General features: G+C 60.8%; 103 protein-coding genes, 1 CRISPR repeat array and 1 riboswitch (1 of these 105 only partly in view). Of the genes, 39 read left to right on the top strand and 64 right to left on the bottom strand.

Features of this window, described 5'->3' with window-relative positions; genetic code table 11:
* Positions 1–1,780 carry the 3' portion of a molecular chaperone HtpG gene (htpG, locus tag B9Z52_RS14400; protein WP_108414544.1) on the top strand. The gene continues 188 nt to the left of window position 1, outside the view, so only the last 1,780 of its 1,968 coding nucleotides appear in the window; its start codon lies beyond the left edge, outside the window; it ends in the stop codon at positions 1,778–1,780.
* A gap of 71 nt (positions 1,781–1,851) precedes the next feature.
* Here htpG and B9Z52_RS14395 read toward each other — a convergent pair whose 3' ends face one another.
* The gene (locus B9Z52_RS14395) at positions 1,852–2,430 is read right to left on the bottom strand and encodes an HD domain-containing protein (RefSeq protein WP_108414543.1); all 579 of its coding nucleotides are present in this window, start codon (positions 2,428–2,430) and stop codon (positions 1,852–1,854) included.
* Between the two features lie 344 nt (positions 2,431–2,774).
* On the opposite strand from B9Z52_RS14395, the gene B9Z52_RS14390 reads away from it, so the two are divergent.
* The gene (locus B9Z52_RS14390; protein WP_108414542.1) at positions 2,775–3,998 is read left to right on the top strand and encodes an MFS transporter; all 1,224 of its coding nucleotides are present in this window, start codon (positions 2,775–2,777) and stop codon (positions 3,996–3,998) included.
* On the opposite strand, the gene B9Z52_RS14385 is transcribed toward B9Z52_RS14390, so the two are convergent.
* The 3 genes from B9Z52_RS14385 to B9Z52_RS14375 all read right to left on the bottom strand — a co-directional run bounded on the left by B9Z52_RS14385 (position 3,986) and on the right by B9Z52_RS14375 (position 7,698).
* Positions 3,986–5,239: a D-amino acid dehydrogenase gene (locus tag B9Z52_RS14385; RefSeq protein WP_108414541.1), complete on the bottom strand. Its 1,254-nt coding sequence runs from the start codon at positions 5,237–5,239 to the stop codon at positions 3,986–3,988. The two genes, B9Z52_RS14390 and B9Z52_RS14385, sit on opposite strands and share 13 nt — an antisense overlap.
* 170 nt (positions 5,240–5,409) lie before the next feature.
* Positions 5,410–5,506, bottom strand: a riboswitch (glycine riboswitch).
* 28 nt (positions 5,507–5,534) lie between these two features.
* The gene (locus B9Z52_RS14380; protein ID WP_108414540.1) at positions 5,535–6,710 is read right to left on the bottom strand and encodes a M20 aminoacylase family protein; all 1,176 of its coding nucleotides are present in this window, start codon (positions 6,708–6,710) and stop codon (positions 5,535–5,537) included.
* Between the two features lies 1 nt (position 6,711).
* Positions 6,712–7,698: a tripartite tricarboxylate transporter substrate binding protein gene (locus B9Z52_RS14375; protein WP_108414539.1), complete on the bottom strand. Its 987-nt coding sequence runs from the start codon at positions 7,696–7,698 to the stop codon at positions 6,712–6,714.
* Between the two features lie 114 nt (positions 7,699–7,812).
* Here B9Z52_RS14375 and B9Z52_RS14370 point away from each other — a divergent pair, with 114 nt between their 5' ends.
* Positions 7,813–8,700, top strand: a complete 888-nt coding sequence (locus B9Z52_RS14370) for a LysR family transcriptional regulator (protein ID WP_108414538.1) — start codon at positions 7,813–7,815, stop codon at positions 8,698–8,700.
* Between the two features lie 34 nt (positions 8,701–8,734).
* On the opposite strand, the gene B9Z52_RS14365 is transcribed toward B9Z52_RS14370, so the two are convergent.
* The 4 genes from B9Z52_RS14365 to B9Z52_RS14350 form a co-directional block, all read right to left on the bottom strand.
* Positions 8,735–9,802, bottom strand: a complete 1,068-nt coding sequence (locus tag B9Z52_RS14365) for an ABC transporter ATP-binding protein (protein WP_108414537.1) — start codon at positions 9,800–9,802, stop codon at positions 8,735–8,737.
* Positions 9,803–9,814: 12 nt separating this feature from the next.
* Complete coding sequence (locus B9Z52_RS14360) at positions 9,815–10,630, bottom strand: carbohydrate ABC transporter permease (protein ID WP_369907933.1); 816 nt, start codon at positions 10,628–10,630, stop codon at positions 9,815–9,817.
* A gap of 50 nt (positions 10,631–10,680) precedes the next feature.
* Positions 10,681–11,559: a carbohydrate ABC transporter permease gene (locus B9Z52_RS14355; RefSeq protein WP_108414535.1), complete on the bottom strand. Its 879-nt coding sequence runs from the start codon at positions 11,557–11,559 to the stop codon at positions 10,681–10,683.
* 117 nt (positions 11,560–11,676) lie between these two features.
* On the bottom strand, positions 11,677–12,915 hold the full coding sequence (locus tag B9Z52_RS14350) for an ABC transporter substrate-binding protein (RefSeq protein ID WP_108414534.1): 1,239 nt from the start codon (positions 12,913–12,915) through the stop codon (positions 11,677–11,679).
* Between the two features lie 196 nt (positions 12,916–13,111).
* Here B9Z52_RS14350 and B9Z52_RS14345 point away from each other — a divergent pair, with 196 nt between their 5' ends.
* From B9Z52_RS14345 to B9Z52_RS14335, 3 genes are all read left to right on the top strand, one after another.
* A complete protein-coding gene (locus B9Z52_RS14345) occupies positions 13,112–13,783 on the top strand; it encodes a response regulator transcription factor (protein ID WP_108414533.1) in 672 nt (223 codons plus the stop codon).
* The gene (locus B9Z52_RS14340) at positions 13,780–15,288 is read left to right on the top strand and encodes a sensor histidine kinase (RefSeq protein WP_108414532.1); all 1,509 of its coding nucleotides are present in this window, start codon (positions 13,780–13,782) and stop codon (positions 15,286–15,288) included. Before B9Z52_RS14345 ends, B9Z52_RS14340 begins: the two co-directional genes overlap by 4 nt.
* 100 nt (positions 15,289–15,388) lie before the next feature.
* Positions 15,389–16,375 (top strand): glucokinase, encoded by a 987-nt coding sequence (locus tag B9Z52_RS14335; protein WP_108414569.1) that lies wholly within the window; start codon positions 15,389–15,391, stop codon positions 16,373–16,375.
* A gap of 130 nt (positions 16,376–16,505) precedes the next feature.
* Here B9Z52_RS14335 and B9Z52_RS14330 read toward each other — a convergent pair whose 3' ends face one another.
* The gene (locus B9Z52_RS14330) at positions 16,506–17,528 is read right to left on the bottom strand and encodes a serine/threonine protein kinase (protein ID WP_108414568.1); all 1,023 of its coding nucleotides are present in this window, start codon (positions 17,526–17,528) and stop codon (positions 16,506–16,508) included.
* Positions 17,529–17,630: 102 nt separating this feature from the next.
* Here B9Z52_RS14330 and B9Z52_RS14325 point away from each other — a divergent pair, with 102 nt between their 5' ends.
* The gene (locus B9Z52_RS14325) at positions 17,631–18,059 is read left to right on the top strand and encodes a potassium channel family protein (RefSeq protein ID WP_108414567.1); all 429 of its coding nucleotides are present in this window, start codon (positions 17,631–17,633) and stop codon (positions 18,057–18,059) included.
* On the opposite strand, the gene B9Z52_RS14320 is transcribed toward B9Z52_RS14325, so the two are convergent.
* The 4 genes from B9Z52_RS14320 to B9Z52_RS14305 all read right to left on the bottom strand — a co-directional run bounded on the left by B9Z52_RS14320 (position 18,053) and on the right by B9Z52_RS14305 (position 21,701).
* Complete coding sequence (locus B9Z52_RS14320; protein ID WP_108414531.1) at positions 18,053–18,859, bottom strand: crotonase/enoyl-CoA hydratase family protein; 807 nt, start codon at positions 18,857–18,859, stop codon at positions 18,053–18,055. The genes B9Z52_RS14325 and B9Z52_RS14320 overlap by 7 nt on opposite strands.
* A gap of 166 nt (positions 18,860–19,025) precedes the next feature.
* Positions 19,026–19,874 carry a 3-hydroxybutyryl-CoA dehydrogenase gene (locus tag B9Z52_RS14315; RefSeq protein WP_108414530.1) on the bottom strand — a complete coding sequence of 283 codons (849 nt, stop codon included), beginning with the start codon at positions 19,872–19,874 and terminating at the stop codon, positions 19,026–19,028.
* Positions 19,875–19,962: 88 nt separating this feature from the next.
* Positions 19,963–20,769 carry an ABC transporter permease gene (locus B9Z52_RS14310; protein ID WP_108414529.1) on the bottom strand — a complete coding sequence of 269 codons (807 nt, stop codon included), beginning with the start codon at positions 20,767–20,769 and terminating at the stop codon, positions 19,963–19,965.
* A 2-nt stretch (positions 20,770–20,771) separates the two neighbouring features.
* Positions 20,772–21,701, bottom strand: coding sequence for an ATP-binding cassette domain-containing protein (locus B9Z52_RS14305; protein WP_108414566.1), 930 nt, complete (start codon positions 21,699–21,701; stop codon positions 20,772–20,774).
* Between the two features lie 307 nt (positions 21,702–22,008).
* Here B9Z52_RS14305 and asd point away from each other — a divergent pair, with 307 nt between their 5' ends.
* Positions 22,009–22,887 carry an archaetidylserine decarboxylase gene (asd, locus tag B9Z52_RS14300; protein WP_108414528.1) on the top strand — a complete coding sequence of 293 codons (879 nt, stop codon included), beginning with the start codon at positions 22,009–22,011 and terminating at the stop codon, positions 22,885–22,887.
* Between the two features lie 95 nt (positions 22,888–22,982).
* Here the strand turns inward: asd and B9Z52_RS14295 are convergent, their stop codons facing one another.
* The 10 genes from B9Z52_RS14295 to B9Z52_RS14250 form a co-directional block, all read right to left on the bottom strand.
* Positions 22,983–24,851 (bottom strand): potassium transporter Kup, encoded by a 1,869-nt coding sequence (locus B9Z52_RS14295; protein WP_108414527.1) that lies wholly within the window; start codon positions 24,849–24,851, stop codon positions 22,983–22,985.
* 112 nt (positions 24,852–24,963) lie between these two features.
* Positions 24,964–26,259, bottom strand: a complete 1,296-nt coding sequence (gene gshA, locus B9Z52_RS14290) for a glutamate--cysteine ligase (RefSeq protein WP_108414526.1) — start codon at positions 26,257–26,259, stop codon at positions 24,964–24,966.
* 97 nt (positions 26,260–26,356) lie between these two features.
* Positions 26,357–27,637 carry a glutamate-5-semialdehyde dehydrogenase gene (locus tag B9Z52_RS14285; protein WP_108414525.1) on the bottom strand — a complete coding sequence of 427 codons (1,281 nt, stop codon included), beginning with the start codon at positions 27,635–27,637 and terminating at the stop codon, positions 26,357–26,359.
* A gap of 36 nt (positions 27,638–27,673) precedes the next feature.
* Entirely contained in the window at positions 27,674–28,726 is a 1,053-nt protein-coding gene (gene holA / locus B9Z52_RS14280) for a DNA polymerase III subunit delta (protein ID WP_108414524.1), read from the bottom strand.
* Positions 28,727–28,736: 10 nt separating this feature from the next.
* Positions 28,737–29,291 carry an LPS assembly lipoprotein LptE gene (gene lptE, locus B9Z52_RS14275; protein ID WP_108414523.1) on the bottom strand — a complete coding sequence of 185 codons (555 nt, stop codon included), beginning with the start codon at positions 29,289–29,291 and terminating at the stop codon, positions 28,737–28,739.
* Between the two features lie 8 nt (positions 29,292–29,299).
* Positions 29,300–32,059: a leucine--tRNA ligase gene (gene leuS / locus B9Z52_RS14270; RefSeq protein WP_108414522.1), complete on the bottom strand. Its 2,760-nt coding sequence runs from the start codon at positions 32,057–32,059 to the stop codon at positions 29,300–29,302.
* A 127-nt stretch (positions 32,060–32,186) separates the two neighbouring features.
* Positions 32,187–32,615 carry a biopolymer transporter ExbD gene (locus B9Z52_RS14265; protein WP_108414521.1) on the bottom strand — a complete coding sequence of 143 codons (429 nt, stop codon included), beginning with the start codon at positions 32,613–32,615 and terminating at the stop codon, positions 32,187–32,189.
* 3 nt (positions 32,616–32,618) lie between these two features.
* Complete coding sequence (locus tag B9Z52_RS14260) at positions 32,619–33,263, bottom strand: MotA/TolQ/ExbB proton channel family protein (RefSeq protein WP_108414520.1); 645 nt, start codon at positions 33,261–33,263, stop codon at positions 32,619–32,621.
* 13 nt (positions 33,264–33,276) lie between these two features.
* Entirely contained in the window at positions 33,277–34,092 is an 816-nt protein-coding gene (gene dapB / locus B9Z52_RS14255) for a 4-hydroxy-tetrahydrodipicolinate reductase (RefSeq protein ID WP_108414519.1), read from the bottom strand.
* A 46-nt stretch (positions 34,093–34,138) separates the two neighbouring features.
* A complete protein-coding gene (locus tag B9Z52_RS14250) occupies positions 34,139–34,621 on the bottom strand; it encodes an outer membrane protein assembly factor BamE (protein WP_233251971.1) in 483 nt (160 codons plus the stop codon).
* Between the two features lie 137 nt (positions 34,622–34,758).
* Here B9Z52_RS14250 and fur point away from each other — a divergent pair, with 137 nt between their 5' ends.
* Positions 34,759–35,187: a ferric iron uptake transcriptional regulator gene (gene fur / locus B9Z52_RS14245; RefSeq protein ID WP_108414517.1), complete on the top strand. Its 429-nt coding sequence runs from the start codon at positions 34,759–34,761 to the stop codon at positions 35,185–35,187.
* Positions 35,188–35,202: 15 nt separating this feature from the next.
* Here the strand turns inward: fur and hprK are convergent, their stop codons facing one another.
* The 4 genes from hprK to B9Z52_RS14225 all read right to left on the bottom strand — a co-directional run bounded on the left by hprK (position 35,203) and on the right by B9Z52_RS14225 (position 38,549).
* Positions 35,203–36,144 carry an HPr(Ser) kinase/phosphatase gene (hprK, locus tag B9Z52_RS14240; RefSeq protein WP_108414516.1) on the bottom strand — a complete coding sequence of 314 codons (942 nt, stop codon included), beginning with the start codon at positions 36,142–36,144 and terminating at the stop codon, positions 35,203–35,205.
* Between the two features lie 26 nt (positions 36,145–36,170).
* Positions 36,171–36,638 carry a PTS sugar transporter subunit IIA gene (locus B9Z52_RS14235; protein ID WP_108414515.1) on the bottom strand — a complete coding sequence of 156 codons (468 nt, stop codon included), beginning with the start codon at positions 36,636–36,638 and terminating at the stop codon, positions 36,171–36,173.
* A gap of 157 nt (positions 36,639–36,795) precedes the next feature.
* Positions 36,796–37,125, bottom strand: a complete 330-nt coding sequence (gene hpf / locus B9Z52_RS14230) for a ribosome hibernation-promoting factor, HPF/YfiA family (protein WP_108414514.1) — start codon at positions 37,123–37,125, stop codon at positions 36,796–36,798.
* A 221-nt stretch (positions 37,126–37,346) separates the two neighbouring features.
* Positions 37,347–38,549, bottom strand: a complete 1,203-nt coding sequence (locus tag B9Z52_RS14225; protein ID WP_108414513.1) for an MFS transporter — start codon at positions 38,547–38,549, stop codon at positions 37,347–37,349.
* Between the two features lie 218 nt (positions 38,550–38,767).
* Here B9Z52_RS14225 and corA point away from each other — a divergent pair, with 218 nt between their 5' ends.
* Positions 38,768–39,754 (top strand): magnesium/cobalt transporter CorA, encoded by a 987-nt coding sequence (gene corA / locus B9Z52_RS14220; protein ID WP_108414512.1) that lies wholly within the window; start codon positions 38,768–38,770, stop codon positions 39,752–39,754.
* A 152-nt stretch (positions 39,755–39,906) separates the two neighbouring features.
* Here the strand turns inward: corA and B9Z52_RS14215 are convergent, their stop codons facing one another.
* The 4 genes from B9Z52_RS14215 to B9Z52_RS14200 form a co-directional block, all read right to left on the bottom strand.
* Entirely contained in the window at positions 39,907–40,659 is a 753-nt protein-coding gene (locus B9Z52_RS14215; RefSeq protein ID WP_108414511.1) for a 5'-methylthioadenosine/adenosylhomocysteine nucleosidase, read from the bottom strand.
* 78 nt (positions 40,660–40,737) lie between these two features.
* A complete protein-coding gene (locus tag B9Z52_RS14210; RefSeq protein WP_108414565.1) occupies positions 40,738–42,423 on the bottom strand; it encodes a long-chain-fatty-acid--CoA ligase in 1,686 nt (561 codons plus the stop codon).
* 80 nt (positions 42,424–42,503) lie between these two features.
* Complete coding sequence (gene pntB / locus B9Z52_RS14205) at positions 42,504–43,919, bottom strand: Re/Si-specific NAD(P)(+) transhydrogenase subunit beta (RefSeq protein ID WP_108414510.1); 1,416 nt, start codon at positions 43,917–43,919, stop codon at positions 42,504–42,506.
* A gap of 15 nt (positions 43,920–43,934) precedes the next feature.
* The gene (locus tag B9Z52_RS14200) at positions 43,935–45,512 is read right to left on the bottom strand and encodes a Re/Si-specific NAD(P)(+) transhydrogenase subunit alpha (RefSeq protein WP_108414509.1); all 1,578 of its coding nucleotides are present in this window, start codon (positions 45,510–45,512) and stop codon (positions 43,935–43,937) included.
* A 144-nt stretch (positions 45,513–45,656) separates the two neighbouring features.
* Here B9Z52_RS14200 and B9Z52_RS14195 point away from each other — a divergent pair, with 144 nt between their 5' ends.
* Entirely contained in the window at positions 45,657–46,151 is a 495-nt protein-coding gene (locus B9Z52_RS14195; RefSeq protein WP_108414508.1) for an NUDIX hydrolase, read from the top strand.
* A complete protein-coding gene (locus B9Z52_RS14190; RefSeq protein ID WP_108414507.1) occupies positions 46,151–46,894 on the top strand; it encodes a sulfite exporter TauE/SafE family protein in 744 nt (247 codons plus the stop codon). Before B9Z52_RS14195 ends, B9Z52_RS14190 begins: the two co-directional genes overlap by 1 nt.
* A 7-nt stretch (positions 46,895–46,901) precedes the next feature.
* Here the strand turns inward: B9Z52_RS14190 and B9Z52_RS14185 are convergent, their stop codons facing one another.
* Entirely contained in the window at positions 46,902–47,567 is a 666-nt protein-coding gene (locus B9Z52_RS14185; RefSeq protein ID WP_233251970.1) for a lytic transglycosylase domain-containing protein, read from the bottom strand.
* 125 nt (positions 47,568–47,692) lie between these two features.
* On the opposite strand from B9Z52_RS14185, the gene mnmA reads away from it, so the two are divergent.
* The 6 genes from mnmA (at position 47,693) to B9Z52_RS14155 (ending at position 54,233) form a co-directional block, all read left to right on the top strand.
* The gene (gene mnmA, locus B9Z52_RS14180) at positions 47,693–48,853 is read left to right on the top strand and encodes a tRNA 2-thiouridine(34) synthase MnmA (RefSeq protein WP_108414505.1); all 1,161 of its coding nucleotides are present in this window, start codon (positions 47,693–47,695) and stop codon (positions 48,851–48,853) included.
* A 19-nt stretch (positions 48,854–48,872) separates the two neighbouring features.
* Positions 48,873–49,772, top strand: coding sequence for a LysR family transcriptional regulator (locus B9Z52_RS14175; protein WP_108414504.1), 900 nt, complete (start codon positions 48,873–48,875; stop codon positions 49,770–49,772).
* A 100-nt stretch (positions 49,773–49,872) separates the two neighbouring features.
* Positions 49,873–51,273, top strand: a complete 1,401-nt coding sequence (gene tcuA / locus B9Z52_RS14170) for an FAD-dependent tricarballylate dehydrogenase TcuA (RefSeq protein ID WP_108414503.1) — start codon at positions 49,873–49,875, stop codon at positions 51,271–51,273.
* Positions 51,270–52,430 (top strand): tricarballylate utilization 4Fe-4S protein TcuB, encoded by a 1,161-nt coding sequence (gene tcuB, locus B9Z52_RS14165; protein WP_108414502.1) that lies wholly within the window; start codon positions 51,270–51,272, stop codon positions 52,428–52,430. The genes tcuA and tcuB overlap by 4 nt, the downstream gene beginning before the upstream one ends.
* A 14-nt stretch (positions 52,431–52,444) precedes the next feature.
* Positions 52,445–53,422 carry a tripartite tricarboxylate transporter substrate binding protein gene (locus tag B9Z52_RS14160; protein WP_108414501.1) on the top strand — a complete coding sequence of 326 codons (978 nt, stop codon included), beginning with the start codon at positions 52,445–52,447 and terminating at the stop codon, positions 53,420–53,422.
* A 22-nt stretch (positions 53,423–53,444) separates the two neighbouring features.
* Entirely contained in the window at positions 53,445–54,233 is a 789-nt protein-coding gene (locus B9Z52_RS14155; RefSeq protein ID WP_108414500.1) for a substrate-binding domain-containing protein, read from the top strand.
* A 110-nt stretch (positions 54,234–54,343) separates the two neighbouring features.
* Here B9Z52_RS14155 and B9Z52_RS14150 read toward each other — a convergent pair whose 3' ends face one another.
* The 4 genes from B9Z52_RS14150 to B9Z52_RS14135 form a co-directional block, all read right to left on the bottom strand.
* Positions 54,344–55,675 carry a DUF3422 family protein gene (locus B9Z52_RS14150; RefSeq protein WP_108414499.1) on the bottom strand — a complete coding sequence of 444 codons (1,332 nt, stop codon included), beginning with the start codon at positions 55,673–55,675 and terminating at the stop codon, positions 54,344–54,346.
* Positions 55,676–55,781: 106 nt separating this feature from the next.
* Positions 55,782–56,780 (bottom strand): C4-dicarboxylate ABC transporter, encoded by a 999-nt coding sequence (locus B9Z52_RS14145; protein WP_108414498.1) that lies wholly within the window; start codon positions 56,778–56,780, stop codon positions 55,782–55,784.
* A 73-nt stretch (positions 56,781–56,853) separates the two neighbouring features.
* Complete coding sequence (ssb, locus tag B9Z52_RS14140; protein WP_108414497.1) at positions 56,854–57,342, bottom strand: single-stranded DNA-binding protein; 489 nt, start codon at positions 57,340–57,342, stop codon at positions 56,854–56,856.
* A 37-nt stretch (positions 57,343–57,379) separates the two neighbouring features.
* Positions 57,380–58,567: an MFS transporter gene (locus B9Z52_RS14135; protein WP_108414496.1), complete on the bottom strand. Its 1,188-nt coding sequence runs from the start codon at positions 58,565–58,567 to the stop codon at positions 57,380–57,382.
* A gap of 335 nt (positions 58,568–58,902) precedes the next feature.
* On the opposite strand from B9Z52_RS14135, the gene B9Z52_RS18155 reads away from it, so the two are divergent.
* From B9Z52_RS18155 to B9Z52_RS14110, 5 genes are all read left to right on the top strand, one after another.
* Positions 58,903–60,120, top strand: coding sequence for a peptidylprolyl isomerase (locus tag B9Z52_RS18155; protein ID WP_233251969.1), 1,218 nt, complete (start codon positions 58,903–58,905; stop codon positions 60,118–60,120).
* Positions 60,121–60,202: 82 nt separating this feature from the next.
* On the top strand, positions 60,203–63,106 hold the full coding sequence (gene uvrA / locus B9Z52_RS14125; protein WP_199222107.1) for an excinuclease ABC subunit UvrA: 2,904 nt from the start codon (positions 60,203–60,205) through the stop codon (positions 63,104–63,106).
* A 265-nt stretch (positions 63,107–63,371) separates the two neighbouring features.
* Positions 63,372–63,770, top strand: coding sequence for a glutaredoxin domain-containing protein (locus B9Z52_RS14120; RefSeq protein ID WP_108414495.1), 399 nt, complete (start codon positions 63,372–63,374; stop codon positions 63,768–63,770).
* 153 nt (positions 63,771–63,923) lie between these two features.
* The gene (locus B9Z52_RS14115; RefSeq protein ID WP_108414494.1) at positions 63,924–64,481 is read left to right on the top strand and encodes a cytochrome b; all 558 of its coding nucleotides are present in this window, start codon (positions 63,924–63,926) and stop codon (positions 64,479–64,481) included.
* Positions 64,482–64,495: 14 nt separating this feature from the next.
* The gene (locus B9Z52_RS14110; protein ID WP_108414493.1) at positions 64,496–65,110 is read left to right on the top strand and encodes a CYTH domain-containing protein; all 615 of its coding nucleotides are present in this window, start codon (positions 64,496–64,498) and stop codon (positions 65,108–65,110) included.
* Between the two features lie 104 nt (positions 65,111–65,214).
* On the opposite strand, the gene B9Z52_RS14100 is transcribed toward B9Z52_RS14110, so the two are convergent.
* Positions 65,215–65,520 (bottom strand): MerR family transcriptional regulator, encoded by a 306-nt coding sequence (locus tag B9Z52_RS14100; protein WP_108414492.1) that lies wholly within the window; start codon positions 65,518–65,520, stop codon positions 65,215–65,217.
* Positions 65,521–65,662: 142 nt separating this feature from the next.
* On the opposite strand from B9Z52_RS14100, the gene B9Z52_RS14095 reads away from it, so the two are divergent.
* Positions 65,663–66,838: a serine hydrolase gene (locus tag B9Z52_RS14095; protein ID WP_108414491.1), complete on the top strand. Its 1,176-nt coding sequence runs from the start codon at positions 65,663–65,665 to the stop codon at positions 66,836–66,838.
* Positions 66,839–66,858: 20 nt separating this feature from the next.
* Here B9Z52_RS14095 and B9Z52_RS14090 read toward each other — a convergent pair whose 3' ends face one another.
* Complete coding sequence (locus B9Z52_RS14090; RefSeq protein WP_108414490.1) at positions 66,859–67,836, bottom strand: AraC family transcriptional regulator; 978 nt, start codon at positions 67,834–67,836, stop codon at positions 66,859–66,861.
* Positions 67,837–67,970: 134 nt separating this feature from the next.
* On the opposite strand from B9Z52_RS14090, the gene B9Z52_RS14085 reads away from it, so the two are divergent.
* From B9Z52_RS14085 to B9Z52_RS14065, 5 genes are all read left to right on the top strand, one after another.
* Positions 67,971–68,921, top strand: coding sequence for a fatty acid desaturase (locus tag B9Z52_RS14085; protein ID WP_108414489.1), 951 nt, complete (start codon positions 67,971–67,973; stop codon positions 68,919–68,921).
* Between the two features lie 9 nt (positions 68,922–68,930).
* The gene (locus tag B9Z52_RS14080; RefSeq protein ID WP_108414488.1) at positions 68,931–69,095 is read left to right on the top strand and encodes a rubredoxin; all 165 of its coding nucleotides are present in this window, start codon (positions 68,931–68,933) and stop codon (positions 69,093–69,095) included.
* A gap of 39 nt (positions 69,096–69,134) precedes the next feature.
* Entirely contained in the window at positions 69,135–70,715 is a 1,581-nt protein-coding gene (locus B9Z52_RS14075; protein ID WP_108414487.1) for a hypothetical protein, read from the top strand.
* A 52-nt stretch (positions 70,716–70,767) separates the two neighbouring features.
* Complete coding sequence (locus B9Z52_RS14070; protein ID WP_108414486.1) at positions 70,768–72,348, top strand: GMC family oxidoreductase; 1,581 nt, start codon at positions 70,768–70,770, stop codon at positions 72,346–72,348.
* A 66-nt stretch (positions 72,349–72,414) separates the two neighbouring features.
* Positions 72,415–74,037 carry a long-chain-fatty-acid--CoA ligase gene (locus B9Z52_RS14065; protein ID WP_108414562.1) on the top strand — a complete coding sequence of 541 codons (1,623 nt, stop codon included), beginning with the start codon at positions 72,415–72,417 and terminating at the stop codon, positions 74,035–74,037.
* A gap of 504 nt (positions 74,038–74,541) precedes the next feature.
* Here the strand turns inward: B9Z52_RS14065 and B9Z52_RS14060 are convergent.
* Complete coding sequence (locus tag B9Z52_RS14060) at positions 74,542–75,162, bottom strand: glutathione S-transferase family protein (RefSeq protein ID WP_108414485.1); 621 nt, start codon at positions 75,160–75,162, stop codon at positions 74,542–74,544.
* Entirely contained in the window at positions 75,159–75,881 is a 723-nt protein-coding gene (locus B9Z52_RS14055; RefSeq protein WP_108414484.1) for a glutathione S-transferase family protein, read from the bottom strand. Before B9Z52_RS14055 ends, B9Z52_RS14060 begins: the two co-directional genes overlap by 4 nt.
* Positions 75,882–75,982: 101 nt before the next feature.
* Here B9Z52_RS14055 and B9Z52_RS14050 point away from each other — a divergent pair, with 101 nt between their 5' ends.
* Positions 75,983–77,161, top strand: coding sequence for an acyl-CoA dehydrogenase family protein (locus B9Z52_RS14050; protein ID WP_108414483.1), 1,179 nt, complete (start codon positions 75,983–75,985; stop codon positions 77,159–77,161).
* Positions 77,162–77,190: 29 nt separating this feature from the next.
* Positions 77,191–79,860: direct repeats of the CRISPR family, unit length 28 nt; unit sequence TTTCTGAGCTGCCTATGCGGCAGTGAAC.
* A 129-nt stretch (positions 79,861–79,989) separates the two neighbouring features.
* Here B9Z52_RS14050 and cas6f read toward each other — a convergent pair.
* The 8 genes from cas6f to cas1f form a co-directional block, all read right to left on the bottom strand.
* Positions 79,990–80,595, bottom strand: coding sequence for a type I-F CRISPR-associated endoribonuclease Cas6/Csy4 (cas6f, locus tag B9Z52_RS14045; protein ID WP_108414482.1), 606 nt, complete (start codon positions 80,593–80,595; stop codon positions 79,990–79,992).
* Between the two features lie 5 nt (positions 80,596–80,600).
* A complete protein-coding gene (csy3, locus tag B9Z52_RS14040; RefSeq protein WP_108414481.1) occupies positions 80,601–81,671 on the bottom strand; it encodes a type I-F CRISPR-associated protein Csy3 in 1,071 nt (356 codons plus the stop codon).
* A 31-nt stretch (positions 81,672–81,702) separates the two neighbouring features.
* Positions 81,703–82,761, bottom strand: coding sequence for a type I-F CRISPR-associated protein Csy2 (gene csy2 / locus B9Z52_RS14035; RefSeq protein WP_108414480.1), 1,059 nt, complete (start codon positions 82,759–82,761; stop codon positions 81,703–81,705).
* Positions 82,758–84,095 (bottom strand): type I-F CRISPR-associated protein Csy1, encoded by a 1,338-nt coding sequence (csy1, locus tag B9Z52_RS14030; protein WP_108414479.1) that lies wholly within the window; start codon positions 84,093–84,095, stop codon positions 82,758–82,760. The genes csy2 and csy1 overlap by 4 nt, the downstream gene beginning before the upstream one ends.
* A 64-nt stretch (positions 84,096–84,159) precedes the next feature.
* Positions 84,160–84,645: a PIN domain-containing protein gene (locus B9Z52_RS14025; protein WP_108414478.1), complete on the bottom strand. Its 486-nt coding sequence runs from the start codon at positions 84,643–84,645 to the stop codon at positions 84,160–84,162.
* Positions 84,626–85,699 (bottom strand): ImmA/IrrE family metallo-endopeptidase, encoded by a 1,074-nt coding sequence (locus B9Z52_RS14020; RefSeq protein ID WP_108414477.1) that lies wholly within the window; start codon positions 85,697–85,699, stop codon positions 84,626–84,628. The genes B9Z52_RS14025 and B9Z52_RS14020 overlap by 20 nt, the downstream gene beginning before the upstream one ends.
* 99 nt (positions 85,700–85,798) lie before the next feature.
* A complete protein-coding gene (gene cas3f, locus B9Z52_RS14015; RefSeq protein ID WP_108414476.1) occupies positions 85,799–89,200 on the bottom strand; it encodes a type I-F CRISPR-associated helicase Cas3f in 3,402 nt (1,133 codons plus the stop codon).
* The gene (gene cas1f / locus B9Z52_RS14010; RefSeq protein WP_108414475.1) at positions 89,197–90,177 is read right to left on the bottom strand and encodes a type I-F CRISPR-associated endonuclease Cas1f; all 981 of its coding nucleotides are present in this window, start codon (positions 90,175–90,177) and stop codon (positions 89,197–89,199) included. Before cas1f ends, cas3f begins: the two co-directional genes overlap by 4 nt.
* Positions 90,178–90,228: 51 nt before the next feature.
* Here cas1f and B9Z52_RS14005 point away from each other — a divergent pair, with 51 nt between their 5' ends.
* On the top strand, positions 90,229–90,528 hold the full coding sequence (locus B9Z52_RS14005; RefSeq protein ID WP_108414474.1) for a BrnA antitoxin family protein: 300 nt from the start codon (positions 90,229–90,231) through the stop codon (positions 90,526–90,528).
* 21 nt (positions 90,529–90,549) lie between these two features.
* Here the strand turns inward: B9Z52_RS14005 and B9Z52_RS14000 are convergent, their stop codons facing one another.
* The 3 genes from B9Z52_RS14000 to pyrF are packed head-to-tail and all read right to left on the bottom strand — an operon-like array spanning position 90,550 to position 92,165.
* A complete protein-coding gene (locus B9Z52_RS14000) occupies positions 90,550–90,873 on the bottom strand; it encodes a nucleotidyltransferase family protein (protein WP_108414473.1) in 324 nt (107 codons plus the stop codon).
* Entirely contained in the window at positions 90,860–91,294 is a 435-nt protein-coding gene (locus B9Z52_RS13995) for a nucleotidyltransferase substrate binding protein (protein ID WP_108414472.1), read from the bottom strand. Before B9Z52_RS13995 ends, B9Z52_RS14000 begins: the two co-directional genes overlap by 14 nt.
* A 28-nt stretch (positions 91,295–91,322) precedes the next feature.
* Positions 91,323–92,165 (bottom strand): orotidine-5'-phosphate decarboxylase, encoded by an 843-nt coding sequence (pyrF, locus tag B9Z52_RS13990; RefSeq protein WP_199222106.1) that lies wholly within the window; start codon positions 92,163–92,165, stop codon positions 91,323–91,325.
* 36 nt (positions 92,166–92,201) lie between these two features.
* Between pyrF and B9Z52_RS13985 the strand changes: the two genes are divergently transcribed.
* Positions 92,202–93,086, top strand: a complete 885-nt coding sequence (locus B9Z52_RS13985) for a DMT family transporter (protein ID WP_108414560.1) — start codon at positions 92,202–92,204, stop codon at positions 93,084–93,086.
* A gap of 3 nt (positions 93,087–93,089) precedes the next feature.
* Here the strand turns inward: B9Z52_RS13985 and B9Z52_RS13980 are convergent, their stop codons facing one another.
* From B9Z52_RS13980 to B9Z52_RS13965, 4 genes are read right to left on the bottom strand one after another with little or no spacing between them, the layout of a single operon-like run.
* Positions 93,090–94,004: a uracil-DNA glycosylase gene (locus B9Z52_RS13980; RefSeq protein ID WP_108414471.1), complete on the bottom strand. Its 915-nt coding sequence runs from the start codon at positions 94,002–94,004 to the stop codon at positions 93,090–93,092.
* Positions 94,005–94,017: 13 nt separating this feature from the next.
* Entirely contained in the window at positions 94,018–94,503 is a 486-nt protein-coding gene (gene rimI, locus B9Z52_RS13975) for a ribosomal protein S18-alanine N-acetyltransferase (RefSeq protein ID WP_233251968.1), read from the bottom strand.
* 8 nt (positions 94,504–94,511) lie between these two features.
* A complete protein-coding gene (gene tsaB / locus B9Z52_RS13970; RefSeq protein WP_233251967.1) occupies positions 94,512–95,267 on the bottom strand; it encodes a tRNA (adenosine(37)-N6)-threonylcarbamoyltransferase complex dimerization subunit type 1 TsaB in 756 nt (251 codons plus the stop codon).
* Positions 95,264–96,229, bottom strand: coding sequence for a DMT family transporter (locus B9Z52_RS13965; RefSeq protein WP_108414559.1), 966 nt, complete (start codon positions 96,227–96,229; stop codon positions 95,264–95,266). Before B9Z52_RS13965 ends, tsaB begins: the two co-directional genes overlap by 4 nt.
* Before the next feature lie 52 nt (positions 96,230–96,281).
* Between B9Z52_RS13965 and dacB the strand changes: the two genes are divergently transcribed.
* The 4 genes from dacB to B9Z52_RS13945 all read left to right on the top strand — a co-directional run bounded on the left by dacB (position 96,282) and on the right by B9Z52_RS13945 (position 100,017).
* Positions 96,282–97,763, top strand: coding sequence for a D-alanyl-D-alanine carboxypeptidase/D-alanyl-D-alanine-endopeptidase (dacB, locus tag B9Z52_RS13960; protein ID WP_233251966.1), 1,482 nt, complete (start codon positions 96,282–96,284; stop codon positions 97,761–97,763).
* Between the two features lie 4 nt (positions 97,764–97,767).
* Entirely contained in the window at positions 97,768–98,022 is a 255-nt protein-coding gene (locus B9Z52_RS13955; protein ID WP_108414469.1) for a SemiSWEET family sugar transporter, read from the top strand.
* Between the two features lie 108 nt (positions 98,023–98,130).
* Positions 98,131–99,333 (top strand): SGNH/GDSL hydrolase family protein, encoded by a 1,203-nt coding sequence (locus tag B9Z52_RS13950; protein WP_108414468.1) that lies wholly within the window; start codon positions 98,131–98,133, stop codon positions 99,331–99,333.
* A gap of 18 nt (positions 99,334–99,351) precedes the next feature.
* Positions 99,352–100,017: an OmpW family protein gene (locus B9Z52_RS13945; protein ID WP_108414467.1), complete on the top strand. Its 666-nt coding sequence runs from the start codon at positions 99,352–99,354 to the stop codon at positions 100,015–100,017.
* Positions 100,018–100,074: 57 nt separating this feature from the next.
* On the opposite strand, the gene B9Z52_RS13940 is transcribed toward B9Z52_RS13945, so the two are convergent.
* Genes B9Z52_RS13940 through purE form a run of 3 tightly spaced genes read right to left on the bottom strand, consistent with a single transcriptional unit; the run spans position 100,075 to position 102,804 of the window.
* Positions 100,075–101,067, bottom strand: a complete 993-nt coding sequence (locus B9Z52_RS13940) for an L-threonylcarbamoyladenylate synthase (protein WP_108414466.1) — start codon at positions 101,065–101,067, stop codon at positions 100,075–100,077.
* Position 101,068: 1 nt separating this feature from the next.
* A complete protein-coding gene (locus B9Z52_RS13935; RefSeq protein ID WP_108414465.1) occupies positions 101,069–102,307 on the bottom strand; it encodes a 5-(carboxyamino)imidazole ribonucleotide synthase in 1,239 nt (412 codons plus the stop codon).
* Positions 102,304–102,804 (bottom strand): 5-(carboxyamino)imidazole ribonucleotide mutase, encoded by a 501-nt coding sequence (purE, locus tag B9Z52_RS13930; RefSeq protein ID WP_108414464.1) that lies wholly within the window; start codon positions 102,802–102,804, stop codon positions 102,304–102,306. Before purE ends, B9Z52_RS13935 begins: the two co-directional genes overlap by 4 nt.
* Positions 102,805–102,885: 81 nt before the next feature.
* On the opposite strand from purE, the gene trxA reads away from it, so the two are divergent.
* Complete coding sequence (trxA, locus tag B9Z52_RS13925) at positions 102,886–103,839, top strand: thioredoxin (protein ID WP_108414463.1); 954 nt, start codon at positions 102,886–102,888, stop codon at positions 103,837–103,839.
* A gap of 159 nt (positions 103,840–103,998) precedes the next feature.
* On the opposite strand, the gene B9Z52_RS13920 is transcribed toward trxA, so the two are convergent.
* The 4 genes from B9Z52_RS13920 to pyk all read right to left on the bottom strand — a co-directional run bounded on the left by B9Z52_RS13920 (position 103,999) and on the right by pyk (position 108,233).
* A complete protein-coding gene (locus tag B9Z52_RS13920; protein WP_108414556.1) occupies positions 103,999–104,520 on the bottom strand; it encodes a DUF962 domain-containing protein in 522 nt (173 codons plus the stop codon).
* Between the two features lie 77 nt (positions 104,521–104,597).
* Positions 104,598–105,506 (bottom strand): phosphoribosylaminoimidazolesuccinocarboxamide synthase, encoded by a 909-nt coding sequence (locus B9Z52_RS13915; protein ID WP_108414462.1) that lies wholly within the window; start codon positions 105,504–105,506, stop codon positions 104,598–104,600.
* 75 nt (positions 105,507–105,581) lie between these two features.
* Positions 105,582–106,646: a class II fructose-bisphosphate aldolase gene (fba, locus tag B9Z52_RS13910; RefSeq protein WP_108414461.1), complete on the bottom strand. Its 1,065-nt coding sequence runs from the start codon at positions 106,644–106,646 to the stop codon at positions 105,582–105,584.
* Between the two features lie 153 nt (positions 106,647–106,799).
* The gene (pyk, locus tag B9Z52_RS13905) at positions 106,800–108,233 is read right to left on the bottom strand and encodes a pyruvate kinase (RefSeq protein WP_108414460.1); all 1,434 of its coding nucleotides are present in this window, start codon (positions 108,231–108,233) and stop codon (positions 106,800–106,802) included.
* Positions 108,234–108,456: 223 nt separating this feature from the next.
* Between pyk and B9Z52_RS13900 the strand changes: the two genes are divergently transcribed.
* On the top strand, positions 108,457–109,572 hold the full coding sequence (locus B9Z52_RS13900; RefSeq protein ID WP_108414459.1) for a fatty acid desaturase: 1,116 nt from the start codon (positions 108,457–108,459) through the stop codon (positions 109,570–109,572).
* A gap of 38 nt (positions 109,573–109,610) precedes the next feature.
* On the opposite strand, the gene B9Z52_RS13895 is transcribed toward B9Z52_RS13900, so the two are convergent.
* Positions 109,611–110,576, bottom strand: coding sequence for a LysR substrate-binding domain-containing protein (locus tag B9Z52_RS13895; RefSeq protein ID WP_108414458.1), 966 nt, complete (start codon positions 110,574–110,576; stop codon positions 109,611–109,613).
* 15 nt (positions 110,577–110,591) lie between these two features.
* Entirely contained in the window at positions 110,592–112,661 is a 2,070-nt protein-coding gene (recG, locus tag B9Z52_RS13890; RefSeq protein WP_108414457.1) for an ATP-dependent DNA helicase RecG, read from the bottom strand.
* Between the two features lie 99 nt (positions 112,662–112,760).
* Here recG and B9Z52_RS13885 point away from each other — a divergent pair, with 99 nt between their 5' ends.
* On the top strand, positions 112,761–113,291 hold the full coding sequence (locus tag B9Z52_RS13885) for a helix-turn-helix domain-containing protein (protein WP_108411841.1): 531 nt from the start codon (positions 112,761–112,763) through the stop codon (positions 113,289–113,291).
* Positions 113,292–113,391: the final 100 nt, after the last annotated feature.

The raw sequence follows: 113,391 nt of genomic DNA, 5'->3' as shown, positions 1-113,391 counted from the left end.
AGTGCGCCTGAGCTTTGACCAAGCCGCCAAAACGCTGACCATCACCGACAACGGCATCGGCATGACGGCGCAAGAAGCGATTGACCACCTGGGCACGATCGCCAAGAGCGGGACCAAAGACTTTGTGAGCAAGCTGAGCGGCGACCAAAAGTCAGACGCGCAGCTGATCGGCCAGTTTGGCGTGGGTTTTTATTCGGGCTTCATCGTCGCCGAAAAAATCACCGTCGAAACCCGCCGTGCAGGCACGGCAGCGGCAGAAGGTGTGCGCTGGATCAGCGGTGGTACAGGCGACTTTGAGGTCGAGACCATTACCCGCGCTGAACGCGGCACCAGCGTGATCTTGCACCTGCGCGAAGAGGCGATGGAATACGCCAACACCTGGAAGCTCAAAGAAATCGTTGGCAAGTACGCCGACCACATCAGCCTGCCCATCTTGATGGAAAAGGAAGAATGGCAAGACGGCGAACTGATTGACCCCAGCAACGAAGAAGCTGGACGCAAGCCCGGCGGCATGCTCAAGACCGGCGAGTGGGAAACCATCAACAAGGCCAGCGCCTTGTGGACCCGCCCCAAGAAAGACATCAGCGACGAGCAGTACGCTGATTTTTACAAACAGATCAGCCGCGATTTTGAAGCCCCGCTGACCTGGACGCACAACCGCGTGGAAGGCAGCACCGAATACACCCAGCTGCTGTACATCCCCGGCAAAGCGCCACAAGACCTGTGGAACCGCGACAAGAAGGCCGGCATCAAGCTGTACGTCAAGCGCGTGTTCATCATGGACGAAGCCGAAGCGCTGATGCCCAGCTACCTGCGTTTTGTGAAGGGCGTGGTGGATTCGGCCGACCTGCCCCTGAACGTGAGCCGCGAGCTGCTGCAAGAAAGCCGCGACGTCAAAGCCATCCGCGAAGGTTGCACGAAGCGTGTGTTGTCCATGCTGGAAGACTTGGCGAAACACGACAAGGCGCCAGAAAGCACAGACGGTGTGACTGATGTTTTAAGCGAGGAAGACAAAGCGAAGCTCGGCCAATACTCCAAGTTCTACGCCGAGTTCGGCGCGGTGCTCAAAGAAGGCCTGGGCGAAGACTTTGGCAACCAAGCGCGTTTGTCCAAACTGCTGCGTTTTGCTTCATCGACCCACGACACCGTGAGCGTGAGCTTTGCCGACTACAAAGCCCGCATGAAGGAAGGCCAAGACGCCATCTACTACATCACCGCCGACACCCTGGCCGCCGCCAAGAACAGCCCACAGCTCGAAGTCTTCAAGAAAAAAGGCATCGAAGTGCTGCTGATGACCGACCGCGTGGACGAGTGGGCGCTGAACTTTGTGAACGAATTCGACGGCACCCCGCTGCAGAGTGTGGCCAAAGGCGCATTTGACCTGGGCAAGCTGCAAGACGAAGAAGAAAAGAAAGCCGCCGAAGACGCGGCCGAAACCTTCAAGCCCGTGCTGGCCAAGCTCAAAGAAGCGCTCAAAGACAAAGCCGAAGACGTGCGCGTGACCAGCCGACTGGTGGACAGCCCAGCCTGCCTGGTGGTGACCGACGACGGCATGAGCATGCAACTGGCCCGCATGCTCAAGCAAGCTGGGCAACAAGCCCCCGAAGTCAAGCCCGTGCTGGAGGTCAACCCCGAACACGCGCTGGTCAAAAAGCTCGACGGCTCGGTCCACTTCCACGATCTGGCCCACATTCTGTTTGACCAAGCGCTGCTGGCCGAGGGCGGCTTGCCTGCAGACCCTGCGGCTTATGTCAAGCGGGTGAATGCGCTGCTGAGCTGATCGGCGCGTACCTCAAACAAAAGGGGCGGCACCTGTGGGTGCTGCCCCTTTTTTCTTGGGTGCTTTGAAAGTCAGGCTTTCAAGGCGTCCTTGTAGACCGAGTTCACCGGCTGGGCCATCACCTTGCGCAGCATCGGCTCAAAGGCTTCGATGGGCAGCGTGTCGTAACTCGCATCAAACGCCGGGTCGTCGTAGAGCGCGATGAACTCTTCGGTTCGGGCGTAATGCGGGTGGTCTTTGAACATGTCGCGCATATTCCGGTCCATGCCGATGTGGTGAAAGAAGTTGTAGCCCTGAAAAATCCCGTGGTTTTGCACCATCCACAAATTGGCTTCAGAGACAAAGGGTTTGAGGATGGCGGCGGCGATGTCCGGGTGGTTGAAGGTGCCCAGCGTGTCCCCAATGTCGTGCAGCAAAGCACACACCACGTATTCATCATCACGCCCGTCGCGCAAGGACCGGGTGGCGGTTTGCAGGCAGTGGGTGTAGCGGTCCACCGGAAAACCACCGTAGTCGCCATCGAGCAGTTTCAAGTGCGCCATCACCCGGTCGGGCAGTGATTTGGTGAATTGCATGAACTCCCCGGCAATCAGGGCCCAGTCTTGGTGTGTGCTGTCTTGCATGCGGATAAATTGGGCACGGTCGTTCATGGGCACTCCTGAATTTTGAAACCACCAGCGTACAGGTTCGAATGGCTGCGAACTGTCCATTAGATGACTGCCCTTGATCCGCCCCCTTGAAGTCTTGAACAGCATTTAAGAGATGATTTTTTTGCAGGAGCCCACCCCTGTGGGCGATGGGCCTGTCACACGCCCTCCATTCGCCCTGCAAACCATCGCCCACGGGTGGGCTCCTACAAAGACAAGACAGCAACATGGGCCATTCAAACAACGGCCTGCAGCGAAAACGGTCAAGGTCCGAGCCATGCCGCGCAGCCGATTCGCCAGTAACCCAAAAGACAAGCGCCCCCTCGCCCATCGGCTAAATTGGCAACATGCACACCCTCCCCGCCGACCCCGCCCTCATCGATTCCCGTCAAGCTGCCTGGCGCTTGCTCGTCACGCTGGGGCTGGTGGTGCTGGGCAACAGCAGCATGTACATCGTCTCGGTGGTGCTGCCGGAGGTGCAGGCCGAGTTTGGGGTGGGCCGGGCCGATGCGTCGCTGCCTTACACGCTGATGATGATCAGCCTGGGCTTGGGCGGTTTGCTCACGGGCCGCATGGCCGACCGGCACGGCTTGATGCCCGTGCTGTGGGTGGGTGCGCTGGCGGTGTGTGGCGGTTTTGTGTGGGCAGGCATGTCGGGCAGCATCTGGGCTTTTGGACTGGCGCATGCGCTGATGGGTTTTGTGGGCAGCTCGTCCACCTTTGCACCCTTGATGGCCGATACGGCCTTGTGGTGGAACCGCCGCCGGGGCATTGCGGTGGCCATTTGCGCCAGTGGCAATTACATCGCGGGCACGATCTGGCCGCCGCTGGTGCAGCATGGCGTGGAGACCATCGGCTGGCGTCAGACCTACATCCTGCTGGGCATCTTTTGCGGCGTGGGCATGTTCTTGCTGGCCACACGCATGCGCCAGCGCCCGCCGCTGGTGACCCTGACACCAGCCAACGCGAACGCCCCGGTGTTGGACCGCAGCCGTCCGTTTGGCCTCAAGCCTTCTGTGGCGCAAGGCTTGTTGTGCGTGGCGGGTGTGGCGTGTTGCGTGGCCATGTCCATGCCGCAGGTGCACATCGTGGCCTATTGCACCGACTTGGGATTTGGCGCAGCGCGCGGGGCCGAAATGCTCTCGCTCATGCTGGCCAGCGGCATCGTCAGCCGCCTGGTATTTGGCGTGATCAGCGACCGCATTGGGGGCATCCGCACTTTGCTGTTGGGCTCCATGCTGCAGGGCGTGGCGCTGCTGATGTTCTTGCCTTTTGATGGCTTGGTGCCGCTGTACCTGGTGTCGGCCATGTTTGGCCTGTTTCAGGGCGGCATCGTGCCGGCCTACGCGATCATCATCCGCGAACACTTTGACCCCAAAGAAGCCGGCGCCCGGGTGGGTGCCGTCATCATGGCCACACTGCTGGGCATGGCCTTGGGGGGCTGGATGTCAGGCTGGGTGTTTGACCTGACGGGCAGTTACCACGCGGCCTTTTTGAATGGCATCGCGTGGAACTTGCTCAACCTGTGCATCGCCAGCTGGCTGTTTTGGCGGGTGCGTCAGGCGGGCTGAAACACACCGGCCAGCTGCACAGAGCGGCTGGCTTCTTGCACCACATTGCCCACCATGTCGGCGGTCACCGCCGACAGCGTCCAGCCCAGGTGGCCGTGACCGGTGTTGTAGAACACGTTGGCTTTGCTGCCGCGACCGACGCGGGGCAACATGTTCGGCATCATGGGGCGCAGGCCGGCCCATGGCACCACCGAGCGGGTGTTGATCTTGGGGAAGCACTGCTCCACCCACTGGATCAAGGGGCGGATGCGGTCGGCGCGGATGTCGCGGTCCACACCATTGAACTCGGCCGTGCCCGCCACGCGGAAACGGTTCAGTCCCAAGCGGCTGGTGACCAGCTTGGTCTCGTCGTCCAGCAAGCTCACGTTGGGCGCACCGGCCTGGCTTTGTTCGTCGTTCAGGTTGACGGTGATCGAATAGCCTTTGACGGGGTAGATGTTGACGCGGTCACCCAGTTGCGAGGCGAAGTCGCGGCTGGCCACGCCCGCACACACCACCATGCCGTCGAAGGTGTGCACGGTATTGCCTTCATCGCCAGCCACCGTGATGACGGCTTGTTGGCCGTCGCTGCGCACCGATTTCACATCTTGTCCGTACAAAGTCTTCACACCCAGGCGCTCGGCTGCTGCAGCCAGGCCGTTGGTGAACTTGTGGATGTCACCGGTCGAGTCGCTTTCGGTGAAGTAGCCACCGTAATAAGTGCCCGCCAGGGTGGGCTCGATGGCCTTCATTTCCTCGGGCGTCACAGCGCGGCGGGGCAAGCCGCCTTTGGCCAGCATTTGCGAGACGCGACCGGCATGGTCAAAGCCCTTTTTGTCGCGGTAGATGTGCAAGATGCCTTCTTTCTTCAAGTCGAAGTCGATGCCCTCTTCTTGCGCCCAGGCAAACAGGTGCTGGCGTGCAGCCACAGCCAGCCGGGCGGTCTCGACGGTGTTGCGCTCGTAATGGGGCATGGCCGCGATGAACTCGGCAAACCACGACAGCTTGTGCCAGGTCGGTGCGGGGTTGACCAAGAGCGGTGCATCGCTTTTGAGCATCCACTTGATGCCCTTGAGGATGGTGGACCAGTGGGTCCAGACCTCGGCGTTGGAAGCCGAGAGCTGACCGCCGTTGGCAAAAGAGGTTTCCATCGCGGCATAGCGATGGCGTTCGAACAAGGTGACGGCAAAGCCGCGTTTGGCCAAGGAATAGGCGGTGGTGACGCCGGTGATGCCGCCGCCAATAACTGCAATGGTTTTCATGAAAGTGAGCTTTCCTAGACGTCAAAGGATGGGGCCACCGCATGCAAGCCGCATGACGGTGGCGCCCCCTCTGTATCAGGACCTGAGAGATTCACGACACGCGCAACGGCGCATCGCTTGCTCCTTCGGTGCACTGGCGGACGATGACGCCAGCAGCTCTTCAGAGAATTGGCATGTGACCGGTCCTTTGGCCTGAGAGTTTCCGGGGCGGTTGCTCCTTCGGCGCTGCCTGCCGCAAGCGGTGGCAGTCTCTCCCGATCACATGTCGACACAAGGTCGATGGTTTTCAATCATTTTAGTTGGCCAAGTAGGCCTTCACCAGTGCAATCCAATACGCGCTGCCCGTGGCGATGTTGTCATCGTTGAAGTCATACGCCGGGTTGTGCACCATGCACGCGCCGGCCGAATCGCCGTCGCCATTGCCAATCAGCAAATAGCTGCCCGGCACTTTCTCCAGCATGAAGGCAAAGTCCTCGCTGCCCGTCAGTTGCGGCCCGTTCGGGGTGACGCGCTCTGGCCCCACCAAATCGAGCGCCACTTGGCGGGCAAATTCGGTTTGCGCCGTGTGGTTGACCAGCACGCAATAGCCTTGCCGCCATTCCACCTCGGCCCGCACGCCAAAGCTCTCAGCTTGCGCGGTCACCAGCCCCTTGATGCGTTGCTCCAGCAACAGGCGCACCTGCGGGTCAAGCGCTCGCACGCTCAGCTCCAAAGTGGCCAGCGCCGGGATCACGTTGTTGGCCTGCCCAGCGTGCAAAGCACCCACGGTGACCACGGCGGTGTGCAGCGGGTCCACATTGCGCGAGACGATGGTCTGCAAGGCCATGACGATGGAAGACGCCGCCACCAGCGGATCGGCACTGCGGTGCGGCATCGCGCCGTGGCCGCCGGTGCCGTGGATGCGGATGGTGACGTAATCGCTTGAGGCCATGGCCGCGCCATCGCGGAACACCAAGTGCCCCACCGGCATGCCGGGCATGTTGTGCATGGCAAACACGGCGTCGCAGGGGTGGTGCTCAAACAAGCCATCGTCCATCATGCGCACCGCGCCGCCGCCACCTTCTTCGGCGGGCTGAAAAATCAGGTTCAGCGTGCCGTCAAATTCCGGCGCTTGCGCGATGGCTTTGGCCGCGGCCAGCAGCATCGCGGTGTGGCCATCGTGGCCGCAGGCGTGCATCAGGCCTTGGCGTGTGCTGGCCCACTCGGCGCCGGTGGCTTCTTGAATGGGCAAGGCGTCCATGTCGGCGCGGATGCCGAGCTTGCGCTCGCTGCTGCCGCGCTTCAAAGTGCCCACCACGCCGGTGCCGCCCAGACCGCGGTGCACTTGGTAGCCCCAGCTTTGCAGCTTGGCCGCCACCAGGTCCGAGGTGCGGTGCTCTTCAAACGCCAGTTCGGGGTGGCGGTGGATGTCTCGCCGCAGCTGGATGAATTCGCCCACCCGTTCGGTGAGCGCATCGCGCAGATACGTCATGTCACTGAGGCTGCAGGTTGATGGACTTGGCAATCGCGCGGAACTGCGCCGTGCCATCGGCATAGGCTTTGCCCACGGCTTGCAGCGACAAGGGCTTGGCCACCAGCTGGCTGTTGGCTTCCAGACCGGCGTGCACGGCCGGGTCGTTCAGCGCATCGGTGATGGCTTTGTGGATGACCTGCACGATCGGCTCGGGCGTGTCCTTCTTGACGAAGTAGCCGGTCCAAATGTTGAAAGTGAAGTTCTTGAGTGACTTGCTTTCGGTGATGGCGGGGTAATCCTTGACCGAGTCCAGGCGTTCGCTGTTGAGCATGGCCAGCACTTTGAGCTTGCCCTGCTTTTGCAGTTCGTCATAAGCCTTGCCAAACGGTGCCAGGAAGATGTCCACCTGACCACCCAGCAAATCCTGGTTAGCAGGCGCCGCGCCTTTGTAGGGCACATGGATCATCGGGATGTTGGTGATCTTGGACAGGTGCTCACCCAGCAAGTGGTAGAACGAGCCCGGGCCCACGCTGGCATAGGTGATGGGGCGGCCTAGTGCAGCCTCTTTGCGGGCATATTCCAAAAACTCGTCCACGGTGCGCACAGGCAAGTCCTTGCGGGCCAAAAAGCCGATCTGCGCGGTGGCGATCATTTGCACCAGACGGAAGTCTTCGCTCTTGAACTTGACGGCCGAGATGGCCAAAGGTGCCAGGATCAACTCGTTGGGCGAGCCCTGGAAAATGATCTGGCCATCGGCGGGCGCGTTCAGCACTTTTTGCGCCGCGATCGAACCGCTGGCGCCGCCCAGGTTGTCCACGATCACGGGCTGGCCCAGCTGCTTGGACAAGGTGTTGTTCACCGTGCGGGCGATCACGTCGGAGATGCCGCCTGCGGGGTAAGGCACCAACAAGGTGACGGCTTTGCTGGGGTAAGTTTGGGCGCTCACGGCGCTGGCCAGCAGCAGGCTGCTCAGCAAGGCGACTGCGCGACGAAGGGTTTTGCTCATGTCTCGACTCCATCAAAAGTAGTTGTGTGGGGCCATCGTAAAAAGCCATTCTTATAATGTCCAATGCATTTTTATGACAAATAGCATGATTTTCAGTTATGAATTGGAGTGCCCATGACCTTGGTTCAACTCAAGCACCTGATCGAGCTGGCCAACAGCGGCTCTTTCAGCCAGTCGGCCCTCAAGCTGCACCTGACGCAACCGGCGCTCAGCCGCAGCATCAAGGCGCTGGAAGACGAACTGGGCCAAGCCCTGTTCGACCGCATCGGCCGTAAGAACGAGCTGACGCCGTTTGGCCAACACATCGTGCGGCGCGCCCGCGTGCTGGTGGACGAGGCCAACGAGCTGCGCATGACCAGCCTGCAATTGCAAAAAGGCGAGATCGGCCAGTTCCGCGTGGGCATGGGCTCGGGTCCTGGAGCCATGCTGGTGACGCCACTCTTGATGCTGATGGCCAAAGAGCATCCACAGGCGCACATCGACATCTCGCGTGGCAGCACGGCCTTACTGGTGCAAGCCCTGCGCGACCGCCAGCTGGATGCGCTGATCCTGGACATCCGTTCGCTGCAACCGGCCACTGACCTCAAAGTACAAGCGTTGCAGGAAATGAAAGGCACCTTCATGTGCCGCAAGCAACACCCGCTGGCCAAAAAACGCAGCGTGCCCTTCGAGATGCTGCTGGACTACCCGATTGCATCCACCCCCTTGAGCGACGAGGTGGCGCGCATCCTGATGGAGCGCTTTGGGCCACGCGCTCACCCCGACAACATGGTGAACCTGCGCTGCGAAGAAATTTCAAGCTTGCTGGATGTGGTGCGCCACAGCGATGCCATCGTGTTGGCGATCCGCGAATCAGCGCCCGACCTGGTGGAGCTGCCAGTCACGCCCGCGCTGAACGCCCAAGCCCGCTTTGGCCTGGTGACGATTGAAGGGCGCAGCGAAGCGCCCTTTTTGCCCAAAGTGCGGGCGCTGATGGACCGGGTGATGCGCGACCGGGCCTGAGGTCAAAGACCGGGCACAAAACCCGCGCCCTGCATCACCCCACGCGCACGCCGCTGGCGCGGTCAAACAGGTGCGACTGATCGGCTTGCCATTGCAGGTGCACCGCATCGCCCACTGCGGCTTGCAACACGCCAGGCACACGGGCTGTGAGCTTACCTGCGGCGGTGTCCACCGTGGCATAGGTTTCAGGGCCGGTGGGCTCGATCATGCTGAGCTTGCCGGGCAGGCCTTGGTTGGCAAAGCTGATGCTTTCAGGGCGCAGGCCATAAACCAGATCTGCGCTGCCGTGCGCTTGCACGGCGGCGCGTTGCGCATCGGTGATGGGCAGCTCCACGCCATGGGCCATCAAAGCCTGGCCAGTCCTCTGCGCATCCACCATGTTCATAGCGGGCGACCCGATGAACTCGGCCACAAAGCGGTTGGCCGGGTGGTTGTAAATCTGCGCAGGCGTGCCGAACTGTTGCACCCAGCCGTCTTTCATCACGGCAATGCGGTCGCCCAGCGTCATGGCCTCGACCTGGTCGTGCGTCACGTAGACCGTGGTGGTTTTTGTGCGCTGGTGCAAGAGCTTGATCTCGGCGCGCATTTCCACGCGCAGCTTGGCGTCGAGGTTGGACAGCGGCTCGTCAAACAAAAACAGCTTGGGGTCACGCGCCAGAGCACGGCCCATGGCCACGCGCTGACGCTGCCCGCCCGACAGCTGGCCCGGCTTGCGGTCCAGCAGGTGGCCAATTTGCAGCATGGCCGACACGCGGTCCACGGCGGCCTTGCGCTCGGCCTTGGGCACTTTGCGGATCTCCAGACCAAAGGCGATGTTTTGCGCCACGGTCATGTTGGGGTAGAGCGCGTAGCTCTGGAACACCATGGCGATGTCGCGGTCCTTGCTGGGCAGGTGGGTCACCTCGCGCTCGCCAATGTGGATGGCGCCGCTGGTGGGGTGGTCCAGTCCCGCGATCATCGACAACAGCGTCGATTTGCCACAGCCAGAAGGCCCCACCAAAATCAAAAATTCACCGGCCTCGATCTCCAGATCGATGCCCTTCAAGATGTGGACCGTCTCGTTGTAGGTCTTGTGGATGTTGCGAATGGCGAGTGCGCCCATGATGTTTTTCCTTTAGCCCTTGACGGCGCCAGCGGTGAGGCCGCGCACAAAATATTTACCAGCCACCACGTACACAAACAGGGTGGGCAATGCCGCGATCAAGGCCGCAGCCATGTCGACGTTGTATTCCTTGACGGCGCTCGATGTGTTGGCCAGGTTGTTCAGGCCCACGGTGATCGGCTTGCTGTCAGCGCCCGAGAACACCACGCCGTACAAAAAGTCGTTCCAGATGTTGGTGAACTGCCAAATCAGCGTGACCACCAAGATGGGCAACGACAACGGCAACACGATGCGGCGAAAGATCATCCAAAAACCCGCACCATCGAGCTGAGCCGCTTTGATCAACTCGTCTGGCAAGCCGATGTAGTAGTTCCGAAAGAACAATGTGGTGGACGGAATACCCGCCACGACGTGCACCAGCATCAAGCCCCACACCGAGCTAGCCACGCCCAGCCAGCCGAGCACCTGGCTCATGGGCAGCAGCACCACCTGCATGGGCATGAACACGCCAAACAGCATGAAGGCAAACAGCGTCTCGCTGCCTCGAAACTTCCATTTGGAGAGCACATAACCGTTGAGCGATCCGATCAGGGTGGACAGCAACACCGCAGGCACCACCATCACCATCGAGTTCCAGAAATAAGGCTTGAGGCCCTCGCACTGCACACCGGTGCAGGCGGTGTCCCAGGCCTTGAACCACGCGTCCAGCGTGGGCGCGGTGGGCAGGCTCAGCAGGTTGCCTGCGCGCAGTTGCTCGGCGTCTTTGAGCGAGGTGGTCAGCATCACATACAGCGGCACCAAAAACCAGGCCGCAAACAGCAGCAGCATGGTCCACAGGATCAGGCGATGAAAATAAAGAGAAAAAGGCTTCGCGGGGTTCATCGCTTGCTCCGCAATTCAGAATAAAGGTAGGGCACCACAATCGCCGCCACGGTGGCCAGCATCACGGTGGCACTGGCCGCGCCCACGCCGATCTGCCCGCGTGTGAAGGCGGTGGCGTACATGAAAGTGGCGGGCAAATCCGTGGCGTAACCGGGGCCTCCTGCAGTCAGCGCCATGACCAGGTCAAAGCTCTTGATCGCCAGGTGCGAGACCACCATCAGCGTGCTGAAAAACACCGGCCCCAAGCTGGGCAAAATGATGCGCCAGTAAATGCGCGGCAAACTCGCGCCGTCCACTTGGGCGGCCTTGATGATCGAGTCGTCGATGCCGCGCAGTGCGGCCAGAAACAGCGCCATGACAAAGCCCGCGCTTTGCCACACGCCTGCAATGACCACACAGTAAATGGCCATGTCCTGATCGACCAGCCACTCGAACTGAAAATCCGTATAGCCCCAGCTGTGCATCAGGTGCTGCAAGCCCAGACCGGGGTTCAAAATCCACTTCCAGGCGGTGCCTGTGACGATGAACGAGATCGCCATGGGGTACAGGTAAATGGTGCGCAACACGCCCTCACCGCGCACCTTTTGGTCCAGCAAGATGGCCAGCAAAACGCCCAGCGCCATCGCGCCGCCGATGAAGCAAAAGCCAAACACCGCCATGTTGGTCATGGCCACGCGAAAGCGGTCGCTGTCCAGCAAAGCGCTGTAGTGCTGCAAGCCCACAAATTCGTAGTTGGGCAGCAGGCGTGAGGCGGATACGGACAGGTAACCGTTCCAGGCCATCAGGCCATAGATGAACAGCAGCGAGAGTACAAAGCTGGGCGCAATGACCAGCTTGGGCAGCCACGCGGCTTGCTGAGGGGAGGATGAAGACATGGGTGATCCAATCGGGGGCCAGCGCGGGCTGCAAGCTCGTGACCTGCAGCCCGGTGGCTAAAGAAACAACAAGCCCGCTGGGCTTGTGCGAGCCGACCGCATGGCCAGCTCAAAGACTCACTTGACCCTGGCGGCCGAAGCGATCTTGGCTTGAGCGTCTTTCGTGCTAATCTTGTCGTCGTTCCAGAACTGGCTGACGGCGTCTTGAATGGCGCCCGATGTGGCCGAGCCAATGGCCATGCCGTGGGCGACCGATGGCACCAAGCCGCCGTTCTTGGCCGTGGCCACGAAGTCGTTGGCGCTGAGCTTGGCGCAGTCGTCAAACTTGGCCAAGTTCATGTTCAAACGCACCGGGATGGAGCCCTTGTTCAGGTTGAAGACTTCCTGGAACTCGGTGGACATGATGGCCGAGGCCAGGTCTTTCTGGGCCTTGGTGTTGTCTTCGTTTTTCAGCTTGAACATGGCAAACGAGTCCACGTTGAAGGTGAAGGCCTTGGCGGTGCCAGGAGCGGCCACGCAAGAGAAGTCAGCGCCGGGCTTTTTGCCAGCGGCCACGAATTCACCCTTGGCCCAGTCACCCATCAACTGCATACCGGCTTCGCCCTTGATGACCATGGCGGTGGCCAGGTTCCAGTCGCGGCCAGGCGCATTTTTGTCGGTGTAGGTCTTGACCTTTTTGAAGGTGTCGAGCACCTTGGTCATGGTGGTGCCGGTCAGGGTGGACTGGTCCAGTTGCACCAGCGCTTTTTTGTAGAAGTCGGCACCGCCAACGCCCAGCGCCACGCTCTCGAAGGTGGTGAAGTCTTGCCAGTTCTGTCCACCGTGGGCCACGGGGATGATGCCGGCCTTTTTCAGTGCTTCAGCAGCGACAAAGAATTCATCCCAATTGGTCGGCACTTTGGCACCGGCTTTTTTGAACGCAGCGTTGCTGGCCCACAGCCAGTTCACACGGTGCACGTTCACGGGGGCGGCGATGTAGTTGCCCTTGTATTTCATGACGTTGGCCACCACCGGGGGCAGCAGGCTGTCCCACTTTTCGGCCTTGGCCACATCGTCGATGTTGGCCAACACACCTTCAGCGGCCCACTCTTGCAAAGCGGGGCCTTTGATTTGCGCTGCAGCAGGGGCATTGCCCGAGACCACGCGCGACTTGAGCACGGTCATGGCGTTGTCACCGCCGCCACCGGCCACGGCAAAGTCTTTCCAGGTATGGCCCTTGCCTTGCAAGGTGGCCTTCAGAGCGGCCGCCGATTTGGCCTCGCCACCGCTGGTCCAGTAGTGCAGCACTTCCACTTCACCGGCATGGGCCGCCACGGTCAGCACAGCGGCTGCGGCCAAGATCGAACGCTGGAACATTTTCAAAGTTTTCAAGAGAGTCTCCTGGTGGGGGCCGTCGGCCCAAGATGGGTGTGCGAGGTGTCACAGACAGCCTGTCCATGACCTCGACGGTCTAATATTAATGTTTTGTTAATTTATTAACACTAGGTTAAACCCTAGATCGAAATTCGCCAAAAACAGGCCCACAAGCTGAACCATCCATTAAGCTTCGGACATGAAACTGCTGCTTGCCGAAGACGATGCGATGCTGGCCGATGCCCTGACCACCCAGTTGGGCGGCGCCGGTTTTGAGGTGGAGCACGCGCCCAACGGGGCCGTGGCCGACTATTTGCTGCACAAGCAGCGCTTTGACATTGCCGTGCTCGACATCGGCCTGCCCATGCTGGACGGCCTGTCGGTGCTCAAGCATGTGCGCCAATCGCAACCGGCACTGCCCGTGCTGTTGCTGACCGCACGCGATGCGCTGGACGACCGCGTGGCCGGCTTGCAAGCCGGGGCCGACGACTACGTGACCAAACCCTTTGACTTTCCTGAACTGCTGGCCCGGCTGCAGGCCTTGCTGCGGCGCAGCCAGCCCAGCAGTGTTTCAGCATTGTTTGGTCGGCTGCTGCTGGACCACGCCTCACACCGCGCTTTGGTCGCGGGCGTGCCGCTGGAGCTGAGTGGCCGCGAATGGACGCTGCTGGAGTTGTTGGTCAGCCAGCGTGACAAAGTGGTCACCAAAGAACAGATCACCCAAACCTGGAACGCCGATGGCGGCGAAGTCGGTGGCGGCAATTCGATCGAGGTCTACATCCACCGCCTGCGCCGCAAACTGGAAGACGCCGGGCTGGCCATCCGCACCGTGCGCGGCCTGGGTTACCTGATGGAAGCCACGAGCCCATGACACACGCAGGTGGAGCGCCCGCTACCCCACCCGGCCAGGCCGGGGTCTCGCTGGCGCGGCAGTTGCTGCTGTGGGTGCTGGTGCCGCAGCTGGTGCTGTGGATGGCCGGGGGCGTGGCCACCTACAAATTCGCGGCGGGCTATGCCAACCAAGCGATCGATGCCAGCTTGCTGCAAGCCAGCCGCTCCTTGGCGCGCCAGCTCAAGCCCATTGGCAACGGTCTGCTGATCGACTTTCCGCGTGCCGCACAGGACGTGCTGGAGGCCGACCCGGCCGACAAACTGCTCTACATGGTCAGCGCCCCACCGGGGCAATTCATTTTGGGCAACCAGTCCTTGCCTGCGCCGGTCTTGCCTGGCGAGGACGATGCGCCCACAGAACCCGCGTTGAACCAGCCGTATTTCTACGACGGCGTCATGCCCATGCATGAGCGCAGCACACGACAGGCGCCGTCGGGCCAGCCTCTGCGTCTGGTGGCCTTGTACCTGCGCTTTGGCGAAGACGCAGCGGCACCACAGACCATGCTGGTGCAGGTGGCGCGCAGCAGCGCCAACCGCGAAGAGCTGGCGCAACGCATCTTGGTGGACATGTTGCTGCCCATGTCTTGCCTGGTGCTGCTGATGACGGTGATCGTGTGGCTGGGCATCCGTGCTGGCCTGTCGCCGCTGGCGCGTTTGCGCCAACAAGTCGAAGGCCGCGCCCCCACCGACTTGGCCCCGCTGCAACTGGCCTCGGCCCCGCGCGAGCTGTGGTCGCTGGCCACCGCCATCAACACCTTGCTGGCCGCAGTGCAAAACACCGTGGCCACGCAAAAGCGTTTCATTGGCGATGCGGCGCACCAATTGCGCACACCGCTGGCGGGCCTGAAAAGCCAGACCGAGATCGCGCTGCAATCGACCAGCGACCCCGAGCTGCGCGCCCGCCTGCAGCGCGTGCACGACAGCGCCACACGCAGCGCCCACCTGGTCAACCAACTGCTGACTTTGGCGCGTGCCGAACCCGAATCGGTCATGGCGCAAGACCGCCAACACTTTGACCTGCAGCGCCTGGCACAGGCCCTGACCGCCGAATGGGTGCCACGCGCCTTGAAAGCCCAGATCGATCTGGGCATGGACGAGCACAGCACACAGCCGGTGTGGGTCCACGCCAATGCATTGCTGATCCGCGAAGCGCTGAGCAACCTGATCGACAACGCCCTGCACTACGCGGGCACAGGCAGCCAGGTCACGGTGCGCGTCTTGCCCGCGCCCATGACGCAGCAAAACCTGAACCGGCCCATGGCTTTGCTCGAAGTCATCGACAACGGCCCCGGCATCCCGGCGGGCGATCAAGCCCGGGTGTTCGAGCGCTTTGTGCGCGCCACCGATGCAGGCAACGGCTGCGGCCTGGGCCTGGCCATCGTCCAAGAAATCGTGGAACGCCATGAGGGCCAGGTGACACTGAACGACGCCCCCCCGCATGGCCTGTGCGTGCGCGTGGTCCTGCCCATGGCCGCCCCGCCATGAACATGCGCAGCGCATTCAACTTGAAACCCATGGGTAACTTTCAACCCCTTGCCAAGCCCGTCTGACCGATACCCTTGCCGCCAACACACACATGGCCCACATGAACCCCACCACTCCAGCCAACGCCCCTCGCCTTTTGGGCGACATCGGCGGCACCAATGCCCGCTTTGCCTTGGTGCATGGCGATGGCACGCCCATCACCCACGAAGTCACCCTGCCCACCGGTCAGTACCCGGATCTGGCCGCCGCCGCACACGCCTACTTGCAACAGGTCGGTCTAGCCACCGTGCGCGAGGCCTGCATCGCGATCGCCAACCCCATCGATGGGGATGTGCTGAAGATGACCAACAACCACTGGCAGTTCTCGATCGAGGCCACACGCCAACAACTGGGCCTGGACAGCCTGCTCATGCTCAACGACTGGGAGGCCATGGCCATGGCTGCCCCAGCACTGCAAGGCGCGGATCTGGAACAGATCGGTGCGGGCGAAGCGGTGCCGGATGCGCCCAAGGGCCTGATCGGGCCGGGCACAGGGCTGGGTGTGTCGTCTCTCGTGCGATCGCGCCGAGGCGATTGGGTGCCGATTGCAGGCGAAGGCGGGCACGTGAGCCTGTCGCCCACTTGCGAGCGCGAAGCCGACATCCTGCGCGTGCTGTGGCGCACGCATTCTCATGTGTCAGCCGAACGCGCCATTTCGGGCATGGGCCTGGAGAACCTGTACCGCGCCATTTGCGAACTGAACGGCACCGAGGCCGAGCCCTTGGTGGCCGCGCAAGTGACCGAACGCGCCCTGACAGCCCAAGATGTGGCCTGCGAAGAAGCGCTGGAGCGCATGTGCCGCCTGCTGGGCCATGCGGCCGCCAACCTGGCCGTGACGCTGGGGGCACGCGGCGGCATCTACATCGGTGGCGGTGTGATCGGCCGCTTGGGGGACTACTTTGCGCGATCGGGTTTTCGCGCCGCCTTTGAAGCCAAGGGCCGCTTTGAAAACTACATGAAGCGCATCCCCACCTATGTGATCCGCGCCGAGCAACCCGCCCTGATCGGTTGCGCCATGGGCCTGGGCATACAGCCTGGCCGCAGGTGAGATCGACACGTCGGGCCTGAAGGTACCGACCTACGGGGCGGTCTTTGTAGGGCGGCGGCTTCAGCCCCGACATGGGGCTTGTGCTCGAGAAATGATGTCGGAGCCTCAGCTGCAACAAGCCATTAGCAACTCACACCACCAAAGGCGCTTCCTGCATTTGCTCGATCTGTTCTTGCAGCATTTGCACTTGGCCGCGCCAGTAGTCGGGCGTGCCGAACCACGGGAAGTTGACCGGAAAAATCGGGTCTTCCCAACGCCGAGCCAGCCAAGCGCTGTAATGGATCAGGCGCAAGGTGCGCAGCGGCTCGATCAGGTGCAGCTCTGAGCGGTCCAAGTCGCGCACCTGCTCATAGCCATCGACCAGGGCCGACAACTGCGCCGTGCGCTGGCGGCGATCACCGGACAACAGCATCCAGAGGTCTTGCACCGCAGGCCCCATGCGGGCATCGTCCAAATCCACAAAGTGCGGGCCGCCGCCGGGCAAGTTGGTCGGTGTCCACAGGATGTTGCCGGGGTGGCAGTCGCCGTGCAGACGTATCAGCCGTCGATCGGCCGCGCCTTGCGCCATCTTGTCCTGAATGATGGCCACGGCCTGCGCCAGCGTGGTCTGCCATTCGCGCTCGACTTCAAGCGGGATCATCTGGTGGGTTTGGAGCCACTGGGCGGGCTCCAGCGCAAAGGTCTGCACGTCCAGCGTGGGGCGGTGCGCAAAGGGCTTGGCCGCACCCACGGTGTGGATGCGGGCCAGAAAACGGCCGATCCACTCCAGCACGTCAAAGTCGTCCAACTCGGGCGTTCGGCCACCGCGCAAGGGGCTGACCGAAAAGTCGAACCCGGCGCTGTGGTGCAAGGTCTGTCCACCGATGGTCAAAGGCGCCACCATCGGCACCTCGCCCGCCACCAGCTCGGCCGCAAAATCGTGCTCTTCATGAATCTGTTCGCGGCTCCAGCGCCCCGGGCGGTAGAACTTGAGCACCACGGCCTTGTGGCCTTGCTCGGCTTCGTCCAAGTGCACGCGGTACACGCGATTCTCATAAGAGCTCAGCGCCAGCAATCGACCATCGGGCCACATGCCCAACTCGGACAGGGCGTCCATCACCCGGTCGGGGGTGAGTTCGGCATAAGGGTGTTGCGCGGCGGTTGTATCGGTCATGCATCGATTGTGAGGCAGTGCCCATGCCTGCAGGCAACGTGCCTCAACGAACACTGACATTCGTCACAATGAAACATGCCCTGAATGGGTGAAAATTCCAACATGCGACCTCAACCACGCCGTCTTCACCGCATCATCCAGCAAGGCCTGATTTATTCATTGCTGTTGGCCGTGGCCATTTTGGGTTTGGGCGGCGTGGGTTTCTGGCTGATCGACCCCAACATCAAAACACTGCCTGACGGTCTGTGGCTGGCCTTCACCACCGCGGCCACCGTGGGCTTTGGTGACGTGGTGCCGTCCACCCATGCCTCGCGTGCCTTCTCGGTGATCGTGGTGCTGCTGGGGCTGGCGGTGTTGTCGCTGGTCACCGCCTCGTTGTCGGCTGTCTTTGTCGAAAAAGAGGTCGAAGCCGAAGAGCGGCAAATTGAAAAAGACCTGATGCGTGAAATCCGTCACCTGCGCCATGAGGTGGCGGATCTGCGACACGACATCCAAGCCCTGTCTTCACCCGACCGGGCAGGCGATCACTGACCGGTAAAGCGAGCGGGTCTTTTCTCAACAAAGGAACGCACGCCCTCGGCCGCGTCCTGGCTGTTGGACAGCGTTTTTTGCACCGACAGAAAATCGTGCATGGCCACCAAAGGCCCATGCTCCACCGCCTTGAGCACGTTTTGCCGCGTGGCCACCACGGCCAGCGGCGCTTGCGCTGCAATTTGGCTTGCAATGCGCATGGCCTCGGCCAGCAAACTCGCCGCAGGGACCACCTTTTGCACAAAGTTCAGGCGCAGGGCTTCGGCGCTGTCGAACACATCGGCCGTGAGCAAATGCAAAAGCGCATTGCCCATGCCCGCCCGCTCGGCCATGCGCAGCGTGGCGCCGCCTGTGGCCATGATGCCGCGCTGCACTTCCAGCTGAGAAAACCGGCAGTCATCGGCCGCCACCACGATGTCGGCGGCCAGCATGAGTTCAATGCCCAGTGTGTAGGTGATGCCCTGCACCGCCGCCACCATGGGTTTGACACGGCGACGATACCCCTCCATGCCCAGGTTCAGGGGGTCCACCAAGCCCAGCGGCACCGACTTTTCGCCGCGCTGCATCAGCGGTGCGATGGTGGGCAAATCCAGCCCGGCGGTGAAATGGTCCCCCGCCGCGCACAGCACGCCCACACGCAGGGCGGGCTCGTCATCCAGCCGGGTGTAGGCCTCGCCCAACTCGCGGAACATCTTGGGTGTGAAGCCGTTGCGCTTGGCGGGGCGGTTGATGCTGATTTGAAGGACCGCACCGTGCACGGTGCAGTCGATCTGGCCTTCGGGGTGGGGGGTGGTGCTCATGGCCCCATATTAGGCGGCGTTGAGAAGCGGCAGATTCACGCAAGTGACAAAGCGCGTCGCGTCGTGTAGGAGCCCACCCCTGTGGGCGATGGTGAAATCGCGCTTGGCATGCCATCGCCCACGGGGTGGGCTCCTACATGGCAGGCCATTGCCTGTCACCAAGACTTCAGTACTTGTAAACGCCCTGCCCGGTCTTGCGGCCCAGGCGGCCTGCGGCGACCATTTCTTTCAGGAGTGGGCACGGGCGGTATTTGCTGTCGCCGAACTCCTTGAGGTAGACCTCCATCACGGCCAGGCACACGTCCAGGCCGATCATGTCGGCCAGCGCCAGCGGGCCGATCGGCTGGTTGCAGCCGAGCTTCATGCCCGCGTCGATGTCTTCGGCTGTGGCCAGGCCTTCGGACAGTACAAACAGAGCCTCGTTGATCATGGGCACCAAGATGCGGTTGACCACAAAGCCGGGGGCGTTCTTGACCGTGATCGGGGTCTTGCCCAAGGCCGTGGCCAGGGCGTGCACCGCGTCGTGCGTCGCATCACTGGTCTGCAAGCCGCGGATGATCTCCACCAGCGCCATCATGGGCACGGGATTGAAGAAGTGCATGCCAATGAAGCGGTCGGCGCGCTGCGTGGCGGCGGCCAGTTGTGTGATCGAGATCGACGAGGTGTTGGACGCGATGATGATTTCAGGCGCCAACATGCCATCCAACTGCTTGAGGATCTTGACCTTGAGGTCTTGGTTCTCGGTGGCGGCTTCGATGACCAACTGCGTGGCCTTGAGGTCTTCATACGAGGTACTGCCCGTGATGAGTGACAGCGCCTTGGCCTTGTCTGCTTCGCTGATTTTTTCTTTCTTGACCAGACGGTCCAGGCTGCCCGAGACAGTGGCAATGCCTTTGGCCACGGCGGCTTCCGAGATATCGACCATCACCACCGGGATGCCCGACACCGCGCACGCCTGTGCGATGCCATTGCCCATGGTGCCTGCGCCAATGATGCCTACGGTCTGGATGCTCATGTTCAATCCTTGAAAGTGTGTGATGGAAATAAAACAACGATCTTAGCGGTTGGATGGTGCCGGATTGCTGACACGCATCCTTGTGGGTTCAGCTCCTGAAGCGCTTGCGGGTCAAAGCCAGCGCGATCCAGAACGCCACCACCGCAAACACCGCCAGCACCAGCACATGGCGCAGAGCTTGGTCTGGCCAGCGGTCCAAAAACAGCGGGCGCACCAGGTCTACGGCCACCGACAGCGGCAGCCATTCGGCGATGGCTCGGACGATGGGCGGCAGCTGATCACGCGGAAAAAAGATGCCCGAGAGGAACATCATGGGCGTGAGGAAAAGGGTGAAGTAGTAAGTGAAGAAGTCGTAGCCTTTGGCCAGCGCGTTGAAGATCAGCGCCATGCAACTGAAGGTGATGCCCACACCCAACAGCACGGGCCAGGCCACCAGCAGCTTCCAGCTGTGGCTGATGCCCAAGGCCATCATCACGCCCAAAATGGCCGTGACGGTGAACAGCGACTTGAACGCTGCCCACAGCATTTCGGCCAGCACCACGTCGTCCAGGCGCACCGGGGCGTTCATGATGCCGTCCCAGGTTTTTTGCACATGCATGCGCGAGAACGCCGAGTACAGCGCCTCAAAGGTCGCCGCATTCATGGCGCTCATGCAGATGCTGCCGCTGGCCAGAAACAGGATGTAGGGCACCTTCTCGCCGCCCAGCTCGATCTGCCCGACCAGCGAGCCCAAGCCGTAGCCAAAGGCCACCAGCCACATCAGAGGCTCAGCAATGTTGCCCACCAAGCTGGGGATGGCGAGTTTTTTCCAGACCAGCCAATTGCGCTGGAACACGGGCCACCAGCGCATGGACAGGCGCGGCGCGGCCCAGATGTTGTTTTGAATTTGGCTCATGATCAGCCTTCCTCTCGGATCTGGCGTCCGGTCAATTTCAGGAACAGATCTTCCAGGTTGGAAGGTCGGTGCAGCGTGCGCAGCGTGGGCCAGGCTTGCTGGGCCGCCATCAGAGCGCGGCTGTCTTGGGTGTAGAAGAACACCGTTTCGCCGCTGACCTCGACCCGCCCAGCCAGAGCCTTCAAGCTGGCCTCTTGCGCCAACGCCACCGCACCTTGGCCAAACACCTCGACCACTTCGGGCTCCAAGTGCTCAGCAATCAAATCTCGGGGCTTGCCTTCGGCGATTTTGCGGCCTTGGTCCAGCACCAACAGGCGACTGCACAGGCGCTCGGCCTCGTCCATGAAGTGGGTGGTCAGCAAAATGGATTTGCCTTCTTGCAACAGCACCTGCAGGCGCTCCCACATGAGGTGTCGCGCCTGCGGGTCCAGGCCCGTGGTGGGCTCGTCCAGCATCAAAAGCTGCGGGTGGTTGATGAGGGCTCGCGACAAACTCAAGCGCCGCTTCATGCCGCCCGACAACTCGCCCGGTTTGGCCTTGGCTTTGTGGCTGAGGGCGCCGAATTCGAGCAACTGGGGAATGCGCTCGCGGATCACGGCATCGGGCAGGCCAAAGTAGCGGCCAAAGACCAGCAGGTTTTCTGCCGCTGTGAAGTCCGGGTCCAGCGTGTCCATCTGCGCCACCACGCCCAAGCGGGCTTTGATGGCCAGGGCGTCACGCGGCATTTGCAAACCGTCGAAATAACGGATTTCACCGCCATCGGGCTGCGACAGGCCCAAGCACATGCGCAGCGTGGTGGTTTTGCCCGCGCCGTTGGGGCCGATCACGCCCAGACATTCACCGGGCTCGATGTGAAAAGACAGGTCGTTGACCACCGTGGTGTCGCCATAGCGTTTGACCAGGTGTTCGACCGAAAGCAAAGGGGAGTTCATGCCCGGATTGTGCCCTGCCCCCGGGCGGTATTTGTAGGTCGGCGGCTTCAGCCCCGACATGAACCTGCGCCACAGCGGACATTGTCGGACCTGAAGGTACCGACCTACGAGGGCGGTATTTGTAGGTCGGCGGCTTTAGCCCCGACATGAACCTGCGCCACAGCGGACATTGTCGGACCTGAGGGTACCGACCTACGGGGATATCTGTAGGTCGGCGGCTTCAGCCCCGACATGGACCTACGCCAAAGCCAGCTGGGCTGCCCGATAAAATCAAGCCCTTCTTCTGAAACGCCCCAGCGGCCCCCACATGTCCAGTTCCTTTTCTGACCGCTTGGCGGTCCTCCCGCAATACCTGATCCCCAAACAAGCCTTGACCGCCTTTGCGGGCTGGGTGGCGGGCAGCCAGTGGGGCGGCGTCACCACGGGCATCATCGACCGCTTTGTGCGCCGCTACAACGTCAACATGAGCGAAGCGGCCAACCCGGACACGGCGAGCTATAAGAGCTTTAACGAGTTTTTTACCCGCCCGCTCAAGGCCAGCGCACGCCCTTTAGCCGCTGCGGCCTATGTGAGCCCAGTGGACGGGGCCATCAGCCAATGCGGCCCGATTGCGGGCGATCAGGTCTTCCAAGCCAAGGGCCACAGCTACAGCACACGCGCCCTGGTGGGCGGCGACGCCGCATTGGCCGCGCAGTTTCAGGACGGTGAATTTGCCACGCTCTACCTGAGCCCCCGCGACTACCACCGCATCCACATGCCTTGCGCGGGGCGACTCACGCGCATGATCTACGTGCCGGGCGATTTGTTTTCAGTGAACCCAACCACCGCACGCGGCGTGCCTGGCCTTTTTGCCCGCAACGAGCGGGTGGTCTGCGTTTTTGAAGGCGAGCACGGCCCCTTTGTGATAGTGCTGGTGGGCGCCACCATTGTGGGCAGCATGGCCACCGTGTGGCACGGGGTGGTCAACCCGCCACGCCCCGGCAAGGTGCGCGAGTGGACCTACGAAATGGGCAACATCGCCTTGGCCCAAGGCGAAGAGATGGGCCGCTTTTTACTGGGCTCCACCGTGGTCATGCTGTTCCCCCAAGGCGTGATGCAGTTCAACAAGGACTGGATGCCCACCCGGCCCATTTGCATGGGCGAGACGATGGGAACCTTGAATCAATTGGGATCTGACCCCAATTGATTTTGAGCACGATTTATTTTCGTCACCCCGCGCGCGATGTGAGGTCCATGCAGGTCAAGCCCATGGATGCCGGATCAAGTCCGGCATGACACAGATCAGATCTCGATCTTAGAGCCCAACTCGACCACGGCGTTGGTCGGCAGGTTCAGGAACTCGGCCGCAGCACTGGCGTTATGGTGCATCTGGGCAAAGAGCTTTTCGCGCCAAGTGGCCATACCGCCGCCAATGGTGGAGATCACGATATCGCGGGACAAAAAGTAGCTGGTCATCATGGGGTCCATCTTGCAACCGAGGCCGTCGAGCTTGGCCAAGGCGGTTGGCAAGTCTGGATCGTCCTTGAAACCGTAGTTGACGGTCACTTGCCAGCATTCGTGGCCCAAGGGCAAGACGTCGAGTCGCTGGGCCAGATCGATGCGCGGCACCTCGTGGCTGCGCACGGTCACGAACAGATTTTGCGCATGCAAAACCTTGTTGTGCTTGAGGTTGTGCAACAACGCATTGGGCACGGTGCCCTGCTCGGACGTCATGAAAACTGCGGTGCCAGGCACTCGCAACGGCGGGGCCACAAACACAGCATCCAGAAAGTCCTGAAGACTCAAGGCATCCTGACGCAAAGCCTGACCCAGCAAACGACGACCTTCATGCCAAGTCGACAAAATGACATAAAACCCCATGGCCATGAGCAAGGGGAACCAACCGCCCTGAAAAATCTTCAAGGAGTTGGAGGCAAAGAACACCAGATCGATGACAAAGAAAAAGCCCGTGGCCAGCAAAGCCACTGGCAAGGGGTACGACCAACCATAACGCAAAACAAAGAACGTCAGTGCGGTGGTGATGATCATCACCAAACTCACCGAAATGCCATAAGCCGCCGCCAGCGCTGTGGACGAGCCAAACAAGGTCACGGCCAAAATCACGCCGGCCAGCAAGGTCCAGTTCACAGCGGGAATGTAGATTTGACCCGTATCACTTTCAGAGGTGTGCAAGATGCGAAGGCGCGGCAGATAACCCAACTGGATGGTTTGCTTGGTGGCCGAAAATGCACCCGATATCAGGGCTTGCGATGCAATGACCGTTGCCATCGTGGCCAACACCACCATGGTCAACATGGCCCACTCTGGGGCCAATAAGTAAAAGGGGTTCTCAACGGCCTTCGGATTCTTCAGGACCAAAGCCCCTTGTCCGAAATAGTTCAGCACCAGTGAAGGCATGACCAAGCCAAACCAGGCCAGCTGGATCGGTTTTTTGCCAAAGTGCCCCATGTCAGCGTACAAGGCCTCCGCCCCCGTCAAACACAGAAACACCGCGCCCAACACGATGAAGGCAATGTAGCCATGGTGCAGTGCGAAAGTGAAGGCATAGTAAGGCGACAGCGCCATCAAGACGGAAGGGTTGTCCATCACATGAACCAATCCCAAAGCGCCAATGGCCAAAAACCAGACCACTGTCACCGGTCCGAAGAATTTACCAATGTGCTGTGTGCCACGGCGCTGAACCATGAACAACAAGACCAGCACAAAAAGGGAAATCGGCACCACATAAGGCTTGGCATAGGGGGTCATGATTTCCAGACCTTCCACAGCAGACAACACCGAAATGGCCGGGGTGATGATGCCATCACCAAAGAACAGTGCCACGCCAAAAACACCGATCATGAGCAAGGCGGAACGCGTGCGGGGTCGGTCCTTGACCGAGCTGGAGGCCAAGGCCAGCAAAGCCATCAAGCCCCCTTCACCGTGGTTGTCTGCCCGCATGATCAACGAGACATATTTGAGGGAAACGATCAGCGTCAAAGCCCAGAAAAACAAGGAAAGCACACCCAAGATGTTTTCTGGCGTCACCGGCACATGGCCGCTGGCAAAAACTTCCTTGAAGGCATACAGCACGCTGGTGCCGATGTCGCCGTAAACCACGCCAATGGCGCCCAGAGTCAGGGTGGCGAGCGAAGATTTTGTAGAAGACACAAAGAGTGGCCTGACCGCAAGTCAGGCTTTGAAACTTGAAGTTCGCTATTTTGCGCCCGTTCAAGCGGGCATGTCACCGGTTTTGGCGACAATTTGTTGCAGTGCAGCAACTTCAGTCGTAGACCTCGGCCTCGGGATCGGTCGCTTCCAGCTCATAGCTGGCCGCCAGCATGGCCAGTCGGCCAATCACGCCGTACATGTAAAAGCGGTTGGGCACGCTGGCACCGGGTTTGATGCCTGGCTGGGGCAGGTGCGGGGTGTCGGCAAAGGCCAAAGGCACAAAGCTGGCACCCGGGGCGTTCAGGTTTTCGTCCACGCCGCGTTCGGCGTGCACGCGGTAAAACCCCCCCACCACGTAGCGGTCCATCATGTAAACCACCGGTTCGGCCACGGCGTCGTTGATGCGCTCGTTGGTCAACACACCTTCCTGGATGATCACATCGTTGACGGTTTGGCCGTCCTTGATGACGTTCATCTTGTTGCGGGTCTTGCGGTTGAGTTGGTCCAGATCGGCCATATCGCGCACCGTCATGATGCCCATGCCATAGGTGCCGTTGTCTGCCTTGACGACCACAAAGGGCTTTTCGTTGATGCCGTATTCCTTGTATTTGCGCTTGATCTTGGTCAGCAGCGCGTCCACGTTGCTGCGCAGGCATTCCATGCCCGTGCCTTCGGCAAAGTTCACGTCGCCGCACTGGCTGAACATGGGGTTGATCAGCCATGGGTCGATGCCCAGCAGCTTGCCAAAGCGCTTGGCCACCTCTTCGTAGCTCTGAAAGTGCTTGGTCTTGCGGCGCACGCTCCAGCCCGCATGCAGGGGCGGCAGCAAAAATTGCTCGTGCAATTCTTCGAGGATGCCCGGGGCTCCGGCCGACAGGTCGTTGTTGAGCAAGATGGTGCAGGGGTCAAAGTCCTTGAGGCCCAAGCGGTGCTTGCTGCGCACCACCGGCTCCAGGGTGATGCTTTCACCATTGGGCAGCTCAATGGTGGTGGCTTCCTTGATCTCGGGGTTGATCGAGCCCACCCGCACGTTCAGGCCCGCCATGTGGAAGATGCGCTGCAGTTGCAACACATTGGTCAGGTAGAAGGTATTGCGCGTGTGGTTTTCGGGAATGATCAGCAGGTTTTTGGCCTCGGGGCAGATCTTTTCGATGGCCGCCTGCGCCGCCTGCACCGCCAAAGGCAGCATTTCGGGCGTCAGGTTGTTCCAGCCGCCGGGGTAGAGGTTGGTGTCGACCGGCGCGAGCTTGAAGCCCGCGTTGCGGATGTCCACCGAGGTGTAGAACGGTGGCGTGTGCTCCATCCACTCCAGGCGGAACCAGCGTTCGATAGCAGGCATCGAGTCGAGGATGCGCTGCTCGAGCTCATTGATGGGGCCATTGAGGGCGGTGACGAGATGGGGAACCATGGGTTGGCCTTCGGTGAACGGAAACTGAGAAATGATATGGGGCCGGTGGGTGCCAATACAAGCACCTACCGGACATGGTCGCAAAAACTGCGTGCGCTCAGGTACGGACTTCGCCTTCGCCCAGCACCACGTACTTGAGCGAGGTCAGGCCTTCAATGCCCACCGGACCCCGCGCGTGGAATTTGTCGGTGCTGATGCCGATCTCGGCACCCAGACCGTACTCAAAACCATCGGCAAAGCGGGTGCTGGCGTTGACCATCACGCTGGACGAGTCGACCTCGCGCAAAAAGCGCTGGGCGTGCATGTGATCACGCGTCAGGATGGCTTCAGTGTGGTGGCTGCTGTAGTGGTTGATGTGGGCAATCGCCTCGTCCAAACCATCCACCACCTTGACGCTGATGATGGGCGCCAGGTACTCCTCGGACCAATCTTGCTCCGTGGCGTCTTGCAGCTGGGCACCGCTGACCTGACGCAGAATGGCTTTGGCCTTCGGGCAGCAACGCATCTCGACGCCTTTGGCGGCATAAATGGCGCCAATCTTGGGCAGGAACTCGGCCGCCACGCCCTTGGCCACCAGCAAACTCTCACTGGCGTTGCACGGGCTGTACTTTTGGGTTTTGGCGTTGTCGGCCACCCGAACGGCCATGTCGATGTCGCAGGGGTCGTCCACATAGGTGTGGCAATTGCCATCCAAGTGCTTGATGACAGGGACCTTGGCCTCGGCGCTGATGCGCTCGATCAAGCCTTTGCCGCCACGCGGAATGATCACGTCCACAAACTGGGGCATGGTGATCAACTGGCCCACGGCGGCGCGGTCGGTGGTTTGCACCAATTGCACCGCATCCACAGGCAAGTCGCTCTCGACCAAAGCTTGTTGTACCAGCTTGGCCAAAGCCTTGTTCGATTCAATCGCCTCTGAGCCACCACGCAGGATGCAAGCGTTGCCGCTCTTGATCGACAGGCTGGCAGCCTCAATGGTGACATTGGGGCGGCTCTCGAAAATCATGCCAAACACGCCAATGGGCACACGCATCTGGCCCACACGGATGCCGCTGGGCTGCTGCTTCATGCCCAAAATTTCGCCGATCACATCGGGCATGACCGCCAGCTGCTCGCAGCCTTGGGCACAGGTTTCCAGGACTTTGGGGGTGAGTTTCAGGCGATCCACCATGGGCTCGGACAGGCCATTGGCCTGGGCGCGGGCCAAATCCTTGGCGTTGTCCTGCTGCAAGGCTTGGGTGTTCTCGCGCAGCAAAGCCGCCAGTCGGCGCAGGGCCTGGTTTTTGACGGCAGCCGAGGCCTTGGCCATCAGGGCCGAGGCTTTTTTGGCCTGTTGCCCGAGGGTTTGGACGTGTTCAACGGTGTTCATGGGGCCCATTTTCGCAGATGCCAAGGGGATAGCGCAGCGCTGGAATCACCGCACCATGCACATGCGCGAAAAACGCATAGCCAGACGACCCAAAGCTTGCCAAGGGTCGGTGGGCCAATCCGGCACCTTCAGGCCTTTGACGATGCCGTCCACCTGATGGGCCGACTGCAGCAAGCCGCTCAGGCGAGCTTCTGACAAGCGTGGCAAGACACGTTCGAACAAACGTTCACGTGGGCCCCAGACACGCTGCTCACGCAGGGCCATGGGCAAGGGCTTGCCTGCGGCCATGGCGTCTTTCACACGCTTCAAGGCGCGGATGTCTTCGGCCAGTGTGTAGTGCACCAACACGGCCGCCTCGCCTTCGGCCTGCAGGCCATCGAGCATGCGCTGCACACGCGAGACCTGCCCCGACAAGACCGACTCGGACAGCTTGAACACGTCGTAACGCGCCACGTTGAGCACAGCCGCCTCGACCTGGTCTTGGCTGAGTTCGCCCGCGGGATGGAGCAAACCGAGTTTCTGGATCTCTTGGTGCGCTGCCAACAAGTTGCCTTCCACGCGGTCGGCAAAGAACTGCAAGGTGCGCTGGCCTTCTTCGCCTGCGGCAACGCTTTGACCCTGACGCTGCAAGCGCTGGGCGATCCATTGCGGCAAGGCGTTGCGCTCCACCGGATCGATCTGAAGGGTCACGCCCGCGCCTTCCAGCGCACCGAACCAAGCGCCTTTGCGGGTGGCGGCATCCAGGCGGGGCAACAAGAACAAGGTCAGCGTGCTGTCGTTGCCCTGCGCCGAATCGGCCAACTGCTGGATCGCGGGGCTGCCCTCTTTGCCGGGCTTGCCCGAGGGGATGCGCACTTCCACGATTTGCTTGTCGGCGAACAGGCTCATGGAGCCACCAGCGGCCAGCACTTCGCTCCAGTCAAAGTGTGTGCCCGCCACAGTGTGCACCGTGCGTTCGGTGTAGCCCTGCGCACGGGCGGCGGCACGAATGGCATCGGCCGCCTCCTGAATGAGCAAGGCTTCGTCGCCGTGCAAGGTGTAGAGGCTGCGCAAGCCTTTTTGCAGGTGCGCACTCAGCTGAGGAAGGGCCAGTTGCATCGCTCAGGCGTCAGGGTTTGGCAGCCGGTGCAGGCACGGGGGCGGGCACAGGTTTGCGCGGCTTGACGATCGACAAGCGCCGCATGATTTGCTGCACGATGTCCGTTTGCATGTCGCGGTACATCATGCCCATTTCGATTTCCTTGGACAGCGCGCCAGTTTCCGTGAAGCTCAAATCGCGCTGCTGGTAAAGCTCAACAGGCTCGATCCACTCTTCACCGTCCGGGGTACGCAACCTGAATCCCACGCGCAAGCGCAGCTGCATCTCGCGCACCTGACCGGAGGCATTCATGCCCACCACCACCTGCTGGCGAACTTCGCTCAAGATGTCGAGGATGGCATCGGCGTCCGGCATTTTCTTGGGGTCGGTCACCAGGTCAATGCGGCCAGAACCCAGCAAGTTGCGGCGCAACTCCACGCCCAAGGGCGAGGTGTCCGAAAAATTACCGTACAGGGTCTTGAACGGGAAGTCCTGCGTCTGACGGAGCGCAAAGCCACAAGCCGTCAAGGCCATCGCCGGAGCGATCGCCAAAGCAATCAGGAGACGGCGGCGCGAAGCGTTCATGCGGGCTTTCAGACGACGATGTTGACCAGGCGGCCTGGCACCACGATCACTTTCTTGGGCGCAGCGCCTTCGGCTTGCTTGATGAAAGCTTCGCTCGCCAGCGCTGCGGCTTCGATCTGCGCTTTGTCGGCGCTGGCAGGCACCAAGATGGCACCGCGCAGCTTGCCGTTGATCTGCAGCATGAGTTCGAGCTCGTCGCGCTGCAAGGCCGACTCGTCCACACCGGGCCAGGCCACATCAAGCAACTCGCCACAGCAAGCGGCATAACCCAACTCGGTCCACAGCTGCTCGGCAATGTGCGGGCAAGCGGGGTACAAAACGCGCAACAGGATGGAGAAGCCTTCAGCCAAAGCGGCCGAATCTTCAGCGTTGTCCGACAAAGCGGCATCTTCCAGCGTGTTGAGCATCTTCATCACCGCCGAGACGACGGTGTTGTACTGCATGCGCTCGTAGTCGTAATTGGCCTGTTTGAGCACGGTGTGGATATCCAGGCGCAGGGCCTTGGCAGCCTTGCCAAATTCCACCGTCTGGCTGCGGTCCACCGCGATGCCGGCTTTCAAGGTGGCTTCGTGCTTGACGCCAAAGTTCCACACTCGGCGCAGAAAACGGTAGCTGCCTTCCACGGCGGCGTCGTTCCACTCCAGCGTCACCTCGGGGGGCGCGGTGAACATGGTGTACAGGCGGGCCGTGTCAGCGCCGTAGCGCTCGATCAGGTCTTGTGGGTCCACGCCGTTGTTCTTGGACTTGGACATGGTGCCCACGCCTTCGTAGTCGATGGCGGTGCCCACAGGCAGACGGCCGTCGCCGCTGTCGGCTTCGTTCTTGAGCTTGGCTCCCACCACTTTGCCGGTCTCGTCCAGCACATGCTCGACGTCGTGCGGCCAGAAATAGTCCTTGCCACCCTTGGCTGTGCGGCGCGAATAAATGTGGTTGAGCACCATGCCTTGCGTGAGCAACTTGGTGAAGGGTTCATCGACCTTGACCAGCCCCAGATCACGCATGACTTTGGTCCAGAAACGGGCGTACAAGAGGTGCAAGATGGCGTGCTCGATGCCGCCGATGTATTGATCCATCGGCATCCAGTAATCCGCCCCCTCGGCCACCATCTTCTCGGTGTTGGTCGGGTCGCAATACCGCATGAAGTACCAGGACGAATCCACGAAGGTGTCCATGGTGTCGGTCTCGCGGCGGGCCGCTTTGCCGCACACGGGGCAAGTCACACCCGCGTGAAAACCTTCGTGCTTGTGCAGCGGGTTGCCCGAGCCGTCGGGGATACAGTCTTGCGGCAAGACCACTGGCAGGTCTTTTTCGGGCACGGGCACCGCACCGTGTTCATCGCAATGGATGATCGGGATCGGCGTGCCCCAGTAGCGCTGGCGGCTCACGCCCCAGTCGCGCAGACGCCAGGTGGTTTTCTTCTCGCCCAAGCCTTTGGCAGCGAGCAACTCGGCCACTTGGGTGACGGCGGCTTTTTGGGTCAGACCATCGAGTTCGCCGGAGTTGACGCACACACCGTCTTTGGTCGCATACCACTCTGCCCAGGTCGTTGCGTCAAAAGAGGCCTTGGCGTTGCCTGCGTTGGGCAACGATGAGATGGCGTCTGTAGCGCCCGACGCAGGCGACGACAAGGCCGTCCCACGCTGAGCGACGACTTGCTGGATCGGCAAGGCGTACTTCAAAGCAAACGCGAAGTCACGTTCGTCGTGCGCAGGCACGCCCATGACAGCACCGTCGCCGTAGCTCATGAGCACGTAGTTGCCGACCCAGACCTCAACCTGTGCGCCGGTGATCGGGTGCGTCACGAACAGGCCCGTGGCCATGCCCTTTTTCTCTTGCGTGGCCAACTCGGCTTCGGTCGTGCCGCCGCTCTTGCACTCTTCCAGGAAAGCGGCCAAAGCAGGGTTCGATGCGGCAGCGTGCAAAGCCAAAGGGTGCTCAGCCGCCACGGCGCAAAAAGTCACCCCCATGATGGTGTCGGCCCGGGTGGTGAAGACATACATCTTGCCCTCGCCGATCAAAGCGCCGTCAGCGCCAGCGATGGTGTGCGTGAAAGCAAAGCGCACACCTTCGCTCTTGCCGATCCAGTTTTCCTGCATCAGGCGCACTTTGTCGGGCCAGCCGTTCAAGGTGGCCTTGTCGTTGCCCAGCTGCACATGGTCCAGCAGCTCTTGCGCATAAGCGGTGATGTTCAAGTAGTAACCGGGGATCTCGCGCTTTTCGACCAGCGCACCGGTGCGCCAGCCGCGGCCGTCAATCACCTGCTCGTTGGCCAGCACGGTCTGGTCAACCGGGTCCCAGTTCACGACTTGGGTCTTGCGGTAGGCGATGCCTTTTTCAAGCATCTTGAGGAACAACCACTGGTTCCACTTGTAATAAGTCGGGTCGCAGGTGGCGACTTCGCGCGACCAGTCGATGGCCAAGCCCATGGCCTGCATCTGCTTTTTCATGTACGCGATGTTCTCGTACGTCCATTTGGCCGGGGGCACGCCGTTTTTCAAAGCGGCGTTTTCGGCGGGCAGACCAAAGGCATCCCAGCCCATGGGCATCAAGACGTTGTAGCCCTTCATGCGCAGGCTGCGCGTGAGCATGTCGTTGATGGTGTAGTTGCGCACGTGGCCCATGTGCAGCTTGCCGCTGGGGTAAGGCAGCATCGAGCAGGCGTAGAACTTCTTTTTGCTGGCGTCTTCGGTGACGCGGTAGGCATCGCGGGCCGTCCAGCGGGCCTGTGCTGCGGGTTCGACTTCGAGGTGGTTGTACTTGTCTTGCATAGGGGTCGATTGTAGAGGGCGCTGGGTCTGGGGCTCGCTTGTTTGAGGTGCGCTGGGGCCTGCCTCCCTGCGGGCTCATGCGCTAAAGGTGTTCACCCCCCAGCTTTGCACCTGGGTAGGTGATGGCTCAGCGCTTGGGGGTGGACGGGGTCTGGGCGACGAAGCCGATGCGGGACAGGCCTGCTTTTTGGGCCAGGCCCATGGTTTCGACCACGCGGCCGTAAGGCACGGATTCGTCGGCGCGCAGCTCCAGCTCGGTGTTGGGGTTGCGTTTGGCGGCCTCGGCCAAGCGCTGGCGCAGGGCTTCCGGGGTGATGGGCTTGTCGGCCAGGTAGACCGTGCCTTGGGCGTCCACCACCAGCGACAGGGCCTGGGGCGAAGCGCCCGCCTCGCCGCCTTCGGCCTGGGGCAAGTCCATGCGGATGGCGCTGGTCAACAGGGGGGCGGTGAGGATGAAGATCACCAGCAGGACCAGCATCACGTCGACCATGGGCGTGACGTTGATCTCGCTCATGGGCGCATCGGCCTTGGAGGAGGACAGGCGGCCGAAGGCCATGGCTCAGTCCTGCGGGTCGGTCAGCAGGCCGCGCACATCATGGGCAAAGCCTTCCAGCTCGGCTTCGATGATGGCCACGCGACGGCCCAGCAGGTTGTAGCCCAGCACGGCCGGAATGGCCACCGCCAGACCGGCAGCGGTCATGACCAGGGGTTCACCCACGGGTCCAGCGACTTTGTCGATGGTCAATTGGCCTGCCTCGGCCATGCCCGTCAGGGCGTTGAGAATGCCCCAAACGGTGCCCAGCAAGCCGACGAAAGGTGAAATCGAGCCCGCCGTGGCCAGCAGCAACTGGCCCCACTGCAGGCGGCGCACCACCGATTGCAAGGCGTCGCGCAGCACACGGGTCAACTGGTTTTGGCGATCACCCGCCGAAGCCAGGGTGCCGCCTGCAGGCAGCAAGGTCGCTTCCAGCAAGGGGGTCACGCAGCCATCCCGGTCAAACTGGGCCACACGTTGTTGTGCGGCGTCAAAACCCGGGGCTTGCCAGAAGGCAGCCACACTGCGGCGCACATCCAGGCTCACACGGGACAGCAAGCGCCATTTCCAGACGATCACCACCCAGCTGCTGACCGACAGCGCCAGCAAGGCCACAGCCAGCACGCGGCTGACCAAGTCACTGTGAAACAAGAAGTCGGTCAGGCTCATCGCAAACTCGAGTTCAGCGCAGGTTCAACACATCAAACATGTCGAACAAGCCGCGCTGCTGACCGGCCAGGAAACGCACAGCACGCAAGCTGCCTTGGGCATAGGTCGAGCGACTGGACGATTTGTGCGTGACCTCGATGCGCTCGCCGATGCCGGCAAACAGCACGGTGTGGTCGCCCACAATGTCGCCGCCACGGATGGTCGAAAAACCGATGGTGGACGGGTCGCGCTCGCCGGTGTGGCCGTAGCGCTCGTACACGGCGCACTCTTTCAGGTCACGGCCAATGGCTTCAGCGATCACTTCGCCCATCTTGAGGGCCGTGCCCGAGGGGGCATCCACCTTGTGGCGGTGGTGGGCCTCGATGATCTCGATGTCATAGCCGGTGGACAGGGCTTGGGCCGCCATTTGCAGCAGCTTCAAGGTCACGTTCACACCCACGCTCATGTTGGGGGCCATGACGATGGCGATGTCTTGGGCGATCTCGGCGATTTCAGCCTTTTGCGCATCGGTGAACCCGGTGGTGCCGATCACGGCTTTGACACCCAGTTCGCGGCAGACCTTCAGGTGCGCCAAGGTGCCTTCAGGGCGGGTGAAGTCGATCAGAAAGCCCGAGTCCTTCAAACCGGCTTTCAGATCAGCCACCACCGCAACACCACTGGCCTTGCCCAAAAAGGCAGAGGCATCCTGGCCCAGCGCAGGGCTGGCAGGCATGTCGAGCGCACCCGACAGGCGGCAATCGTCGGTGGCCAAGATGGCTTCGATCAGCATGTTTCCCATGCGGCCGGTGGCGCCAGCCACCGCAACGGGCAAAGTGTTCAATGGGCTCATGGGAATTTTCAAGGCTGGTGAAAGGCGCTCAAGGCCCCTTTCTGGTTCAACGGGTCACAGGCTCCAGCGGCGGGTAGCTGCTGGGCAAGGGGGCGGGCGTAGGGCGAGACGTGTCCATGTCTGGCTTGTTCACAGAAAAGCGTTTGAGGTCATCCTCGGTGGCCTCCAGCTTGGGCATCGCACCCGCAGTGCGGGGGCGCACGAGTCGGCCTGCAAACTCGGCCTCACTGGGCAGAACATCGCTGTCAATCTGGTCAAGCACGTCGCCTTTGAACATCACCGTCAGGCGGAAGTTCTGCGCCGGGACGCCTTGTCGCTGAATGCTGAAGACATAGTCCCAGCGATCGGCATGAAACAAACTGGCCACCAAGGGTGTACCGAGAATGTCACGCACCTGCGCACGGACCATGCCCGGACGCAACGCAAGGCGCTGTTCTTTGGACACAAAATTGCCTTGCACCACTTCAGGCACGTAAGCCTTGAACGTGTCTTGGTGAATACTGCTGCAGCCGCCAAGGCAGACACTCAAAACGAGTCCAGCAAGCCAGACCTGCGGAAAGCGAAAATTCAGGGAAGCTGTCATGTTTGAAGTGGGACCGATATGATCGAGGCATTGTAGCGGCAGCCACTCATTTCGGTCGGGCTGTTTTACCCTCTGTCAAACCCATGAGCCAAATCGACGAACTCAAAAACAACGGCCTCAAAGCCACCTTGCCTCGCTTGAAAATCCTGGAGGTTTTTCAAAGCGGCGCGCAGCGGCACATGACGGCCGAAGACGTGTTTCGTCACCTGCTTCTGGAGAACACCGACATCGGACTGGCCACGGTTTACCGGGTGTTGACTCAGTTCGAGCAAGCAGGCATCTTGAGCCGCAACCATTTTGAAAGTGGCAAAGCGGTTTACGAGCTCAATGAGGGCCAGCACCATGACCATGTGGTGTGCTTGGACTGCGGTCGGGTGGAAGAGTTCTATGACCCTGAAATCGAGTCCCGGCAACAGGCCGTCGCGCACGCCAAAGGCTTTGTGATTGCGGACCATGCGCTGAGCCTGTACGCGCACTGCACACAAAACCCTTGCCCGCACCGTCAGCGCTGAGGCGCGCTGCTGCCCTTATTCCATGGCGCGGCGCTGGCGCTCAATGAAATCTTGGTAAGTGTCGATGCCCCGCATCTGCAAGATGGTGTTGCGCACAGCGGCTTCCACCAACACCGAAATGTTGCGACCTGCCACCACCTGGATCACCACCTTACGCACCGGGATGCCCAGCACGTCTTGCGTGAGCGGCTCCGAAGGCATGCGCTCGTAATCGCGGTCAAAGGTTTCACGGCGCACCAGGTGCACGATGAGCTTCAGGCGCATCTTGCGGCGTACTGCTGTCTCGCCAAAAATGCCACGGATGTCGAGCAAACCGATGCCCCGCACTTCGAGCAGGTTTTGCAGCAAATCAGGGCAACGCCCCTCAATGGTGGTCTGATTGATGCGGTACAGGTCCACGGCATCGTCGGCCACCAAACCGTTACCGCGAGAGATCAGCTCCAACCCCAACTCACTCTTGCCCAGACCCGACTCACCGGTGATGAGCACACCCATGCCCAGGATGTCCATGAAGACCCCGTGCATGGTGGTGCGGTCGGCAAAATGTTTGGACAAGTAGGCCCGCAAAACGTCGATCACAAAAGCCGACGATTGCTCGGTGGCAAACATCGGGATTTGTGCCCGTTCGCACATGGACAGCAAGGCGTCCGGTGCGACCTGCCCATCGGCCAGCACCAGCACGGGTGGCTCCAGCGTGACGATACGGGCAATGCGGCGAGCACAGTCTTCTGGCGTGGCATTGCTCAGGTAAGCCACTTCGCGCGGCCCCAGGATCTGAACGCGGTAAGGGTGGATGTAGTTGAGGTAGCCGACCAGATCGGCGCCTGAACGGGCTTCGCGCACGGCGACTTCGTCAAACCGGCGTTCAGAAGCCCCCAGCCCTGCCACCCACTGCCACTTGAGCTTGCCGCGGTGGTCCTCAAACAGGACGTCGGCGCTGATGACGGTCGGCTTCATGGCAACAGCTCAGGACAGGTCTGAACTCAGACCGTTTGGGCGGACTGCCATTGGGCAATCAGTTGGTGCAAGCTCTCTTGGCTGCCACTGCCCTTGATGTTTTCGCGCAACTGGCTGTCGCTGAGCAGCTCGGCAATTTCGGACAGGATTTCCAAGTGCTTCTGGGTCGCCGCTTCGGGCACCAGCAAAAAAATCAGCAACTTGACGGCTTGCTCATCAGGCGCATCAAAGCCAATGGCCTGCGCCAACTGGAAGACCGCGGCCATGGGTGCCTTCAAACCTTTGATCCGGCCATGCGGGATGGCCACACCGTGACCCAGGCCGGTCGAGCCAAGACGCTCACGAGCAAACAGGCTGTCGGTCACCAAGGCACGCGACAGACCGTGCAGGTTCTCAAAGAGAAGACCCGCTTCTTCGAATGCGCGTTTCTTGCTGGTGGCTTCCACCTGCACAAGAACTTGGGCAACAGGCAATATGGATGAGAGACGATTCATGTTCGAGGCGGATTATGCACCTGTCGCCGACCCACCGGTTGGCAGACCTTGTCACGACAGGAACTGCCGCCCTGCTCCTTCGGCGCTTGGCCCGCATTGTCAGACATGAAAAGGGCCGCTTGTTGCGGCCCTGGTTTTCACTCGATTCAAAGAACAATCACATCATGCGTTTGGGTGCGCTGTGGTGATGGTCGGTGATCCGGTCCTTGTGCTTGACCACCTGACGATCAAGTTTGTCGACCAAGTCATCCACGGCAGCATACAAATCCTCATGCGCGCTTTCTGCAAACATGTCGCTGCCTTTGACATGGATGTTGCATTCAGCGCGTTGGCGCTTTTCCTTTTCCTTCTGCTTTTCCACGGTCAGCAGCACTTTCACATCGACCACCTGATCAAAATGTCGGGTAATTCGGTCCAGTTTGCCCGTCACATAATCGCGCAAGGCGGGGGTAACTTCCAGATGGTGTCCGCTGATTGTCAAATTCATAAGCTTGGCCTCCATAGATCCCGTGTAGGAAAGCCCCTCCTAAGGGGGGCGACAAACCACTTTTTTCGGGTGGTTCGCCCCCACTATGCGCTCGCCTTTTGAGAAAAGCAATGTGGCCTATGGAATGCACCTAGGGCACCGGGAAATTGGGCATCAAGCGCCATTTCGGTGTTATCGTGTTCTAGGATTGGGCATGGTCACAATGACTTTCATGCCCGAGGTCAGCCGTGCAAACGCACCCGCCCGGCCAGCCAAACCGACAACAAGCTGGCAGCCACACCAATCACCCCCGCCACCCAGTAATGCGTCAAATGCCCTTGCGCATCGCGCCCAATGATGGTGCCGCCCACCATGGCCGCCAAACCCATGGCCGCCGACTGCACTGCCGAATTGATGGTCATGAAGGTGCCGCGCAAGCGCGGCTCCACCGCCGATGAAATCAGCGCCATGCCCGGGATCATGCGGCCACTCATCACGCTGAAGAATGCCGTTGAAATCACCAACAAAGCGACCAAAGGCAGGCCTGCGGACAAAGTGGTGGCCATCAAAGGCAGCGAGACCGCCACGGCCAAGCGCTTGAACATTTTGACTTTACCCACTCGGTCGGTCAGGCGACCAAACAAACGCGCTGTCAACAAGGTGGCCATGCCGCCGAGCAAATACACCCAAGGGACCTGCTCGGGGTGCATGCCCGCATTCGATTGCAAATAAATCGTGATGTAAGGGATGACCGTGAAGCCAGCAAACATCATTGCCGCCGACAAGGCGAAGGCTTTGATGTGGTTGGCGTCAACCAGCACCTGGCCAATGCTGCGCCAAACACTGGTGCGATCAGGGTGATGCAAATGAGCGTCCAGCAGCGGCAAGGTTTGCCAAGCACCCATCACCAGCGAGCCCACCATGACGGCTATGGCCATGAATGGCGCATGCCAACTCAGGTGCGCCGCCAAAAACAGGCCCAACGGCACGCCCGCCACAGTGGAGACCGAAAACGAGGTCATGACCACGCCCATGGCTCGGCCACGGCGCTCAAACGGGATCACATCAGCGACGATGGTTTGCGACAAGGCCGACAAGACTCCGCCAAACAGCCCTGCGGCCACACGGGCAAGCATCAGCCACCCATAGGTCGGTGCCAACCCGCAAGCGAGCGTTGCCAATCCAAACAAGGTGTACATGGTCAACAGCAAGCGTTTGCGACTGAACCGGTCCACATAGGTGGCCGCCAGCAAGCCGGAAGCACCAGCCGACAAGGTGTAGGCAGAGACCAGGACACCAAATTCTGCGTTGCTGATGTCAAACAGGCGGGTGAACTGCGGCCCCAAGGGCATCATGATCATGAAGTCCAGAATATGGGTGAACTGGATGCCAGCGAGGGTCAGCAGCAGCCAGCGTTCCCGCCTGGGAGTCAAATGTGAGGTCATATGGAATCTGAGTGAAGCATTTGAATCTAACACCCCAGCGCCAGCGCCAAGTCCGGTGCGATAATCCGCCCATTCTTTTTTTTGGAGACCCTGTCGTGGACGCTACCCCGAGTTGGTAGCTTTCGGACGCCTTGAGCATTGTGCCCATCGTTCGGAAGCTGCTTTCCCCTTCGCCGCCCCTTTGAACTTTTGGCAACTGGCCTTTTTCTGGATTCGCCATGCTCAACATCTTCACCCTTGCCAATGGCCGTCTCTTCCAAGAGGAGATCGAGTCCCTGGAAGAACTCTCTCGCTTTCAACCCATCTGGGTGGACCTGGAATCGCCCACGGTCGACGAAAAGCGCTGGATCAAACAGTATTACGGCCTGTCCATCCCGGAAGATGCGATGGACGAGGACATCGAGGAATCCGCCCGCTTCTACGAAGAAGACAACGGCGAATTGCACATCCGTTCGGATTTTTTGATCGCCGACGAGGATGAGCCGCGCACGGTGCGCTGCGCCTTCATCCTGAACCAGCACAACGCCGACCTCAAAAGCCGGGGGGTGCTGTTTTCGATCCATGACGAAGACGTGCCGGTGTTCCGACTGCTGCGCCTGCGCGCGCGCCGCGCACCCGGCTTGCTGGAAGACGCCAAGGAAGTGCTGCTCAAGTTGTTTGACGCGGACGCCGAATACTCGGCCGACACCCTGGAAGGCATTTACGACAAGCTGGAAATCGCGGGTAAAAAAGTGCTGTCGGGCGATGTCACCGATGCCATGGCCGGTGAAGTGCTGGGCGCGATTGCACGCCAGGAGGACTTGAACGGCCGCATCCGCCGCAATGTGATGGACACGCGCCGCGCCGTGAGTTTCATGATGCGCTCCAAGATGCTCAATGCCGAGCAGTTTGAAGAAGCCCGCCAGATCTTGCGCGACATCGATTCGTTGGATTCGCACACGGCGTTTTTGTTCGACAAGATCAACTTCTTGATGGACGCCACCGTCGGTTTCATCAACATCAACCAGAACAAGATCATCAAGATCTTCTCGGTGGCCAGCGTGGCCTTGTTGCCCCCCACTTTGATCGCCAGCATTTACGGCATGAACTTCCAGTACATGCCCGAACTCAACCAAGCCTGGGGCTACCCCATGGCCATCGTGCTGATGGCCGCCAGCGCCGTGGTGCCCATGTGGTACTTCCGTCGCCGGGGCTGGTTGAAGTAAGCCGCCTTCGCTGGGGACGTTGGTTGCAGCGATCTGGGGCCGGGCTCCTCAGACGCAGGCTCAACATCGTCGCCCGGCCCCAGCCCACTGCAACAAACTTTGGGCCCATCTTGTCGCAGTCAACAAGCACCCCAATGCAAGGCTTGACGGCATTACCTCTGCAGCAACCACTGCGACAAGATGGCCAGGCTGTAGCGGCTGGCCACATCGCGGATGAAGCGGCTGAAGTCGGTGTGGGCCTCGTCGTCTGCGCGGTCTGAAATGGTGCGGACCGCCGCAAACGGCACGCCGTAGTCCAGACACACTTGCGCCACGGCGGCACCTTCCATCTCGACCGCCAAGGCGTCGGGCAGGCTGAGTTGCAAGGCCTGGCTTTCGGCGGTGGTCGAGACAAAACGGTCACCGCTGGCGATCAAGCCTTGGTGCACGCGCGGTGACAACAAATGAAAGTCTGCAATGGCCTGCGCGCCCAGATGCTGTGCGGGGTCGGACAGCACTTGCTCGGCTGCGGCTGCCAAGGCTTTTGTCAAGGCGGTATCGGTGCCAAAGCGCGATCGGCCGTACAAGGGCACTTCGTGTTTCGGGAACAAGGGCGAGGCGTCCATATCGTGCTGCATCAGACCCGTGGCCACCACCACATCGCCCACCTGGGCGTGCGGTGCCAACCCGCCTGCAGCGCCGGTGAACACCAAGGTGTCGACCTTGAAACGCTCCAGCAAAACCGTGGCTGTGGTGGCTGCAGCCACTTTGCCAATGCGCGACAGCACCGCCACCACGTCGTGGCCATGCCAGTGGCCCACCCAGAAATCCCGCCCTGCCACACGCACACGCTGCTCATCGGGCATGGCCGCCAAGACGGCGGCCAACTCTTCATGCATCGCACTCATGATGCCGATCACGGCCATGGCTTGTCCCTTGTTTCAAATAAAAAAGCGGCTCCTGTGAGCCGCTTTCCAGTGTACCGACGCTGGCGCACCGACCACTCAGGTTGAAGGGCTGCGCAGCTCGCGTCGCAAGATCTTGCCCACTGGGGTTTTGGGCAACTCGTCACGGAACTCGATGACACGGGGCTGCTTGTAAGCGGTCATGTTGGCACGGCAATAGGCCAAGATCTGCACTTCAGTCAGCTGAGGGTCTTTGCGCACCACCACCAACTTGACCGCTTCGCCGGTTTTTTCGTCGGGCACGCCAATGGCCGCGCACTCCAGCACGCCGGGGCAAGCCGAGGCCACTTCTTCGACCTCATTGGGGTACACATTGAAGCCGCTGACCAGGATCATGTCTTTCTTGCGGTCCACGATCTTGAAATAACCCCGCGCATCCACGATGCCCACATCGCCCGATTTGAAATAACCGTCGGCCGTCATGCCCTTGGCGGTTTCGTCAGGGCGCTGCCAGTAACCGGCCATGACTTGCGGGCCTTTGATCGCAATCTCGCCCGCTTGGCCCGGCTCGGTCACATCTTGGCCCTCATCATCGATCAGCTTCATCCAGGTGCCCGGAATCGGTACGCCGATGGTGCCAGTGAACTCGGTGCTGGTGGTCGGGTTGCAGCTGGCCGAGGGGCTGGTCTCGGACAGGCCATAGCCTTCGCAAATAGGACAGCCGGTTTTCTCGAGCCAGAGTTTGGCCACGTTCGGCGTCACGGCCATGCCGCCACCGACCGACACCTTGAGGCTGGACCAGTCGACTTTGTTGAAGTCCGGATGATTGGCCAAGCCATTGAACAAGGTGTTGACAGCCGGGAAGCTGTGGAAGGTGTGCTGGGACAACTCCTTGAGCACCGCAGGCAAGTCACGGGGATTGGGGATCAGGATGGTCTTGCCGCCAGTGCGCATGGACAGCATCATGTTCACCGTGAAAGCGAAGATGTGGTACAGCGGCAAGGCGCACACCGACGTGGGCTGCTCGTTGGCGGGCACGCGCTTCATGACCGGCTCGTTCCAGGCCTCGGACTGCAAGACGTTGGCGATCACGTTGCGGTGCAACAGTACCGCGCCTTTGGACACGCCCGTGGTGCCGCCGGTGTATTGCAAAACGGCGATGTCATCGGGTCCGATCTCGGGTTTGCGCCAAGGCAGCCTGCGTCCCTGCGCCAAGGCTTGGTTGTACCGGACCGCCTGTGGCAGCTCGAAAGCGGGCACCAGTTTTTTGACATTGCGCACCACGTGGTTGACGATGGCACCTTTGAGCAGCCCCAAACGGTCGCCCATGGACGCCAACACCACATGCTGCACCGATGTTTGGGCGATGCACTTTTCGAGGGTGGCCGCGAAGTTTTCAATGATCACGATGGCTCGGGCGCCCGAGTCCTTCAACTGATGTTCGAGTTCGCGAGGGGTGTACAGCGGATTCACATTGACCACCACATACCCGGCACGCAAGATGGCGGCCACGGCCACGGGATACTGCGGCACATTGGGCATCATGATGGCGACGCGGTCGCCTTTGCACAGGCCCAGCGATTGCAGGTAAGCGGCCAAAGCCTGACTTTCCGCATCGGTTTGGGCGTAACTGGTGTTCTTGCCCATGTAACTGTAAGCCGTGCGCTCGGCGTAACGGGCAAAACTCTCTTCCATCAGGCCCACCAGCGAGCTGTATTGACTGAATTCAATGTCGGAGGGAACGCCTTCGGGGTAACTGCTGAGCCAAACGCGGTCGGGTGTCATAGCATGCATCTCCATGCGAATCAGTCTACCGCACAACTGACGGCAAACTGACTCGCAAAAGTACTGGATTTCCCGATGGTTTAGGCCTTCAAGGCCACCAGCACTTCATCCAGCATTTTCTTGGCATCTCCAAACAGCATGCGGTTGTTCTCTTTGTAGAACAGCGGGTTGTCCACGCCCGCATAGCCGCTGGCCATGGAGCGCTTCATGACGATGCTGGTGCGTGCCTTCCAGACTTCGAGCACCGGCATGCCGGCGATCGGGCTGGTCGGGTCATCTTGCGCCGCTGGGTTCACGATGTCATTGGCACCAATGACCATGGCCACGTCGGTGTCAGGGAAGTCGTCGTTGATCTCATCCATCTCCAGCACAATGTCATAAGGCACTTTGGCCTCGGCCAGCAGCACGTTCATGTGTCCCGGCATACGGCCCGCCACTGGGTGGATGCCAAAGCGCACGTTGACGCCTTTTGCGCGCAAGTGTTTGGTGATTTCATTGACCGTGTGCTGGGCCTGGGCCACTGCCATGCCATAACCCGGCACGATGACCACGCTCTTGGCATCACGCAGCAGTTCAGCCGTTTCACTGGCACTCACAGGCACCACCTCACCTTGGGGCTCGGCTGCTGAGCCATCGGTCTTGGGCGCAGCAGGGGCCCCACCGCCAAAGCCCCCGGCGATCACGCTGATGAAGTTGCGGTTCATCGCATTGCACATGATGTAGGACAAGATGGCCCCAGAGGAGCCCACCAGCGCGCCGGTCACAATCAGCAAGTCGTTGCCGAGCATGAAGCCCGTGGCTGCTGCGGCCCAGCCCGAGTAACTGTTGAGCATGGACACCACCACCGGCATGTCCGCGCCGCCAATGGCCATCACCATGTGAACGCCAAACAGCAGTGCGATGGCGGTCATCACGATCAGCGGGGTCATGCCGCTTTGCACATCGTGTGCATTCACAAATTCACGGCCAAACCAGATCACGATCAAGAGACCCAGCAGGTTGAGCCAGTGGCGGGCGGGCAGCATGAGCGGCTTGCCGCCGATCTTGCCATTGAGCTTGCCAAAAGCAATCAGCGAGCCCGAGAAAGTGACCGCACCGATCAAGATGCCGACGTAAATCTCCACTTCGTGGATGGCTTTTTCAGCGCCCTCGAACTGAACCGAGGTGTCCACATAGCTGGCAAAACCCACCAGGCAGGCCGCTAAGCCCACCAAGCTGTGCATCAGCGCGACCAGTTCGGGCATCTGGGTCATCTTGACGGTTTTGGCGGCATAAAGGCCAACGCTGCCGCCGATGAGCAGAGCGCCCATGATCCAGGGAATACCGGCTGCTGCCACACGGGGCCCGAGGATGGTGGCGAGCACCGCCAGCGCCATGCCGATGACGCCATAGAGGTTGCCGCGCCGTGAGGTTTCCGGGTTGGACAAGCCACCCAGGCTGAGGATGAAGAGGATGGCTGCGCCAATGTAGGCGACCGTGGCCAAGCTAGAGGTCATGAAGGTCTCTTTTCTTTACTTGCGGAACATGTCCAACATGCGGCGGGTGACAGCGAAGCCACCAAACATGTTGACGGCCGTGAGCACGATGCCGGCAAAAGCCAGCCACTGGATGAGCTGGTCGGCCCGGCCATTCGTACCCGCCTCGGGCGGCAGGATTTGCACGAGCGCACCAATGACGATGATGCTGGAAATCGCATTGGTCACACTCATGAGAGGCGTGTGCAGCGCAGGCGTCACGTTCCACACCACCATGTTGCCAATGAAGCAGGCCAGCACAAACACCGTGAAGTGGCCCAAGAAGGCCGCCGGAGCGTAGGCGCCAATGGCCCAGAACGTCAGAGCGCCCAAACCAAACACCAGCGCCAGGGTTTTGGCGGGCATGGGGCCGCTGCTGCCGTGGCCATGACCGCCTTTTTTCTCGGCCACCGCCACCGTGGGCTTGGGCGCAGGCTTGGGTGCCACCACCAGTGGTGGCGCGGGCCAGGTGATTTCACCGTCCTTGATGACCGTCAGACCCCGAATGGCATCGTCTTCCATGTTGACGTTGATCACGCCATCCTTGGTCTTGCACAGCTCTTCCGTCAGGCGGAACAAGTTGGTGCCATACAGCGTGGACGACTGACGCGCCATGCGCGAGGCCAAGTCGGTGTAACCCACGATGGTCACACCGTGCTTGACCACGGCTTTGCCGGGCTCGGTCAGTTCGCAGTTGCCGCCTTGCTCGGCGGCCATGTCCACGATGACGCTGCCAGGCTTCATGCTTTTCACCATCTCGGCGGTGATCAGCTTGGGCGCGGGCTTGCCAGGAATCAAGGCCGTGGTGATGATGATGTCGCACTCTTTGGCCTGCTGCGCGTACATCTCGCGCTGCGCGGCCTGGAAGCCTTCGCTCATGACCTTGGCATAACCGCCGCCGCCCGAGCCTTCTTCTTCGTAATCCACCTTGACGAACTCACCGCCGAGCGACACGACCTGGTCGGCCACTTCGGCGCGGGTGTCGTTGGCGCGCACGATGGCACCCAGGCTGGCAGCGGCACCAATAGCGGCCAAGCCGGCAACACCAGCACCGGCAATGAACACCTTGGCCGGGGGCACTTTGCCCGCGGCCGTGATCTGGCCATTGAAGAAACGGCCAAAGGCGTTGGCCGCCTCGACCACGGCGCGGTAACCGCTCACGCCCGCCATCGAGGTGAGCGCGTCCATCTTCTGGGCGCGGCTGAGCGTGCGCGGCAGCGCGTCGATCGACAGCGCCGTGACTTTTTTAGCTGCCAGCTGCTGCATCAAATCGGGGTTTTGGGCCGGCCACAAAAAGCCGATCAACGTTTGGCCTGCGTGCATCAGCGCCACTTCTTCGGCTGTGGGTGCACGCACCTTGAAGACGATGTCGCTGCCGCTCCAGAGGTCTGCAGCGCTTGGTGCAATCGAAGCACCGGCTTCGACGTAAGCGTCGTCCGACAGGTCGGCCAGCTCACCAGCGCCCTGTTCCACCGCCACAGCAAAGCCAAGTTTGACCAGTTTGGTGACCACATCGGGCACGGTGGCCACCCGTTTTTCTCCGGGGAAAATCTCTCGCGGCACGCCTATGCGCATGGTTGTTCTCCTGAAAATAATGAAATCGCTGGACCTGAGCACGATAAAGCGCAGGTCAATCGCTCAATATAAACCGAAACTCATCCCCCCCCACCCCAGCCAACCCCGGGCATACCCTGATAGGCGTCCACAGATAATCACCGCATGGACACACGCTGGAAACCCAATGTCACCGTGGCCGCCATCATTGAAAAAGATGGCCGCTATTTGCTGATCGAAGAACACACCCAAGAAGGCTTGCGCCTGAACAACCCTGCGGGACACTTGGACCCGGGCGAATCGCCCGCCGAAGGCTGCGCTCGCGAGGCACTGGAAGAAACCGCACACCCATTCAAGCCCACCGCACTGGTGGGCGTGTACCTGTCGCGTTTTCAGCGCCCCGCCACGCAAGAAGACATCACTTATTTGCGCATGGCTTTTTGCGGCGAGATCGGTGAACTGCAAGCAGGCCGATCTTTGGACGAAGGGATTGTGCGCACAGTCTGGATGACGCTCGACGAAGTGCGCGCCAGCGCAGAGCGTCACCGCAGCCCACTGGTTCTGCGCTGCATCGAAGACCACCTGGCCGGCAAACGCTTTCCGCTGGACGTGATTTACACCGACGGCGCGGTGGCCTCTTTGCCACCACTCGCGGCGTGATGGACAGCGTGTGGCTTGTCACAGGCGCCGCCGCCTTTGGCGCGGGGGTCCTCAACGCCATTGCAGGGGGCGGCAGCTTTTTGACTTTTCCTGCGCTGGTTTTTGCAGGTGTGCCCCCCTTAGCGGCCAACGCCACCAGCGCTGCGGCGGTGAGCCCTGGCTATTTGGGCAGCACCTTGGGCTTCAAGGCAGAACTCCACGCCATCCCGGGCACCACGCTGCAACGCGAGGTGATCATCGCTGCCGTCGGCGGTCTCATCGGTGCCACCTTGTTGCTCGTCACGCCCGCCCGCTTGTTTTCGGGGCTGGTGCCTTGGCTTTTGTTGCTGGCCACCACGCTCTTTGCACTCGGGCCGGTGATCGCATCGCGCGGTGCGGGGCTGGGCCATCCGCAGTGGCGTTTGCCAGGCCTGCTTCTCGTGGCCATTTACGGCGGGTACTTCAACGGCGGCCTGGGCATCTTGCTGATGGCGCTGTACACCTTGACGGGTGAGTCACGCCTGAACACGGTCAATGCCCTGAAGAACCTCAATTCATTTGTGCTGTCCTGGCTGTCGGTGGCCGCTTTCGCTTGGGCGGGTGCCATTGTCTGGGATCAAGCCCTGTGGATGATGGCCCTGGCCACCGCTGGGGGCTGGTCGGGTGCGCGTTTGGCCAAGCGCCTGCCTGCACGCTGGGTACGCTGGCTGGTGATCACCACCGGACTGGTGATGAGTGCGGTGTTTTTCAGCCGTTTGGGCTGAATTTCAATCACTGAACGGGCACGTTCACGCCCGCAGCGACTTGGTCCAGTCGGGCCTGCTCTGCCCGCACTTTGGCCACATAGCCACCATCTTCAAACACAGCATCACCACCCAGGTAGAACTTCAAACCATCGTCCACCGAGCCCCCCTTGAGCTTGATGGCATCGGCCAACACAGCCACACCGACACGGAGGTTGGTGAGCGGATCAAATGCGGTCAGATTGCCGCCATAAGCCTGATAACGCTTGGTGTGAATGCCGGTCATCACCTGCATCAGGCCCTGCGCGCCCACCTGACTTTGAATGTAGGGATGGAAATTCGACTCGATGGCCATGACACCCAAAATCAGGTTGGGCGCCAATCTGTACTGTTTGCCCAACACTTGGGCCTCGGCCACCAAAGCTGCAACGGGTTCGGGTGCCACTTTGTATTTGCGGGCCAACCAGTTGGCCACGGCGGCCTGACTGGTCGGTAAATCACGCACATTCATGGCCGTAGCCCGCTCGGCAGCGTTCTCTGGCAACCAGGACACCAGCACCTGCCGTTCACGCAGCCATGCAAAGAGTTTTTCTTCAGAGGCCTGCAACCATTCAGGTTTGAGCCACAAAGCCAACACACAGGTAGCCACGGCCAAGCCCACCATGGCCAAACCACTGTGGGTGACAAGGAACAATCCATGTGCGATATCGCTCAGAACGGTTCGAACGTTGAAGCACCAGGTGCAGGGTTTGGACATCACATAAATTAATTCAAAGGATTATAAATTTCTGTCAGACGCAAGCACGAGATAATCCAAGCATGTCACATCTTCCTCGTGTGGTCGTCGGTTTGTCCGGCGGCGTCGATTCAGCCGTCAGCGCCTACCTGCTCAAACAGCAGGGGTACGAAGTCATCGGTATCTTCATGAAGAACTGGGAAGATGACGATGACAGCGAGTATTGCTCATCCAACATCGACTTCGTCGATGCCGCCGCTGTGGCGGATGTGCTGGGCATTGAAATCGAGCATGTCAATTTCGCAGCCGACTACAAGGACCGGGTGTTTTCGGAATTCGTGCGCGAATACCAAGCCGGGCGCACGCCCAACCCCGACATCCTGTGCAATGCCGAGATCAAGTTCAAATCGTTTCTGGACCACGCCATGCGCCTGGGGGCAGAAAAGATCGCCACCGGCCACTACTGCCGCGTTCGGCTCAATGAACAGACGGGCCGCCACGAACTGCTCAAAGGCTTGGACCCCTCCAAAGACCAAAGCTACTTTTTGCACCGCCTGAACCAAGCGCAGCTGGCCAAGACCTTGTTCCCGGTGGGCGAGCTGCACAAGACCGAAGTGCGCCGCATTGCCGAAGACATCGGCCTGCCCAACGCCAAAAAGAAAGACTCCACCGGCATCTGCTTCATCGGCGAGCGCCCATTCCGCGAATTTTTGAACCGTTACATCAGCAAAGAACCCGGGCCGATCAAGGACCCGACCGGCCGCACCATCGGCCAGCATGTGGGGCTGAGCTTCTACACCTTGGGCCAGCGCCAGGGCTTGGGCATTGGCGGCATCAAGGCCAAAGGAGCGGACATGGAAGCACTCCGCGCCCGCGGATTGCGCGGCGCTGGCGAGCACACACCCTGGTTTGTGGCCCGCAAAGACATGGAACACAACACGCTGTGGGTGGTGCAAGGCCACGACCACCCCTGGCTGCTCTCGCCCGCGCTGCTGGCCGATGACGCCAGCTGGTGCGCAGGTGAGCCTCCGGCTTGCGGCCCATACGCCGCCAAAACGCGCTACCGCCAAGCCGATGCGCCTTGCCAACTGCTCGCCGGGTCAGATGGCCACATGGCAGCCGCGTTCGAGTTGCAGTTCCCAGAGGCTCAATGGGCTGTGACGCCCGGGCAAAGCGCCGTGCTCTACGACGGCGATGTGTGCCTGGGCGGCGGCGTGATTTCTGCCGCCATCCCCCACGCCTGAGACAGCACTGGGGCCACGCTTGAAAATCGACTTTGATGGCCTCCAGGCTTTTGTTTGCGTGGCGGAGTTCAGCAGCTTCGTCAAAGCCGCCGAGCAGTTGCACCTGACGCAAACCGCGCTGACCCGGCGCATCCAAAAGCTCGAAGGCTTGCTGGACGCCCGGCTGCTGGACCGCACCACCCGCAAGGTGGAACTCACCGCCACGGGCCGTGACTTTTTGCCCCAAGCCCGGCACCTGGTGCTGGACGCCACCCGCACACTGGCCCGCGTGCGCGACAAAGCACAAGCCAGCGGCGGTCACTTCACGCTGGCCTGCGTGCCCTCGCTCACGACCCATGTGTTGCCAGAGCTCATCCGCACTTATGCCCAGCAAAGCCCGGGCAACACCTTGCGGCTGCTGGACGCGTCCTCGCACGATGTGCGTGCCGCCGTGCTGGACGGGCAGGCCGAATTGGGCATCGCCATCAACGGCGAGCCGCACGCCGAGCTGCAAGAGGTGGCGCTGTTTGAAGACCCGCTGACCTTGTTGTGCCCCACCCCCCATGCGCTGCAAGACAGGCGCACGGTCAGCTGGACCGACCTGCAAAGCGTGGACCTGATTGTGGTGAGCAGCTTCATGGCCACCCGGATGTTCCTGGACTACCAACTGGGCCAACGCGGCATCCGACTGAGCGGCCACTACGAGGTGCAGCACCACGCCACCGCCATCAACCTGGTGGCCGCAGGCGTGGGCTGCGCCATCTTGCCGTCGTCCACCTTTGAAAATGGCGACCGGCCCCATGTGGTCAAAATTCCGCTGACCGGGCCGGTGGTCAAGCGGCGCGTGACCCTGCTGCGCCGCAAGCAGCCCAGCCTGTCGCTGGCAGCAGAAAACTTTCACCAACTGACCTTGACCCACTTCGGCAAACGCCGCCGATAAGATTGATGCGCCAAACGCAATAATTTGCGTAAATATTTCATTTCACAAATTCAGGCGTTTCACCGACACTGCGCCCTGAAAAGACAAACAAGGATGTGACATGGGCACCGACGTGCTGGTGATTGGTGGCGGCAATGCCGCCTTGTGCGCGGCCCTGATGGCCGCCGAAGCGGGCGCCAGCGTGACGCTGCTCGAAGCCGCACCGCGCGAGTGGCGCGGTGGCAATTCGGGCCACACCCGCAACCTGCGCTGCATGCACGATGCCCCGCAAGACGTGCTGGTCGAGGCCTACCCCGAAGAAGAATTCTGGCAAGACCTGCTCAAGGTCACCGGCGGCATCACCAATGAAAAATTGGCCCGCCTGACCATCCGCGCGTCGAGCACCTGCCGCGATTGGATGCGACAACACGGTGTGCACTTTCAGCCGCCGCTGTCGGGCGCGCTGCATGTGGCCCGCACCAACGCCTTCTTCATGGGCGGGGGCAAGGCCTTGGTCAACGCTTACTACCGCAGCGCCGAAAAACTCGGCGTGCAAATCCGCTACAACGCACCTGTGGAGCGGCTCGAAATCGAGAACGGCCGCTTCGTGGCCGCCTGGGTCGGCAACGAACGCCTCACCGCCAAAACCTGTGTGCTGGCCGCCGGGGGCTTTGAGTCCAACCGCGAGTGGCTACGCGAAGCCTGGGGCCAGAACGAGCGGGGCGAGTGGCCTGCCGACAACTTTTTGATCCGCGGCACCCGCTACAACCAAGGCGTGCTGCTCAAACACATGCTGGCCCAAGGCGCTGACCCGATTGGCGACGCGACACAGGCGCACATGGTGGCGATCGACGCCCGCGCGCCGCTCTACGACGGCGGCATTTGCACCCGCATCGACTGCGTGTCGCTGGGCGTGGTGGTCAACACCGAGGCCCAGCGTTTTTACGACGAAGGCGAAGACTTCTGGCCCAAGCGCTACGCCATCTGGGGCCGCTTGGTCGCCCAACAACCCGGTCAAACGGCTTACTCGATCATCGACAGCAAGGCCATTGGCCGCTTCATGCCCCCGGTGTTCGATGGCGTCAAAGCCGACACTTTGCCCGAATTGGCCCAAAAAATCGGGTTGGATGTGGACACCTTCATGCAAACTTTGAACAGCTACAACGCGGCTTGCCGCATGGGCACTTTTGACCACACCACGCTGGACGACTGCCACACCGAAGGCGTGACGCCAGCCAAAACCCACTGGGCCCGCACCATCGATACCGGACCCTTTTACGCCTACGCCGTGCGGCCCGGCGTGACTTTCACTTACCTGGGCCTCGAGACCGACGACACCGCAGCCGTGCGCTTTGGCGGCGTGCCCAGCGACAACCTGTTCGTGGCGGGCGAGATGATGGCGGGCAATGTGCTGGGCAAGGGCTACACCGCAGGCGTGGGCATGTCGATCGGCACCGCCTTTGGCCGCATCGCGGGCACGCAAGCGGCCCAGGCTGCACTCCGTCAAGGAGCACAAGCATGAGCACGCTGCAACAGCTCACACAAGAAGCCAAGGCGCTGGCCAACGGCCAATGGGCCCCCACCGAAGCCGAGAGCGAAGCTGCTCGGCAGCTGCAGATCTGCAACGCCTGTCGCTATTGCGAAGGCTTTTGTGCCGTCTTCCCTGCCATGACGCGCCGCCTGTCTTTTGCGCACGCCGATCTGCATTTCATGGCCAACCTGTGCCACAACTGCGGGGCCTGTCTGCACGCCTGCCAATACGCGCCACCGCACGATTTTGGCGTGAACATCCCACAAGCCATGGCCAAGTTGCGGGTGCAAACCTATGCGGACTACGCCTGGCCTGCGCCTCTGGGTCAGCTCTACAAACGCAATGGCCTGGTACTCAGTCTGGCTTTGGCGGCGGGCCTGGCTTTGTTCCTGTGGCTGGCACAGCAAAGCGCATCAGCAGGGCCTGCCGAGAATTTCTACGGCATCTTCCCTCACAACTTGTTGGTCAGTCTGTTCGCCCCGATCTTCTTGTGGGCCGTGCTGGCCCTGGCCATGGGCGTGAGGCGCTTTTGGCGTGAGATCACACCCGCCACCAGCGGCGCGGCCGTCACCGCGCCAGCCGCGGCCGAAGCGGCGCACGACGCACTGCGCCTGAAGTACCTTGACGGTGGCCATGGCGAAGGCTGCAACAACGCCGACGACGAATTCACGCTGTCTCGCAAACGCGCACACCACCTGACCTTTTACGGCTTCATGCTGTGCTTTGCCGCCACCAGCGTGGCCACGCTTTACCACTACGTGCTGAATCTGCCCGCACCTTACGACCTGCCCAGCTTGCCCAAGGTTTTGGGTGTGATCGGTGGCGTGAGTCTGCTTGTGGGCAGCGCAGGCCTGTTCAAGCTCAACTTGCAACGCCACCCCTTGCAAGGCGACGCCGCGCAAAAGCCAATGGACCTGGGCTTCATCGCGCTGCTGTTTGTCATCAGCCTCTCGGGCCTGGGCTTGTGGCTGGCACGCGGCCACAGCAGCATGCCCACTTGGCTGGTGGTGCACTTGGGCGCGGTGATGGCCCTGTTTGCCACGCTGCCTTACAACAAATTCGCGCACGGCATTTTCAGAACCGCATCCCTGATCCGCCATGCCGTGGAAAAAAGACAAGCCAACCCCATCGGGCTGGGCAACGATTGAAACAGGAGACTTTGATGACATCCAAACGCACACCCCTTCGCGCCATCGCCTGCGTGGCCCTGGCCTGCGCTGGCCTGAACGCCCAAGCCCAAAGCTTTCCTCCTAAAAAGACCATCACCATGGTGGTCGGCTTTGCCGCAGGCGGCGCGGCCGACACGGGTGCCCGCATCATCGCCAAAAAGCTGGGCGAGAACATCGGTGCCTCGGTCGTGATCGACAACAAGCCCGGTGCGGGCGGCAACATTGCCCACCAATTTGCAGCACAAGGGCCTGCTGACGGCAGCGTCATTTTGTTCGGCTCGGTCGGTCCGCTCACCATCGCACCGCACATGATGAAGCTGCCCTACGACCCGGTCAAAGACCTCTCGCCCATCACCATGGGCGTGAACTTTCCCAACGTGCTGGTGGTCAACAACCAAATCGGCATCAAGACCTTTGCCGAGTTCATCGCTTACGCCAAGAAAAATCCGGGCAAGCTCGACTTCGCCTCCACCGGCGCAGGCTCGGCCTCACACCTGGCCGGTGAATTGATGAACGACATGGCGAACATCGACACCGTGCACGTGCCCTACAAAGGCGGCGCACCGGCCATGCAAGACCTGATCGGCGGCCGTGTGGCGGCTTATTACTCCACCCTTTCCACCTCCTTGCCGCACATCGAAAGCGGTAAGCTGATCCCGCTGGCCAGCACCGGCACCATGCGCCTGACTGCACTGCCCAAGATCCCGACCATCGCCGAGTCGGGCTATCCCGGTTTTTCTGCCACCAACTGGTACGCCTTTGTGGCTTCGTCCAAGGTGCCTGCACCCATGTTGGACCGCTGGAACACCGAACTGGTCAAGGTGCTCAAAAGTCCCGACGTGGTCGAGCAACTCAACAGCCACGGCCTGACACCCCAGCCCAGCACACGCGACGAGTTTGCCAAATACATGGCCAAGGAAACCGCCACCTGGGGCCGCGTGATCCGCGAACGCAAGATCACCGCCGAATAAAACAACACCACGGAGACAAGCCTTGAAATTTTTGAACACACTCACCCGCCGCAGCCTGCTCGCCAGCGCCTTGCTGGCCGTGGCATCCTTGGCAGCGCAAGCTGCCGAAATCCGCGTGGTCACCTCCGGTGCCTTCACCGAAGCCTACAAAAAACTGGTGCCCCTCTACGAAGCGGCCAGCGGCCACAAAGTCATCAGCGCTTACGGCGCCTCGATTGGCAACGCCCCGGACTCCATCCCCAGCCGCTTTGCACGGGGTGAGAAGTTTGACCTGGTGATCCTGTCCGAAGGCGGCCTGGAAGCCCTGATGAAAGACGGCAAGCTGGTGCCCGGCAGCCGCGTGGACCTGGCCCGCTCGCAAATCGGCGTGGCCGTGCGCAAAGGCACGCCCAAGCCCGACATCAGCTCTGTCGAAGCGCTCAAACAAACCCTGTTGAACGCCAAGTCGGTGGCCTACTCGGCCAGCGCCAGCGGCACGTATTTGTCCACCGAGATGTTCCCCAAGCTGGGCATTGCCGAGCAGATGCAAAAGACCGCCAAAAAGATCATGAGCGAGCGCGTGGGCGCGGTGGTGGCACGTGGTGACGCCGAGCTGGGCTTTCAGCAAGTGAGCGAGCTGATCTATTTCAAGGAACTCGACTTTGTGGGTACCTTGCCCAATGCCGTGCAGCAAACCATCTTCTTTTCGTCGGCGCTGGTGCAGGGTGCCGAGCAGCCAGAAGCGGCCATGCATCTGGTGCGCTTTTTCACGTCGCCTGCCGTGGCCGAGATCGTGAGCGGCACCGGCCTAGATCCGGCTGCCAAGCCCTGACAAAAGGCGACCTGTAGGTTGGCGGCTTGAGCCCCAACACGAGCCTGCACCGAAGCCTGCGACGTCGGCGCTGAAGCGACCGACCTGCGAGCCATGGTTTGTCGAACGCATCACCCTTGGCTGTGAATTCGGGCATGAATCCGCTGCACCGTTTTCCACACGCCCCACAGCACGATCGGAATCGACAGCCCCGCCGCCACCTCGGGGTTCAGCGGCAGGCCCAGTTTGTTCAGGGCCTTGGCACCATACAGCACCAGACTCACCACGTAGTAACTGATGGCCGCGATCGACAGACCTTCCACCGTGGACTGCAGGCGCAGCTGCAGGTCTTGCCCCCGGGTGAGCTTTTCTAGCAATTGCTGGTTTTGCGTTTCGGTAGCGATGTCCACCCGCGTGCGCAGCAAAGCACTGGCCCGTGCCACACGCTCTGACAGGGCCGTCAAGCGCTGCGATGTGGCCACCACCGTGGCCATGGCGGGTGACAAGCGCCGCTGCATGAATTCACCCACCGTTTGCGTGCCAGCCAAGGGGCGCTCGCGCAGCTCCGCGATGCGCTCACTCACCAAACGGTCATAGGCACGCGTAGCCGAAAACCGGTAACCGTGCTCGGCCGTGGCGCGCTCCACCCGGGCGGCCAGGCCCACCAGATCGTCCAGCAGCGACTGGTCACCGTCCTGCTTGTGCTCCAGCCGCGCCGTGATGTCGGCCAACTGCGCCTCAGCCTGCGACAGCACGGGCGACAGCGCCTTGGCCACCGGCAAGCCACGCAAGGCCATCAGGCGGTAGGTTTCCAGCTCCAGCACGCGCTGCGAGATGCGCCCGGCGCGCCCCTCAGACGTGTGGACAGGTGCCAGCACCAACATGCGCTCAAAACCGTCTTCGCCAATGCGGAAATGCGTCAGCAGGCACGAGTGCGATTGCCCTTCGCTGGTGTTGCCCATGCGCGAACCGATGATCGCGCCCTGACCCAGCCAAGCCTGGGCCTTGCTCAGCAAATCGGCATCTTGCATGCCCTCGGGCAACATGGCCAGCTGGATAGCGGCCATCGTTTGCCCCGGAATGCCCCGCAGCCACTCGGTCCCCACCGCCACATGAGATGCCAGTTCAGGCAAGTCAGCACCCCAGGCGGCATCTGCAGGCAAAGCCTGGACGATGGAATAACGGGTGAACTCGGTGTGCCGCTCCCACTTGACCGTGTAGCCATCACAGCGCAGACGCAAAAAGTTGCCCCCCAGCTTGTCCGAGGTCAAATCGGCATGCCCAGGCAAGCGGCACAAATGCTGCCACTCCTGTTCGCGGCTGATGCCCGCATTGAGAACCGCCACATAAACGATCAGGGCTGGCAAACGCACCCGAGCCGAAGGGCGGGCATGGATTTCGTTGTGCAATTGCCTGCGCTGTGCATCGTCCGCAGGCAAATAACGCGAAGTGATTTCGTTCATGACCCTATTTTGAACCAGCAGGTCCGCGTGCGGTCAAATCACGCGAAACGAAACATTTTCAACCACTCAGAATAAAGCAGAGCACAGTTGAGCACAGCCCGCGCATTCAAGCAGAAGGTGACTGTGCGGCACCCGGCTCAGGCACCAGCAAGCGGCCTTGCAACAGCCCTAAGGCGGTGGCCAGCAACAAGGCTGCAATCACCGCCGTGGCCCAAGCCAACCAAGCGAGTGCCAACAGCTGCGCAACGCCGTGCGCAGGCGCCAGGTGCAAAGACAGCGCAGCCGAAGCCGCCAAAGGAAAAGACATGCCCCAAAACGGCATGCCAAAGGGCTGCTCCAAGCAGCGCTTGAACACCGTCATGGACACCCCCGTGAACAACAAAGCCACCCCCCAGAGCATGTACACCAGCACATCGGGCGCACCCAACTGCGCACCTGACAGCGCCAGCACCGACGGCGGCGCGATGGTGATGAACGTGGCGGGCAGCATGCGCTGCGGCCACAGCCCTACTTTGCCAATGCGAACCAGTACCAAAGTCAATGCCACAGGCCAGAGCACGGCGGCAATGCCGTACTGCGCGGCCGCCCACACCGGGTGACCCAAGCCCACACCGGCCAAAGCGGGCAACACATTACCCACCACCGGAATGAACAAGGCCGGCGTCATGGCGGGCCAAAACTGCGTGGCCACCAAGTCAGGCTGAAACCAGCGCTGCACCACTCCCGTGGTCACCAGCAACAAGGCGGCTGAGCCCAGCATCCACGCCGCGTCCGTCCAAAAGCCGTCAAACCCATGCACCAAGGCCACCGTCGCGATCAAGACCAAGGACGAGGGCAAAGCGGCCACAAACACCTGCCGCAGGGGATGCCGCACGTCGGCCAGCAGCGCCGCCGGATACCGCAGCACCCGCCACAGCGTGGCCAACAGCAAGGCCAACAACACCCCTGCCGCCAACACCCCCACCCCCATCGAAACCTGCGCCGCACCGCCCCAGTGAGGCACGGCCCGCATCCAGGCCAAGGACAGGCCACACAGGCCCATGACCATCGCAAACCAGGCGAAGTTCAGATGCTCGATCGATGAAACAGGGCGAATATCAGTCATGGTCAGCGGCGGTCCCGAGAGGACATAAAAAAACCCGTGGGGCTGGCCACGGGTTGTCAGGCAAGCAGAGCGATCAGAACGGAATGTCGTCGTCCATGTCGTCGAAGCTGCTGGGCGCGGGCTTGGCTGCCGGTGCGGGGCGGGCGGCGGGCGCAGCCGCAGGGCGTGCAGCCGGTGCCTGACGTGGCGCGTAGCCGCCGCCGTCATCCGACGGGCCACCCATGCCTTGACGGCCGCCCAGCATCTGCATGGTTTCACCACGGATTTCGGTGGCAAATTTCTCGATGCCGTCCTTGTCGGTGTACTTGCGGGTGCGCAGGCTGCCCTCGACATAGACTTGCGAGCCTTTTTTAAGGTACTGGCCAGCGATCTCGGCCAATTTGCCAAAGAAGCTGATGCGGTGCCACTCGGTGGCTTCCTTCATTTCGCCGGTCGCTTTGTCTTTGTAGCGGTCGGTGGTGGCCACGTTGATGTTGCTCACGGCGTCGCCAGAAGGCAGATAGCGGGTTTCGGGATCGCGGCCCAGATTGCCGACGATGATGACTTTGTTGACGGATGCCATGAAAAACTCCTCGAATAGGCTGTGAATTATGCGGCCATTAGGCGGTCTGCCGAACAAACGTGGAACGCGCCGGAGCCTGCATGGGCAAGGCCACCAACCACCACACCAGCATGGCAGCGGCGCAACTGAGGAACAGCGCAGGACTGCCCCAAGACTTGACGACATGCCCTCCCAGCCAGCCACCCACAAAAAAACCCAGCGACTGCAAGGTGTTGTACACCCCCAAGGCCGTGCCGCGCACGGAACCGGGTGCCAAACGAGAGGCCAAACTCGGCTGCGTGGCTTCCAGCACGTTGAAGCCGCAGAAAAACACAAACAATAAACCTGCCAGCGTGGCCAAACGCGGCGTGCCCGAGGCCTGCAGCAAAAAGCCCAGCTGCACCAGCGCGATCAAGGCGATGGCCACCAAAAACACTTTCTTAAGGTGCCCGCGCCGCTCCAGGGCAAAGGTACCGCCCATCACGACAAATGAGCCCAAGACCGCAGGCAGGTAAATCTGCCAATGATGGTCCTTGCTCAGACCCGCCTGCACCAGCAAAGCCGGTACCGCCACCCACATGGCCAGCTGCACCGCATGCAAGACAAATACGCCCAGATTCAGGCGCAACAAACCGGCGTGACTCAAAACATCTTTCAATCGCCCATGCACAGGCCCGGCCACCATGGGCGGCGCAGGGGGCGCACCCCAAACCACCACCGTCACCCCCAGCAAAGCCAAAGTGCCCGTCACCACAAACATGCCCGATAAGCCAATGGCGCCAGCCATCAAAGGTGCCAAGACCAAAGACAAGGCGAACATCAGGCCAATGCTGGCACCCACCAAAGCCATGGCCTTGGTGCGCACTTCGTCGCGGGTCAGGTCGGCCAGCAAGGCCGTCACGGCGGCCGATACGGCACCAGCGCCCTGGATGCTGCGGCCGATCAACAGGCCGGTCAGGTCGGTGGCCGCTGCCGCCCAGAAACTGCCCAGCGCAAAAATCAGCAAGCCCAGCACGATCACGCGCTTGCGGCCAAAGCGGTCCGACGCCATGCCAAACGGCAGCTGCAGCAGGCCCTGGGTCAGGCCATAAATGCCCATGGCCAATCCAAGCAAGGCCGGGTCCTCTCCACCGGGGTACTTGCGCGCCTCCAAGGCGAACACGGGCAGCACCAGAAACAAACCCAACATGCGCAGGGCAAAGATCGAAGCCAGCGATGCGCTGGCGCGGCGCTCCAGAGGCGTCATGGCCGTAGCGGCCACCGGGGCCGCATCAGAAGCAGGATTGGAGAGGGTCACGCGAACAAGCCCAGCGGGTCGAAAAATGCCATTGTCACTGATTACAAACTCAACGCTGAAGGCGTTTGATCACGCCGGTACCTTGACGCTAACAAAATTAACCTTCAATCAGATCTAAAATATTCATTTTAATAAATTTGAGAATTCCAAAGATGGCAAAGATTGGGTTGTGGACGATGACAGCCGGGACATTGCTCCTGGCACTGCTGGGGTGCGGAGGCGGAGGCTGGAGTGGCGGCGATCCCGTCACAAGCATCACCGCGACGAATTTCAAATATGGGCAAATGGCCACACTGACCCTCACGGGCAATGCCTTGGACAACGCGATCAAACTGTCCAGTGACAAATGCGCTTACGTGACATTGGGGGCCATTGAGTCCTCTTCCGTGCGGCATGCCACCTGCATCGTGGCCGCAGCGGGTCCGATTCAATTCACCGTCAAAAGCAGCGCAGACTACGTTGTTTACAACACCACGCTGAACTCGCCGGATCCCGTGACCTCCATCACCGCCAACAACCTTCAATTTGGCGCGCAGGCCACATTGACGCTCGCTGGAGACCCCCAAAATTCAGCCATCCAGCTGAAGTCCGATAAGTGCATCAACATCGTGCTTGACCCCGTCAGCACAGCGGCCACTCGAACAGCCAAATGCACCCTGGTCGGCGCAGGCCCTGTCGGTTTCAGCATCACCAGTCTGTCTGGGGCGACAAACCTCTTTCAGACCAGCATCACAGCCACAGAGCCGACATCCGTCCAAATTTACAACACCAAATACGGTCAAACCACCACCGTGGTTTATCCCACATTGGGTCAAAACGCCAACTTGAGTTTGGTGGCCACAGGCTGCACAGAATTGACGATGGATGCGGGCACGTACCCCAGCGTGAGGACAGCCACTTGCAAAGTGTCCAGCGTTGGCAACCTCAGCTTCGACGTGAAAAATCTGAGCACCAATGCCATCGAACAAACCATCACTGCCGCTGTGAGCAACCCCCAAGTCACCTTCAAAACATCTTTGGGTGATTTTGTGATGGAACTGAACCCGACAGCTGCGCCCAAGACGGTGAACAACTTCTTGTCTTATGTGAACCAGAGCCCTTCGTTTTACAACGGGACCATATTCCACCGGCTTGAACCAACAGGCAATTACGTCATCCAAGGCGGTGGATTCACACCTGGACCTAACCTTAAACCCCCCACAATTCCAGCAATCGAGCTAGAAACATCCAGCACCAGCCCGAAAAACCTGAGATACACCGTTGGCATGGCCCGGACAAACGTCGTCAACTCCGCCACCTCACAGTTCTACGTTAACCTGCATGACAACTCCGGGTTTGACTACCAAAACGCTAACTCACCCGGCTATGCCGTTTTCGGCAAAGTCATCTCTGGCATGGACGTGATCGACTTGATGGCCACAAAACCAACCACCACAAAAAACGGTTACAGCAACGTCCCTGTCACCGACATCACCATACTGTCCGCCACCCAAACCCAGTAAACCCCAAGCCCATCGGACTTGAGCAGTCGGAACAAAACCCACCATCCTTGATAATGGTGGGTTTTGTTTTTGTGGCTCCACCTTGAACTCTGATCGCCAAGACACCTATCTGGCTGCGGCCTTGCGGCAAACGCACATCAGCGTGCGGGGTGCACGCACGCACAACCTGAAGAACATCGACCTCGACATTCCGCGCAACCAGCTGGTGGTGATCACCGGGCTGTCGGGCTCGGGCAAGTCGAGCCTGGCCTTTGACACGCTGTACGCCGAAGGCCAGCGCCGCTACGTGGAAAGCTTGTCGGCCTATGCACGGCAGTTTTTGCAGCTCATGGACAAGCCCGATGTGGACCTGATCGAAGGCTTGTCGCCCGCCATCTCCATCGAGCAAAAAGCCACCAGCCACAACCCCCGCTCCACCGTGGGCACGGTGACCGAGATCCACGACTACCTGCGTTTGTTGTACGCCCGTGCGGGCACGCCGTATTGCCCCGACCACGAGCTGCCCCTGCAGGCGCAGACCGTGAGCCAGATGGTGGACGCCGTGTTGGCCCTGCCCGAAGACACCAAGCTGATGATCATTGCGCCCATTGCCCGCGAGAAAAAAGGCGAGTTCGAGAAGGTGTTTGAGCAGATGCAAGCGCTGGGCTATGTGCGCTTTCGCATCAACGGCCAGACGGTGGAAGTGGAAGACCTGCCCACGCTCAAGAAGACCGAGAAGCACAACATCGACGTGGTGGTGGACCGCATCAAAGTCCGGTCAGAAGAAGATGCGAAGGCCAGAGACGCCCTGCGCCAGCGCCTGGCCGAAAGCTTTGAAGCCGCATTGCACCTGGCCGAACACCGCGCCGTGGCGCTGGAGATGGACACCGGCAAAGAACACCTGTTCAACGCCAAGTTTTCCTGCCCGGTGTGCACCTACTCCATCAGCGAGCTGGAGCCGCGCTTGTTCTCCTTCAACTCGCCCATGGGCGCATGCCCGACTTGCGACGGCATTGGCAGCATGGCGTTTTTTGACCCAGAGCGGGTGGTGGCCTTTCCTTCGCTCAGTTTGGCCAGTGGGGCCATCAAGGGCTGGGACCGGCGCAACGGCTTTTACTTCAGCATGCTCGAAAGCCTGGCCAAGCATTACCAATTCGACATCGAAACCCCGTTCGAGAAACTCGCGCCCATCCATCAACAGGTGTTGCTGCAAGGCTCGGGGCTGGAAGAAATCAAGTTCAGCTACACGATGGAGTCAGGGGCTTCGCAGGGCAAAAAGGTCAGCAAGAAGCACCCCTTTGAAGGGATCATCCCCAACATGACGCGGCGCTACCGCGAGACCGACTCGGCCGTGGTGCGCGAAGACCTGGCCCGCTACCGCAACATGCAGGCCTGCACCAGTTGCCACGGCACCCGCTTGCGCCGTGAGGCCCGCCATGTGCGCATTGGCGAAGGCGCACAAGCCCGCGCCATTTACGAGATCAGCCACATCACCCTGGGCGAATCGCAGCAGTATTTTCAGGGCCTGACCATGCACGGGGCCAAGGCCGACATCGCCGACAAGGTGGTGCGCGAAATTGCGCTGCGCCTGAAGTTTTTGAACGACGTGGGCCTCAATTATTTGAGCCTGGACCGCAGCGCCGACACCCTCTCGGGCGGTGAATCCCAACGCATCCGCTTGGCCAGTCAAATTGGCTCTGGGCTCACAGGCGTGATGTATGTGCTCGACGAGCCCAGCATCGGATTGCACCAGCGCGACAACGACCGCCTGATCGGCACCTTGCAACACCTGCGCGACATCGGCAACAGCGTGCTGGTGGTCGAGCACGACGAAGACATGATCCGCGTGGCCGACCATGTGATCGACATGGGGCCGGGCGCGGGCGTGCACGGTGGGCGCGTGATGGCGCAAGGCACTTGCGCCGACATCTTGGCCGCGCCCGATTCGGTCACCGGCCAGTACATGTCGGGCCGCAAAAAGATCGAAATCCCCAAGCGCCACAAAGCGGGCAAGGACTTCATCGAGATCCTTGGGGCCAGCGGCAACAACCTGAAAAACGTGAACGTGAAATTCCCCGTGGGTCTGCTGACTTGCGTGACCGGCGTGTCGGGCTCGGGCAAATCCACCTTGGTCAACGACACGCTCTACACCGCTGCCGCGCACCAGATCCACCGCGCGCATGACGAAGCCGCCGCGCACGAAGCCATCTTGGGTCTGGAGCATTTCGACAAGGTCATCAACGTGGACCAGTCGCCCATTGGCCGCACGCCACGCAGCAACCCAGCCACCTACACGGGCCTGTTCACCCACATCCGCGAGTTGATGGCCGAAGTGCCCGCCGCCCGCGAGCGCGGCTACGGCCCGGGGCGTTTCAGCTTCAACGTGACCGGCGGCCGCTGCGAAGCCTGCCAGGGCGATGGCATGGTGAAGGTGGAGATGCACTTTTTGCCCGACGTGTACGTGCCCTGCGACGTGTGCCACGGCATGCGCTACAACCGCGAAACGCTCGAAGTGCAATACAAGGGCCAGAACATCGCGCAGATCCTGAACATGACGGTCGAAGCCGCGCACCAGTTCTTCAGCGCCGTGCCCAACATCGCCCGCAAGCTGCAAACCCTGCTCGACGTGGGCCTGACCTACATCCGCCTAGGCCAGAGTGCCACGACCTTGTCAGGCGGCGAGGCGCAACGCGTGAAGCTCGCGTTGGAACTGTCCAAACGCGACACGGGCCGCACGCTCTACATCTTGGACGAGCCCACCACCGGCCTGCACTTTGCCGACATCGACCTGCTGCTCAAAGTGCTGCACCAGCTGCGCGACGCGGGCAACACCATCGTCATCATCGAACACAACCTCGACGTGATCAAAACCGCCGACTGGCTGATCGACATGGGGCCGGAAGGTGGTGCGGGTGGCGGCACGGTACTGGGCGAAGGCACGCCAGAGCAATTGGCTAAAAACAAGGCCAGCTTCACGGGCCACTACTTGGCTCGTCTGCTTGATTGATTCGGTGCCATGATGTTGAATTTTTCATGCGAATGACCATCATGCCGCTGCCCTCATGCCTGTAGGAGCCCACCCCTGTGGGCGATGGTTTGCAGGGCGATGATGTTGAGTCCGTGTGCCATGCCCATCGCCCACGGGGTGGGCTCCTACCCCAAGCCACGCACCGTGCTTTTCGTTCAAGACATCAAAGGGCCGAACCAATGAGCGCGCTGCGTGGCACCCCCCTCAACTTCTTCATTCAACCCATTTGGAATTTCGACCCTTTATGAAAACCGTCATCCGTGCTTTCTTCAGAACCCTGCGCATCGTGCTGGGCCCCGTCATGCTGCTCAAAGAGCGCCTGACCCACCCAACAGGCGTCAAGCGCGCACCCGAGGCACAAGCCAGCGTCAACCAACAGTGCCAAAGCCTGGCGCTGTACCAGTTCAGCACCTGCCCGTTTTGCATCAAGGTGCGCCAAGAAATGCGCCGCCTGTCACTGCCGATTGAAAAGCGCGACGCGCAACACAATGCGGCCAACCGCGAACAACTTCAGCAAGGCAGCGGCGCAACCCAAGTACCGTGCCTGCAAATCACCGAACCCAACGGCCAAACCCGCTGGCTGCAAGATTCGGCCGCGATCGTGGCTTATCTGCGCGAGCGCTTTGCGGCACCTGCCGCATAAGGACCGGCACGCCTTGTGCACGCGGGCCAACCACGGTGGCGGGTTGGCTCCCATCAGAAATGCGATCACTTGATGCGCGTCAAGAAATGCCCATGCACATTTCGCTTGGCGTTCATATTTCCCTTGCACAATGGCGTTTTCAGGGAACAAAAAATGACCACGCCACGCACCCATTACGACATCTTGAGCCGCACACTCCATTGGCTCACGGCCATTGCGGTCATCGCCGCCTTCATCCTCGGGCCGGAGCACTTTGGCCGCGAAATACGCCAAGGGCTGGACCCCGCCGCGCGCCTGGACATCGTGGTGCACGAATCGCTGGGCGTGCTGGTGATGACGCTGACCTTGCTGCGCCTGCTGTGGGTGGCCGTGCGCCCCGCCAAACCCCAATTTGACATGCCCGGCTGGATGCACCTGGCCTCCAAAGCCACGCACGGCTTGCTCTGGCTGATGTTGCTGGCCGTGCCCGCCAGTGCCCTGCTGGCGCTGGGCAGCGAAGGCCACCCGCTCACCCTGTTGGGGGGCATCCGCGTGAACGACATGCCCTTCATTGCCAACTCCCCCTTGGCGAAGCTGGCCGATTGGGGTGACGTTCACGGTCTGCTGGGCGACATGGTTCTTTGGCTGTCGGGCCTGCATGCGATCGCAGCCATCGGCCACCACTTTGTGCTCAAAGACGGCGTCTTGCGCTCCATGCTGCCGCGCGGCTGATCACACTTGGACACATGGAAACCGAACTCAAGCTCACACTTGAAGCTGCCGACCTGCCCCGCCTGCTGGCCCACCCACTGCTGGCCGACGCGGGCAGCACACAGCGCCTGCTCAACACCTATTTCGACACGCCCGAGCTGGCCCTGCAGCAGCGCCGGATGGCCGTGCGCGAAAGGCTGGCGGGCACGCAGTGGCTGCTGACGGTGAAGACGGCCGGGCAAAGCGAAAAGGGTCTGTCGCGCAGACAAGAGTGGGAAGGTCCGACCACGCCGGGCGCATTGAAGTTCGATGCGTTGGTGGACGACGCCGCGCTGGCGCAAGATCTGATGACCCTGCGCCCGCATTTGCAGGCTCTGTTTTGCACCGACTTTGAACGCCAGCGCTGGGTGATTGCGCACGGGGGCGCGCAGATCGAAGTCGCGTTGGACCAAGGCCGCATCCACGTGCCCGGCACCGATTTGACTGAGCCGCTGCTGGAGCTGGAACTTGAGCTGCTGAGCGGCCCCGAGTCCGCGCTGATGGCCTTGGCCGAGGTGCTGCGCCAGACACCACAAGGCCCTTTGACGCTCACGCCCAGCAACGCGAGCAAGGCACAAAGGGGGATGGCGCTTTGGCGGAGGCCACGCTGACTGGCCTGCGCGTTCGTAAAAAAACTTATCCGGCTTGTACCACCGTCAGCAAAGTCTGACCGTTGGCCACCAGCTTCTCGCCCTCTGCGTCCACCGCGAACAAATCACAGCTGGTGATTGTGTTCAGCAATGACTTTGTCGATGTCGGCCACACGCTGGTGGATGGCTCCGATCATTTCCTGGGGCGACAACTTGCCCGCTTTGAAACGCGGCAAATACTCGGCAATGAATGACAACGAAAAACCCATCTCGCGGGACATGGCGATGAAGACCACATGCCTGACGGTTTTCTCGTCGTACTCGCGGTAGCCATTGGGCATCCTCTGGCTTTCAATGAGCCCGTCGGCCTCGGACCGCCGCAAGCGATGGACCGACACCTGGGTCTTGGCTGCAAGTTCTGAAATGCGCATGGATTCAGTCTAGCAACGCTCGCACAGCGCGAAGGTTCAAGCCTTTGACGCATGGGCGACAAGCCAAGGATGCGCCTGCGCCGCAGGTGATACCCCGATGCGCGATGCTGGTGTACAAAACACGCTTACTCTGGAGCACCCCATGACACCACACCCCGCTTTGCCCCACGCCCAACCCTCTGACGTGGGCCTGTGCCCCGACCGCACGCAACGATTGATGGACGCGCTGCGCCGCGAAGTGGCCAGCGGCAGGCTGCCGGGCGCGGTGGCCATGGTGGCGCGCCAAGGCCAGATCGCCTTGTTCGAGGCTGTGGGTCAACAAGACCCCGCCACGGGCACGCCCATGCAGACCGACAGCATCTTCCGCATTTATTCGATGACCAAGCCAGTGGTGTCGGTGGCCGTGATGATGTTGGTCGAGCGCGGGCAGTTGCTCTTGAGCGACCCGGTCAGCCGCTGGATGCCCGAGTACAAAAACCAAAAGGTGTCCACGGCCCAAGGGCTGGAGCCGACCCGCCAAGAGGCCACGGTACAAGACCTGTTGCGCCACACGGCCGGCCTGACCTATGAATTCTTGGGTGACTCCGCTGTGCAACGCCAATACGGCGAAGTGAAAATCGCTTCGCGCGAACGCACCAACGCCGAGTTCTCGCAAACGCTGGCGGCGATGCCGCTGCAGTTCCAGCCCGGCACCGTGTGGGCCTACAGCCGCGCCACCGATGTGTTGGGTCGGCTGGTCGAGGTGGTCAGTGGGCAAAGCCTGGGGGCGTTCTTGCAAGCCGAAATCTTTGGCCCGCTGGGCATGCTGGACACCGGCTTTGCCGTGCCGCCCGAGCAGCAGCACCGCATTGCCGAGCCCTTTGCGCACGACCCCGACGGCGGTGTGCCGATGAAGGTGCTCGAACCCCGTCAAGTGCCTGCCATGGAAGGCGGCGGTGGTGGCCTGATGTCCACCGCCATGGACTACACCCGCTTCTTGCAGTGCCTGCGCAACCGGGGCGAGCTCAACGGCGTGCGCCTGCTGGGCCCGCACACGGTGGACTACATGACGGCCGACCACTTGGGCGGCATGCCGTCCGATGGCACCTTGCTGCCCCCGGGCCACGGCTTTGGCTTGGGCTTTGCCGTGCGCACCCAGCTGGGCTTGTCGCCCGTACCCGGCTCGGTGGGCCTGTATTACTGGGGCGGCATCGCGGGCACCACCTTCTTTGTGGACCCGGCTCTGGACATGTACGCGATGCTGATGATCCAGGCGCCCAACCAGCGGGACTATTACAGGCCGCTGTTTCGCGACCTGGTCTACGCCGCCTTGCTCTGAAGCCATGCGCCTCAGGCCGGTCAAAAACTTTTGCGGTATTCCAGCGGTGTGCAGCCGCGCCAGCGCCTGAAGCTGCGGCTGAAGTTGGTGTCGTCGACAAAGCCCAAGCGCTCTGCGATCGCGCTCATGGGCAGCTTGGTGTTTTTCAACAACCAGCAGGCCATCTCGCTTTTGGCCTCGTCGAGCACAGACTGGTAAGTCACCCCCTCGGCGACCAGTCGACGGATCAAGGTACGCGGTGACATGGCCAAGCGCTCAGCCGCCGCCTTGAGGCTGGGCCAGTCTTGCCGCTCGCCCGGCATCATGGTGTGCAAGCGCGAGACCAAGCTGCCGTCAATTTCGGCCAGCTCTTCTTCACAGCTGCGGCAGGCGCTGGCATAAAGCTTGGCATCGGCCGTCGGCGTGGCTTTGCGAGCAATGGCTTGCGGTACGCGCAAAGCGGTTTGCGCTTGGGCATAGTGCATTTGCATGGGCACATGCAAAGGCACTTCGCCGTTCCAATGCGCGTCAAAGTGCATGTGCGCGGCAGCCTCGTCGCCCGCCACGCCCTGGATCATCTTGAACACCGAGACCGCAGTACCGATTTCGCAAAAGGTGCGCAGGGGCCCCAGCGGCATGCGCGGCTCCAGCACCAAACGAACTTCTGAATCGTCGTCTTGACAGCGGTAATGGAAAAAACGGTTGCGCATCGACGCATACCGCGCCAGGGTGTGCATTGCATCGCCCACGGTGGGACTGGACACCACCGCATAGCCCATGGCCCCGTGGGCCGATGCCGGAATCAGGCTGCCCAAGTCGATGCCCAAATAGGGCTGCTGGGCCACGCCCAATTGCGCCAGCAAGGGCGACACGTCCAGAACAGACACCATGCGCCCCCCTTCGGGCAAACGCAGGTCCACCGCCAGGCCCATGCGTTCGGCCAGTGCGATGGCGATGCGCACATAGGCCGGGTGGATGACGCCTTCGCGCCAAGCCGCAGGGAGGGTGGGTTCATTCATGCGCAGAGATTGTCACTTAATGAAGAAATATTGTCACTTGCTGAGCTGTCCGAAAAGTGACCGCTCCAGACAATGGCAAGAACACACAAACGCTTGGTGGCATGCACCGCTAAGCCAACCAGAGAGACAACGCCATGTCATCGAATGCTTCTTCGAAAAATCCGATCTCGGTCTCGGCAGAGAAAAAAACCGAGCTGTATCGGCTAACGAACCCACCCGTGATTGCCTGGCCCACTTTGGCCATTTTGGTGTTCATCGTGGTGGGCATTGTGGGCACCGACACCTTGGCGCTGCAGGGGCATGTGCCCCTTTGGGCAGCAGCCATGTTCAATGTGCTGTTCATGTACCCCATCTTTCACGTGGCCCATGACGCCACGCACCGCAGTGCGTCATCGAATGTGCAGATCAACGACTGGATGGGCCGCATCGCCTTGCTGATGATCGCGCCGCAGGTGTCTCTCAGCACCTTCCGCTATTCGCACATGATCCACCACCGCTTCACCAATGAAGCCAAAGACCCCGACCATTACGCGCACGGCCCTTGGTGGAACATTGTTTTCCGATGGATGACCTTTGACCTGTCGTACGCGGTCTACAACTGGCGCTCTGGCGACCCACGGGGCGTGAAGACCCTCAAAGACACACTGCCGCTGGCTGCCATGACCGTCGCGGGGGTGGCAGCCTTGGTCTACTTTGGCTACGGCTGGGAGGTGGTGATGCTCTGGTTGATTCCAGCGCGCATCACGACCGCCCTGATAGGCTTTGTCTTCTTGTGGCTGCCGCACTTGGACGGCGATGAAAACGGTCAATTGCAGCACATCACCACCGCCGCATCGACCCAGAACAACCTGACCGCTGGCACCACCGTGCGCATGGGCCATGAGCCCTTGATGGACACGTTGATGCAATGGCACAACTACCACCTGATCCACCACCTGTGGCCGACCACCCCTTCTTACAACCACCGCAAAGTCTGGCAGTTGATGGAGCCCGAACTGCGCGCCCGCGATTTGCGCATCCAACACGGTTTTGCGCTCATCCCCACATTCCACCCCGGTGGCAGCACCGCCATCCGGTCACACTGAAAGGCCATCATGAAGAAATACCGCTGCGCGTATTGCGCCCATGTGTACGACGAAGCCGTGGGTGACCCAGACACGGGCGTCCCGCCTGGCACCCCGTTTGAAGACTTGCCCGAAGACTGGTGCTGCCTAGAGTGCGGTGCCATGAAATCGGACTACCACCTCATCGAAGACTGATACAAGTCTGATGACCCAGAAAAACAAGGAGACAAGTTCATGAAAAAATTTCTGAAAATCACGGGCATCCTGCTGGTTGCACTGATCGCCTTGGTGGCTGCGGCGGTGCTGTGGGCCACTTCGCGTTTGGCCAAAGACGACCCCAACATCGCCCGTCCCAGTTACAAGCAATTTGAAATGGGCCAAGGTGCTGCCGACGGCACTCCCAAGCCCAGCGATGTGGGCTATGTGGTTGACAGCGCGGGCCGTGGCCGGATCGTGCCGCCCATGCCACCCGAAAAGCCCATGGACATCCACACCGCGGCCAACCAGAAACACAACCTGAGCCTGCGCTCGTGCTTTTGGCCGGGCCCTCGAGCACGCAACGGTGTCTTCACCAACGACGCCAACTCCTTCTCGTTGGAAAACCAATTCCCCGATACGGGCACCACCTACATCCCCACAGCTTTGAAGCTGCCTGAAGGCGCCAAGCTCGTGGTGCAAGGTGATTTTCCGCACATGCGTCACTGGAACTTCAACACCTACAACCCGCGTGGCGAGCCACAAGACGCGCTCAACGATGTCGAGATCGTGCCCGATGCTGGCTCCGTCAACCCCTTCTTGCCTGGTGTTCCCCGCGACGCCCAAAACCGCCGCTACACCTTAACCATCGTGAACGGCAAGCCCGCCACACCGCGTCCGGCCAACACGCTCTACACCTTTGCCGATGCCGGCAAAGAAGTCTTCTTGTGGATGCGCAACTATGTGCCCGACCACAGCAGCGACTACCTGGGCAGTGTGGCGCTGCCCAGCGTGTCCATGGTCACAGCTGACGGAAAGCGACTGGAAGGCGATGCCGCTTGCGAAGCCAGCAACACGCCGATGCGCGGCAAGCAATTGCCCAGCTCGGTCGATGGCCGCGCCTGGGTCTTGCTGACCCACCTGCCTTGGGTGGACACGGCCAACGTGGGCGCGAAAGACGTCGAGGCACGTCCCCTGCAAGCCTTTTTCAACCGCAAGCAGGTGGTGACCGATTTGTTCTTCCCCCTGCTCACGGCCAAGCAACCGGAACAAATCGGCGGCTGGTGGAGCAACAAGGTCACGCGTTATGGCTACACCTACCTCAGCCGCAATCACGGTCAGGTTTATGTGATGACGGCCAAGATGCCGCGTACCCCCAAAAATTGGCATGGCGAAAAAGACAACCCATCTGACTACGACATGCGTTATGCCTCGGTCTGCACCGGTGGTTCCTTGACGGCTGCCAGCACGCCCGACTGCATCTATGACGAGCAACTGGCCGCCAGCGCTGACGACACGGGGCGCTATGCCTTGGTGATTTCGCGCCAGGAAGACCGCCCCAGCAACGCCAATGCCCAATGCGGTGTGGCCTGGATCGACATGGGCAATGGCGACGGCATGGTCGGTGGCTCGCCGCAATTCGCATCGCTCATCAACCGCCACACCCAGGTGCATGCGGACTTCAAGCACAGCTGGTTTGCCGTGACCCAACCGGGCACCGAAAAAGAGGCCATGGGCGAGTACCTGCCCTATGTGCTCAACCTCAAGGCCAAAGACCGCTTTGAAGCGCTGGGGTGTCCTGTCGACAAATCCAAACTCTGGGCCATGCTGCCCAAGTGACAAGAAATAGCCATCTCGATCTGTAGCATGGCTCAAACAATGGGAGACAAAAATGGACATGGATTACATCGTGATCGGTGGCGGCTCGGGCGGCAGCGTGATGGCCGGCCGACTGAGCGAGAACGCCGATGCGCAAGTGATGCTGCTGGAGGCCGGAGGCCAAGGCGACAGCTGGCTGGTCAACACCCCCGCAGCAGCGGTGGCGATGCTGCCGACCCGCATCAACAATTACGCTTTTGAAACCGTGCCGCAAGCCGGTCTGAACGGCCGCCGTGGCTACCAGCCGCGCGGCAAAGGGCTGGGCGGCTCATCGGCCATCAACGCCATGGTCTACACGCGCGGCCACCGCAGCGATTACGACCATTGGGCCGCACTGGGCAATGCGGGCTGGTCTTACGACGAGCTCTTGCCCTACTTCAAACGCAGCGAAAACAATGGCCGCATCCAAGACGAATTTCATGGCAACGATGGCCCCATGCATGTGTCTGACCTGCAGACCCACAACCCCTTTCAGCAGATCTACCTGAACGCCGCGCGTGAAGCGGGTTTCCCGATCAACGACGACTTCAACGGGGCCACGCAAGAAGGCTTAGGGGTTTACCAAGTCACGCAGCACAACGGCGAGCGCTGGAGCGCCGCGCGAGGCTACCTGCACGCGCACATGGGACAGCGCCAGAACCTGCATGTCGAAACCGGCGTTCAGGTCACGCGCATCCTGTTTGAAGGCCGCCGTGCTGTGGGTGTCGAGTGCATCCAGTCCGGCAGCAAGCGGGTGATCCGGGCGCGCCGCGAAGTGATCTTGTGCGCAGGCGCTTTGCAGTCGCCACAGTTGCTGATGGTCTCGGGCGTGGGGCCCGGTGCGCATTTGCAGCAGCACGGCATCGAGGTGCTGCACGACTTGCCCGGCGTGGGTCAAAACCTGCAAGACCACCCCGACTTCATCTTTGGCTACGCCGCCAAGAGCCTGGATCTGATGGGTATTTCGCTGGGCGGTACAGCTCATCTGGCCAAAGAGACCTTGAAATACATCCGCACACGGCAAGGCTTCATCGGCACCAACTACGCCGAAGCCGGTGGCTTCTTGAAAACAGCCCCTTCGCTGGCGGCGCCCGATGTGCAGCTGCACTTCGTGGTGGGCATGGTGGAAGACCACGCACGCAAGTTGCATGCGGCGCACGGCTATTCGTGCCACGTGTGCGTGTTGCGCCCCAAGAGCCGTGGACAAGTCACGCTGGCCCATGCCGATGCACGCCAAGCACCGCTGATCGACCCGGCCTTTTTGGCGCACGACGATGATCTGGAAACCTTGCTCAAAGGCTACAAACTCACCCAGCAACTGATGAACGCCCCCGCCTTGGCCAGCGTGCGGCACAAAGATGTGTTCACCACTGGGGTGCAGACAGACGATCAGATCCGCCACATCTTGCGCGAGCGCTCTGACACCGTGTACCACCCCATGGGCACCTGCAAGATGGGCACCGATGCCATGGCCGTGGTCAGCCCCACCCTGCAGGTGCATGGCCTCGAAGGCCTGCGCGTGGTGGACGCCTCCGTCATGCCCACCTTGATTGGCGCCAACACCAATGCCACCGTGATCGCGATGGCCGAAAAAGCCGTGGACTTGATCCGCTGAATGGCCACGGCAGACCGATATGATGGCAAGCACCTGCATTCAACACACTTGAAAACGAGAGACAACATGCCCCAAGCCGGCCTCATGATGAACCGCCCCCTGCTCATTTCGGGCATCCTCGAACACGGCGCCGCGCAGTTCGGTGACCAGGAAATCGTCTCACGCGAGACGCACGGCCCGCTGCACCGCTACAGCTATGCCGATGCGGCCAAGCGCGCACGCCAGTTGGCCAACGCGCTGGCCCAGATGGGCCTCAAGGCATGCAGCGCGGTCGGCTCCATCGCCTGGAACAACCACCGCCACCTGGAGGCGTATTACGCCGTCTCGGGCAGCGGCATGGTCATGCACACCTGCAACCCCCGCCTGCATCCACAGCAGCTGATCTATGTGATCAACCACGCCGAAGACGAAGTGGTGCTGTTTGACGCCACCTTTGCGCCGTTGGTCAAAGGCATTGCCGCGCATTGCCCCAAGGTCCGCGCCTGGGTGTGCCTGGCCGATGCGGCCAACACGCCTGCCATTGAGGGCGTGGCCAATGTGATGAACTACGAAGGCCTGATCACCGGCCACAGCGACACCTTCGACTGGCCCGAGTTGGACGAAAACACCGGCGCGGCCCTGTGCTACACCTCGGGCACCACCGGCAACCCCAAGGGCGTGCTGTACACGCACCGCGCCATCGTGATGAACGCGACCATGGCCTGCCTGCCCGATGTGTTGGGCCTGTCCACGCAAGAGACCATCTTGCCCGTGGTGCCCATGTTCCACATCAACGCCTGGTGCATCCCCTATGCCGCGCTGGTGGCGGGCACCAAGCTGGTCTTGCCTGGCCCCAAGCTCGACGGCCCGAGCCTCTACGAACTGATGGACACCGAACAGGTCACCATCAGCGCAGGCGTGCCCACCATCTGGATGGGCTTGATCCAACATGCCGAGCAAAACAACTTGCGCTTTGCCCACATGAAGCGCACCTGCGTGGGCGGCTCGGCCATGCCGATGGCGCTGATCGCCAAGTTCATGGACACCTATGGCGTGGAAGTGCGCCACGGCTGGGGCATGACCGAGACCACCGCCGTGGCCACCATGAGCAACCTGACCCGCGCCGACCTCCAAAAGCCCGCCGCCGAGCAGCACGCCATCGTGGCCAAGCAAGGCAAGACTGTTTCGGGCATCGAGATCAAAGTGGTCGATGAAAACGGCGTCACCTTGCCACGCGATGGCACCTCACAAGGCGAGCTGATGGTGCGCGGGCAGTGGATCGTGGAGCGCTACTTCAAGGCCGAACGCACCGCGCTGATCGACGGCTGGTTCCCCACCGGTGACATCGCCACCATCGATGCACACGGCACCATGCAAATCCGTGACCGCACCAAGGACGTGATCAAAACCGGCGGCGAATGGATCAGCTCGATCGACCTGGAAAACGCCGCTGTGGGTCACCCCGCTGTGGCCATGGCTGCGGTCATTGGCGTCAAGCACCCCAAGTGGGACGAGCGCCCGCTGCTGTTCATCGTCCGCAAACCGGGGCAGGCGCTGGAGAAGCAAGAGATCCTCGACTTCCTGGCCACCAAGGTCGCCAAATGGTGGGTGCCCGACGACGTGGTCTTCCTCGAATCGCTGCCCGTGGGCGGCACAGGCAAGGTTCAGAAGAACGACTTGCGCAAAGAGTACGGCGGCGTGTTCAGCTGAGTGAGAAATTTGCGGAATGCCTGATCGGCATCTGAGGAAAATCGCCCACGGGGTGGGCTCCTACAAAAACGATGGCCCTTGGGTCATTCATCGCCCACGGGGTGGGCTCCTACAAAAAACGACGGCCCTTGGGTCATTCATCGCCCACGGGGTGGGCTCCTACAAAACGACGGCCCTTGGGTCATTCATCGCCCACGGGGTGGGCTCCTGCAAAACGACGGCCCTTGGGTCATTCATCGCCCACGGGGTGGGCTCCTGCAAAACGACGGCCCTCGGGTCATTCATCGCCCACGGGGTGGGCTCCTGCAAAAACGATGGCCCTTGGGTCATTCATCGCCCACGGGGTGGGCTCCTACAAAACGATGGCCCTTGGGGTACACCTTGTAGGAGCCCACCCCGTGGGCGATGGGTGGTGGTCTACTGGGTTTGATCGCAGCGAGAGCACCGCTCCCACAAGTGAGCGCTCATGCCCAACCCATCAGGCCAGCTCCATCAAGCCGTTCTTCAAACCTTCGCGCTCGGCCGCTCGTTCATGCGGTCGCGCCAGGCCTGCAAGGCGCTCATGCCTTCTTCTCCCGGCACAAACTTCATAAGGCCCCGCGCAAACTCCAGCGCGCAAAACGCGGTGATGTCGGCGATGGTGAAGCGCTCACCCGCGATCCAAGGCTGGCTTTGCAGGCGCTGGTCAAAACCCCGCGCCACATCGCGCACCTTCTCGGCCTGTGAACGGCCGAACTCCGGGAACTGCGGCTTCTCGAGCGCAGCCAAGCCCGGGTGGCTGTGGCGGATGGCATTGGCGATGCCGCCCAGCAAATACAACTCCACCTGCCGGTCGGCCATCTCGATGAAGCCGCGCTCGTCGCCGTCCACACCCATCAGGTTGGGCTCGGGAAAGCGACCTTCCAGCAAAGTGCAGATCGCGCGGGTCTCTGTGATCACGCGGCCATCGTCCAGCTCCAGCGCGGGCACTTTGGCCAGGGGGCTTTTGGCCAAATATTCAGGCTGACGGTGCTCACCACCGTTCAGGTCCATGTTGACCATCTCGATGCCGGTGATGTTTTTTTCGGCCAAGAACATCAGCACCCGGCGAGGGCTGGGGGCGCGGTGGGCGGTGTAGAGCTTCATGGCTTGTCCTTGTTGGGCATGTTCTGGTTTTGGCCCATCTCCACCATCTTGCGGGCCTCTTCAGAAAACTTCTTGGCGGCATCGTCGCCGTCTTTGGTCAGGTTGATGCGCGACGGCGGCGCTTCGATGCCGCGCAACACTGCAGGGCGCTGGCGAATCGCATCGAGCCAACGCTTGAGGTGCGGCAGGTCGTCCACCTCCACGCCCGACCAGCGGTGCGTGCGCACCCAAGCCCAGTTGGCGATGTCGGCAATCGAATAATCGCCTGCCAGGTACTCGTGGTCTTTCAGGTGGCTGTCGAGCACGGTGAACAGGCGCTTGCTCTCGCCTTGGTAGCGGTCGATCGCGGGCTGGATTTTTTCAGGGAAGTAGCGGAAGAACACATTGGCCTGTCCCATCATCGGCCCGATACCGCCCATCTGGAACATCAGCCACTGCAGCACACGCGAGCGGCCCTTGGCGTCGGTGGGCATGAGTTGGCCGGTTTTCTCGGCTAGGTAAATCAGGCAAGCGCCCGACTCGAACACCGCAAAGTCGTCGGCCTCGCGGTCCACGATGGCGGGGATGCGCCCGTTGGGGCAAATGGCCAAAAACTCAGGCTGCTTTTGCTCACCCTTGGACAGGTCCAACACCTTGAGCGTGTAGGTCAGCGCCAGCTCTTCGAGCGCGATGGAAACTTTGTGCCCGTTGGGCGTGGCGGCGGTGTAGAGGTCGATCATGGCTGCAGGCTATCAGCCGTGCACCAGCGCGTCTGGCGCACAGATGACAGCCAGTCACGCGGCGGACAGCGCAGAACATTCGCAGCCATTCCAATCAGGGCATGAACTTTGACATCCCTCCAGAAATTGCGGCACTGCGTGAGCGCACCCGCCAATTCATTGCCGAACAAGTGATCCCCTTAGAAGGCGACCCGCGCCATGGCGCGCACGGCCCGTCAGAGGACTTGCGCCAAGAGTTGATTGGCCGCGCACGCGCTGCGGGCTTACTCACTCCCCATGCCTCGGTCGACATGGGCGGTCTGGGCCTGAGCCACATCGCCAAAGCGGTGGTGTTTGAAGAAGCCGGTTACTCCAACCTGGGGCCCACCGCGCTCAACATCCATGCGCCCGACGAAGGCAACATCCACCTCATGGAAGAAGTGGCCACCCCGGCCCAAAAAGAACGCTGGCTGCGCCCCCAAGTGGCGGGCCTGACCCGCTCGTGCTTTGCCATGACCGAGCCAGACCCTGGTGCGGGCGCCGATCCGTCGATGCTCAAGACCACCGCCGTGCGCGATGGCGACGACTACCTGATCAACGGCGTCAAATGGTTCATCACAGGTGCCGAAGGGGCCCATTACGCCATCGTCATGGCGCGCATGGAAGATGGCACGGCCACCATGTTTTTGACCGACATGGACAAGCCCGGCATTCGGCTGGAACGCAGCATGGACGCGATGGACAACTGCTTCACCGGCGGCCACGGCGTGCTGCGTTTTGACAACTTACGCGTACCGGCCACCGACGTGCTGGGCGAAGTGGGCCAAGGCTTTCGCTATGCACAGGTGCGGCTGGCACCGGCGCGCCTGACGCACTGCATGCGCTGGCTGGGCCAGGCCCGCCGCGCACACGACATCGCCCTGGACTACGCCAGCCGCCGCCATGCCTTTGGCAAACCGCTGGCCGAACACGAAGGCGTGGGCTTCATGCTGGCCGATAACGACATCGACCTGCACACCGCGCGCCTGCACATCTGGCACACCGCCTGGCTGCTGGACCAAGGCCAAAAAGGCGGCTACGAATCGAGCCGCGCCAAAGTGGCCTGCTCGGAAGCCGAATGGCGCGTGGTGGACCGGTGTGTGCAAATTCTGGGCGGCCAAGGCATGACGGCCGAAACGCCCGTGATGCGCATCTTCATGGACATGCGCGCCTTCAGGGTCTACGACGGCCCCAGCGAAGTCCACCGCTGGAGCATGGCGCGCAAGCTGGTTTACAAGGCGCAGCAGGCGGCGCAGGCGTGAGCGCACTTGACGTACAAAAACGCTACTGATTTCTGAACTGCCTATGCGGCAGTGAACGCGATGCCGCCAGCAAACTGGCCGACCTGTTTTTTCTGAGCTGCCTATGCGGCAGTGAACGAAGAAGGCGCAGGCCTGGGCCAGCTGACCAATTTCTGAGCTGCCTATGCGGCAGTGAACATCATGCAAGACGACCCAAAGCAATCTCCCAATTTCTGAGCTGCCTATGCGGCAGTGAACTTGTCTGATTGGGGTTTGTGCTTGTAGCACTGTTTCTGAGCTGCCTATGCGGCAGTGAACATTGCAGAGGATGCAGACGAGGGCGCAGACGATTTCTGAGCTGCCTATGCGGCAGTGAACCAGTTTGCTGATCACGGCCGTGGTGTTTCCCTTTTCTGAGCTGCCTATGCGGCAGTGAACGCCGTGGCGCTGATGTGGCCGTGGTCGATGAATTTCTGAGCTGCCTATGCGGCAGTGAACGAACGACCGCCGCGCCTGTGGCCTGACCCGTGTTTCTGAGCTGCCTATGCGGCAGTGAACGCCGGTGGCGGTGGCATTGAATGTGGCTTGGCTTTCTGAGCTGCCTATGCGGCAGTGAACTTGGTGAGTGCGCGCAGCTCTGGCATCCACTGTTTCTGAGCTGCCTATGCGGCAGTGAACGGCGTGCTGGCACTGATCGGCCTTTGGGCCGTTTTCTGAGCTGCCTATGCGGCAGTGAACCGGGACTTGGCGCCCATCTGGCTGCCTGGTACTTTCTGAGCTGCCTATGCGGCAGTGAACAAGGCTTGGTTAAAAAAACGTGAGGCCGAGCTTTTCTGAGCTGCCTATGCGGCAGTGAACGTGGTGATGTGGTCGGCGCTGTAGGTCTTCTTTTTCTGAGCTGCCTATGCGGCAGTGAACGCAAGTGCAAGCAAGTGCTCAGGGGTGATTGCGTTTCTGAGCTGCCTATGCGGCAGTGAACGTCAAGATGGATAAATCTGTACGCCGCCGAATTTTCTGAGCTGCCTATGCGGCAGTGAACAAGGATGCGACGACACAGGGCCGCCTTATCCAATTTCTGAGCTGCCTATGCGGCAGTGAACCACACGATCCCGACGAAAGACCGCCTGGGCTTTTTCTGAGCTGCCTATGCGGCAGTGAACGGATTTTTGGGACTCCCTGAGCTTTCCAGTCTTTTCTGAGCTGCCTATGCGGCAGTGAACCTGTGCAGGCTTTGCCCTTGTCTTGTCTGTTTTTTCTGAGCTGCCTATGCGGCAGTGAACGACATTTTCAAGGGAGCATAGACCAAAACGACTTTCTGAGCTGCCTATGCGGCAGTGAACGTTTCTGGCCCCTGTGCCTTGCCCATCTTAATTTTCTGAGCTGCCTATGCGGCAGTGAACTATTACAAATACGTGGAGGACGGCAAAGTGCTTTTCTGAGCTGCCTATGCGGCAGTGAACGTCAATGACTTGCTGACGACCGGGGCTGGTGATTTCTGAGCTGCCTATGCGGCAGTGAACTGATTGCCCAGCAGCTGCAGTCTCTGAGCATTTTTCTGAGCTGCCTATGCGGCAGTGAACGGCTTCAGCTTGTCCACTGCACGTTGGTACATTTTCTGAGCTGCCTATGCGGCAGTGAACGACACGTACAACGGCAAGTCACGCATTCAGTTTTTCTGAGCTGCCTATGCGGCAGTGAACGATCAAATGGGCGCATTGGGGTTCTCCTTGATTTTCTGAGCTGCCTATGCGGCAGTGAACAAGCTGGGCATTGCCGACCTGGACACCATGTTTTTCTGAGCTGCCTATGCGGCAGTGAACGTAGCGGCTTCGATTCTTTGCCCTTTCTCCCTTTTCTGAGCTGCCTATGCGGCAGTGAACTAGCGCCCGAGCGCTGCACACGGAGCGATGCTTTTCTGAGCTGCCTATGCGGCAGTGAACCACAATGTCGCGGTAGCGCGCAATCTTGGCCATTTCTGAGCTGCCTATGCGGCAGTGAACTTACGCTTGTTCTTCGCGCTCGCAAGATCAACTTTCTGAGCTGCCTATGCGGCAGTGAACGCCAGCGATGGCGGCAGTGAATACAAGGCTTTTTTCTGAGCTGCCTATGCGGCAGTGAACGCAATCGGGTATTGCGGCTACCGCAACAACCTTTTCTGAGCTGCCTATGCGGCAGTGAACTAGCACGCTTGCAGGATTTGGGCGTGGGGCAATTTCTGAGCTGCCTATGCGGCAGTGAACTCCGGTAATGCTCAGGTGTACGGCGATGCTCATTTCTGAGCTGCCTATGCGGCAGTGAACGGTCCAGTTGGGCAGGGTGGCGTGTGCGTATTTTTCTGAGCTGCCTATGCGGCAGTGAACCTTGAATTGTTCGGGTTCAAAAATGCTGAGTTTTTCTGAGCTGCCTATGCGGCAGTGAACTGACCCGGTCAACCCGGCGGCAGGCTACCCCTTTTCTGAGCTGCCTATGCGGCAGTGAACGCCGCAGCTACGTTTGACTTCGACATCGAGCATTTCTGAGCTGCCTATGCGGCAGTGAACTTGTGGCCCTTGTGCCAGATCGCGTAAAGCTCTTTCTGAGCTGCCTATGCGGCAGTGAACGCGTGCTTATCAGTATGGCCAGCGTTTTTGTTTTTCTGAGCTGCCTATGCGGCAGTGAACGTGCTGGCCAAGCTGAACGCAGCGGCCAACGATTTCTGAGCTGCCTATGCGGCAGTGAACAGCACTCAATTATCCCCAACCCATTGTCAGACCTGAAGATTTGAACAAAAAGGGGCTCAGCACCCAAATTTTCGATCCCACTGTAAGTCCTTGATTTATATAGACTTGCAGCGGGGCCGAAAAAAAGGGTCAAAACCAAAGCACTGTGGTCTGCGGGCTCAAACCATACGCACCAAACTCGCCTGGCACGGCTGCGGCCTGTTCCGATCCCAAACGAATGAACAGCCGAAAAGTTTGACCCGTGCTTTGGCTGCGCAGGGTCAAAAATGGCAGGTTCAGCATTTCGGATGCGCTGTCAGGGATGCGCTCTTGGGCTTGCTCTTCCGTCAGGCCATGGCGGCGCATTTGGCGGCGACGCAAGCGCTCGGGGCTGCTTTTGGCTTGCACACGACTGACCACGCGATGCAGGGCATCGGTGGGCACGGCCAACACAGCGCCACACGCCACATGGTCGCGCATGCCGGTGAGCCAATCCGTGGTCAGCAGTGCGTGCAGCGCCTGACTTGTGCCGTGCAGGCGCAGCACCTGACCCAGGGCATAGCGTGGGTGCGCACCGGTGCGTGATGCACGCACGGGTGCGGCATCACCCACGTCCATTTGCGGAAAGCTCACCCCAATGTTGGTGCGTGCGCCTGCCGCCAGCGGTTTGTGCAGCTTGGTGAACAGCGCCGCCATGAGCATGGCGGGTGCAAATTCAGCATCGGGCTGGAGCTGAATATCGACGTAATGGTCCATGGCGCTCAGTCCTTTCCGGATTCACCAAACACGCCACCGCGAATCAGGTTGGCCATGACGTAGTGCTGCTGCTCCACGGCAGGCACTTGGTCTTTGATGACCCAGCCATCGAGCAAGGTGTAAAAGTCTTGCTTTTCTTTGGGCTGGCGATAGGCCTTGCCTTGCGAAGTGACCGAGCCATAGGGCTCAACGGCAATAGGACCCAAGCCGCCTTCGTCGGGATACCAAGTGTCCACCGTGCGAATGGCATTGCCGAGTTTTTGCGAGTGGATGGCGGCAGCACCTTCTTGCTTGGCGGTTTTGCCCACCACATAGAGGGTCTTGCTTTTCTGCCCAGCGGTGCTGGAGCCTTTGTCCAAGATCAATTCTTGCGAAGGGAACACCTCTTGCCCTGCGCCCACGCGGGCAAAGGCAGTCACTTCAAGCAACGCATATTGCTGGCCCGACAAGCCTTGCTCAATCACCTTGGCCAATGCGGCCACGTCGCTGGTGCTGGCCGCTGGGGCGTCAAAGTTGCGCATCGAAAAGTCAAGCGCGTTGAATGTCCAGGTGTTGACGGCTTGACCGTCTTGCAGATGGCGCACTTGCACTTCGACCATTTCTGCGCCTACGCGGTTGCGCCACAAGAAACGGCCATTGGCCAAATTGCTGGCGTAGCGTTGGGCCAGCGTGGCAAAGCCTGCGGTGCTGGCGTAGCTGTCCACCACGGTTTTGAGTTTTTGCTGGTAGGCCGCACTGTTGCAGGCCGATGGCACACCAGCGCCGCCCAACACGCGCACAGTAAAGCGCGCTTGCAAGGTGTCGGCTTCGGGCGGAAGGGTGGCAACGTCGACGGTTTGCAAGTTGGGTTTTTCAATCTCTGCGTCGAGTTTGGCCGGGTCCATGTCTTTGGTTTTGAGGCGGTTGGAGATCGTGCCGCGCACAGACTTTTCGCGCACAAGCACTGCCGGCCAAACTTTGGCGTTGCTGCGGTCGGCCCACAGGCCCGAAGAAAAAACGGCGTCAGACGGGTCGAGCTTGCGCTCGAAAGCCAGAACGGATGCGGTTTTGAGGTCAGCGGTGTTTTTGGTAGCCATGATGAAAATTCCTTGAATGTGAGTGTTTCGTTTAAACAGGGGTTGAAGTCGGCGTTGGGCTGGTCACAGCGGTGCCGTTGTGCGTGACATACAAACCTGCCTCGGGCTGGGCGTGGTGTCGCCAGAGCAGGTCATTCAGGTTTTTGATGCGGTGCGGACCCACCCATTCGCCCAACGACAGCACGCTTTCGACAAAACGAAACGGCGTGTCGTTGTCGCGGGCGTTTTTGACATCGCCCGGCGCATACAGCGGCGAGATGGCGGCATAGCCCACGGGCAACGGCACCAGCCAGCCTGGCTTGCGGCGCGACACGGTCCAATCTTTAGAGACAACGGCTGGGGCATTGACGTCCTCTACATCGGCAGCGTCACCACCCTCGCCTTTAGCGTTTTCTGCATCGGCGGTGATGAGCGTGGGTGGCGTGTGATGCAAAGCGCACAAGTCAAGCAAGGCATCCAAAGCTGTGGATTCGGCACGCACTTTTTGCATGGCGTTCACATGATCAGCCAGCAACTGGGCGCGGCTGACCAACACAAAGCCAGGGGCCAAGTGACGGCGCAGTTGCGCAAAGGCACTGGTTTGCCCTTCACGGTTGGTGGGCCAGTCGATCCACTGCGCTGGGTGCTTGCCACGCTGCGGGTTGTGCAAGATGCTGCCGCCCGCCAAGCGCATGCCTTCGGCCTGGTGCAAAACCTTGGCTGCCAGTGCCTTGCATTGCTCGTCATTCAATGGGCAGTCATCACCCGACACGGTGATGAGCAAGCTCACCTCCATGTGCGTGCGCCCTTCTTCGACGATGGCTTGTGTGTTGCCGTCTTTGTCCAAAGGGTTGCGCGTCAGGTTGAACACTTGCGTGTATCGCCCCGGTGGCTGAAAAGTTTGCGGCTCGAACTGGTGGCAGGCAATGCCCACGCTGCCAAAACGCAAATCCAGACCTTGGCTGTTCAAGCGGCGTTGCAGTGCATGCGCAAAACCGGTAAAGGCGCTGGGCGGCGGAAAGCCCCAGGTCAATGGGCTGCTGATGGCGTTGGCGTTTTGCACACGCAAGCGCGGCAACAACAAGACCGCTTCAAAGCGTTCGGGCTTCATGGCAGCACCTCCAAAAACGTGTGTTTCCATTCGACAAATTCGGCATCACCCATGCGGATTTTGTCGGTGCTGATGGTGGCATTGAGCCAGCGTGCAAAGTCCTCGGCCACTTTGTCGCGCCATTCGGTGGCCTCGGGTGCCGCCAATGCGCTGTCAGCAGCGCCTATGGCTTCAGCTTGCGTTTCATGGGCTGCTTGCGCGGCTTCCAGCGCATCGCCATCAAGCCATTGCTTTTGCGACCAAGACAGCTTGCAAGCGGGGTCGGCGCTCCAACCTCCGTTCAGGCATTGCAGCTCGGTGGCGATGTCAAGCACGCGGTCGATGATGGCTTGCACCAACTCGGCTCGCTTATCGCGGATGTGCACGTTGTTATCCACATCGGCCACGCTTTCCAAAAATGGCCTGAGCGCCTTGGCAATCAAGTACACCGTTCGGTCACGCCCAATGACGGCTCGCTTGTCAAACACCGAAGTCACCCGCAGCGGCGGCTGCGTGCCTTGGTCTTTCCAGACCGGAGGCACGCTGGCGAGCAGGTAGTTGGCCCCACCGCGTTCGCTGTTGAGCTGGCTGACGCCTTGTGGATTGCTTCCACCCAGTTTACGTACCGCCATTCCGGGGTAGTCGCAATAGCCGTGGGCGTGCGGCTCCTTGGCGCGACGCGCTGTTCGGGCCGCTTTGGCCGCATCCGAAAAACGCGCTTCTTGCAAATGGGTGTGCACGCCATGAACCAATGCGGTGGGAAACAGCGGGGCCAACAGTTGGTAACTGTCATCGGTCAGCGGAAAGTACAACTGCTTGGCCAGGGTATTGCTGGCGGGGCCACCCTTACCCGCCAGAATGCCGACAAACGCCTGCGCCCATTGGCTGGCTTGTTCTGCATCGTCGCTCAAAGCTTGCAACGCAGCGCCGTCATACTGAGTCAGCAGCGAAAGCAAGCTCTGCCCCTTGTGCGGGCGTTTTAGCAATCGGAATACATCCAGTGCAGCGGCATTGCCCGTTACATCGTCGTTGCGCTGTTTCCCTAATGAATGCGTTCCCACCAAATACGGATCGGAACAGATGAAGGCATCCACATACAGATTGGTGCCACGCGCAGAAGGATGAATTCCCTTTAGTAAGTGACTGGCAGCCTGAATCCAATCTACCCGCTTGGCCGCATCAGCCAACCAGGTTTCACGCACATGCGCTTGCTGCAAGCTCAATCGCTGCGCCTGCACCTCGTCGTCATCGCCTTTGAGCTTGTCCAGCTTGAGCTGCAACCGCTCTTGAATGAACCCATCCACCAAGCCGCGCAATGCTGCGACTTCTTGGGGGTCCGGAATTTGAGTCACCATGAAAGCTCCCTTTTTGAATTGATTTGGTTGACTGACTCTTGAAACTGAAATTTGATTTGTTGGATCAACCCTCCATGGTTTTCAGCAAGTTTTCCGCGACATCCCAAGGTAGTCGCCTGCCTTGTTCTTGCATGGCCTTGTAGGCAACGCGGGCCACGGTGGCGGTGATGCATTGCTTGCGCACCATCTCGGTCACCAGCCAGATCGTGCCTTTGACTTCCACCCGTTCTGTTTCGGCCGCACTGCGCAAAGCCGCATCGCCCGTGAGCAAAGGGCATTGCTCTTGTTCTGCCAAGGCCAATGCAAACAAGTCGTTGCGGCTGGGGCGCTTGTATTTTTGGCTCAGGGCCTGCACGCGGGCCACGCCTTCGGCTGGCAGGCTTTTCACAATCAAGCCCATGTCACGCCAATGGGCATGGTGCTCGGCCAGTTCTTCGTAATAGAGCACATCGGGCACCGCAAATTGGTAACCCAGGCTGAACATGGGGGCCAGCAGGCCGCCCACTTCCACATCGATCAGGATGTTGGCGTCACTGATGAACGCCAGCATGGGCTTGCTCCACAGTGGCGTCCATTTGACGGATGCGGTGGAACTGGGTGAGCGGCATGTTGAGCAACTCGGCCGCTTTGGATTCGCCGATGTAGTCTTCCGCGAGCGCATGAAACACCAGTTGCTCAAAGTGATGGGCTTTCTCGGCGGGGTAAGCAGGGCCTGGTTCTGTCAAGTGCCAGCCTTTGGCTTTGAAGAGGTCGGCCTGCGTTTGGCGGTAAGCGGCGCTGACAATGCCCAGATCGCGTGCCCGGTAAAGAATGCCGCCCATGGACAGACCATATTCGGCCTTGAGCAGCGCCAGCTCTTGCAGCTCAATGGCGTTACGGTGCGTGCCCAGCTCTTGCAAAACAGCGCACCGGGGAAACAGAAATGCACCGGCAAAGCGGTTGCACACCAGCTCGGCATCCAGTGACGCACCGATTCGCTCAGATAGCAGCAAGTGCGCCAGCTCGTGCGCGAGCGTGAAGCGCTGACGGTCACCGGGCCAATGCCGCCCCACCACCACAACAGGCACACCACCGGCATGCGCCGCCAGTCCGTCAAAGTGTTTGTCACCATCGTCTTCAGTAATGAAGACGCGAATGCCCTGGTTTTCCAGGGTGCCGATCAGGTCAGGAATGGGGTTCATGCCCAGCTGCCACGCGTTGCGCACTTGCTCGGCAACCGCTTCGATGTGCGCCATGTCGGTGACCGTGGGCAAGTCAAGCGGGATGGCAAAGGCTTGGGGAGGCTGCGGAAAGAGCGCTTCCAATTCCATGCGCCGCTCGATCTGGTCGATCACGGCATGGGTGATGGCGTTCAGGCGTTTTTTGGGCAAGGCGCTGTGTTTGCGGTATTCCAGCCCGTCGAGCACCACGGTTTGGGGCCGAAAGAAGTAGGCCACGCGAACATTCAGGGCCTGCGACAACTTGAGCAACATGTCGCTGGGTGGGGTGGTTTCACCGTCTTCGTATTTTTTGATGGCAGCGTGCGATACGCCTACGCGCTCAGCCACTTCGCGCAAAGACAGTCCGGTGGCTTTGCGGGCCTGTTGAAGTCGGGTGTGGAGCATGTCGGGCTTTCTTGGGGTGAACTGGGGCTTGGCTCAGCAGGGTTTACATTCTATGGAGATTTTTTATATTTTGTAAACCCACAAGACCTTTTTGGCAGCTCACTCTTGCGCTCTTCGACGAAATCCCAGCATGGGGTGCCATGCCCAGACTTGGGTACCCTCGCCCTTAGGCAAGCCCAAAGCCCCAAACCGCCTTGCCAATGGATCGACGCCCTGGGCTTTGGTTTCTGCCAACTCGGTCAATTCGGTCATGTAAGGACGCACCGCCCAAGCGCTGATGGCCGGGTTCTCGGGAAGGGCCAAAGGCGCAAACAAGTTGTCGTAGTTTTGTTTGCGCTGTTCGTCATCCAGCGTGCAAAACTCAAAGCCGTCTTCGTCTTCGGTAGGCAGCAAAACAAATTCCACATGGCCTTGCGGGTCGTGCCTGAAGGGTTTGCTGCGTTGCTCCACCCCGGTCAAATGGCTCAAGGTTTGCCACCAGCGGCGCACGGTCAACTCTTCATCCACCTCGTCGTCTGGCTGGTCTTCGGGGGCGAGCGTTTCCATCACACCGCCCAGGCGGGCGTGTTCCAGATCGGTCAAGCGCTGGTCGGCTTGCAGGGGGCTGTGTTGGGTGATTCGGGATGTGGCGTCCAGCTGTTGCCATTCTGGGTCGCGCAGCAGGTCGTTGAGCGCGTGAGCCGCCAACGGATGGCCTGCAGTTTCAAAGCCAGGCCGTGTGAAGGCGGCACCGCCCGGGTTTTCCAAGGCCTTGAGGTTGTGCGACAACAGAGCGATATTGGGCACTTGCACAGCACCACTGCGGTGGCGGCGCACGCGGCCAGCCAGCTGGATGATGCTGCGCATGGACGAGGGCTCGACCACGGCCCAGTCATAGTCGTGGTCGCGCCCGACTTCGGCCACGGCGGTGGCCAGCGCCACAAACAGGTGATCGGCTTCTGGGTGGGCGTCAATGGCTGCGCGTATGGCGGACTTGCGCAATTGGGCCATTGGGTCTTTGTCTTGACCATGGCGTTGTAGCACTTGGTCGATGGTGTGCTCCAAGCCCGAGCGAACCAAAAGTGGGTGGCGCGAGTGGTACACGCACAAATGGATGCGCACACCCTCGGGCATGGGCATGTCGTGCAAAGCCATGGCCACGTCAATCAGCGGGTCGATGTTGGCCATGCGGACCAAGCCAAAGCTCACGCGTTGGCCGCTGGGCTGTCCTGGGGAGGTTTGATCAACCGTGTGGTTTTGCGGGTGGCGGTGCAAATCCAAAGCGGCTTTCAAAATCACTTGGGCGTATTCCCGGCGAATCTGTAGCGTGCTGGTGGCCTGGATGTTCACCGGCACGATGTGCGCTTGTCGGCGTTGATCGGTGCGGTGTTGTGCCGCCAGGTGTGCAACGCGCTTATGCACAAAGGCACTGTGGCTTTGCAAGTAGCTGTTTTCGTCGGCATGTTCACTGTGGGCGGCACCGTTTTCATCAAACCACGCGCAGCACACCGAAACGGCCAGCCCCGGTTGGCCCCGGTTTTTTTGAAAACTTTGCCGACCCGCCAGATAGGCGGCAAACAAGCCTTGAATCAAGGCAGGTGGCAACGTTGCAGAGGACAGCAACACACGACTGCCCATCAAACCCGCCCAATGCACCAGGCGCGTGAGCGCATACAGGTCTTCGATGCCAAAGTCATCGGGCTCGTCCAGCACCAAATCAGAAGTGAGCAAGCGCAGCATGGGCACGATGTGGTGCCCGCCGCGTGTGGCTTCGCACGCGGGCATGAGGTGGTCAACCGTGCAGACCAACACGGGGGCGTGCAGAAGTTGTTGCGCGGCTTGTTTTTGAGGATCGCTGCCACCCAGGTATTCGCTCAAGGGGCCGGGATGGAGCGTGTTGTCATATTGCACCTGGGTGTTGCTGGGCACCAAGTCATGCGCTGATTCGCTGCCTGCACTTTCCAGGGTGTTTTCTGTTGCATTGGCTGCCGCGCTTTGCTTTTTGTTGTGCTCATGCAGTGCGCGCACGGCGCCACCACCCACCATCACAGCCAATTCGTCTGAGCCCAAGCCCATGCGCACACGCAGAGCATCGCCAGTTTGCAAGGTGAGGGTGCGCAAGCCCAAAGCCACCGTGAAGCGTGCACCTTTTTGCGGGTGCGCCAAGGCGTACATGATGCGGGCATTGGCCAGTGTTTTGCCGCAACCCGTCGAGGCCATGTTGACGCCGAAGAAACCCTGCTTTTCGCTACTGACTTGCAAGGCAGTGGCCAAGTCGAAGGCTTTGTCTTGCCACGCGAATCTGGCACTGCCACTGCGTTGCTTGAAAGCGCGGTGGTTGTGAATGCGGGGCAAGCTGGCATCGAGTTGGGGCAGGCTGAGTGCGATGCTGTGCGCACCCTTTTCAACACCAATCAAGTGTTCGTCTAGGCGCTGCTTCAAGGGACTGCCCTCTTTCTTGCGGTCGGTGTTGGCGTAGGCCTTGTAAGTGGCATCACCCAGCTTGCGGTCACCTTCGATGCTGGAGAAATGGTGATCCGCCAGGATGAGTGTGAGACGAGCCATGTGCATGGCATGCGGGTTGTCTTTGAACCATTTATTGTCTTTGTTCATCAGACTGGATCGCTCCAGCATGCGCAGGGCCAAGGTCGCAGCGCGTTTGCGCCACTTTTCGCTGTGATGCGGCAATTGGGCGGTAAAGGTCCAGCAGCCCATCAAGGCTTTTTGATGGGCTTTCGGATCGTCGTCTTCACTGACTTGGATTCGACTACCGCACCAACTGGCTTCCAAGCTGAGATCAATTTTTTCAAGTCGCTTTAACTTAAAGCCCACCAGATCTTTGGGCTTCAAGTCAGGTGTCGGCAAGCGATGGTGGCTCACGACGAGCCAACCAATCGCTTGCGCCAATGGCGACAAACCTTCAAGCGGTGCATGAGAGCCAGGACTGACACCATCAGAAAAGAGATTGACGAACCATTGCTGATTGACAGCATTTCCGCCATCGACCAATCGTTGCAACCACACAGCATCTGGGTCTTTGCCTACAAATGCCTGAAACAAGCGCAATGACACCCATTCGTGCCGATAAGGGTCGGCCAATTTGCCTTGGCCTCTGAGCTTGGCCTGAAACGTGTCATTGGCCTTGCCAAAGTCATGAAACAGCGCCGCCATGGCCGCCAACAAGCGGATGTCGTGGGCGGTGTGCCAGTCGTGTTCGTCGTCTTGTCGCAAGATGTTCCGTTCGGTCATGTTGGTGGGTGTGGCCCCGTTGGCGTTGAACTGTTTGGCATCACCGACGACCCAGAGCAACTCGCTGTGGTTTTGGCCGCGTATCCAGTGGCAAGCCACGGCGGTGTTTTTTCGAGCTGTTTTGCGGAGCAACATGCGCAAGGTGTCCAAGCCCTGCTGGGTGATGGGCGTTTGCCAAGTGCGGTCGCCTCGCCGCTCGGCAAACTGGTCCAGAATGCGGCGCGTTTCTGTCAATGCCCGCTTGGTGCATTGACTCACCAACAAAATATTCATGGTGCAAGCCTGCCGATGGTGACCGCAATGTCTTTGAGCTGGTCGATCATGAAATCCAGCGCCTCAGTCTGCGTGAGCTGCTCGATGCAGGCGCGGCGAAAGGCTGCTTCGTCATCGCCACGCATGGCAGACACAAAGGCCTGTGGCAGGATGTGCGCGTCTTTTACCAAGTCCGCTACATCAAACACCAAACCACCTCGGCGTGTTTTGCCATGCAGCACGGCCAAGCCGTGGGGCAAGCCCAAAACCCAGGTCGCGCTGGCGGCCAATCCATACGCCAGGTAATTGCCGTGGTCCAAAAATCGGTTGGCTGGGTCGGTGCCGCCGCCGCGTTTGGAGCGTGTGAATTCGCCGTAACCCATCGCATTCACAGCCATCTTGTAAAGCTGCTTGGTCAAGTGCGCTTCAGCAGCCAAGAGGTGGTTGGTGTCAGCGGCGGCGTCAACACTGTGCTGCGCGGCGTCCAATGCCGCACCCAAAACGGCAGGATCAACCAGAAAACCTGCCTCGCGCAACGGTCGGGCGCTACCCCAGTGCTGACGGATGCGCGCCAGGCGAATGGTTTGCAGCGTTTTGGCAGCTTGCAACCGCAACGCATCGTCAAACCAAAAGCGCACCCAGTGTTGCAAATATTCGGTGGGTCGGTATTCGCTTTGCGGTGAGAACCAAGCGACTTCGACATCCATTTCATTGGCACTGAACAGCGGCGTACCCCCGCCTCCGCAAAACCCGACCAGCACGCCCGCCTTGGCCAATTCGCGCATGGCCGCTTGCGTGACCGATGTGCCGTTGCCCAACAGCACTGTGGTCGTATTCGCAATGGGAATGTTCCAGTACAACGAGCGCTTGCCCTCGTCGGTCACAAACTCCACTCGACCGCCATTGCACAAGACGCGGCAGTATTCCAAGTAGTACAAGTTCGCGCGCTTGGATATCAGGATTGATTTGAGATCGCCAGACGCTATCGATGGCTTCATATAAATTATTTATGAAATACTTATTATCAAATAAACACGCAACCAACTGCCATGAGCCACCGCAGAACTCAACAGCACACCCCCGACATTGACAACCCTACCTGGACCAAAAAAGACTTTGTCCAAGCACAGCCTGCGCGTGAGGTGCTGGCCAGCATCTTCAGCCCAGCGAGCACAGACGCTTTACTGACACCACGCGGTCGCCCCAAGGCAGATGCGACGAAGGTGCGGGTCGGCATTCGGCTGTCACCCGAAGTGCTGGATCATTTCAAAGCCAGCGGCGATGGCTGGCAAACACGCATTGACGCTGCGCTGCGTCAATTCATTGCGGAGCACCCCGGCACAAGGTGACCGTCTGTGCGCCGTTTTAAATCAAGCCTGCAAGACCACGTATGCCGCTGCAATGTTCGCGTGAAACGCCTGCGGCAGTCGCGACCACAAATGCACGTCCACCAGCATGGGCAAGTCGCTGGCTTGCAAGGCATCTTTCAGCTGATCCCAGCCTTGTACGTCTTGGCTCAAATTTGCGGGGTTTCGCAGCACCAAGTCCAGGTCGCTGCCTTCGTGGGCATTGCCGTTAACGCGGCTGCCATAGGCCCACACTTGTGCATGGGGGGTGTGCAAGGCCAGCAGTGCTTGCAGCTTCTGACGATGGCGCTCGGACAAGTCGAGCGCAGCCAGCTCAAGCGCTGGCATCAAACACCTTTTGCAGTGCAGCGGCCAAGACGCGCACATCTTGCAAGTAGGCAGGCAAGAGCTGCAAGGTGTCGTTGGCAAAGCCTGCACCGTAGTCATGCGCGGTGCTGTTGCGATTGGCCCGATAGGCCAGCCAACGCTCTACCTCGGCGCTGCTCAATACACCGTGCTTACCCGCATGGCGCAACACATCGTTGAACACCAAGGCGTCTACGGTGCGGGGCGATGCCTCAAAGGCTTTGAGCGCTTTTCGCAGCAACTTGCCTGCGGTTTCCAACGACAGCTCGAAGCTCTTGATGGCGGCGTTGCGGTACAGGTCAAACAACACGCCATCTGTGGCTTCGGGGTGTTGTTTGACCCCCAATATGGCTTGCTCCAGCGTGTCACACCTTCTGTTGAGTTGTTGCACGTCCAGCGCCATGTTTTTGCTCCTGTAGAGCCTGCGACTGTCAGCGCTTGGCCGCTTCCAGCGTATCCCGCGTTTGCATGGCCACCTTGCGGGCAGCCGCGGCAAAGTCATCACCGCTCGATGCATAAAGCACCGCACGCGATGAGTTGACGATGATGGGGCCGGCGCTGGAGCCATCGGGGTTGGCGCGCCAGCCGGCCTTGACGGTGGCCACGGCGTCGCCGCCTTGTGCGCCCACGCCGGGGATCAGCAGGGGCACGGTGGGGGCCAATGCGCGCACGCGTTCGATCTCGGCCGGGTAGGTCGCACCGACCACCAGACCCAGCTGGCCGTTCAGGTTCCAGGGACCTTGGGCCAGTTTGGCGACGTGCTCGTACAGCAATGGCTGGCCTTCCACAGACGCGAGGCGTTGGTTTTGCAGGTCGTCACCGCCGGGGTTAGAGGTGCGGCACAGCAAGAACGCGCCTTTGCCGTGGTACTTCAAATACGGGGCCACCGAGTCCCAGCCCATGAAGGGCGACAGGGTCACGGCGTCGGCGCCGTAGCGCTCGAAGGCTTCGATGGCGTATTGCTCGGCGGTCGATCCGATGTCGCCACGCTTGGCGTCCAAGATGATCGGCACATGGGGTGCCACGCGGCGCATGTGCTCCATCAGGCGCTCGAGCTGGCCTTCGGCGCGGTGGGCGGCAAAGTAGGCAATTTGGGGTTTGAAGCTGTTCACCAGATCGGCGGTGGCATCGACGATGGATGCGCAAAAATCGTAGATCTTGTTCGAATCGCCCTTGATGCGGTCCGGGAACTTGGTGGGCTCAGGGTCCAAGCCCACACAAAGCATGGAGCCGTTTTGGCGCTCGGCGGTGCGCAACATGTCAAGGAAGGTCATGTGCCCATTTTAAAGGCGAGGGCTAAGATGCCGGTCATGCACAAACTCACACCACGTCAATGGACTGTTCTGGTCCTGCTCACCCTCGTTTGGGGCGTCAACTGGCCGATCATGAAAATCGGCGTCACCGGATTTCCGCCGCTGACCTTTCGGACCATTTGCATGTGGCTGGGCACGCCGGTGTTGGGCTTGGTGCTGCTGGCCCAGGGCGTGCCGTTTCGCATCGAGCGCAAGCATTGGCGCGAGCTGCTAACCCTGGCCACTTTCAACATGTTTTTCTGGCACGGGCTGATCATCGTGGCGGTGCAGTCTTTGTCCAGCGGGCGGGCGGCGATTTTGGGTTACACCATGCCCATGTTTTCTGCGGTGCTGGGCGCGCTGGTGTTTGGCGATCGGCTGGCCAAGCGGGCTTGGGGCGGGGTGGCGGCGGCATCGCTGGGGGTGGTTTTGCTGCTGTGGCACGAGATCTCCAACCTGAGCGGCAAGCCCTTGGGCGTGTTGCTGGCTTTGGGCGCGGCCAGCACCTGGGCGCTGGGCACACAGCTGCTGCGGCGCACCAAAATGCCGGTGCCCACGCTGACGATTTCGTTTTGGATGGCAGCCCTGACCACGGTGGTGATGACGGCATTGGCCTTGTTGCTCGAGCGCGATCAATGGCATGCGCCGTCCGATGCGACTTGGGGCGCCATCGCTTTCAATGCCTTGCTGGTGTTCGGCTTTGCGCAAGCGGCCTGGTTCTACCTGGCGCGCAGCCTGCCGCCCGTGGCCTCCACGCTCAGCGTGATGCTGATCCCGGTGCTGGGGGTCTTCAGCGGCGCGGTGCTGCTGGGCGAGGTGCTGCACTGGCAAGACTGGGCCGCCGTGGGTTTGATGATGGTGTCGATCGCGGCGGTGCTGTGGCCGCAAAAAACCGCTGCTTGAATATCAGCCCTGCGCCGTCTTGAGCGCCAGCACCAGATCGGCCCAGGCCTTGGCCTTGTCGGCAGGGTTGCGCAGCAAATAAGCGGGGTGGTAGGTCACCACCACCGGCACGCCTTGGTAGGTGTGGACCTGACCGCGCAGCTTGCCGATGGGCTCGGTCGTTTGCAGCACCGATTGCACGGCAAAGCGGCCCATGAGCAAGATGATCTTGGGCTGCACCAAAGCCACCTGCCGCGCCAGATAGGGCGCACAGGTGGCCAGCTCTTGCGGCGTGGGGTTGTGGTTGCCCGGTGGTCGGCACTTGATGGCGTTGGCGATGTAGACACCGCTTTCGCCTTCGCTCTCGCCCTTCGCCTGGCGGCTCAGGCCCACGGCCTTGAGCATGTTGTCGAGCAATTGGCCGGACTGGCCCACAAAAGGTTCACCCGCTTGCTCTTCTTCCTCGCCTGGCGCTTCGCCAATGACCATCCATGGGGCCTGTGGGTCGCCCACGCCAAAGACAGATTTTTTGCGCTGAGCACACAAGTCACAAGCTTGGCAAGCCGCCGCGGTTTCTTGCAGCGCGGTCCAGTCCATGCGGTCCACGCCTTCGGCCAGCGGCCGGGTGGGCAGCAGCGGCACCGGCACAACCGCAGGACGTGCTGGCGCAGGTCGAACGGGTGCAGCTTGCGGGGGGCGTGGCGCCACTGACGGGGCGGCGGTGGGTGCTGTGGAAGCTGTCGCGGTCGGCGCCGCCGTTGTGGCCGACAGATGTGCCACCGTAGACACCACGGCAGAGGCCGCTTCGGGCGCTGACGCAGCGGGCATGGCTTGGGCCGCAGGCTCGGCCGGGGTGGATGGCCACCACACGCGCACGCCCATCTCGGCCAGCATGGCGCGTTGGCGGTCGTCCAAGTCAAATCGGGTGGGGTCGCTCATCAATACGTCCGGTTCACAGCTTCAAACTCATCACCACCGCGTGTTCACGCTGCTGGCGGTCTGCAGGATAGTAATCCTTGCGCAGGCCCACACGGACAAAACCGTAGCGCGTGTAAACCTGCAAGGCGCGGGCATTGCTCTGGCGCACCTCCAGCCACAGCGTTTGGGCGCCCACGTTGCGCGAGATCAGTGACAAGGCATCCAACATCATGTGGCCCCAGCCTTCGCCCTGGTGCGCTGGCGCCACGGTGATGTTGAGCAGATGCATTTCTTCCACGCCGTGCATGGCCAGAAAATAGCCCAGCAGTTCGTCGCCCAGCCACAGGCATTGGGCATCGAACAGCGGGTTCAATGAATCCCTGAAATTGCCGCGCGACCAAGGGTGGCTGTAGGCCGCTTGCTCGATGGCCATGACCGCATCGAGGTTCTCGGGCGTCATGGTCCGCAAGGTCACGGCATTGCGGATGGCTTCGGTCGGCTGCGCGCGGCCTGAGGGCATGACAGCGCTCATGGGTTTGAAGCCACCTTGGCCGCAGCGGCCTGGGCTTTCATGGCCTCGCGCTCGGCGGTGGTGTTGGCCACTTTGTCGCGGATGTACAAGGGCATGGCCTGATCGGCCGGCACGGCCAGGCCTTGCGCCCAGAGGCTCGGGGCCAAGCGCAACAATGCCGCCGCTGTGGGCAAAGCCTGGCAACGATCGCCTGGCATGACCAGACGGGGGCCATAGGCTTCAAACACATTGCCCGCCAGCAGCTGACTGCCGGGAGCCTGCATTTTTTCGGGCGCACTGACCTGCAAGGCCGACGAGCCTTGCCAAGACTGGCTGGCCAATGACCATTGGTAAGCGGCGCTGTAGACCTCGTTCATGCGGGCGTCCAGCATGGCCAGCACCGACAAATCGGCATCGGCTGCACCACCTTGCACACGCTGCCAACGCGCCTCTTCGGCCACGGCCAACAAAGTGTCGACCGGCAAGACCGGAATGTCGGCACCAAAAGCAAGGCCCTGGGCCACAGCGCATGCGGTGCGCAAACCCGTGAAGGAGCCTGGGCCCCGGCCAAACACAATGGCCGTCAGCGAAGCCAGCGGCATGTCGGCCTCGGCCAACATGGCCAGCACCGCCGGGATCAAACCGCTGGACGACTGCGCGCCACCGGGCAGGGTCTGCACCCAGACCCGCTCGCCCCGGGCCACGGCCAAGGACAAGACATCGGTGCTGGTGTCAAACGCCAGCCAGCGCAACTCGGGCGTGGTCGGGCTCATGCCTTGACTCCAGCAGCGGGCACAGGCTTGGCCTGTCGCACCCCAAACAAAATGCCGCCGGTGACCAGCGCCAGCCCGGCCAGCAAGTTCCAGTGCATGGGTTCACCCAAGAACCACACCGCCCCCAAGGCCGACAAGCCCGGCACCAAGGCGGTGATCATGGTCGATCTCACGGGGCCGAAGTGACGCACCATCTGCGTGAAGGTGATGCCCGAAATCACCACCGAGCCCACACCCTGAAAGGCGGTCTGAAAAAGGATCTCGGACCAAGGCGCTTGCGTCAAATGCGTAGGCAGCACGCCTGTGAAGGTCAACAGCGCATAAGCGGGTACAAAGAACACAAATGCAAAAGCGGTGATGGCCATGGTGGCACGCACCGCGTCCAGCCCATAACGGCGCACCGTGACGCTGTAGGCAGACCAGCAAAAAGCCGCCGTCATGAACAGCACATCGCCCTTCCAGACATCACCGCCATCGAAGGCCCTCAGCAAGCTCACACCGCCGACCAGCAAGTCACCCATCACGATGAAGCCCAAGCCCAGCACGCGGCTGTTCGGGATTTTTTCGCGCAGCACCAGCCAAGCCAACAAAGTGGTCCACAAGGGCAAGCTGCCCGGCATCAGGACTGAGGCGTGCGCTGCAGGGGCAAAAAAGAAACCGCTGTAGGCCAACACAGCGTAGAGCAAGCCGCCAAAAAAGCCGGCACGCACCGTCTGCCCCCAAGGCAGTGGCGACAAGCCGAACAATGAGCCCACCTGCTCGCCGCGCTGGCGGGCCGGTCGCATGAGCCACCAGGCCCAGGGCAAGAGCACCGCACTGGCGCCCAAAATGCGGGCCAGCGCAATGTCCAGCGGCAACAACCCACGCGAGGCCGAGGCCCGCGCAATGACAATGAAACCGGTCCAGATGAGCACCGTGATGACTGCCGAGGCCAAGCCCACGGTTCGTGAAGAAAATCGCATGGCGTCGATCATACGGCCCACTCGAAGGAGGACTGACCGTTAGACTCCTGTCATGAAGAATGAATACCCGGGTTTGCACCCTTTCTTGAGTGGCTGGATGGGCTTTTGCATGGCCATCAGTGCAACGGTCGGCCATGCCGCCGACTTGCCCCGCGCCGCCCTGCAAGCCCTGCGCCAGGCCAACGTGCCGCCCTCGGCCGTCAGTGTGCAAGTCACGCCCCTGAACAGCGCCAGCCCACGACTGGCACACCGGGCGAACGTCGCCAGCAATCCCGCCTCGGTGATGAAACTGATCACCACCTATGCCGGCCTGTCCTTGCTGGGCCCGGACTTCACCTGGCGCAACCGCGTTTATGCCGATGGGCCGATCAAGGACGGCGTGCTGCAAGGCAACCTGATCGTGCGCGGCAGCGGCGACCCCAAGCTGGTGATCGAGCGACTGCAAGACCTGATGGCCCAGCTGAGCGCCTTGGGTCTGCGCGATGTGCAGGGTGACATCGTGCTCGACCGCAGCGTGTTCGAGATCACACCGCGCACCGAAGCGTTTGACGACGAACCGCTGCGCCCCTACAACGTGAGCCCCGATGGCTTGCTGCTCAATTTCAAGGCGCTGATCTACACCTTCACGCCCGATGCCGCCACCGGCCAGGTCAGCGTGCGGGTGGAGCCGCCTTTGGCCGGGTTCGATGCGCCTCGCACTGTGCCCATGGGCAACGGCCCTTGCCAGGACTGGCGCAGCCAGCTGCGGGCCGACTTCTCTCAGGCCCACCAAGTGCGCTTTGCGGGCAGTTACCCGGCCAGTTGTGGCGAGCGGCCTTGGCCTGTGGCTTACGCCTCGCCCGAGGTGTACGGCAGCAAACTGGTCCAGGCGGTGTGGCTGGCCAGCGGCAACCGGCTGGGTGGCCAGGTGCGCTACGGCAAGCTGCCTGCTGCAGCCCGCTTGCTGCTGGAGGCACCCTCGCTGCCGCTGGCCGATGTGATCGCCGACATCAACAAGTTTTCCAACAACGTGATGGCGCAGCAGTTGTTTTTGACCCTGTCCAGCGACATGGGTGCACCCGGGCGCTTTGAGGCCTCTCGCCTGCGAGTCTTGCAGTGGTGGCGCCAGCAGTTTCCGGCGCAAGACGAGCCGGTGCTGGACAACGGCTCGGGCCTGTCGCGCACAGAGCGCAGCAGCGCGCAGGCCCTGACGGCCTTGCTGCAAGCGGCCAGCAGCGGACCTCATGCGGCGGCGTTTCAAAACTCCTTGTCTGTGGCCGGGGTGGACGGCACCAGCGCACGATTGCGCGAGCGCAACCCCAACTCACCCGTGATCGGACAGGCCTGGCTCAAGACCGGCTCTTTGCGCGATGTGGCCTCGGTGGCCGGTTATGTGCAAGGCCAAAGCGGCCAGCGTTACGCGGTGGTGGCCATCATCAACCACCCCAATGCCAACCAAGCACGGCCTGCGTTGGACCAATTGCTGGAATGGGCCGTGCTTGACACGAACAACACCGACAGCCCGCGCACCGTGGCCAAACGCCAGCGACAATAAAGCCATGAACCTGATCGACTGGGTCGGCACCGCAGCCGCCATCCTGACCACCGCCAGCTTTGTGCCGCAAGCCTGGCACACCTTCCGCACACGCGATGTGAGCGGCATCTCGCTGGGCATGTACAGCCTGTTCACCGTGGGCGTGGCGCTGTGGCTGGTCTATGGCGTGCTGATGATGGCCTGGCCCATCATCATCGCCAACACCATCACCACCAGCCTGGCGCTGATGATTTTGGTGATGAAATTGCGCTACCGCTGAAGCGCGCGTCTACTGGTTTACTGGTATTTACCCCATAACCCTACAAAAGGTTTCGTCCTAGCATGGAAAAAGAACGGTCGTTCTTTTCACAACAACAGGAGACGAGGCATGCGAAATGTGGCGAGATTCGGATGGAGCGCGGGGCTGGCGGCGCTCGTGGCTTTGGGGCTGGCGGGTTGTGGCGGCAATAACAGTCTGCCCTCCAAAACGGCAATCAGCAAGGTTTATGTCATGGGTGACAGCTTGGCCGATGTGGGAACGTTCGGCATCAAGTTCACAGTTCAAGACTCATCAAACGCTAAAGGCTTCCCCATTTGGCCTCAGATCGTTGCCAGTAATTTTGGACTTGACGCGCTGTCGCAATGCAACGCATACGTTGGGCAACTCACGTATGACTTGTCTGGCAATTGGACAAACGAGAGTTACGCAGACAACACCCAACCTGGGTGTACCAATTACGCCATTGGTGCTGGTCGAATCATAGTGCCAGCCGACATCAAAAATGCTAGCGCCAACTCTGCGAATCCCCGAAACATCGTTAACCAACTCATCAAACGTGCGAATGGCGGCAATTACGTCTCCACTGACCTTGTTTTAATTGACGGAGGAGGAAACGACGCTGCCGATCTAGTTGGCGCATATCTTGGTTTGGCTCAAGGACCCTCCGGCATAACGGCGTATCAAACCCTCCTGTTACAACAACTCGATCTCTCAACCTTGGGTACTCTGCTTTCGATTCCCAATACTGGTCCGGCGCAAGCTGCTGGTGCTTATATGCTCAAGCTGGCTGACACGTTCTATGACCAGATCAAGTCACAGGTTCTGGACAAGGGCGCAACACATGTCGCTGTTCTAAACATGCCAGACATCACGCTGACCCCACGGTTTCAAATGGTCCTCGCTGGCGTTACTGCGCAATCGGATGCAGCAACCGCTCAAGCATTGCAAGGTGCAATTCGGCAATGGATAAGCGCTTTTAATACAAGACTTAAAGCCAATATCGGAACTGATGCACGTGTGGCCTTGGTCGACTTTTATACAGATTTCGGGGACGAAGTTACCAACCCCACAAATTACGCTTTGAGCAACACAGCCGATGCTTCTTGCCCAATAACTGGCGTTGGAAGCGATCAATTGCCCACTTACACTTTTCCAACTTGCACTTCATCCGCATTAGATGGCACCACGGGCAAGACACCTGGTTGGTGGAAAAAATACGCATTTTCGGACGGATTCCACCCCACCCCTTACGGCCACAGCTTGCTGGCCGCCTCGGTGTCCCGCGCTCTGGCCCGCGCTGGCTGGCTCTGAAATTCAAGGAGACTCCACATGAAAAAAATTCTTTTGACTCTGGCCGCTTTGGGCAGTCTGTCAGCTGTACAAGCTCAACAAGCAGGCTCATGGCTGATTCAAGGCGGTATGACGCGCATTGCCCCCAGCGTCAGCAGCGGCACGCTCAGCGCCCCATCCCCTTCAGGCACCACAGTCGATGTGGGTGCGGACAACCAAGTCACGGCCCAAGTGACCTACATGGTGGATCAAAATTGGGCCGTCGCCGTCCCCCTGGGACTGGGCTTCAAACACAAACTCTACGGCACAGGTGCCATTGCAGGCGTTGGACAGATCGGCACAGTCACCGCATTGCCCATCAGTGTTTTTGCCCAATACCGATTTGGCGAGTCCAATGCCAAATTCAGACCTTATGCCATGTTGGGCCTGAGCTACGCTTATTTTCACGATGCCCAAGGCAGCGCCACACTCAACAGCTTGAACCCCTTGAACCCCGTGGGTGGCAGCACAGGTTTAAAGGTTGACTCCAAATTCGCCTTGAGTCCAGGCTTAGGCATGGCCTACCAAGTGGATGACCGTTGGTTTGTGGACTTTTCTTATACCAAGTCCTTGTTGAAAACCACGACCACCTTGTCGACGGGTCAAAGCATCAACACCACCCTCAACCCCGCGATCATCACCTTGGGTGTTGGCATGCGTTATTGATCGCACCAGCGACGATGCTTGAAACGCCCGCTACTGCGGGCGTTTTGCTTTTCACCCTCAGGCGGCCGCCCTTTGCAGGCGGTCGCGCACACCTTCCCACTCGGGAGCACCTGGCGGCAGCTGCACCCAGATTTGCGAAACACCCCGCGCATCCAGATCGCGCAGCACGCTGAACAAATCATGCGCGGCTTGCTCGGCACTCTGCGCTTGGGCTCGCCACAGCACACCGGCACCCGCGTCGGGCCGCAGCGCTGACCACACACCCAAGTTGTTGGCGTGCGGGCCCAAGGCTTGCAGCTTGGCATCGATGTCTTGCCCAGACATCAAGCGCACTTTGGCGCGTGGCGCGTAGTGCGATTCAAGCGTGCCTGATGCGCGTGGCGCGGCTTGGCCCATCACCTCCTGTGGCGCGTCCTTGTCCAGCACAGTGCGGCCGCAAGCCGCTTCAATTTGCACACGGGTGATGTGTCCGGGCCGCAGCAGCACTGGCGCACCGCGTGTGCAGTCGATGATGGTGGACTCGATGCCCACTGCGCATTCGCCACCATCCAGAATCAACAAGTCTTGGCCCAGCTCAGACTGCACATGCGCTGCGGTGGTGGGGCTCACGCGGCCAAAGCGGTTGGCGCTGGGCGCTGACACGCCGTGCACACCCAAGGCCGCACACGCATGGAGGAGTTGCTGGGCCACGGGGTGCGAGGGGCAGCGCAACCCGATCGAGTCTTGCCCACCGGCCGAGGCTGTGGCCACGCCGCTTTGGCGCGGCAAGATCAAGGTCAAAGGGCCGGGCCAAAAGGCGTCGATCAAGGCTTGCGCAAAGTCGGGCGCCTGTGCGGCAAAGATCGGCACCTGCGCGGCGCTGGCCACATGCACGATCAGCGGGTGATCGGGCGGACGGCCTTTGGCCACAAAAATTTGGGCCACCGCCGCGTCGTCGGTGGCGTTGGCCGCCAGGCCATACACCGTCTCGGTGGGCAGGCCCACCAGCTGGCCGTCGCGCAAAGCCTGCGCGGCTTGCGCGATGGCGCGTTCGTCTGCCGTCAAGATCATTTCAGAATGCTTCGAGGCCGAGCAGCGCCGCAGCTTGCAAGGCCGTGGCGCGCACGGCTTCTGGCGTGGTGCCGGTAATGTTCAGGTGGCCCATCTTGCGACCGGGGCGTGCAGACAGCTTGCCGTACAGATGCAAATGCGTGCCAGGCAGGGCCAGCACCTGGTCCCAAGCCGGTGCACCGCCTTCGGGCCACAAATCACCCAGCAGGTTGAGCATGATGGCCGGTGAATGCTGACGCGGCTGCGTGAGCGGCAAACCCGCCAGCGTGCGCACCTGCAGCTCGAACTGCGACTGGTCGCAGGCGTTCATCGTGTAGTGACCGCTGTTGTGTGGGCGCGGTGCCATCTCGTTGACGACCAACTGGCCACCTTCGAGGATGAAAAACTCCACACACAGCACGCCCACGTAATGCAGGCCTTCGGCAATGGCACGGGTGGCAGCCACGGCCTGCGCGGCCAGGTCGGCGGGCACCGCGCCTTCGTACACGCTGGTCACGGCCAGAATGCCTTCGCGGTGCAGATTCGATTGCACCGGGAAATTCACCATCTGCCCATCGGCCCCACGCGCCACGATGACCGAGCATTCGGCTTTCAGAGGCAGCATCTTTTCGAGCACACAGGGCACGTTTTTGAGCTGGTCCCAAGCGGCGCTCAATTCTTCGCGGGTCTTGACGCGGATCTGGCCTTTGCCGTCGTAGCCCATGCGGGCGGTCTTGAGGATGCCGGGTAAAAGGTCTGCCCCCACGCTTGTCACTTCGTGTACTGCGCTGCCCCCCGAGGGGGTGTTTTGTCCATCCAGCACAGCGGCCAATTGCTCGGGCGTGGCGATGACCGCATGGGGTGCCACCGGCACGCCGCAGCGCACAAAGTGGGCTTTTTCAGCGGCGCGGTCTTGCGCAATGGCCACGGCATCGGCACCCGGGGCCACCGGGCGGTGTGCGCCCAGCGTGACCAGCGCGGGCGCGGGCACGTTTTCAAATTCGGTGGTGATGGCGGCGCAGCGCTGCATCAGCTGGGCCAGGCCTTGCTCGTCCAGGTAATCGGTCTGGATGTGGTGGTGGCTCACCAGCCCGGCCGGGCTGGCGGTGTCGGGGTCGAGCACGGCGGTGAAGTAACCCATGGCCTGTGCTGCGTGCACGAACATGCGGCCCAACTGGCCACCGCCCATCACACCCAAGGTGGCGGGCTGGCCATTGACGACCGCGCCAGGCAGCATCACTTTGTGAAGCTTCTTGTTCATGCCGCACCTACCGGGGGCAAGGTCATCGCACGGGCCATGGCGGTCTGCTCAGCGCGAAAGGCTTCGAGCTTTTGGCGCAGAGCCGGGTCGTTGTTGGCCAACATGGCCACGGCAAACAAAGCCGCATTGGCCGCCCCAGCAGCGCCAATGGCAAAGGTGGCCACCGGCACGCCCTTGGGCATTTGCACAATGCTGTGCAACGAGTCCACGCCGGACAAGGCCTTGGTCTGCACCGGCACACCCAGCACCGGCACCACGGTCTTGGCCGCGATCATGCCGGGCAAATGGGCCGCGCCGCCTGCGCCCGCAATGATGGCCTGCAGACCGCGTTCGGCCGCGCTTTGTGCATAGGCAAACATATCGTCAGGCATGCGGTGGGCCGAAACCACACGGGCGTCGTGGGGGATGCCAAACTGTTGGAGAATCTGGACTGCGTGCTGCATGGTGTCCCAGTCGGAGCTGGAACCCATGACGACGCCGATGAGCGCTTGAGTCATTGGGTGCTTTTCGTGATCAATCTCGAATTTTAAGGTTTCGCTCCACCTTGAGCCGAAACACAACCCGGAACACTGCCCACCATGATGGACGTCACGATACAAAACTTTGAAGCCGAGGTGATTGAAGCCTCCATGACCACGCCTGTGCTGGTGGACTTCTGGGCCCCATGGTGCGGCCCCTGCAAATCGCTGGGCCCCATCTTGGAGCGGGTCGAGATCGCCTATGAAGGCCGCTTCAAACTGGTGAAGATCAATTCCGACGAAGAGCAGCAACTGGCCTCGGCCTTTGGCATCAAAAGCATCCCGACTTGCGTTCTGTTGATGAACGGGCAGCCAGTTGATGGCTTCATGGGCGCTTTGCCCGAGGGCCAGGTCAAGCAGTTTTTGGACAAACACCTCCCCGCAGCCGAAGAACTGCAGGCCCAAGCCGCCGCCGAAGAAGCCCCGCCGCAACTTGAAGCAGACGACCCGCACAGCGCCCGCGCCGCATTGGAACAAGCCCTGGCCACAGACCCCGGCAACGACGACGCCCGCTTTGACCTGGTCAAGCTGCTGATCGGCTTGGGCGAGTTGGCCGAAGCCGCCGCCTTGCTGGCCCCAGCCATGGCCCGCATCCCTGTGCCGCTGCGCTTTGAGGCCCAGACGCAATGGATCAATGCGCTGGAATTCGTGACCAACGACCCGCGCGGGCAATGGGAACTTGCCAAGTTTGACGAACTGATTGGTCAGAACAAACGCGACTTTGAAACCCGCTTTGCCAAAAGTCGCCTCTTGATCGCCGTGGGCCAATGGGAAGCGGCCATGGACGAGCTGCTGGAAATCATCATGCGCGACAAGAAGTGGGACAACGAAGCCCCCCGCAAAACCTTTGTCGCCCTGCTGGAGCTGATGACCCCACAAAAACCCAAGACCCAAGATGGCACCGGCAAATCGGCAGGCGGTATTGAGCTGATGGGCAAGTCGGCGGTCGAAGAGGACCCGCTGGTGGCGATGATCGGCAGCTACAGGCGCAAGCTGAGCATGGCGCTGAACTGAGGAAATGCCACGAACATGCCCCAAGCCGTCATGGCGAGGAGCGCAGCGACGTGGCCATCCAGCAGCGGCTTTGCATCAACACAGGCCTGTCTTCAAACACTGGATTGCCACGCTTCGCTCGCCATGACGAAGCAGGGTCTCAACAAAAACGGTGCCGCCTCAGCGCGAAGGCCCTGCTTGCCGCTCGATGGCCATGCGCATTTGGCCCAGAAAACCGAAGGCCATCAGCACCTCACCCACGACAAACATGGGGCCCACCAGCAAGCCCACGATGTCGTCCACAAAGGCGGGTTTGCGGCCTTCCCAGTAGTGGCCGACAAACTGGATGATCCAGCCGACCACAAAGATGGCCAGGCCCAGCTGCCAGGCGGCCAAACCCACTTGCGCGGCCATGGACGCCAGTCCATGCGCCAAGGCGATCAACAAGCCGTTGACCACCACCGTGGCCAAGCCCAGCAGGAAATTGCCACGCGACAGGTACCACAAACTGGTCAGCCCCCAGACCAGCCAGGCGGGTGTCAGCAGCACGTTGCCCACCGCCCATTCGGGCTGGGTCAGCAGGATGCCAATGGCCATGAAGATAAGAGGCACGCCCACCAGATGGGTGGCGATGTTGCGGCGGTCGCGGTGGTAGTGGGCGTACTGAACCATCAGTGCGTTGGCGGGTCGGAAAAAACTCATCGTGTGTCTCTTTCTGTAAGCCATACCGCCCGTGTGCGCCACGGGCATGCCCATTCAAACGGCCGTCGGCCGCATTGTCAAGCCATGAGGCGCTGCAAGGCTTCCTGGTATTTAGCGGCCGTTTTCTCGATCACCTCGCGGGGCAGGCGGGGTGCGGGCGCCGTCTTGTCCCAGAGCTGCCCGTTGACCTGGGCGGTCTCCAGCCAGTCGCGCAAGAACTGCTTGTCGTAGCTGGGCGGGTTGGCGCCTTCCACATAGCTGTCGGCAGGCCAGTAGCGCGACGAATCGGGCGTCAGCACCTCGTCCATCAGCACCAAGGTGCCATCGGTGTCCAGACCAAATTCAAACTTGGTGTCGGCAATGATGATGCCCTTGGTGGCGGCGATGTCGCGGGCCGCCTTGTACAGCGCGATGCTGATGTCGCGGATGCGCCCAGCCAGATCGGCACCGATCATGGCCACGGTTTGTTCAAAGGTGATGTTCTCGTCGTGCTCGCCCACCGCCGCTTTGGCCGCCGGGGTGTAGATGGGCTCGGGCAATTTGCTGGCGTTTTTCAGACCTTCTGGCAAGGGCACGCCGCAGACGGAGCGGGATTCCTGGTATTCCTTCCAGCCGCTGCCCGCCAGATAGCCACGCACCACAGCCTCGACCGGGATGGGCTTCAAACGCTTGACCAGCATGGAGCGGCCTTTGACTTGCGGCACTTCCTCTGCCGACACCACGCTCTCAGGGGCATCGCCGGTCAGGTGGATGGGGCAGATGTTCAGGCCTTTGGGGCCGAGTTTGTCGAACCAAAACAGGGCCATTTGCGTGAGCAACTCGCCTTTGCCGGGGATGGGTTCGCCCATGATGACATCAAAGGCGCTGATGCGGTCCGAAGCCACCATCAAGATGCGGTCGTCGCCCACGGCGTAGTTGTCGCGCACCTTGCCACGCGCGAGCAAAGGCAGGGAAGTCAGGGCCGAGGTGTGGAGCGCAGAGGTCATGGCAAAACAGTCAAAGCAAAAAAGAAAAAGGCCCGTTGAACAGTCAACGGGCCATTCGGGTCGATTATCGCAGGCTCAGTTGACGACCTGCGCCAGTTCGCCCTTGGCATAACGGGCAGCGACCACTTGCAGGGTTTCGCCCTTGATCTTGGGGGCCTGGCCTTCGCAGCCGAACTCCAGGTAACGCTGTTTGCACAGCTGCTTGGCCGCTTCGCGGGCGGGCTTGAGCCATTCGCGGGCATCGAACTTGTCGGGGTTCTCAAACAGGAACTTGCGGCAAGCGGCCGTCATGGCCAGGCGGATGTCGGTGTCGATGTTGATCTTGCGCACGCCGTGCTTGATGGCTTCCTGGATTTCCTCGACGGGCACGCCGTAGGTTTCCTTCATCTGGCCGCCGTACTGGTTGATCAGCGCCAGCAACTCTTGCGGCACGCTGGACGAGCCGTGCATCACCAAGTGGGTGTTGGGGATGCGGGCGTGGATTTCCTTGACACGGTAAATCGCCAAAATGTCGCCCGTGGGCTTGCGGCTGAACTTGTAGGCACCGTGGCTGGTGCCGATCGCAATGGCCAGCGCATCCAGGCCGGTGGACTTGACGAATTGGGCTGCTTCTTCGGGGTCGGTCAGCATCTGGCTGTGGTCCAGCTTGCCTTCGGCGCCAATGCCGTCTTCTTCACCGGCTTCGCCGGTTTCGAGGTTGCCCAGGCAACCGAGTTCGCCTTCGACCGACACACCCATCTTGTGGGCCATGTCCACCACGCGGCGGGTCACGTCCACGTTGTAGTCAAAGCTGGCAGGGGTCTTGCCGTCTTCCATCAGGGAGCCGTCCATCATCACCGACGAGAAACCCAGGTCGATCGCGCCTTGGCAAATCGCGGGGCTTTGGCCGTGGTCTTGGTGCATGACCAAGGGAATGTGGGGCCACTGCTCAGTAGCCGCCTGGATCAAATGCTTGATGAAGGGCTCACCGGCGTATTTGCGGGCACCGGCGCTGGCTTGCAGGATGACGGGGGCACCGACTTCGTCGGCGGCGGTCATGACGGCCTGGACTTGCTCGAGGTTGTTGACGTTGAAAGCTGGAATGCCGTAGCCGTTGACGGCCGCATGGTCCAGCAGCTCGCGCATTGAAACGAGTGCCATGGTGGTGATTTCCCAGAGAGTTTAAAAATCGGGCAAAGCCGAGCATGTACCCGGCCTGTAACTGGGCTGAATTTTATAGGTTCTGGTCTGACAGTGGACTGAATACCCCAGACTGCCTGGCTGCGGCCTGTGTGGGCCGCAGCAGGATCAGGCTCAACCCACCCGGCAGATCTTGAGCATGTTGGTGCCGCCGGGCGAGCCCATGGGCTCGCCACAGGTGATGGCGTACACATCGCCGGTGCTCACGATGTTGCGTTTTTTGAGGTAGCCCTCGGTTTGCATCAAGGCGGTATCACGGTCAGCACTGGTGTCCATCAGCAGGGGCCGCACGTTGCGAAACAAGGCCATCTTCCGCTGCGAGGACAGTTTGGTGGTGACCGCATAGATCGGCATCTGCACCCGGCGGCGGCTCATCCACAAAGCGGTGGAGCCCGACTCGGTCAGCGCCACGATGGCTTTGGCACCCAAGTGGCTGGCGGTGAACAGAGCGCCCATGGCGATCGACTGGTCGATGCGGCTGAAGGTCTGGCCCCGGAAGTCGGCATCGATTTCCACGTCTTCGGCGCCCTCGGCGGCCAGGCAGATTTTGGCCATTTCTTCAACGGTTTCCAGAGGGTATTTGCCAGCGGCAGTCTCGGCGCTCAGCATCACGGCGTCGGTGCCATCCAGCACGGCGTTGGCCACGTCCGACACCTCGGCGCGGGTAGGCACCGGGTTGGTGATCATGCTTTCCATCATCTGTGTGGCGGTGATGACCACTTTGTCGTGCACCTTGGCCAGTTTGATCATGCGTTTTTGCAAGGCGGGCACAGCGGCGTTGCCCACCTCCACGGCCAAATCACCACGGGCGACCATGATGCCGTCGCTGGCCAACAAGATGGCTTCCAGGTGAGGGATGGCCTCGGCGCGCTCGATCTTGGCGATCAAACCGGGCTTGTGGCCGTATTCGGCACCGGCCACATTGCACAACTGGCGAGCCATTTCCATGTCGGTCGCGTTTTTGGGGAAGCTCACCGCCACATAATCAGCCAGCAGGCTCATGGCGGTTTTGATGTCGTCCATGTCCTTGGCGGTCAGGGCGGGCGCGGTCAAGCCACCGCCTTGTTTGTTGATGCCCTTGTTGTTGGACAGCTCGCCGCCCAACTTGACGGTGGTGTGCACTTGCTCTCCTTTGACCGCCACCACGTTCAGCACGATCAGGCCATCGTTGAGCAAAAGTACATCTCCGGCTTTCACATCGCGGGGCAATTCTTTGTAGTCGAGGCCCACGCCATGGATGTCGCCCGGTTCGGCGCGCGAAGCGTCCAGCACAAAGGCAGCACCTGGCTCGAGCATGACTTTGCCTTCGGCAAATTTGCCCACGCGGATCTTGGGGCCCTGCAGATCGGCCATGATGGCCACTTCGCGGCCAGCGCGTTGCGAGGCTTCGCGCACCAGGCGGGCACGGTCCACGTGGTCTTGGGCCTTGCCATGGCTGAAATTCAGACGCACCACATTCACGCCGGCGCGGATCATGGCTTCAAGCAGGGCGGGATCGCTGGAAGCAGGGCCTAAGGTGGCAACGATTTTGGTGGCGCGACGCGACATGCAGGGGTCTCCTTGTAACTTGGTTTCAATTTTCACATGGAATCGGTTACATACCCGGTTCTTTCGGTGGTCTATGGCTTGTTCAAGATGCGTGGCGCTGCCTGAAAATACCCCAAAGCACTCAAATTGATGCCTCTGAGCCTCTGCCCTTTGATCCTTGTCACACGCAGGAAAACCCCTAGCGACTAAACTCGGGGCAAGCGAATTACCTTGATAGAGCGTCATGACCGCAACACAAACACCCAATCCCAGCCAACCGATCCCATTGGATCAGCCTCTGCCACACCGCAAAATCATTCGCGAGTGGCTCATCCCACTGTCCGAGCGCACAACATGGCGGGCCTTTGTCTTGCTGATCGTGGACTACGCTCTGTTCGTTGCCCTGATCGTTGGCACCATCGCCTTTGACGCCGTTTGGGCCAAGCTGCTGAGCGGCTTGGCGGCCGGTTTCGTGATCGGTCGCCTGTTCATCATCGGCCACGACGCCTGCCACCAGAGCCTGACGCCCCACCGCGAACTCAACAAGGTGCTGGGTCGCATCGCCTTTTTGCCCTCGCTCACGCCCTACAGCCTGTGGGACACGGGCCACAACGTGGTGCACCACGGTTACACCAACCTCAAGGGCGTGGATTTCGTCTGGACGCCCCTGACGGCCACCGAGTTTGAAGCACTGAACCCCATGCAAAAGCTGCTGGAGCGTGCCTACCGCAGCGGCTGGGCTCCAGGCCTTTACTACATGATCGAGATCTGGTGGAAGCGCGAGTTCTTCCCCAACAAAACCCACATGCCTACACGCCGCCCAATCTTCGTCAAAGACAGCTCACTGGTGTCCGTGTTTGGTGTGCTCTGGATCGCCGCCATTGCTGGTGCCGCTGTGGCCACGGGCCAATCGGTCTGGTTGTCCTTGCTGTTGGGTGTTGCTGTGCCCTTTTTCTTTTGGAACAGCATGATCGGCTTTGTGGTCTATGTGCACCACACCCACGTCAAAGTGTCATGGCATGACAACAAGGCCGCTTGGACCAAGGCTGCGCCCTTCGTGTCGACCACGGTGCACCTGACCTTCCCCTTCAACATTGGCGCGCTGATGCACCACATCATGGAGCACACCGCCCACCACGTGGACATGAGTGTGCCCCTGTACCGCCTGAAAAAGGCCCAAGCCAAGCTCGAAGAGATGCTGCCTGGCCGCATCATCGTGCAGCCATTTTCGTGGAAGTGGTACTTCGAGACCGCCAAAAACTGCAAGATGTACGACTTCACACGCGAGTGCTGGACCGACTTCAAAGGCAACATGACCAGCCCGGTGCGTGGCAACCTGCCTACGGTGGTTACCGTCTGATCAGGCGGCTTTAGCCCTGAAAGACCCCACCCAATACTTCAGGACAAACGCGTCACACCCGGCAGTGGGCAGGCGTACACCGCATTGCGCAAAGCGGCAATCGCTTCATAGCGCGTGAAGCTGCGCCGCCAGGCCAGCACCACGCGGCGCGTGGGCGGCAAGCCACCGTAGGGGTCAACGATGGGCAAATACCGCACATGCGCATCGCCGTTGACCGACTTCTTATCGGGCTCAGAAAAGGCTTCTTCGGGCACCGACAAACGCGGCACCAAAGTCACGCCCATGCCGGCGGCCACCATGTGTTTGATGGTCTCCAGCGAGGAGCCCTCAAAGCTCTTGCGGATGCCTTCGGTGCGGCTTGAGAAACGCGCAAATTCTGGACATACCTCGAGCACATGGTCGCGAAAGCAATGCCCGTTGCCCAGCAACAGCATCGTTTCTTCCTTCAGCTGGTCGGTGGTCAGCGACGCGGCCCCAGCCAATGCGTGCTTGCGCGGCAAAGCCGCCACAAAGGGCTCGTCATACAGCGGCGCCATTGCCAAGCCAGTGTCCGGAAAAGGCTCGGCCAGGATCGCGCAATCGATCTCGCCGGTGCGCAGCATCTCCAGCAAACGCACAGTGAAATTCTCCTGCAGCATGAGCGGCATCTGCGGTGTGCGGGTGATGATCTGACGGACCAGATCGGGCAACAAATATGGCCCGATCGTGTAGATGACACCCAGGCGCAAAGGCCCCGACAGCGGGTCTTTGCCGCGCTTGGCGATTTCCTTGATCTCGGCAGCCTGCTCCAGCACGCTTTGGGCTTGGCGCACGACCTCATCGCCCAATGCGGTGACCGACACCTCGCTCGCACTGCGCTCGAAGATCTTCATGTCCAGCTCTTCTTCGAGCTTCTTGATGGCCAGCGACAAAGTAGGCTGCGACACATGGCAAGCCTCTGCGGCCTTGCCAAAGTGTTTTTCACGGGCCACGGCCACGATGTATTTGAGTTCGGTCAGGGTCATGGCCGTATTGGAACATCAAGCTTTGAGGTACTCGGATTTCCCGCCCAACCAGCGGCCAATGTGGCGCTCGGCCAATTCGGGATGCTGGTCCAGCATCTGCGGGGCCAGAGCGCGGGCCCATTCCAGCAAGGGCGTGTCGGTTTCCAAGTCGGCAAAGCGCAGCAAAGGCGCACCCGACTGGCGTGCGCCTAGAAATTCACCCGGCCCTCGGATCTCCAGATCACGCCGGGCGATCTCGAAACCGTCGTTGGTCTCGACCATGGCGCGCAAGCGTTCGCGCGCGGTCTCGCTCAAGCGTCCGCCTTCGGGCGTGCCGTACAGCAGCACACAGGCCGATGCCGCCGCGCCGCGCCCCACCCGGCCACGCAACTGGTGCAGCTGAGAGAGGCCAAAGCGCTCGGCGTGTTCGATCACCATCAGCGAGGCGTTGGGCACATCCACACCGACCTCGATCACCGTGGTGCTGACCAGCACGCCCATCACCCCGGCGGTGAAGAGCTCCATCACGGCTTTCTTTTCGACCACCGGCATGCGCGAATGCAGCAAGCCCACCATCACGCCCGGCAAGGCTTCGCTCAAATCGGCGTGGGTTTGGGTGGCGTTGGTCAGGTCCAGCGCTTCGCTTTCTTCGATCAGCGGGCACACCCAATACACCTGCCGCCCTTCTTGCAACTGCGCCCCAATGCGAGAAACCACTTCGTCACGGCGGTGATCCGAGATGACGCGGGTCACGATGGGCGTGCGCCCTGGCGGCAGCTCGTCGATGACCGACACATCCAAGTCGGCGTAATAGCTCATGGCCAAAGTGCGCGGGATCGGGGTGGCGGTCATCATCAACATGTGCGGCTCCATGCCGTCGGCCTGCATCTTGCCGCGCAAGGCCAGGCGCTGCGCCACACCAAAGCGGTGCTGCTCGTCGATCACGGCCAGCGCCAGGTTCTTGAATTTGACGTGGTCCTGAATGACGGCATGCGTGCCCACCACCAACGCGGCTTCGCCCGACTCGATCAGCGCCAGCATGGCGGCGCGTTCTTTCTTCTTCTGGCTGCCGATCAACCAAGCGACCTTCACGCCCAAAGGCTCCAGCCAGCCCACCAGCTTGGCAAAGTGCTGGGTGGCCAGGATTTCGGTGGGGGCCATCAGGGCGCATTGCCAGCCCGCATCCACAGCCACCATGGCGGCCAGCGCCGCGACCACGGTCTTGCCTGCGCCCACATCACCTTGCAGCAGACGGTGCATCGGCACGTTGCGGGCCAAGTCTTTGGCGATCTCCTGCCCCACACGCTGCTGGGCATTCGTCAGGCCAAACGGCAAGGCGGCCAGCAGCTGACCATACAGCCCCTTGGAGTTAAGCTTCAAAGCGGGCGCACGCAACAAATCGCGCTCACGCTTGGCGGTCAGTTGTGACAGCTGCTGCGCCAGTAACTCCTCGCACTTGAGGCGAATCCAGGCCGGGTGGCTGCGGTCTTCGAGCGCAGCCAGCGACACATCGGGCGTGGGGTGGTGCAAAAACTGCAGCGCATCGCGCAGCGACCAAGCGCCTCGCTTGTCGGGCCAGGCCATGCCTCGGGGCAAAGTCTCGCTCAAGTCCGCATGGTTCAAGCCGGTAATGACGGCACGGCGCAAATAGGCTTGGGCCAGCCCGGCCATCGTGGGATACACCGGTGTCAAAGCCTCCGCCAAGTTTCCGCCTGCCGCCTTGAACGTGGGGTGCATCATGGTCAAGCCCATGAAGCCGCCACGCACCTCGCCCCGCGCACGGATGCGGTTGCCCACCGCCAAGGCCTTCTGGTGCGAAGGGTAGAAACTGAAAAAGCGCATCACACAGGTGTCAGAGCCATCGTCCACCGTGACCAGCAATTGGCGGCGCGGCCGCATCGTGATCTCGCAGGCCGTCACGGTGGCCTCGATCTGCGCGGTATCGCCTTCGCGCACATCCCGCAATTTGACAATGCGGGTTTCATCCTCGTAGCGCAGCGGCAGGTGCAAAGCCAGGTCAATGTCGCGCACCAAGCCCAGCTTGATCAGCGCCTTTTGCGGCGCAGACAGCGTTTTGGCGGGCGGGGTGGCGGGCTTGGCAGGCATGTCACCGATTGTGCCTTTGGATGGCTCCAAAAAACAAAGCCGCCCGAATGAACTGCACCCCAAAAGTTGGACACCAATCCAACCTTTGGGGTGTTTTTCATGACGAAGTACGACGAGAAATTTAAAAAATCTGTTGTTCAAGATTACTTAGCCGGTGGGGGTGGCTACACAAAGCTTTCTGCCAAGTACGGAGTCAATGATGGACAGATACGGCATTGGGTGGGCGCCTTTCTTCAAAACGGCGATAGTGGGCTAACCAAGAAGTCCAGTCATTACAGCGCTGAATTTAAGCTGCGTGTCCTAGAGCACATGTGGCGCGAAGAGCTTTCGTTTAACCAGACCATTCACTTGTTTGATCTGCGCGGGGGCACTGGAGTTGTCTCGGATTGGGAGCGCAAGTACCATGAGGGCGGTATCACAGCATTAGCTCCCAAGCCCCGAGGGCGCCCAAAACCGATGAAACCTCCCGAACCCACTACGCCCTCTAGCGAGCAGCCCGTGCAGGACAAAACGTTGCAAGAGCTGCAACGCGAAAATGAGTACTTGCGAGCGGAGGTGGCTTATCTAAAAAAGTTGGATGCCTTAGTTCGAGCCAAGCAGCAGGCTGCGCAGACAAAGCGAAAGCCCTGATCGAACTAAGGCAGCATCACCCCTTGGCCACTTTGCTCCAGGTGGCCGAGCTGCCTCGCAGCACGTTTTACTACCAAGTCAAGGCGCTGCAAAGGGATGA

It is taken from the genome of Limnohabitans sp. Jir72 (genome assembly GCF_003063575.1).
Taxonomy (GTDB): Bacteria; Pseudomonadota; Gammaproteobacteria; order Burkholderiales; family Burkholderiaceae_C; genus Limnohabitans_A.
This window is presented reverse-complemented; position numbering and strand designations above follow the sequence as displayed.

Excerpts from the sequence above, each read along its gene's own strand:
- B9Z52_RS14115 (WP_108414494.1), top strand. The coding sequence starts at position 63,924 with ATGACCACGCCACGCACCCATTACGACATCTTGAGCCGCACACTCCAT.
- B9Z52_RS14005 (WP_108414474.1), top strand. The coding sequence starts at position 90,229 with ATGAGCCACCGCAGAACTCAACAGCACACCCCCGACATTGACAACCCT.
- pyk (WP_108414460.1), bottom strand. The coding sequence starts at position 108,233 with ATGTCGCGTCGCGCCACCAAAATCGTTGCCACCTTAGGCCCTGCTTCC.
- B9Z52_RS13900 (WP_108414459.1), top strand. The coding sequence starts at position 108,457 with ATGACCGCAACACAAACACCCAATCCCAGCCAACCGATCCCATTGGAT.
- rimI (WP_233251968.1), bottom strand. The coding sequence starts at position 94,503 with ATGCCCTCAGGCCGCGCGCAGCCGACCGAAGCCATCCGCAATGCCGTG.
- B9Z52_RS14150 (WP_108414499.1), bottom strand. The coding sequence starts at position 55,675 with ATGAACGAAATCACTTCGCGTTATTTGCCTGCGGACGATGCACAGCGC.
- recG (WP_108414457.1), bottom strand. The coding sequence starts at position 112,661 with ATGCCTGCCAAGCCCGCCACCCCGCCCGCCAAAACGCTGTCTGCGCCG.
- trxA (WP_108414463.1), top strand. The coding sequence starts at position 102,886 with ATGATGGACGTCACGATACAAAACTTTGAAGCCGAGGTGATTGAAGCC.
- dapB (WP_108414519.1), bottom strand. The coding sequence starts at position 34,092 with ATGAGCCCATTGAACACTTTGCCCGTTGCGGTGGCTGGCGCCACCGGC.
- B9Z52_RS14020 (WP_108414477.1), bottom strand. The coding sequence starts at position 85,699 with ATGCTCCACACCCGACTTCAACAGGCCCGCAAAGCCACCGGACTGTCT.
- B9Z52_RS14100 (WP_108414492.1), bottom strand. The coding sequence starts at position 65,520 with ATGCGCATTTCAGAACTTGCAGCCAAGACCCAGGTGTCGGTCCATCGC.
- B9Z52_RS14350 (WP_108414534.1), bottom strand. The coding sequence starts at position 12,915 with ATGTTCCAGCGTTCGATCTTGGCCGCAGCCGCTGTGCTGACCGTGGCG.
- B9Z52_RS14095 (WP_108414491.1), top strand. The coding sequence starts at position 65,663 with ATGACACCACACCCCGCTTTGCCCCACGCCCAACCCTCTGACGTGGGC.
- B9Z52_RS14345 (WP_108414533.1), top strand. The coding sequence starts at position 13,112 with ATGAAACTGCTGCTTGCCGAAGACGATGCGATGCTGGCCGATGCCCTG.
- B9Z52_RS14380 (WP_108414540.1), bottom strand. The coding sequence starts at position 6,710 with ATGACGTATCTGCGCGATGCGCTCACCGAACGGGTGGGCGAATTCATC.
- B9Z52_RS14305 (WP_108414566.1), bottom strand. The coding sequence starts at position 21,701 with ATGAACTCCCCTTTGCTTTCGGTCGAACACCTGGTCAAACGCTATGGC.
- B9Z52_RS13915 (WP_108414462.1), bottom strand. The coding sequence starts at position 105,506 with ATGACCTCTGCGCTCCACACCTCGGCCCTGACTTCCCTGCCTTTGCTC.
- cas3f (WP_108414476.1), bottom strand. The coding sequence starts at position 89,200 with ATGAATATTTTGTTGGTGAGTCAATGCACCAAGCGGGCATTGACAGAA.
- fur (WP_108414517.1), top strand. The coding sequence starts at position 34,759 with ATGAGCCAAATCGACGAACTCAAAAACAACGGCCTCAAAGCCACCTTG.
- B9Z52_RS14375 (WP_108414539.1), bottom strand. The coding sequence starts at position 7,698 with ATGAGCAAAACCCTTCGTCGCGCAGTCGCCTTGCTGAGCAGCCTGCTG.
- B9Z52_RS14110 (WP_108414493.1), top strand. The coding sequence starts at position 64,496 with ATGGAAACCGAACTCAAGCTCACACTTGAAGCTGCCGACCTGCCCCGC.
- B9Z52_RS14190 (WP_108414507.1), top strand. The coding sequence starts at position 46,151 with ATGGACAGCGTGTGGCTTGTCACAGGCGCCGCCGCCTTTGGCGCGGGG.
- lptE (WP_108414523.1), bottom strand. The coding sequence starts at position 29,291 with ATGAACGCTTCGCGCCGCCGTCTCCTGATTGCTTTGGCGATCGCTCCG.
- B9Z52_RS13950 (WP_108414468.1), top strand. The coding sequence starts at position 98,131 with ATGCGAAATGTGGCGAGATTCGGATGGAGCGCGGGGCTGGCGGCGCTC.
- B9Z52_RS14055 (WP_108414484.1), bottom strand. The coding sequence starts at position 75,881 with ATGATCGACCTCTACACCGCCGCCACGCCCAACGGGCACAAAGTTTCC.
- B9Z52_RS14285 (WP_108414525.1), bottom strand. The coding sequence starts at position 27,637 with ATGGGCCCCATGAACACCGTTGAACACGTCCAAACCCTCGGGCAACAG.
- B9Z52_RS14335 (WP_108414569.1), top strand. The coding sequence starts at position 15,389 with ATGAACCCCACCACTCCAGCCAACGCCCCTCGCCTTTTGGGCGACATC.
- B9Z52_RS14075 (WP_108414487.1), top strand. The coding sequence starts at position 69,135 with ATGAAAAAATTTCTGAAAATCACGGGCATCCTGCTGGTTGCACTGATC.
- B9Z52_RS14360 (WP_369907933.1), bottom strand. The coding sequence starts at position 10,630 with ATGCTGCTGCTGTTTGCGGCCTGGTTTTTGGTGCCGCTGTATGTGATG.
- csy2 (WP_108414480.1), bottom strand. The coding sequence starts at position 82,761 with ATGAAGCCCGAACGCTTTGAAGCGGTCTTGTTGTTGCCGCGCTTGCGT.
- tcuB (WP_108414502.1), top strand. The coding sequence starts at position 51,270 with ATGAGCACGCTGCAACAGCTCACACAAGAAGCCAAGGCGCTGGCCAAC.
- B9Z52_RS13895 (WP_108414458.1), bottom strand. The coding sequence starts at position 110,576 with ATGACCCTGACCGAACTCAAATACATCGTGGCCGTGGCCCGTGAAAAA.
- B9Z52_RS14385 (WP_108414541.1), bottom strand. The coding sequence starts at position 5,239 with ATGAAAACCATTGCAGTTATTGGCGGCGGCATCACCGGCGTCACCACC.
- B9Z52_RS14070 (WP_108414486.1), top strand. The coding sequence starts at position 70,768 with ATGGACATGGATTACATCGTGATCGGTGGCGGCTCGGGCGGCAGCGTG.
- B9Z52_RS14120 (WP_108414495.1), top strand. The coding sequence starts at position 63,372 with ATGAAAACCGTCATCCGTGCTTTCTTCAGAACCCTGCGCATCGTGCTG.
- B9Z52_RS14260 (WP_108414520.1), bottom strand. The coding sequence starts at position 33,263 with ATGAGCCTGACCGACTTCTTGTTTCACAGTGACTTGGTCAGCCGCGTG.
- B9Z52_RS14025 (WP_108414478.1), bottom strand. The coding sequence starts at position 84,645 with ATGCTGGCGTTCATCAGTGACGCCAACATCCTGATCGATGTGGAAGTG.
- B9Z52_RS14200 (WP_108414509.1), bottom strand. The coding sequence starts at position 45,512 with ATGCGCATAGGCGTGCCGCGAGAGATTTTCCCCGGAGAAAAACGGGTG.
- asd (WP_108414528.1), top strand. The coding sequence starts at position 22,009 with ATGTCCAGTTCCTTTTCTGACCGCTTGGCGGTCCTCCCGCAATACCTG.
- B9Z52_RS14390 (WP_108414542.1), top strand. The coding sequence starts at position 2,775 with ATGCACACCCTCCCCGCCGACCCCGCCCTCATCGATTCCCGTCAAGCT.
- dacB (WP_233251966.1), top strand. The coding sequence starts at position 96,282 with ATGAAGAATGAATACCCGGGTTTGCACCCTTTCTTGAGTGGCTGGATG.
- ssb (WP_108414497.1), bottom strand. The coding sequence starts at position 57,342 with ATGGCATCCGTCAACAAAGTCATCATCGTCGGCAATCTGGGCCGCGAT.
- B9Z52_RS13955 (WP_108414469.1), top strand. The coding sequence starts at position 97,768 with ATGAACCTGATCGACTGGGTCGGCACCGCAGCCGCCATCCTGACCACC.
- csy3 (WP_108414481.1), bottom strand. The coding sequence starts at position 81,671 with ATGGCTACCAAAAACACCGCTGACCTCAAAACCGCATCCGTTCTGGCT.
- B9Z52_RS13980 (WP_108414471.1), bottom strand. The coding sequence starts at position 94,004 with ATGAGCGACCCCACCCGATTTGACTTGGACGACCGCCAACGCGCCATG.
- B9Z52_RS14265 (WP_108414521.1), bottom strand. The coding sequence starts at position 32,615 with ATGGCCTTCGGCCGCCTGTCCTCCTCCAAGGCCGATGCGCCCATGAGC.
- B9Z52_RS13920 (WP_108414556.1), bottom strand. The coding sequence starts at position 104,520 with ATGAGTTTTTTCCGACCCGCCAACGCACTGATGGTTCAGTACGCCCAC.
- B9Z52_RS14235 (WP_108414515.1), bottom strand. The coding sequence starts at position 36,638 with ATGAATCGTCTCTCATCCATATTGCCTGTTGCCCAAGTTCTTGTGCAG.
- B9Z52_RS14085 (WP_108414489.1), top strand. The coding sequence starts at position 67,971 with ATGTCATCGAATGCTTCTTCGAAAAATCCGATCTCGGTCTCGGCAGAG.
- B9Z52_RS13985 (WP_108414560.1), top strand. The coding sequence starts at position 92,202 with ATGCACAAACTCACACCACGTCAATGGACTGTTCTGGTCCTGCTCACC.
- gshA (WP_108414526.1), bottom strand. The coding sequence starts at position 26,259 with ATGGTTCCCCATCTCGTCACCGCCCTCAATGGCCCCATCAATGAGCTC.
- B9Z52_RS14355 (WP_108414535.1), bottom strand. The coding sequence starts at position 11,559 with ATGTCTTCATCCTCCCCTCAGCAAGCCGCGTGGCTGCCCAAGCTGGTC.
- cas6f (WP_108414482.1), bottom strand. The coding sequence starts at position 80,595 with ATGGACCATTACGTCGATATTCAGCTCCAGCCCGATGCTGAATTTGCA.
- B9Z52_RS13885 (WP_108411841.1), top strand. The coding sequence starts at position 112,761 with ATGACGAAGTACGACGAGAAATTTAAAAAATCTGTTGTTCAAGATTAC.
- fba (WP_108414461.1), bottom strand. The coding sequence starts at position 106,646 with ATGGCACTCGTTTCAATGCGCGAGCTGCTGGACCATGCGGCCGTCAAC.
- B9Z52_RS14050 (WP_108414483.1), top strand. The coding sequence starts at position 75,983 with ATGAACTTTGACATCCCTCCAGAAATTGCGGCACTGCGTGAGCGCACC.
- B9Z52_RS14225 (WP_108414513.1), bottom strand. The coding sequence starts at position 38,549 with ATGACCTCACATTTGACTCCCAGGCGGGAACGCTGGCTGCTGCTGACC.
- corA (WP_108414512.1), top strand. The coding sequence starts at position 38,768 with ATGCTCAACATCTTCACCCTTGCCAATGGCCGTCTCTTCCAAGAGGAG.
- csy1 (WP_108414479.1), bottom strand. The coding sequence starts at position 84,095 with ATGGTGACTCAAATTCCGGACCCCCAAGAAGTCGCAGCATTGCGCGGC.
- B9Z52_RS13995 (WP_108414472.1), bottom strand. The coding sequence starts at position 91,294 with ATGGCGCTGGACGTGCAACAACTCAACAGAAGGTGTGACACGCTGGAG.
- B9Z52_RS14060 (WP_108414485.1), bottom strand. The coding sequence starts at position 75,162 with ATGAAGCTCTACACCGCCCACCGCGCCCCCAGCCCTCGCCGGGTGCTG.
- pyrF (WP_199222106.1), bottom strand. The coding sequence starts at position 92,165 with ATGACCTTCCTTGACATGTTGCGCACCGCCGAGCGCCAAAACGGCTCC.
- B9Z52_RS18155 (WP_233251969.1), top strand. The coding sequence starts at position 58,903 with ATGGCCACACTGACCCTCACGGGCAATGCCTTGGACAACGCGATCAAA.
- cas1f (WP_108414475.1), bottom strand. The coding sequence starts at position 90,177 with ATGAAGCCATCGATAGCGTCTGGCGATCTCAAATCAATCCTGATATCC.
- B9Z52_RS14370 (WP_108414538.1), top strand. The coding sequence starts at position 7,813 with ATGACCTTGGTTCAACTCAAGCACCTGATCGAGCTGGCCAACAGCGGC.
- tsaB (WP_233251967.1), bottom strand. The coding sequence starts at position 95,267 with ATGAGCCCGACCACGCCCGAGTTGCGCTGGCTGGCGTTTGACACCAGC.
- purE (WP_108414464.1), bottom strand. The coding sequence starts at position 102,804 with ATGACTCAAGCGCTCATCGGCGTCGTCATGGGTTCCAGCTCCGACTGG.
- holA (WP_108414524.1), bottom strand. The coding sequence starts at position 28,726 with ATGCAACTGGCCCTTCCTCAGCTGAGTGCGCACCTGCAAAAAGGCTTG.
- hprK (WP_108414516.1), bottom strand. The coding sequence starts at position 36,144 with ATGAAGCCGACCGTCATCAGCGCCGACGTCCTGTTTGAGGACCACCGC.
- hpf (WP_108414514.1), bottom strand. The coding sequence starts at position 37,125 with ATGAATTTGACAATCAGCGGACACCATCTGGAAGTTACCCCCGCCTTG.
- B9Z52_RS14215 (WP_108414511.1), bottom strand. The coding sequence starts at position 40,659 with ATGGCCGTGATCGGCATCATGAGTGCGATGCATGAAGAGTTGGCCGCC.
- B9Z52_RS14195 (WP_108414508.1), top strand. The coding sequence starts at position 45,657 with ATGGACACACGCTGGAAACCCAATGTCACCGTGGCCGCCATCATTGAA.
- B9Z52_RS14320 (WP_108414531.1), bottom strand. The coding sequence starts at position 18,859 with ATGAGCACCACCCCCCACCCCGAAGGCCAGATCGACTGCACCGTGCAC.
- B9Z52_RS13965 (WP_108414559.1), bottom strand. The coding sequence starts at position 96,229 with ATGCGATTTTCTTCACGAACCGTGGGCTTGGCCTCGGCAGTCATCACG.
- B9Z52_RS14310 (WP_108414529.1), bottom strand. The coding sequence starts at position 20,769 with ATGAGCCAAATTCAAAACAACATCTGGGCCGCGCCGCGCCTGTCCATG.
- B9Z52_RS14325 (WP_108414567.1), top strand. The coding sequence starts at position 17,631 with ATGCGACCTCAACCACGCCGTCTTCACCGCATCATCCAGCAAGGCCTG.
- B9Z52_RS14135 (WP_108414496.1), bottom strand. The coding sequence starts at position 58,567 with ATGACGCCTCTGGAGCGCCGCGCCAGCGCATCGCTGGCTTCGATCTTT.
- leuS (WP_108414522.1), bottom strand. The coding sequence starts at position 32,059 with ATGCAAGACAAGTACAACCACCTCGAAGTCGAACCCGCAGCACAGGCC.
- B9Z52_RS14315 (WP_108414530.1), bottom strand. The coding sequence starts at position 19,874 with ATGAGCATCCAGACCGTAGGCATCATTGGCGCAGGCACCATGGGCAAT.
- tcuA (WP_108414503.1), top strand. The coding sequence starts at position 49,873 with ATGGGCACCGACGTGCTGGTGATTGGTGGCGGCAATGCCGCCTTGTGC.
- B9Z52_RS13945 (WP_108414467.1), top strand. The coding sequence starts at position 99,352 with ATGAAAAAAATTCTTTTGACTCTGGCCGCTTTGGGCAGTCTGTCAGCT.
- B9Z52_RS14065 (WP_108414562.1), top strand. The coding sequence starts at position 72,415 with ATGCCCCAAGCCGGCCTCATGATGAACCGCCCCCTGCTCATTTCGGGC.
- B9Z52_RS14145 (WP_108414498.1), bottom strand. The coding sequence starts at position 56,780 with ATGACTGATATTCGCCCTGTTTCATCGATCGAGCATCTGAACTTCGCC.
- B9Z52_RS14340 (WP_108414532.1), top strand. The coding sequence starts at position 13,780 with ATGACACACGCAGGTGGAGCGCCCGCTACCCCACCCGGCCAGGCCGGG.
- B9Z52_RS14330 (WP_108414568.1), bottom strand. The coding sequence starts at position 17,528 with ATGACCGATACAACCGCCGCGCAACACCCTTATGCCGAACTCACCCCC.
- B9Z52_RS14080 (WP_108414488.1), top strand. The coding sequence starts at position 68,931 with ATGAAGAAATACCGCTGCGCGTATTGCGCCCATGTGTACGACGAAGCC.
- B9Z52_RS14210 (WP_108414565.1), bottom strand. The coding sequence starts at position 42,423 with ATGACACCCGACCGCGTTTGGCTCAGCAGTTACCCCGAAGGCGTTCCC.
- B9Z52_RS13940 (WP_108414466.1), bottom strand. The coding sequence starts at position 101,067 with ATGATCTTGACGGCAGACGAACGCGCCATCGCGCAAGCCGCGCAGGCT.
- pntB (WP_108414510.1), bottom strand. The coding sequence starts at position 43,919 with ATGACCTCTAGCTTGGCCACGGTCGCCTACATTGGCGCAGCCATCCTC.
- B9Z52_RS14090 (WP_108414490.1), bottom strand. The coding sequence starts at position 67,836 with ATGAATGAACCCACCCTCCCTGCGGCTTGGCGCGAAGGCGTCATCCAC.
- B9Z52_RS13935 (WP_108414465.1), bottom strand. The coding sequence starts at position 102,307 with ATGAACAAGAAGCTTCACAAAGTGATGCTGCCTGGCGCGGTCGTCAAT.
- B9Z52_RS14000 (WP_108414473.1), bottom strand. The coding sequence starts at position 90,873 with ATGCCAGCGCTTGAGCTGGCTGCGCTCGACTTGTCCGAGCGCCATCGT.
- mnmA (WP_108414505.1), top strand. The coding sequence starts at position 47,693 with ATGTCACATCTTCCTCGTGTGGTCGTCGGTTTGTCCGGCGGCGTCGAT.
- B9Z52_RS14395 (WP_108414543.1), bottom strand. The coding sequence starts at position 2,430 with ATGAACGACCGTGCCCAATTTATCCGCATGCAAGACAGCACACACCAA.
- B9Z52_RS14365 (WP_108414537.1), bottom strand. The coding sequence starts at position 9,802 with ATGGGCGCACTCGCCATTCGCAACATCCACAAGACCTACAACGAGACG.
- B9Z52_RS14160 (WP_108414501.1), top strand. The coding sequence starts at position 52,445 with ATGACATCCAAACGCACACCCCTTCGCGCCATCGCCTGCGTGGCCCTG.